104 protein-coding genes (1 of these 104 running past the window's edge) are annotated in these 115343 nt (G+C 37.3%); 38 read left to right on the forward strand and 66 right to left on the reverse strand.

Features of this window, described 5'->3' with window-relative positions; genetic code table 11:
• The first annotated feature begins 771 nt into the window (after window positions 1–771).
• The gene (locus EPA86_RS08055; RefSeq protein WP_140602926.1) at window positions 772–1230 is read left to right on the forward strand and encodes an RNA recognition motif domain-containing protein; all 459 of its coding nucleotides are present in this window, start codon (window positions 772–774) and stop codon (window positions 1228–1230) included.
• A 61-nt stretch (window positions 1231–1291) separates the two neighbouring features.
• Here the strand turns inward: EPA86_RS08055 and EPA86_RS08060 are convergent, their stop codons facing one another.
• The gene (locus EPA86_RS08060) at window positions 1292–2539 is read right to left on the reverse strand and encodes a DUF5610 domain-containing protein (protein WP_140602927.1); all 1248 of its coding nucleotides are present in this window, start codon (window positions 2537–2539) and stop codon (window positions 1292–1294) included.
• A 206-nt stretch (window positions 2540–2745) separates the two neighbouring features.
• On the opposite strand from EPA86_RS08060, the gene trmA reads away from it, so the two are divergent.
• Window positions 2746–3840 (forward strand): tRNA (uridine(54)-C5)-methyltransferase TrmA, encoded by a 1095-nt coding sequence (gene trmA / locus EPA86_RS08065; RefSeq protein ID WP_140602928.1) that lies wholly within the window; start codon window positions 2746–2748, stop codon window positions 3838–3840.
• A gap of 3 nt (window positions 3841–3843) precedes the next feature.
• On the opposite strand, the gene fabR is transcribed toward trmA, so the two are convergent.
• Window positions 3844–4470, reverse strand: coding sequence for an HTH-type transcriptional repressor FabR (gene fabR / locus EPA86_RS08070; RefSeq protein ID WP_140602929.1), 627 nt, complete (start codon window positions 4468–4470; stop codon window positions 3844–3846).
• 180 nt (window positions 4471–4650) lie between these two features.
• Here fabR and EPA86_RS08075 point away from each other — a divergent pair, with 180 nt between their 5' ends.
• The 3 genes from EPA86_RS08075 to EPA86_RS08085 all read left to right on the forward strand — a co-directional run bounded on the left by EPA86_RS08075 (window position 4651) and on the right by EPA86_RS08085 (window position 8016).
• Complete coding sequence (locus EPA86_RS08075; protein ID WP_140602930.1) at window positions 4651–5769, forward strand: acyl-CoA desaturase; 1119 nt, start codon at window positions 4651–4653, stop codon at window positions 5767–5769.
• A gap of 66 nt (window positions 5770–5835) precedes the next feature.
• On the forward strand, window positions 5836–7266 hold the full coding sequence (sthA, locus tag EPA86_RS08080; RefSeq protein WP_140602931.1) for a Si-specific NAD(P)(+) transhydrogenase: 1431 nt from the start codon (window positions 5836–5838) through the stop codon (window positions 7264–7266).
• Window positions 7267–7509: 243 nt separating this feature from the next.
• Window positions 7510–8016, forward strand: a complete 507-nt coding sequence (locus EPA86_RS08085; protein WP_246058311.1) for a phosphoglycerate mutase family protein — start codon at window positions 7510–7512, stop codon at window positions 8014–8016.
• 55 nt (window positions 8017–8071) lie between these two features.
• On the opposite strand, the gene EPA86_RS08090 is transcribed toward EPA86_RS08085, so the two are convergent.
• From EPA86_RS08090 to EPA86_RS08155, 14 genes are all read right to left on the reverse strand, one after another.
• The gene (locus EPA86_RS08090; protein ID WP_140602932.1) at window positions 8072–9508 is read right to left on the reverse strand and encodes a hypothetical protein; all 1437 of its coding nucleotides are present in this window, start codon (window positions 9506–9508) and stop codon (window positions 8072–8074) included.
• Between the two features lie 10 nt (window positions 9509–9518).
• The gene (locus tag EPA86_RS08095; RefSeq protein WP_140602933.1) at window positions 9519–10652 is read right to left on the reverse strand and encodes a hypothetical protein; all 1134 of its coding nucleotides are present in this window, start codon (window positions 10650–10652) and stop codon (window positions 9519–9521) included.
• A gap of 213 nt (window positions 10653–10865) precedes the next feature.
• A complete protein-coding gene (locus EPA86_RS08100) occupies window positions 10866–12107 on the reverse strand; it encodes a malic enzyme-like NAD(P)-binding protein (RefSeq protein ID WP_140602934.1) in 1242 nt (413 codons plus the stop codon).
• A 412-nt stretch (window positions 12108–12519) separates the two neighbouring features.
• The gene (locus EPA86_RS08105; protein WP_140602935.1) at window positions 12520–13815 is read right to left on the reverse strand and encodes an adenylosuccinate synthase; all 1296 of its coding nucleotides are present in this window, start codon (window positions 13813–13815) and stop codon (window positions 12520–12522) included.
• A 143-nt stretch (window positions 13816–13958) separates the two neighbouring features.
• On the reverse strand, window positions 13959–14531 hold the full coding sequence (locus EPA86_RS08110; RefSeq protein WP_140603165.1) for a hypothetical protein: 573 nt from the start codon (window positions 14529–14531) through the stop codon (window positions 13959–13961).
• A gap of 128 nt (window positions 14532–14659) precedes the next feature.
• On the reverse strand, window positions 14660–15547 hold the full coding sequence (gene hflC / locus EPA86_RS08115; protein ID WP_140602936.1) for a protease modulator HflC: 888 nt from the start codon (window positions 15545–15547) through the stop codon (window positions 14660–14662).
• Between the two features lie 3 nt (window positions 15548–15550).
• A complete protein-coding gene (gene hflK / locus EPA86_RS08120; protein ID WP_140602937.1) occupies window positions 15551–16708 on the reverse strand; it encodes an FtsH protease activity modulator HflK in 1158 nt (385 codons plus the stop codon).
• 88 nt (window positions 16709–16796) lie between these two features.
• Complete coding sequence (gene hflX, locus EPA86_RS08125; RefSeq protein ID WP_140602938.1) at window positions 16797–18083, reverse strand: ribosome rescue GTPase HflX; 1287 nt, start codon at window positions 18081–18083, stop codon at window positions 16797–16799.
• Window positions 18084–18123: 40 nt separating this feature from the next.
• Window positions 18124–18381: an RNA chaperone Hfq gene (gene hfq / locus EPA86_RS08130; RefSeq protein WP_140602939.1), complete on the reverse strand. Its 258-nt coding sequence runs from the start codon at window positions 18379–18381 to the stop codon at window positions 18124–18126.
• Between the two features lie 192 nt (window positions 18382–18573).
• Complete coding sequence (gene miaA, locus EPA86_RS08135) at window positions 18574–19473, reverse strand: tRNA (adenosine(37)-N6)-dimethylallyltransferase MiaA (protein WP_140603166.1); 900 nt, start codon at window positions 19471–19473, stop codon at window positions 18574–18576.
• An 84-nt stretch (window positions 19474–19557) separates the two neighbouring features.
• Entirely contained in the window at window positions 19558–21492 is a 1935-nt protein-coding gene (mutL, locus tag EPA86_RS08140; protein ID WP_140602940.1) for a DNA mismatch repair endonuclease MutL, read from the reverse strand.
• Between the two features lie 28 nt (window positions 21493–21520).
• Entirely contained in the window at window positions 21521–22858 is a 1338-nt protein-coding gene (locus EPA86_RS08145) for an N-acetylmuramoyl-L-alanine amidase (protein WP_140602941.1), read from the reverse strand.
• An 89-nt stretch (window positions 22859–22947) separates the two neighbouring features.
• Window positions 22948–23445 carry a tRNA (adenosine(37)-N6)-threonylcarbamoyltransferase complex ATPase subunit type 1 TsaE gene (gene tsaE / locus EPA86_RS08150; protein WP_140602942.1) on the reverse strand — a complete coding sequence of 166 codons (498 nt, stop codon included), beginning with the start codon at window positions 23443–23445 and terminating at the stop codon, window positions 22948–22950.
• A gap of 28 nt (window positions 23446–23473) precedes the next feature.
• Window positions 23474–25048: an NAD(P)H-hydrate dehydratase gene (locus EPA86_RS08155; protein WP_140602943.1), complete on the reverse strand. Its 1575-nt coding sequence runs from the start codon at window positions 25046–25048 to the stop codon at window positions 23474–23476.
• Between the two features lie 38 nt (window positions 25049–25086).
• Between EPA86_RS08155 and queG the strand changes: the two genes are divergently transcribed.
• Window positions 25087–26289 carry a tRNA epoxyqueuosine(34) reductase QueG gene (gene queG, locus EPA86_RS08160; protein ID WP_140602944.1) on the forward strand — a complete coding sequence of 401 codons (1203 nt, stop codon included), beginning with the start codon at window positions 25087–25089 and terminating at the stop codon, window positions 26287–26289.
• Window positions 26290–26308: 19 nt separating this feature from the next.
• Here the strand turns inward: queG and EPA86_RS18340 are convergent, their stop codons facing one another.
• The 3 genes from EPA86_RS18340 to EPA86_RS08175 all read right to left on the reverse strand — a co-directional run bounded on the left by EPA86_RS18340 (window position 26309) and on the right by EPA86_RS08175 (window position 30391).
• Complete coding sequence (locus EPA86_RS18340) at window positions 26309–26824, reverse strand: hypothetical protein (protein ID WP_246058312.1); 516 nt, start codon at window positions 26822–26824, stop codon at window positions 26309–26311.
• 84 nt (window positions 26825–26908) lie between these two features.
• Window positions 26909–29827 (reverse strand): hypothetical protein, encoded by a 2919-nt coding sequence (locus EPA86_RS08170; RefSeq protein WP_140602945.1) that lies wholly within the window; start codon window positions 29825–29827, stop codon window positions 26909–26911.
• Between the two features lie 78 nt (window positions 29828–29905).
• Window positions 29906–30391, reverse strand: a complete 486-nt coding sequence (locus EPA86_RS08175) for a DUF4442 domain-containing protein (RefSeq protein ID WP_140602946.1) — start codon at window positions 30389–30391, stop codon at window positions 29906–29908.
• A 395-nt stretch (window positions 30392–30786) separates the two neighbouring features.
• On the opposite strand from EPA86_RS08175, the gene EPA86_RS08180 reads away from it, so the two are divergent.
• Window positions 30787–31005: a hypothetical protein gene (locus EPA86_RS08180; protein ID WP_140602947.1), complete on the forward strand. Its 219-nt coding sequence runs from the start codon at window positions 30787–30789 to the stop codon at window positions 31003–31005.
• A gap of 38 nt (window positions 31006–31043) precedes the next feature.
• On the opposite strand, the gene EPA86_RS08185 is transcribed toward EPA86_RS08180, so the two are convergent.
• Both EPA86_RS08185 and EPA86_RS08190 read right to left on the reverse strand, forming a co-directional pair.
• On the reverse strand, window positions 31044–31505 hold the full coding sequence (locus tag EPA86_RS08185; RefSeq protein ID WP_140602948.1) for a 2-thiouracil desulfurase family protein: 462 nt from the start codon (window positions 31503–31505) through the stop codon (window positions 31044–31046).
• Window positions 31506–31537: 32 nt separating this feature from the next.
• A complete protein-coding gene (locus EPA86_RS08190; RefSeq protein ID WP_140602949.1) occupies window positions 31538–31840 on the reverse strand; it encodes a DUF3630 family protein in 303 nt (100 codons plus the stop codon).
• Between the two features lie 272 nt (window positions 31841–32112).
• On the opposite strand from EPA86_RS08190, the gene EPA86_RS08195 reads away from it, so the two are divergent.
• Window positions 32113–32412 (forward strand): c-type cytochrome, encoded by a 300-nt coding sequence (locus EPA86_RS08195; protein WP_140602950.1) that lies wholly within the window; start codon window positions 32113–32115, stop codon window positions 32410–32412.
• Window positions 32413–32511: 99 nt separating this feature from the next.
• On the opposite strand, the gene prsT is transcribed toward EPA86_RS08195, so the two are convergent.
• The 8 genes from prsT to ubiK form a co-directional block, all read right to left on the reverse strand.
• Window positions 32512–35256: an XrtA/PEP-CTERM system TPR-repeat protein PrsT gene (gene prsT / locus EPA86_RS08200; RefSeq protein ID WP_140602951.1), complete on the reverse strand. Its 2745-nt coding sequence runs from the start codon at window positions 35254–35256 to the stop codon at window positions 32512–32514.
• Window positions 35257–35345: 89 nt separating this feature from the next.
• The gene (gene wecB / locus EPA86_RS08205) at window positions 35346–37637 is read right to left on the reverse strand and encodes a non-hydrolyzing UDP-N-acetylglucosamine 2-epimerase (protein WP_140602952.1); all 2292 of its coding nucleotides are present in this window, start codon (window positions 37635–37637) and stop codon (window positions 35346–35348) included.
• A gap of 118 nt (window positions 37638–37755) precedes the next feature.
• On the reverse strand, window positions 37756–38586 hold the full coding sequence (locus EPA86_RS08210) for a hydrolase 1, exosortase A system-associated (protein ID WP_140602953.1): 831 nt from the start codon (window positions 38584–38586) through the stop codon (window positions 37756–37758).
• The gene (locus EPA86_RS08215) at window positions 38576–39541 is read right to left on the reverse strand and encodes an alpha/beta hydrolase family protein (protein ID WP_140602954.1); all 966 of its coding nucleotides are present in this window, start codon (window positions 39539–39541) and stop codon (window positions 38576–38578) included. The genes EPA86_RS08210 and EPA86_RS08215 overlap by 11 nt, the downstream gene beginning before the upstream one ends.
• 3 nt (window positions 39542–39544) lie before the next feature.
• On the reverse strand, window positions 39545–39796 hold the full coding sequence (locus EPA86_RS08220; protein ID WP_140602955.1) for an acyl carrier protein: 252 nt from the start codon (window positions 39794–39796) through the stop codon (window positions 39545–39547).
• Window positions 39796–40908 carry a GNAT family N-acetyltransferase gene (locus EPA86_RS08225; protein ID WP_140602956.1) on the reverse strand — a complete coding sequence of 371 codons (1113 nt, stop codon included), beginning with the start codon at window positions 40906–40908 and terminating at the stop codon, window positions 39796–39798. Before EPA86_RS08225 ends, EPA86_RS08220 begins: the two co-directional genes overlap by 1 nt.
• Window positions 40909–40947: 39 nt before the next feature.
• Entirely contained in the window at window positions 40948–42357 is a 1410-nt protein-coding gene (locus EPA86_RS08230; RefSeq protein WP_140602957.1) for a phosphohexomutase domain-containing protein, read from the reverse strand.
• A gap of 21 nt (window positions 42358–42378) precedes the next feature.
• Window positions 42379–42627 carry a ubiquinone biosynthesis accessory factor UbiK gene (gene ubiK / locus EPA86_RS08235; protein ID WP_140602958.1) on the reverse strand — a complete coding sequence of 83 codons (249 nt, stop codon included), beginning with the start codon at window positions 42625–42627 and terminating at the stop codon, window positions 42379–42381.
• 111 nt (window positions 42628–42738) lie between these two features.
• On the opposite strand from ubiK, the gene rep reads away from it, so the two are divergent.
• The 3 genes from rep to EPA86_RS08250 all read left to right on the forward strand — a co-directional run bounded on the left by rep (window position 42739) and on the right by EPA86_RS08250 (window position 46456).
• Complete coding sequence (gene rep, locus EPA86_RS08240; RefSeq protein WP_140602959.1) at window positions 42739–44751, forward strand: DNA helicase Rep; 2013 nt, start codon at window positions 42739–42741, stop codon at window positions 44749–44751.
• A 221-nt stretch (window positions 44752–44972) separates the two neighbouring features.
• Window positions 44973–45719, forward strand: a complete 747-nt coding sequence (locus EPA86_RS08245) for a DUF6090 family protein (protein ID WP_140602960.1) — start codon at window positions 44973–44975, stop codon at window positions 45717–45719.
• A 257-nt stretch (window positions 45720–45976) separates the two neighbouring features.
• Window positions 45977–46456, forward strand: a complete 480-nt coding sequence (locus EPA86_RS08250) for a YHS domain-containing (seleno)protein (RefSeq protein ID WP_140602961.1) — start codon at window positions 45977–45979, stop codon at window positions 46454–46456.
• A gap of 84 nt (window positions 46457–46540) precedes the next feature.
• On the opposite strand, the gene EPA86_RS08255 is transcribed toward EPA86_RS08250, so the two are convergent.
• Window positions 46541–47449, reverse strand: coding sequence for an AraC family transcriptional regulator (locus EPA86_RS08255; RefSeq protein WP_140602962.1), 909 nt, complete (start codon window positions 47447–47449; stop codon window positions 46541–46543).
• Between the two features lie 83 nt (window positions 47450–47532).
• Between EPA86_RS08255 and grxC the strand changes: the two genes are divergently transcribed.
• Window positions 47533–47793, forward strand: a complete 261-nt coding sequence (grxC, locus tag EPA86_RS08260) for a glutaredoxin 3 (RefSeq protein ID WP_140602963.1) — start codon at window positions 47533–47535, stop codon at window positions 47791–47793.
• A gap of 8 nt (window positions 47794–47801) precedes the next feature.
• The gene (locus EPA86_RS08265; protein WP_140602964.1) at window positions 47802–48392 is read left to right on the forward strand and encodes an HvfX family Cu-binding RiPP maturation protein; all 591 of its coding nucleotides are present in this window, start codon (window positions 47802–47804) and stop codon (window positions 48390–48392) included.
• Window positions 48393–48525: 133 nt separating this feature from the next.
• Here the strand turns inward: EPA86_RS08265 and ubiB are convergent, their stop codons facing one another.
• From ubiB to ubiE, 3 genes are read right to left on the reverse strand one after another with little or no spacing between them, the layout of a single operon-like run.
• Window positions 48526–50169 (reverse strand): ubiquinone biosynthesis regulatory protein kinase UbiB, encoded by a 1644-nt coding sequence (ubiB, locus tag EPA86_RS08270; protein ID WP_140602965.1) that lies wholly within the window; start codon window positions 50167–50169, stop codon window positions 48526–48528.
• Between the two features lie 37 nt (window positions 50170–50206).
• Window positions 50207–50860: a ubiquinone biosynthesis accessory factor UbiJ gene (locus EPA86_RS08275; RefSeq protein ID WP_140602966.1), complete on the reverse strand. Its 654-nt coding sequence runs from the start codon at window positions 50858–50860 to the stop codon at window positions 50207–50209.
• Complete coding sequence (gene ubiE / locus EPA86_RS08280) at window positions 50860–51663, reverse strand: bifunctional demethylmenaquinone methyltransferase/2-methoxy-6-polyprenyl-1,4-benzoquinol methylase UbiE (RefSeq protein ID WP_140602967.1); 804 nt, start codon at window positions 51661–51663, stop codon at window positions 50860–50862. Before ubiE ends, EPA86_RS08275 begins: the two co-directional genes overlap by 1 nt.
• Window positions 51664–52329: 666 nt before the next feature.
• On the opposite strand from ubiE, the gene EPA86_RS08285 reads away from it, so the two are divergent.
• On the forward strand, window positions 52330–54189 hold the full coding sequence (locus tag EPA86_RS08285) for a methyl-accepting chemotaxis protein (protein ID WP_246058314.1): 1860 nt from the start codon (window positions 52330–52332) through the stop codon (window positions 54187–54189).
• Window positions 54190–54258: 69 nt separating this feature from the next.
• On the opposite strand, the gene EPA86_RS08290 is transcribed toward EPA86_RS08285, so the two are convergent.
• The 4 genes from EPA86_RS08290 to EPA86_RS08305 form a co-directional block, all read right to left on the reverse strand.
• Window positions 54259–56082 carry a M14 family zinc carboxypeptidase gene (locus tag EPA86_RS08290; protein ID WP_170309600.1) on the reverse strand — a complete coding sequence of 608 codons (1824 nt, stop codon included), beginning with the start codon at window positions 56080–56082 and terminating at the stop codon, window positions 54259–54261.
• A complete protein-coding gene (locus EPA86_RS08295) occupies window positions 56082–57059 on the reverse strand; it encodes a hypothetical protein (protein ID WP_140602970.1) in 978 nt (325 codons plus the stop codon). Before EPA86_RS08295 ends, EPA86_RS08290 begins: the two co-directional genes overlap by 1 nt.
• A 99-nt stretch (window positions 57060–57158) precedes the next feature.
• The gene (locus EPA86_RS08300; RefSeq protein WP_140602971.1) at window positions 57159–58259 is read right to left on the reverse strand and encodes a DUF6136 family protein; all 1101 of its coding nucleotides are present in this window, start codon (window positions 58257–58259) and stop codon (window positions 57159–57161) included.
• Window positions 58256–58855 (reverse strand): ATP-binding cassette domain-containing protein, encoded by a 600-nt coding sequence (locus EPA86_RS08305; RefSeq protein ID WP_140602972.1) that lies wholly within the window; start codon window positions 58853–58855, stop codon window positions 58256–58258. The genes EPA86_RS08300 and EPA86_RS08305 overlap by 4 nt, the downstream gene beginning before the upstream one ends.
• 207 nt (window positions 58856–59062) lie before the next feature.
• On the opposite strand from EPA86_RS08305, the gene EPA86_RS08310 reads away from it, so the two are divergent.
• The 6 genes from EPA86_RS08310 to EPA86_RS08335 all read left to right on the forward strand — a co-directional run bounded on the left by EPA86_RS08310 (window position 59063) and on the right by EPA86_RS08335 (window position 62453).
• Window positions 59063–59671, forward strand: a complete 609-nt coding sequence (locus EPA86_RS08310; protein ID WP_140602973.1) for an energy transducer TonB — start codon at window positions 59063–59065, stop codon at window positions 59669–59671.
• 17 nt (window positions 59672–59688) lie between these two features.
• A complete protein-coding gene (locus tag EPA86_RS08315) occupies window positions 59689–60258 on the forward strand; it encodes an RNA polymerase sigma factor (protein ID WP_140602974.1) in 570 nt (189 codons plus the stop codon).
• Window positions 60251–60955 (forward strand): energy transducer TonB, encoded by a 705-nt coding sequence (locus EPA86_RS08320; protein WP_140602975.1) that lies wholly within the window; start codon window positions 60251–60253, stop codon window positions 60953–60955. The genes EPA86_RS08315 and EPA86_RS08320 overlap by 8 nt, the downstream gene beginning before the upstream one ends.
• 122 nt (window positions 60956–61077) lie before the next feature.
• Complete coding sequence (locus tag EPA86_RS08325) at window positions 61078–61533, forward strand: hypothetical protein (RefSeq protein ID WP_140602976.1); 456 nt, start codon at window positions 61078–61080, stop codon at window positions 61531–61533.
• Between the two features lie 5 nt (window positions 61534–61538).
• Window positions 61539–61961, forward strand: coding sequence for a hypothetical protein (locus tag EPA86_RS08330; RefSeq protein ID WP_140602977.1), 423 nt, complete (start codon window positions 61539–61541; stop codon window positions 61959–61961).
• Between the two features lie 99 nt (window positions 61962–62060).
• Window positions 62061–62453: a DUF2750 domain-containing protein gene (locus EPA86_RS08335; protein ID WP_140602978.1), complete on the forward strand. Its 393-nt coding sequence runs from the start codon at window positions 62061–62063 to the stop codon at window positions 62451–62453.
• Between the two features lie 55 nt (window positions 62454–62508).
• On the opposite strand, the gene EPA86_RS08340 is transcribed toward EPA86_RS08335, so the two are convergent.
• Window positions 62509–64410: a DUF885 domain-containing protein gene (locus tag EPA86_RS08340; protein WP_140602979.1), complete on the reverse strand. Its 1902-nt coding sequence runs from the start codon at window positions 64408–64410 to the stop codon at window positions 62509–62511.
• A gap of 106 nt (window positions 64411–64516) precedes the next feature.
• Window positions 64517–66010 (reverse strand): alpha/beta fold hydrolase, encoded by a 1494-nt coding sequence (locus EPA86_RS08345; RefSeq protein ID WP_140602980.1) that lies wholly within the window; start codon window positions 66008–66010, stop codon window positions 64517–64519.
• A gap of 284 nt (window positions 66011–66294) precedes the next feature.
• On the opposite strand from EPA86_RS08345, the gene EPA86_RS08350 reads away from it, so the two are divergent.
• Together EPA86_RS08350 and EPA86_RS08355 are read left to right on the forward strand one after the other, a co-directional pair.
• Window positions 66295–68280 (forward strand): BACON domain-containing protein, encoded by a 1986-nt coding sequence (locus EPA86_RS08350; protein WP_170309601.1) that lies wholly within the window; start codon window positions 66295–66297, stop codon window positions 68278–68280.
• Between the two features lie 191 nt (window positions 68281–68471).
• Window positions 68472–69293: a substrate-binding periplasmic protein gene (locus EPA86_RS08355; protein WP_140602982.1), complete on the forward strand. Its 822-nt coding sequence runs from the start codon at window positions 68472–68474 to the stop codon at window positions 69291–69293.
• Here the strand turns inward: EPA86_RS08355 and EPA86_RS08360 are convergent.
• On the reverse strand, window positions 69290–70222 hold the full coding sequence (locus EPA86_RS08360; RefSeq protein ID WP_140602983.1) for a glutaminase: 933 nt from the start codon (window positions 70220–70222) through the stop codon (window positions 69290–69292). The genes EPA86_RS08355 and EPA86_RS08360 overlap by 4 nt on opposite strands.
• A gap of 454 nt (window positions 70223–70676) precedes the next feature.
• On the opposite strand from EPA86_RS08360, the gene EPA86_RS08365 reads away from it, so the two are divergent.
• The 4 genes from EPA86_RS08365 to EPA86_RS08380 all read left to right on the forward strand — a co-directional run bounded on the left by EPA86_RS08365 (window position 70677) and on the right by EPA86_RS08380 (window position 75250).
• The gene (locus tag EPA86_RS08365) at window positions 70677–72047 is read left to right on the forward strand and encodes a DNA-3-methyladenine glycosylase 2 family protein (protein ID WP_140602984.1); all 1371 of its coding nucleotides are present in this window, start codon (window positions 70677–70679) and stop codon (window positions 72045–72047) included.
• On the forward strand, window positions 72005–72574 hold the full coding sequence (locus tag EPA86_RS08370; protein WP_342777396.1) for a methylated-DNA--[protein]-cysteine S-methyltransferase: 570 nt from the start codon (window positions 72005–72007) through the stop codon (window positions 72572–72574). Before EPA86_RS08365 ends, EPA86_RS08370 begins: the two co-directional genes overlap by 43 nt.
• A 94-nt stretch (window positions 72575–72668) precedes the next feature.
• Window positions 72669–73505, forward strand: coding sequence for a mechanosensitive ion channel family protein (locus tag EPA86_RS08375; protein WP_140602985.1), 837 nt, complete (start codon window positions 72669–72671; stop codon window positions 73503–73505).
• A gap of 92 nt (window positions 73506–73597) precedes the next feature.
• The gene (locus tag EPA86_RS08380) at window positions 73598–75250 is read left to right on the forward strand and encodes an alpha/beta hydrolase (RefSeq protein WP_140602986.1); all 1653 of its coding nucleotides are present in this window, start codon (window positions 73598–73600) and stop codon (window positions 75248–75250) included.
• Window positions 75251–75266: 16 nt separating this feature from the next.
• Here EPA86_RS08380 and EPA86_RS08385 read toward each other — a convergent pair whose 3' ends face one another.
• The 5 genes from EPA86_RS08385 to EPA86_RS08405 all read right to left on the reverse strand — a co-directional run bounded on the left by EPA86_RS08385 (window position 75267) and on the right by EPA86_RS08405 (window position 82706).
• Window positions 75267–76232: a universal stress protein gene (locus EPA86_RS08385; RefSeq protein ID WP_140602987.1), complete on the reverse strand. Its 966-nt coding sequence runs from the start codon at window positions 76230–76232 to the stop codon at window positions 75267–75269.
• A gap of 127 nt (window positions 76233–76359) precedes the next feature.
• The gene (locus tag EPA86_RS08390; protein ID WP_140602988.1) at window positions 76360–76782 is read right to left on the reverse strand and encodes a GNAT family N-acetyltransferase; all 423 of its coding nucleotides are present in this window, start codon (window positions 76780–76782) and stop codon (window positions 76360–76362) included.
• A gap of 54 nt (window positions 76783–76836) precedes the next feature.
• The gene (locus EPA86_RS08395; protein ID WP_140602989.1) at window positions 76837–77661 is read right to left on the reverse strand and encodes a M90 family metallopeptidase; all 825 of its coding nucleotides are present in this window, start codon (window positions 77659–77661) and stop codon (window positions 76837–76839) included.
• Between the two features lie 145 nt (window positions 77662–77806).
• Window positions 77807–81196: a PKD domain-containing protein gene (locus tag EPA86_RS08400; RefSeq protein ID WP_140602990.1), complete on the reverse strand. Its 3390-nt coding sequence runs from the start codon at window positions 81194–81196 to the stop codon at window positions 77807–77809.
• Window positions 81197–81515: 319 nt separating this feature from the next.
• Window positions 81516–82706 (reverse strand): serine hydrolase domain-containing protein, encoded by a 1191-nt coding sequence (locus EPA86_RS08405; protein ID WP_140602991.1) that lies wholly within the window; start codon window positions 82704–82706, stop codon window positions 81516–81518.
• Window positions 82707–83077: 371 nt separating this feature from the next.
• Here EPA86_RS08405 and EPA86_RS18195 point away from each other — a divergent pair, with 371 nt between their 5' ends.
• Window positions 83078–83218 (forward strand): hypothetical protein, encoded by a 141-nt coding sequence (locus EPA86_RS18195; protein ID WP_170309602.1) that lies wholly within the window; start codon window positions 83078–83080, stop codon window positions 83216–83218.
• A gap of 121 nt (window positions 83219–83339) precedes the next feature.
• On the opposite strand, the gene EPA86_RS08410 is transcribed toward EPA86_RS18195, so the two are convergent.
• A complete protein-coding gene (locus tag EPA86_RS08410; RefSeq protein ID WP_140602992.1) occupies window positions 83340–84524 on the reverse strand; it encodes a BaiN/RdsA family NAD(P)/FAD-dependent oxidoreductase in 1185 nt (394 codons plus the stop codon).
• A 206-nt stretch (window positions 84525–84730) separates the two neighbouring features.
• Between EPA86_RS08410 and EPA86_RS08415 the strand changes: the two genes are divergently transcribed.
• A complete protein-coding gene (locus EPA86_RS08415) occupies window positions 84731–86239 on the forward strand; it encodes a hypothetical protein (RefSeq protein ID WP_140602993.1) in 1509 nt (502 codons plus the stop codon).
• Window positions 86240–86241: 2 nt separating this feature from the next.
• A complete protein-coding gene (locus tag EPA86_RS08420) occupies window positions 86242–86568 on the forward strand; it encodes a winged helix-turn-helix domain-containing protein (protein ID WP_140602994.1) in 327 nt (108 codons plus the stop codon).
• Window positions 86569–86676: 108 nt separating this feature from the next.
• Here the strand turns inward: EPA86_RS08420 and ftnA are convergent, their stop codons facing one another.
• The 4 genes from ftnA to EPA86_RS08440 all read right to left on the reverse strand — a co-directional run bounded on the left by ftnA (window position 86677) and on the right by EPA86_RS08440 (window position 90667).
• Window positions 86677–87201 (reverse strand): non-heme ferritin, encoded by a 525-nt coding sequence (gene ftnA, locus EPA86_RS08425; RefSeq protein WP_140602995.1) that lies wholly within the window; start codon window positions 87199–87201, stop codon window positions 86677–86679.
• Window positions 87202–87332: 131 nt separating this feature from the next.
• The gene (locus tag EPA86_RS08430; RefSeq protein WP_140602996.1) at window positions 87333–87806 is read right to left on the reverse strand and encodes a peroxiredoxin; all 474 of its coding nucleotides are present in this window, start codon (window positions 87804–87806) and stop codon (window positions 87333–87335) included.
• Between the two features lie 111 nt (window positions 87807–87917).
• Window positions 87918–88718: a class I SAM-dependent methyltransferase gene (locus tag EPA86_RS08435; protein WP_140602997.1), complete on the reverse strand. Its 801-nt coding sequence runs from the start codon at window positions 88716–88718 to the stop codon at window positions 87918–87920.
• Window positions 88718–90667 carry an alpha/beta hydrolase family protein gene (locus EPA86_RS08440; RefSeq protein ID WP_140602998.1) on the reverse strand — a complete coding sequence of 650 codons (1950 nt, stop codon included), beginning with the start codon at window positions 90665–90667 and terminating at the stop codon, window positions 88718–88720. The genes EPA86_RS08435 and EPA86_RS08440 overlap by 1 nt, the downstream gene beginning before the upstream one ends.
• Before the next feature lie 149 nt (window positions 90668–90816).
• Between EPA86_RS08440 and EPA86_RS08445 the strand changes: the two genes are divergently transcribed.
• The 3 genes from EPA86_RS08445 (at window position 90817) to EPA86_RS08455 (ending at window position 94445) form a co-directional block, all read left to right on the forward strand.
• The gene (locus tag EPA86_RS08445) at window positions 90817–91479 is read left to right on the forward strand and encodes a single-stranded DNA-binding protein (protein ID WP_246058315.1); all 663 of its coding nucleotides are present in this window, start codon (window positions 90817–90819) and stop codon (window positions 91477–91479) included.
• A 64-nt stretch (window positions 91480–91543) separates the two neighbouring features.
• Entirely contained in the window at window positions 91544–93739 is a 2196-nt protein-coding gene (locus EPA86_RS08450) for a hypothetical protein (RefSeq protein ID WP_140602999.1), read from the forward strand.
• A gap of 28 nt (window positions 93740–93767) precedes the next feature.
• Window positions 93768–94445: a TVP38/TMEM64 family protein gene (locus EPA86_RS08455; RefSeq protein ID WP_246058316.1), complete on the forward strand. Its 678-nt coding sequence runs from the start codon at window positions 93768–93770 to the stop codon at window positions 94443–94445.
• A 45-nt stretch (window positions 94446–94490) separates the two neighbouring features.
• On the opposite strand, the gene EPA86_RS08460 is transcribed toward EPA86_RS08455, so the two are convergent.
• Window positions 94491–94964 carry an NYN domain-containing protein gene (locus tag EPA86_RS08460; RefSeq protein ID WP_140603001.1) on the reverse strand — a complete coding sequence of 158 codons (474 nt, stop codon included), beginning with the start codon at window positions 94962–94964 and terminating at the stop codon, window positions 94491–94493.
• A gap of 136 nt (window positions 94965–95100) precedes the next feature.
• On the opposite strand from EPA86_RS08460, the gene plsB reads away from it, so the two are divergent.
• Together plsB and EPA86_RS08470 are read left to right on the forward strand one after the other, a co-directional pair.
• Window positions 95101–97536, forward strand: a complete 2436-nt coding sequence (gene plsB / locus EPA86_RS08465) for a glycerol-3-phosphate 1-O-acyltransferase PlsB (RefSeq protein ID WP_140603002.1) — start codon at window positions 95101–95103, stop codon at window positions 97534–97536.
• 97 nt (window positions 97537–97633) lie between these two features.
• Complete coding sequence (locus tag EPA86_RS08470) at window positions 97634–98650, forward strand: hypothetical protein (protein ID WP_140603003.1); 1017 nt, start codon at window positions 97634–97636, stop codon at window positions 98648–98650.
• A gap of 313 nt (window positions 98651–98963) precedes the next feature.
• Here EPA86_RS08470 and EPA86_RS18350 read toward each other — a convergent pair whose 3' ends face one another.
• The 3 genes from EPA86_RS18350 to EPA86_RS08485 all read right to left on the reverse strand — a co-directional run bounded on the left by EPA86_RS18350 (window position 98964) and on the right by EPA86_RS08485 (window position 100889).
• Window positions 98964–99368 carry a hypothetical protein gene (locus tag EPA86_RS18350; protein WP_246058317.1) on the reverse strand — a complete coding sequence of 135 codons (405 nt, stop codon included), beginning with the start codon at window positions 99366–99368 and terminating at the stop codon, window positions 98964–98966.
• A gap of 115 nt (window positions 99369–99483) precedes the next feature.
• The gene (locus tag EPA86_RS08480; protein WP_140603004.1) at window positions 99484–100110 is read right to left on the reverse strand and encodes an MlaC/ttg2D family ABC transporter substrate-binding protein; all 627 of its coding nucleotides are present in this window, start codon (window positions 100108–100110) and stop codon (window positions 99484–99486) included.
• Window positions 100111–100304: 194 nt separating this feature from the next.
• The gene (locus EPA86_RS08485; RefSeq protein ID WP_140603005.1) at window positions 100305–100889 is read right to left on the reverse strand and encodes a TetR/AcrR family transcriptional regulator; all 585 of its coding nucleotides are present in this window, start codon (window positions 100887–100889) and stop codon (window positions 100305–100307) included.
• Between the two features lie 198 nt (window positions 100890–101087).
• Here EPA86_RS08485 and EPA86_RS08490 point away from each other — a divergent pair, with 198 nt between their 5' ends.
• The 3 genes from EPA86_RS08490 (at window position 101088) to EPA86_RS08495 (ending at window position 103609) form a co-directional block, all read left to right on the forward strand.
• On the forward strand, window positions 101088–101729 hold the full coding sequence (locus EPA86_RS08490; protein ID WP_170309603.1) for an outer membrane beta-barrel protein: 642 nt from the start codon (window positions 101088–101090) through the stop codon (window positions 101727–101729).
• Between the two features lie 71 nt (window positions 101730–101800).
• A complete protein-coding gene (locus EPA86_RS18200) occupies window positions 101801–101965 on the forward strand; it encodes a hypothetical protein (protein WP_170309604.1) in 165 nt (54 codons plus the stop codon).
• 186 nt (window positions 101966–102151) lie between these two features.
• Window positions 102152–103609, forward strand: coding sequence for a sensor domain-containing diguanylate cyclase (locus EPA86_RS08495; protein ID WP_140603007.1), 1458 nt, complete (start codon window positions 102152–102154; stop codon window positions 103607–103609).
• A 9-nt stretch (window positions 103610–103618) separates the two neighbouring features.
• On the opposite strand, the gene EPA86_RS08500 is transcribed toward EPA86_RS08495, so the two are convergent.
• The 5 genes from EPA86_RS08500 to EPA86_RS08520 all read right to left on the reverse strand — a co-directional run bounded on the left by EPA86_RS08500 (window position 103619) and on the right by EPA86_RS08520 (window position 108400).
• Window positions 103619–104899: a TRAP transporter large permease gene (locus EPA86_RS08500; RefSeq protein ID WP_140603008.1), complete on the reverse strand. Its 1281-nt coding sequence runs from the start codon at window positions 104897–104899 to the stop codon at window positions 103619–103621.
• Between the two features lie 2 nt (window positions 104900–104901).
• On the reverse strand, window positions 104902–105429 hold the full coding sequence (locus EPA86_RS08505) for a TRAP transporter small permease subunit (protein WP_170309605.1): 528 nt from the start codon (window positions 105427–105429) through the stop codon (window positions 104902–104904).
• Between the two features lie 82 nt (window positions 105430–105511).
• The gene (locus EPA86_RS08510; protein WP_140603009.1) at window positions 105512–106618 is read right to left on the reverse strand and encodes a TRAP transporter substrate-binding protein; all 1107 of its coding nucleotides are present in this window, start codon (window positions 106616–106618) and stop codon (window positions 105512–105514) included.
• A 314-nt stretch (window positions 106619–106932) separates the two neighbouring features.
• Window positions 106933–107796, reverse strand: coding sequence for a 4-hydroxybenzoate octaprenyltransferase (gene ubiA / locus EPA86_RS08515; protein ID WP_140603010.1), 864 nt, complete (start codon window positions 107794–107796; stop codon window positions 106933–106935).
• Window positions 107786–108400, reverse strand: a complete 615-nt coding sequence (locus EPA86_RS08520; protein ID WP_140603011.1) for a chorismate--pyruvate lyase family protein — start codon at window positions 108398–108400, stop codon at window positions 107786–107788. The genes ubiA and EPA86_RS08520 overlap by 11 nt, the downstream gene beginning before the upstream one ends.
• 181 nt (window positions 108401–108581) lie before the next feature.
• Between EPA86_RS08520 and EPA86_RS08525 the strand changes: the two genes are divergently transcribed.
• Window positions 108582–108968 (forward strand): flagellar basal body-associated protein FliL, encoded by a 387-nt coding sequence (locus EPA86_RS08525; RefSeq protein ID WP_140603012.1) that lies wholly within the window; start codon window positions 108582–108584, stop codon window positions 108966–108968.
• Between the two features lie 107 nt (window positions 108969–109075).
• On the opposite strand, the gene EPA86_RS08530 is transcribed toward EPA86_RS08525, so the two are convergent.
• The 7 genes from EPA86_RS08530 to glpG form a co-directional block, all read right to left on the reverse strand.
• Window positions 109076–109303 (reverse strand): hypothetical protein, encoded by a 228-nt coding sequence (locus EPA86_RS08530; protein WP_140603013.1) that lies wholly within the window; start codon window positions 109301–109303, stop codon window positions 109076–109078.
• Between the two features lie 166 nt (window positions 109304–109469).
• Entirely contained in the window at window positions 109470–110705 is a 1236-nt protein-coding gene (locus EPA86_RS08535; protein ID WP_140603014.1) for an ABC transporter permease, read from the reverse strand.
• Entirely contained in the window at window positions 110706–111887 is a 1182-nt protein-coding gene (locus EPA86_RS08540) for an efflux RND transporter periplasmic adaptor subunit (RefSeq protein ID WP_140603015.1), read from the reverse strand. It abuts the gene before it with no gap.
• Window positions 111884–112948: an HlyD family secretion protein gene (locus tag EPA86_RS08545; RefSeq protein ID WP_140603016.1), complete on the reverse strand. Its 1065-nt coding sequence runs from the start codon at window positions 112946–112948 to the stop codon at window positions 111884–111886. Before EPA86_RS08545 ends, EPA86_RS08540 begins: the two co-directional genes overlap by 4 nt.
• Window positions 112941–113900 carry an HlyD family secretion protein gene (locus EPA86_RS08550; protein WP_140603017.1) on the reverse strand — a complete coding sequence of 320 codons (960 nt, stop codon included), beginning with the start codon at window positions 113898–113900 and terminating at the stop codon, window positions 112941–112943. The genes EPA86_RS08545 and EPA86_RS08550 overlap by 8 nt, the downstream gene beginning before the upstream one ends.
• Complete coding sequence (locus EPA86_RS08555) at window positions 113885–114568, reverse strand: ABC transporter ATP-binding protein (RefSeq protein ID WP_140603018.1); 684 nt, start codon at window positions 114566–114568, stop codon at window positions 113885–113887. Before EPA86_RS08555 ends, EPA86_RS08550 begins: the two co-directional genes overlap by 16 nt.
• Before the next feature lie 91 nt (window positions 114569–114659).
• Window positions 114660–115343 carry the 3' portion of a rhomboid family intramembrane serine protease GlpG gene (gene glpG / locus EPA86_RS08560; RefSeq protein WP_140603019.1) on the reverse strand. The gene runs 204 nt beyond the window's last position, so only the last 684 of its 888 coding nucleotides appear in the window; the start codon falls outside the window, past its right edge — the gene reads right to left on this strand; its stop codon occupies window positions 114660–114662.

The following is a 115343-nucleotide window of genomic DNA, read 5'->3' on the forward strand; positions in this document are numbered from 1 at the left end:
TCTGAGCCATGATCAAACTCTTCAATTAAAAAATCGTTTGTGATGCCGAAGCATCTGCTCAATGAATTCTGTCGTGATACCAACTAAAAGTTGATATCGCATTACATATATAAGTATATATTTATCTGTGTGACATTCATCAAAGTGCTGTTTTATGTCCAATGGACTAGGTAAAATCAACATCTGAGTGAGTGCCCACACAAATTGCATGATAACTAATTGTTAAAGAATTTGTTCCGTATGGAACGCTGATTAATCGCATTCGTTAATCAGTGAACTTCGTAAGCTTTGCCTCGAAGCGGATGCGCATTGTACGCTTCCCAGTTTCGATGTCAACGTTTATTTTTATAAAAAAGTGATTTATTTTTTAACTCACTCCTTAACGTTAACTGAGTTAAATATCTCATATTTGATCTACTTAACTTAGCAAAACACTCCGTTGGTGATTCGTTTAAGCTGAACCTCTCAGAAGTGGGGCGCATTTTAGAGATATTTTCGAAAGGATCAAGCACTATTTGATCCTTTTTATTCGTTCGAACACTTTTGAATCAAAATGTTCACAAAACCACCGATTGTTAGGTAACTTTCTAAGGATTTAACTTTTTATAAGGCCATTTATCACGTAAGGTGGTTAAAAGTTGCATGTTTTTTACACTTATAGTTGCACAATATTTCAAGCTGGGTAACATAGAATCGCAATTTGTGTTTACTCATGCTTTAAACAAATTCATATAAATCTCAAACAAAATAATAATTAATTAGGTATTCATTATGAAATCTCCCCAAATATTAACAGTTATCATTGCTGCTGTATTTGCACTTATCAGCTATATCATTTCAACATCTATAGCTATTACTCCCCTTTTAGTTGCAGTATTTGTTTTTGTTAGCGCTATTGTTGCTACTCTAATAAGTAGTAACTCAAGAACTAACGATGCTTCAGATTCAAACGACTCAAATGAAGAAATTAAAACACTATATGTTGGTAACTTACCGTATAGAGCTAATGAGGCTGTAGTTAGAGAATTGTTCTCTGAACATGGTACAGTACAATCTGTTAGATTAATGAAGGATAAGCATACTGGCAAACGCCGAGGCTTTGGCTTTGTGGAAATGGCCGCAAGCGATCTAGACAATGCAATATCAGCATTGAATGATACAGAGTTTCAACAACGAACACTGAAAGTACGTGAAGCTAAAGAACGCCCTGAGCGAACTGATAATAATTAATAGAGTTAGTTATTACTCTAGATGCATAATTTTAAGCCACAAGTATGTGGCTTTTTTATTGCTATGTATTTGATATTAGCTTATCAACGACTTCATGCCATTTCGTTAACATAGTATTTGTAGTTTCTTCGTTTTTGGCAACTAGGCCTGCTTTTAAAATACCATCGTAAAATTGTTTAATTTGGCTATAATCTTTTGAGAATATCTTTTCTGCTCTTTCTTCGATTTTTTTAAATTGTTCAACAAAGTCTATTACCGGTTTCATTTTATTCGCTGTAGCCTGTTTTTCTTCTGCTTTTTCTTTATCGGCAATATTTGAAACATCGGTATATTTTCTACTGGCAACATTACTATTTATCATGGATAACTGAAGATTGAGACTTGAAATTTCTTCTGCATTAAAATTGAGTTCTTGGGCCTTTTCTAATGCTGAGGTTAAATCACCAGAGAAGAAATCTTTTTGCAATTTGGCAACATCTAACACCAATTGTTCTATTGATTGTCTCTCTTGATCGTCTAACTCACCTTGCACTTCAAAGCTAAAGTTCACTTCTTGATAACTAAACTGCTGTTCAATACTTTTATTATCACCAATATATCGGCTTTGCTGATTCGCCATTAAATGCTCGAACTTTATAATAACATTGTCACCGTCCGCTGTGACAATTGATAAATCACTGCTATTAAAGGATTGGCTGATTGAGTTATCAAGAAATTCTTTTTTAACATCATCGTCATTGCGAGTAAGAATACTTTCGGAAAGTTTATCAATTCCTTGGTGAATGAGTTCCTGACTTTTTGCTATTCCTTGAGAAAGTTCGTCATCAAGTATAGTCATCTCTTCTAGTTCTTTTAATGCATCTCCAACACCAATATCTACGCCTTTATGGGCTTGATCAAACATAGTGCTAAGCTTTTCTTCATTTGCACCATTTTCTTTTGCCGTCATAATACTTTGACTAATAAAACTCATAACATTTTCTGCTACCAGCTCAAAATCAAACAAAGAATTAGCATCACTTTCTTTCTCAGCTTTTTGTAAATCTACATTTGCGAGTTCTTGATATACAGATTTTTGTGATGAAGATGTAGAAGAGCGTGTAAATGAAAGGTGGGCAGAAATACTTTGCAAAACTAATTTAGCAGAAATGCTGTTTTTATGGTTGACCATCAGCTCCTTTAAATTGTCTGCCTTGTTTATTTCATTATTACTAACAGTTTGATTACTATGGGGATGTTTTTTTAATTTCGGCGAGTGAATGCTATTCGCTATACTTGCTTCATTATTTAGTTTATTTACGTTTGTCATCATAATCACCTTGCAGTGCCTTATCGCCAGTAATTATTTATCGGCCATCCCTTTTAAAACTTGAGTATAGCAGTCTATCTTAAGCCTATATAATTAAAGAGTTCGAGAACACAAGTCCCAAAGAAAAACCTAGACAAAAACTAAGGTAAGAGTAAAATTTGCGCCTTTATTTTTATTATAAATCGTCCCTGTATTAAGGAATACTTATGTTCAGTCATATCCACCCTGATAATTACACAGAACAACTCGTTGAAAAACAAAACGAAATGACTGAATTATTCAAAGAATTTTCTTTACCTGATGCAGAAGTTTATATCTCTGAACCTATGAATTACCGGCAACGTGCAGAGTTTCGGGTATGGCATGAAGGTGATGATCTTTATTACATTATGTTTAATAGTGAAACTAAACAAAAATTTAGAGTGGATGAGTTTCCTGTCGCTAGCACTTTAATAAACCAAGGGATGAAAGCGTTATTAGAAGCTATTAAAGATCAGCCTACTTTGCGCTTCAAGCTATTTCAAGTTGATTTTTTAGCAACACTCAGTGGTGAGTTACTAATTAGTTTGCTCTATCACAAGCCATTAGATGAAGCATGGGAGCTTGCTGCAAAACAACTTAAAACTCTATTATCCTCTATCGCGCCTGTAGATATTATAGGCCGAGCAAAAAAACAGAAAGTCATCATAGAGAAAGATTACGTCATGGAATCACTCAAGGTTGGTGATGATACCTATGTTTATCAGCAAGTGGAAAACAGCTTTACTCAGCCTAATGCTAAAGTTAATCAAAAAATGTTACTTTGGGCACAAGAAGCAACAGAAAATGCAGCTGGTGATTTAATAGAGCTCTATTGCGGTAATGGCAATTTCAGTATTGCTCTAGCAAAGAATTTTGATCGCGTGTTAGGAACAGAGATCTCTAAGACCTCAGTTAAGTCTGCTCAAATTAATATTAAAGCTAATAATATCTCAAATATTGATATTGTTAGAATGTCGAGTGAAGAATTTAGCCAAGCAATGAATGGTGAAAGGCAATTTCGTCGATTAGAGGGGTTTGACTTAACTCAATATAGCTATGACACTGTACTTGTCGATCCTCCAAGGGCAGGTCTTGACCCTGACAGTGTCGAGCTTGTTAGACAATTCAACAAAATAATCTATATCTCTTGCAATCCTGAAACATTAAAACAAAATCTTAGTCAGCTGATTTCAAGCCATAAGGTTGAAAAATTTGCTTTATTTGATCAATTCCCTTTCACTCATCATGTTGAAACAGGAATCATTTTGACACGAAGGTAAGTTTTATTCTTTACCCGCTTTTCTGCGGCTGCTTAAATCAGCCGCGCCTCTTGCAATAAATCGTAGCTGTTGAATAGTTCTAATTGATAACTGTTTTAACTCAGACTTATCATCGACATCTAATGCATCAGATCCTGCACTAAATACAATAGTTACCGCTGCATTGGCTTGTAAATAGGCGATATCTGCATCTAACTTATTTGCTTGTTGCAAATAATCACACAGCTCTAATGTGAAATATCGAATTTCTCGAGAAACCGCGGCTCGAAACGCTGCAGAAGTCCCAGAACGCTCCCTTAATAAAAGTCTAAAAATATTACCATTACTTTCAATGAACTCCATGAATGTTTCTACAGATATTTGAATAACTGAGCCACCCTTTGCAATGCGTTGTCTAGCTTGTCTCATTAACTGCCTTAAGGTTAATCCGGCTTCATCAACTAACGTTAACCCAAGCTCATCCATATCAGTAAAATGACGATAAAATGAAGTTGGCGCTAAGCCTGCTTCTTTAGCGACTTCGCGTAAACTTAAACTCGAAAAGCTACGTTGAGGACTTAATTGATTCAAAGCAGCATCAATTAATTGGCGACGCGTTTTTTCTTTTTGTTGGGCTCTAACACCGCTCATTTCATAATTCTCTTAAAAACAATTTCTTTACTATAATAAGGCAATCAAAATTAAAAGTCAGTTACATAGACTTTTTGATTTTTTTGATAAACCCCTTGACTGGTCAGACAACATCGTTAAACTATAAAACGGTGTACACGTGTACGCTTATTTTTTAAAGCAACGACTTGTGGAAAGAGCATGAAAAAACCCGCTATTATTTGGCTTAACGTAACGATATTTGTAGTGACCTTCCTTGTTGCTGCTATCGGTGTTCCCTACCGAGCTTACACGCATGGCTTCGATGCCATGGAAATGAGCTTTGCCCTTATTTGTTTTATTTATTGCGGTATGTCAATTACAGCGGGCTATCATAGATTATGGTCACATAAAACTTACCAAGCTCATTGGAGTTTAAGACTGCTTTTCGCATTAGGTGGCGCATTTGCATTGCAAAACAGTATATTGCATTGGTCTTCCGATCACAGAGTTCATCATAAGCATGTAGACAATAACGATAAAGATCCTTATTCCGCAAAGATGGGGTTTTGGTATTCCCATATTGGCTGGATGTGTAGAGAGTATCAGGCTCACCGCTATAGTGATTACAATAATGCACGTGATCTGCAAAAAGATGCCATTGTCATGTGGCAACATAAACATTACATTTTGTTGAGTTTAGTTATGAATTTTGGTGTTCCCATTGCTTTTGGGTTGTGGCATGGCAATCTCATTAATAGCTTATTACTCGTGGGCTTTTTACGCTTAGTACTTAGTCATCACACGACTTTCTTCATCAACTCATTAGCACATATTTGGGGTAAGCAAACTTATACTGATAAAAATACCGCAAGAGATAATGGCTTTTTAGCTTTTCTTACTTTCGGTGAGGGATACCATAACTTCCATCATATTTTTGAAAATGATTATCGAAATGGCATTCGTTGGTGGCAATTCGATCCAACAAAATGGTTAATTAAGTCTTGTCAGTGGCTTGGTTTAACCTCTAAGTTACGTACAAGCCCTGAAGATAAAATTGAAAAGATGCGCCTAGCAATGATGTTAAAACGCAGTCAGAAAAAACTCATTAATCACCCCGACGCTGAAAAACTGCGTTTAAAGCTTCAGCAAGAGTACGATGCACTCATTGTGAAAATAAATGCTTTCTATCAGGTTAGAAAAGCTTTGCTTCAAGCTAAAAAAGAACAGGTTATCAATGATGTTGAAAATTCTGAATTGCTAGCTCAGTACAATGAAGTCAAGCAAAAATTAGTTGAACAACGACGCTGTTGGCAACTTATCACAGCAAACCTTGTTTAAAAACAGTTAACTTATGCTCAAATCCTGCTAAAATTTTTCATAACTGTAGGATTTGAGGTGTAAATTTTGACAAAGAAAAGTGCTAACCCAAAAAAAAAGAATGCTAACTACGATTACGATGTCATAATCATTGGCACTGGCCCTGGCGGTGAAGGAACCGCAATGGAGCTTGCTAAAAAGTATAAGAAGGTTGCTATTGTAGAGCGTCACAAGGATGTTGGTGGTGGTTGTACCCACTGGGGCACTATTCCTTCAAAAGCACTCCGCCAAAGCGTCAGCCGACTAATTGATTATAACTCAAACCCTCTCTTTCGTGGTCACGAAAAAGCTAAGCATTTAACCTTCCCTGACATTTTGAAACATGCATCTTCTGTTATTCATAAACAAGTGCAATTACGCAGTGGTTTCTACGACAGAAACCGTGTTGAGCATATTGTGGGTGAAGCCTCTTTTATTGATGAGCATACGTTAAAAATTGTGAAAGATGATGCCTCTGTCGATGAATTATCAGCTCGACAAATAGTTATCGCCACGGGTTCAAGACCTTATAAACCTGCTGATATTGATTTTAACCACCCACGTGTTTATGACTCTGATACCATTTTGTCACTTAAGCATGACCCTCGCTCTATCATCATTTATGGTGCAGGTGTTATTGGTAGTGAATATGCCTCTATTTTTCGTGGATTAGGTGTCAAAGTAGACCTTATTAATACCCGCGATAGGTTGCTATCTTTTCTTGATGATGAAATGTCAGATTCTCTCAGTTATCACTTATGGAATAACGGCGTAGTTATTAGACATGGCGAACAAATTGAACGGGTTGAAGCTAATGACGATGCGGTTATTGTACATTTAGAGTCTGGCAAGAAAATGCGGGCCGATTGTTTATTATTTGCTAACGGTCGAACGGGTAATACTGCCGATTTAAATTTACAAAATGCAGGGTTAAAAGCTGACGGTCGTGGACAACTTAAAGTCAATGACCAATACCAAACTACCGTGAGTAATATTTATGCCGTTGGTGATGTTATTGGCTATCCAAGTTTAGCTAGCGCAGCGTACGATCAAGGTAGGTTAGCAGCCTCTGCGATGATTGATAACCAAAGTACAGCCAAGCTTATTGAAGATATTCCTACAGGTATTTACACCATCCCTGAGATTAGTTCCGTTGGTAAAACAGAGCAAGAATTAACTGAAGCAAAAATTCCTTATGAAGTTGGTCGTTCGCAATTTAAGCATTTAGCGCGTGCACAAATTACTAATAGTGTTGTCGGCTCGTTAAAAATTCTTTTTCATCGTGATACTAAAGAAATTCTAGGAATTCACTGTTTTGGTGAAAATGCTGCAGAAATTATCCACATTGGTCAGGCAATTATGCAGCAAAAAAATGGTGGTAATAATATTGAATACTTTGTGAATACTACTTTTAACTACCCGACTATGGCAGAAGCATTTCGTGTTGCGGCATTAAACGGACTTAATAGGTTATTTTAGCCTTTCTATATAGATGGAAGTAGCACTGTATAGTGCTACTTCTTTACCATAAAGTCGTATTTGCATTATTAACTACTCACTCCCTCTTTTTTAATTTGCTGGTATTTTAATCAGCCGTTATTTTCTTTGGTTATCTTTATTATTGAAAATTAATACAAAATTTATTAATAAAAACCATTGATCATCACGTTTAATATATGTTAAAAATTTGTTTATAGTATAATTAATAGGCTGTAAAAACATATGACTTACAAAGCAGTATTGATAAGTTTAGGCATGCTTGCTTCGGCAAGTAGTTTTGCCGCTGATAATTTTAGTATTTACTTGACCAGGCATGCCGAGAAAGAAAATAGCCAGAGTGATAAAAACCCCTCGTTAACGGGTTGTGGAAAAGTAAGAGCTCAACAGTTAGCAACATTATTATCTTCTGCAGATATTAAACAAATTTATAGCACGACCTATCAACGTACTATGCAAACTGCATTACCTTTATCACTGCAAGAAAGGATATCGATAAAAAACTACAACCCAAGGTTTTTAACTCAAATAATGATGGAGTTAAAACAAAATAGAGAAAACACGTTAGTGGTAGGCCATAGTGATACAACACCTATGATTGCCGAATATCTGAGCGGCCAGCCGTTAGAGCAGTTTAAAGAAAACCAATATCAAATCCTGTATCAAGTTCAGTTTATTGACGAAGAAGTTATTTTAACGACATTGACTCAACCTTTAGAGTGTAAAAAATAAAATGGGCCAATTATGGCCCAATATTTATTAGCTTAGACTCACAGTCAACCAACCATTAATAAATTACCAGCTTCGCTTCATACAACCTGCTTGCTCCTTTAGATTCTTCAAAATATAGTGTTACTTGGTAATTATCGGTATCAATGCTGACTTCATTATCTAATTCAAACGCTTCAATTGGAAATTTTTGACGCATTTCGTCTAACTTTCCATCTTGCTTAAATTCATTCAAGTACCAAGGTATATCTAATTCTCTGCTAACCTGCTGAGCAAACACTTCTTCAACAAAACTAATTGACCTAATATCTTCACGCTTTGTTTCTACATATAAATTTGAATTAAAAAGCGTTAAAAAATGACTCGCTGATTTATAAATTCTGCCGACAGGGTTACCAAGTTGGCTTTCTAACAACTTAGCATCAATACCACTTTCTGCTTGCAACTTTGCATAAACACCACTAATTGCATCAAATTGCGCTTCTCTTTGGGAGGAAGCTTGAAGTTTTGCTGGCAGGTGCTCACTCGATTGCAAAGTAAAGTCACTTAGATAAAAGTGCTTCTTATTGGTTTCATGATCTATGCTGTAATCAAAATGCAAAATCAAGGTAGCGTTATCTTCTTTAACTATAATCTGGTTCTTATTGTTTAATGCCAAGTCAGAGCCCAAAACTTCTTTAACTTTCGTCAGCGAGGCATTACGTTCTATAGCTCCATTCACGAACCAGACCTTATCATCATAAAAATCTAATAGTGGAATTTCATTTAATAAGGTTGTTGATAATGGTGCTATACGGGTTTGAACCTTTACAACTTCATTATTCTTAAAATGAAACCAATGGCTCCGACCATAGCCTAAAATTAACTCATCCGTGGATACTTGTAATTCCACACTTGGATCTCCCAGTGTTTCTCTTACTTCTTCGTAGGTCGAAGAAATTGTCAAACCATATATACCCTTTATCGCAGAGACTTCATTGGTCAGTACTTCAGGGCGATGCAATTTGGGTTTTACTGGTGGCTTGAAGACAAATTTAGTTTTTATGCGAGCAGTAGTGATGACTGATTTCACTTGTTTATAGCCCTTTTCATTATAGGGTGTCGCTCGTGAACTCAATTTAACATCACCTTGTGAATACTTTATTAGCTCTGCTTCATAGCTAACATAGAACTCAGAGATACCATCTTGTCTATGGCCATAGGATTTCGCAGAGTTGAGTGTTTTCTTAACTTTTTTTTCAATAATAATCACCGCATCAGCACCAATCGATGCGCCTTTATTTTTAAGCTTCTTGATAAGCGCTTGCGTGGTCTTAATATCATAGGGTTCTTTGGTTTTCTTTTTTGCGGTGTAGCTTTTTATTACTTGATAATCAGATAAAGGATAATAATTTAAAATAGAGGGAAAGGAGTCAGAAGCGTATACAGGAAAACCTACGGTAAATATAAAAATTGCCAATACGTTAGTCTGTAATTTCTTAAAAAGATTAATCATAAATAATCCTTTACCTATTATATTGAGAAGTAGATAGACCATAACTAATTAAGGTTTTATCTTGGTTGAGTTTTATTAACAGCGAGCTAATCGAAGGATATACAGCCATAAATTGTTGTTGATTTACTAATTTTTCATCTATGTTTGGCTTAACGAGCATACTCAACTGTCTATAGGATTCTATAAGTTTTACTGTCGAGGTATTTTGTTGGATGTGTTGCTCAATGGGCTCATTTAAAGTAAAGACTTGCAGCTCAACATTACTCCAATTTACATACCACTTGGCATGTCTATTGCCGTTACCTAATGCACTAGCAAACGATAAGTTCTCTATTAAGGTGGTAAATGGTAAATACTGTTCTTTAGCCTTTTGAAAGCGAACTTTCATCTCCGCTTGTGCGAGGTTTGATTCAACCTGGGATAACAGTGCCTTACTCTTATCTACCAAATGGCTATTTAATTTCCACAATTCATCTGCGCTATGATACTGAGCAATGTTAATTAAGTGTTCACTTAAGCCCTTTACTCTTTTTTGCTGTTCATTGATGCCTTGATACCAACCATTTTCGTCAAGTATCAAATGTGAGCTTTCCTTTTCATCAATCAACTTGAGTGCTTTCGTTAAGGCTCGGGAGCTTTTACCTAATTGCTCTAAATATTGATTAATGGTGATCAAATCCCAGTCTGTAACACTTTTATTCTGATATTTATCTAATAAGATAGAAATGTTTCTAGGTAACAAGTCATATGATTTCTTGAGGTTTTTCTCAACAGCCAAAAGCCACTCAACTTTTTTTCCTGTCATGACTAGCATTGCTTTACTATCTTGTGCTGGCCAAGCTCTATAAGCTCTATGACTCGATAAATATGCTTGGTAATCCTCACCAGATAGTTGTAATGCTATCGCTTTGTTATATGCCTTACTCGCTTTGTTAGCACGTTCAAATGCTTTACCATACTCCGTAGGCGATATTTCATTTAACTGAGTTAATGCTACAACAATCTTTTCAATATTTTTGGCAGCAAGAGCTTTTTCATAGTCAACAAGTGCCGCCTCATGTTCGGCGCTTGTACAACCCAATAAACCTAGCACAATAGCAAGGCTGAATATTCTCCATTTCTTATGTGATGTAAAAACACCCATTAATAATATTCCTTTGTTTTTCAATCAATTCTATATGCTAATCATCATAAAGAATAACCTGATGAAATAATACCTAAAAGAGTACGTGTTAAAATATACCTCGCCTTTCTCAGCCATATTTTTCAACCATAAAAAAAGCCACAATATTGAAATATTGTGGCTTTAGTAAAAAGTATTTAACTTTCATGAGTCAAACTGTTGTTGACTATAAACTTATTCCATATAGTTTGCAGGTAAATCTAAGGCAGCAACTCCTGAATCAACCGCTGCTTTTGCTACAGCTTTTGCAACAGCACCGCAAAGCCTAGAATCCATTGGCTTTGGAATAATATAATCTTTACCAAACGATAATTCTTTCTCGCCACTAGCAATTAATACCTCTTCTGGCACAGGCTCTTTAGCTAATGTACGAATAGCATGTACTGCAGCAACTTTCATTTCATCATTAATCGTTCTAGCACGAACATCTAATGCACCACGGAAAATAAACGGAAAACACAAAACATTATTAACTTGGTTTGGATAATCTGAACGTCCAGTAGCCATAATTAAGTCATCACGCGCTGCCAATGCTAATTCTGGCTTAATTTCAGGATCTGGATTCGAACAAGCAAAAATTACTGGATTATCTGCCATCAATTTTACTTGTTCTTGCTTTAATAAATTTGGACCAGAAACACCAACAAAAACATCTGCACCTTTAATCGCATCATCTAATGTTCGTTTATCGGTATTATTGGCAAATAGTTTTTTATAGTCATTTAAATCGTCACGGCGTGTATGAACAATTCCCTTTGAATCAAGCATGTAAATTTTTTCACGCTGAGCACCACATTTAATCAATAATTCCATGCAGGCAATAGCAGCAGCACCAGCACCTAAACAAACAATGTTAGATTGGTTTATATCTTTACCCTGTATATCTAGGGCATTCATTAAGCCTGCTGCCGTAACGATCGCTGTGCCATGTTGATCATCATGAAAAACTGGGATTCGACAACGTTCAATTAGGGCTTTCTCAATTGCAAAACACTCAGGCGCTTTAATGTCTTCTAAGTTAATTCCACCAAAGCTGTCAGCTATATTGGCTACCGTATTAACAAATTCTTCCACTGTTTTATGCTTTACTTCAATATCGAACGAGTCAATGTTAGCAAAGCGCTTGAACAATAATGCTTTACCTTCCATAACTGGCTTTGATGCCATTGGACCTAAATTACCAAGTCCTAATACTGCGGTACCATTACTTATTACGGCAACGGTATTACCTTTTGCCGTGTACTTATAAACATCATCAGGATTTTCTGCTATTTCTCTGCAAGGCTCTGCGACACCGGGACTATAAGCTAAAGACAAATCTTCACTCGTTTCAGCAGCTGTTGTTAATTGAACGCTGATCTTTCCTGGCGTTGGTGAAGAGTGATAATCTAAAGCTTGTTGACGTAAATCTGTCATGGTGTTTTCCTAATGCGTTAATGTTATGGTCAGTTAGATCGTATCGACTGCTTATGCTCTAAGCTATTATTGTTATGTTTATATGGTATTGTAAAAGTCTGAGCCCATAAAAGGCCATTTATCTATATACAATTGCTGTAAGCTATAAAGAATGTAACCTTATACTTAGCAAATTACCTATTAATTTTCTTAATAGTGACTATTAAGCGCAATATTATACAACGAAATGACCATGCCATCTGGTAAGACTAGCTAGCGAATTGAAAGTAACAAGAATATAGCTCAAGCCCTTATAAAATAACTACTTGTAATGGAATATGAATTATTTAAATAAGTGGAACAGTTTTTATTTAATATTTTAAGTAAAAAAAAACCCAGCTAATGCTGGGTTTTAATAAATACTTAAAACTTATTAAGCAAATGGATTTACTTTAATAATTGTTTCTACGCGATCTGGACCTGTTGAAATAATATCAACGGGTACGCCGGTTAGCTCTTCAATACGCTTTATATAAGCTAGAGCATTACTTGGCAAAGCATCAACAGATGTTGCGCCAACTGTACTTTCACTCCAACCTGGCATTTCTTCATAGACAGGAGTGATTTTCTCATAACCTTCTGCCGCTGTTGGTGGAACAGTAATCACATCGCCTGATTCGGTTTTATAACCCGTACAGATTTTTAATGTTTTCAAACCATCTAATACATCAAGCTTAGTTAAGCAAAAACCAGTAATGCTATTAACTTGTATAGCACGATGCATTGCAACGGCATCAAACCAACCACAACGACGTTCACGACCTGTTGTCGCACCAAACTCGTGTCCAACAGTACCTAAATGATGACCAATTTCATCATCAAGTTCAGTTGGGAAAGGGCCTGAACCAACACGTGTTGTATAAGCTTTAGTAATACCCAAAACATAATCTAAATTACGAGGACCAAAACCACAACCTGTTGCAACACCACCTACGGTTGTATTTGATGAAGTAACATAAGGATAAGTACCGTGATCAATATCTAGAAGTGTACCTTGAGCACCTTCAAACATAATTGATTCACCATCTTTACGTGCTTGATCTAAGATTTCTGAAATATCAGCAGTCATCGCTTTGATTATTTCTGCTACCGCCATTGCATCAGCAAGTACTTCTTCATAGTTTACTGGTTCTACTTTGTAGTAGTTAACTAATGAGAAGTTGTGATATTCAACAATTTCTTTTAGTTTCGCTGCAAATGATTCCGCACAGAATAAATCCCCTACGCGTAACCCTCTACGAGCAACTTTGTCTTCATACGCTGGACCTATACCACGGCCCGTTGTACCAATGGCTTTATTACCACGTGCAACTTCACGTGCTGCGTCTAACGCATTATGGTATGGAAGAATTAAAGGACATGCATCACTAATTAAAAGGCGTTCTCTAACAGGAACTCCCTTTGCTTCTAGCATGGTAATTTCAGCCATAAGAGCTTTCGGGCATAATACTACGCCATTACCAATTAAACATTTTACATTATCACGTAAAACGCCAGAAGGAATTAAATGCAATACGGTTTTTTCACCGTTAATAACAAGTGTGTGGCCTGCATTGTGGCCGCCTTGATAACGAACTACATATTTAGCTTTATCGGTTAGTAAGTCTACAATCTTACCTTTACCTTCGTCACCCCATTGGGTTCCTAGAACTACTACGTTTTTGCCCATGTTTACTATTTCAAAAGAAAATTAGGCGGGGATTTTAGCAAAAATCAAATATGAGTCCAAGCAAAAGTTGTGCATTTTTTCTGCTTAAAAAAAATGCACAATAAAGTGAATAACTTACCTAAATTAAATTTATAATTAGATTTTTAACGATAGCCCCATGGCGCTTCCGGTGGATTTATCGGCTGTGTTAAATCAAAATCCACACGAAACTCTCGGCCTTGTCTAATTAAGCGGTAAGTAAACTTATCTTTATAAATAAACATTTGCCATGTATTACCTACCGATTGTGGGATCGCGTGTTTCACAAATAATTCTTTTGAATATTGATCTGCAGGAAATGATTGAACATGTGACCAACCCGCATCAATAGTATGCCCACCGTACATAGTAGATTTATCTGAACTACCATCTTTATGTCTGTGATCATGCTTTAACGATAAGCCTGAGCCTGTTTTGGTAAGCAACCATGTTCTTGACGCATCATCACCCACATGAAAAGGCACTTGCAGCTGTTTTTCGCTACATTTTCTCACGTGCATAACCAGTTTTTTTTCAGAAAAACTACTACTTGGTGCATTATCAACAGTAACTTTGCCTTGATATGCTTTACCACAATGCTTAGCGATATTATCAAAGAAGTCATCATGGGTCGGAATAGAAACTAATGGTGCTTCTGCTGCGTTCACTGCGAACGCCATTATGACAGACATTGCCATTAATAAGCTTTTTTTATAGGTCTTCATATTTACTCCTTCAAAAATCTTAACTGAAAGTATTATTAATATTTCATCAATAAAAAAGCCAGCAAAAATGCTGGCTTTTAACACTAATTTTAATGTAAAAGTTACTTCTTCGGCTTCATACCATCTTTGAGGTACTGGAAGAACTCACTATCAGGTTTAACAACCATCACATCACTTTTACTACTAAAGCTTTTCTCGTACGCTTCTAAGCTTCGAAAGAAGCTATAAAACTCGGCATCTTTCTTATAAGCATCAGAGTAAACTTTCGCTGCAAGGGCATCACCTTCACCACGAATAGTAAACGCATCCTTCTGAGCTTCAGCTAACATAATAGTCACTTTAGCATCTATAGTTGCTCTGATGATTTCTGCTTGTTCTTGACCTTGAGAACGATGCTCTTTTGCTACGGCAGTACGCTCTGCACGCATACGGTCATAGATTGAGTTACTGACTTCTGTAGGTAAGTTAATTGCTTTAATACGAACATCAACAACTTCAATACCTAGATCAGCTCGGCTACTCTCAGCACTTGCTAACGCTTGTGCCATAATTGCATCACGATCGCCAGACACTATTTCTTTAATAGTCCTATTACCAAACTCGGTACGCAAACCGTTATTTACCTTTTGTTTTAATAAGGCACGAGCATTATCAACTGAGCCAGAAGTACGTAAATAGTAGGTAGGAAAATCAACAATGCGCCACTTCACAAATGAATCAACCATTAAATCTTTTTTCTCAGCCGTAACAAAACGATCTGGTGCTTCATCTAATGTTTGAATACGTGCATCAAGTTTTTTAACCGATTCAATTAATGGAATTTTAAAGTGCAAACCAGGCTCTTTAATCATCATTTCATCAGTGACTGAATCACGCTTAATTTTTGAGAATTGAAATACAATACCTCGTTGTCCTTCATAAACGATAAAAACTGACGAAACTACTAATACAAATAGAAACGATATAACTGCAATGGAAAAATTCTTCATTACTTAGTTTCTCCCACTGTTAAATCTATCAGTACGACCTGAAGTCGATGATGAAGGTGAAGTATTTACGCTACCACTTGAAGTAGAAACCGGTGAATATGATTGGTTACTAGAACGTGAAGCAGGTTGTTGCTGTTGAATAATTTTATCCAGCGGTAAATACATCATGTTATTACCACCTTCAACATCAACCATCACTTTACTGGTGTTACTATAAACTCTTTCCATTGTCGCAAGATATAAACGCTCTCTTGTTACATCTGGTGCAGCATGATATTCCGGTAATATTTTCTCAAAACGAGCCACCTCACCTTGTGCATCTAAGACTGTTTGCTCTTTATAAGCAATAGCTTCTTGCTCCATACGTTTAACTCGACCACGAGCTCTTGGTTCAATTCCACGCGCATAGGCTTCAGCTTCCCTTAAGAAACGAATTTCATCTTCTTGTGCAGCGATAGCATCATCAAAAGCATCTTTCACTTCATTAGGCGGACGTGCGTCCTTAAAGTTAACATCTACAATAATCAAACCAAGGTGGTATGGTTCAATTATTTTCTCTAACTCTTCCCAGACTGATTGACGTATTTGTTCACGACCGCTAGTTAATATGTCATCCATTTTGGCATGACCGACAACATAGCGAAGTGCACTATCAAGCGATTGGCTTAAGCTATCATCAGCATTTGTAACACTGAATACATAATCTCTTGCATTAACAACACGATACTGAATCTGCATGTCAACACGTACAACATTTTCATCTTGCGTCAGCATAAACCCTGATGCAGGTAAATCACGTGTGCTTTGCATATCAACGGGAATAATTCTGTCAATAAATGTCCACTTAAAGTTAATACCAGGATCAACTGTTCCTGCGTATTCACCAAAACGTAACACTATACCTTTCTCAGCTTCTTTAATCGTATAGAAACCGCTAAAGGTATAAACCACAAGACCAATAATCAGTAGTATGGTTAACCCAATACTCGAAAAGCTTTTACCTGAACCCGATCCACCATTAGATGTTTTCCCACCAAAAATTCCGGTCACTTTTTTACCTAAATCATTTAGTAGTTCATCTAAGTCTGGTGGCCCTTGGTTCTTGCCACCTTTATTTTTCCAGGGGTCTTTATCATTATTCCCCGGTTCATTCCAAGCCATTTTGTTCTCCACTCATTGTAATGTGACATGTGCCACTCAATAATATTAAATCAAAAACTTCTATTACTACGCTAGTGCCTAGTAATTATTATAACTCTACGTATGTTTCTATTCTGTTGGCTTCATTTTTAACAAGCCTATTCCACTCTCTTTTAGGGAGTTTTACCTCAAGGTGGCAGTGACCTTGTTCATCATAATGTTCTTTGGTAATACAGTTTAACTTATATAACTCCCCTCGAAGCTTACCTTCATTGGGAGGAATATTTAATTGATGATTAACAACTTGCTTCCCTAAACGTTCTGCTAACGCTTCAAAGAACAATTCTATACCTAAATTTGCTCGAGCAGATAACCAAACCCTAATGGGAGTTCCATGCTCGTCTCTGTCTATTCTAGGTTCAATATCATCAAGATTATCTATTTTATTACAAATGACTAACTGCGGAACTTCATTCGCTTCAATTTCTTTTAGTACATGTTCCACTTGTTCGATATTTTCATTTCGACTTTCATCAGAAATATCAACAACATGCAACAAAAGTTCGGCTTCTCTAGTTTCCGTTAATGTTGCTTTAAAAGCTGCGACCAAATCATGAGGTAAATGCCTTATAAAACCAACGGTATCAGCTAATATAACACGCCCTACACCTTCAATCTCAATGCGACGTAATGTTGGATCTAGTGTCGCAAATAACTGATCAGCAGCATACACTTCTGCTTGAGTTAATACATTAAATAGTGTTGATTTACCCGCATTAGTATAACCAACCAATGAAATAGTCGGTATTTCTGCCCTATTTCTCGCTCTTCGGCCTTGTTGACGCTGCACTTCAACTTTCTCTAGTCGCTTACGAATATTTATCATTCGTTCTCGAAGCAAGCGTCTATCAGTCTCTAATTGTGTTTCACCAGGGCCACGTAAGCCAATACCACCTTTCTGTCTTTCTAGGTGAGTCCACCCTCTGATCAATCGGCTACTTATATGCCTTAATTGAGCAAGTTCGACTTGAAGTTTACCTTCATGAGTTCTCGCTCTTTGCGCAAATATATCAAGTATAAGTGTTGTTCTGTCGACGACTCGGCACTGACATAGCGCTTCAATATTCTTTTCTTGTGAGGGGGTTAAGCTATGATTAAATAGAATGACATTAGCATCATATAATTTTACGGCTTCTGCAATCTCATCGGCTTTTCCACTACCGACAAAATACTTGGGGTGCGGTGTATTTCGTTTGCCAGAAACAACCGTTAATTCATTAACACCAGCAGAAGAGACAAGCATTTTAAATTCTGCTAAATCTTCTCGACTCGTTTCATCAGGAAAATCGAGGTGAACAAGAATTGCCTGCTCACCTGCTTGAAAACGATCAAACAAAAACGTTAAACCTTACATTACACACTACTATGAAGATCTATTATGCATCCGATGATAAATCATTTTCTGCCTGTCCTGGTGTTGGAGCAGTGTTAACTGCTCTTGCAGGTACAACAGTCGATATTGCGTGCTTATACACCATTTGACTCACAGTATTTTTCAGTAGTATGACAAACTGATCAAAAGACTCGACTTGTCCTTGTAGTTTAATACCGTTAACTAAATAAATTGCAACTGGAATGCGATCACGACGTAAAGCATTCAAAAATGGGTCTTGAAGAGATTGCCCTTTTGCCATTATATGGTCCCTTTTATTATTATGTAAAAATAAAATATCTAACAATGCGTATTAAATAGCAGATAAAACAGTTAAAGATATACGCCAATCTTTAAACAAACTTACTACCTATTTGTATAATTTCAAGCAATAAAACTAATTATACATCAATATTTTAATAATGCTTGATTATTGCCAAGCCGTAGCACAAAACTATGGTTCTATATTAACCATAGACAGTACTTTTGATAAATTTCTTTCATCATTGGTAGTTAGCCAATGTAAATCAGGCCAACTTCTTAACCATGTCAACTGACGCTTAGCAAGTTGTCGAGTTGCGCAAATACCACGAAATACCATTTCATCATGGCTGCATTCATCATTCAAATACTGCCACATTTGCCTATAACCAACACATCGGATAGCAGGCATATCTTCATGTAAATCGCCACGTTCTTTAAGCTTTACGACTTCTTTTTCAAAGCCTAAATCAATCATTTGATTAAAACGCAAAGCGATTCTTTCGTGTAATTCACTACGTTCTGTTGTGCTGATAGCAAATTGTAAAACATTCCCTTCGAGCTTATCACCTTTTAATTGAGATAATTGTGTCAAAGTGTTGCCAGTGATGCGAAACACTTCAATTGCTCGGCTAATACGTTGACTATCATTAGCATGAATTCTCTCGGCCGAAACAGGATCAAATGTAGCTAACTGTTCATGCATGGCAGGCCAACCTAATGTGGCCGCTTCAACTTCAATCGTCTTCCTAATCTCTTGATTAGCTTCTGGCAGAGGAGATATACCTTCAATTAAGCTTTTAAAGTACATCATGGTACCGCCTACTAATACCGGAATACGATTATTAGCTCGACTAGTTGCAATTTGTTTTAAAGCATCGCGACAAAAGTCAGCAGCTGAATAGCTTTCACTTGCATCCAGCAAGTCAATCAGTGCGTGAGGGTATTGTTGTAACTCTTTTTCCGTTGGCTTTGCAGTACCGATATCCATATCACGATAAACCAAAGCAGAATCAACACTAATAATATCGCAAGGTAATGCGTCATATAAAGCCATAGCCAGCGCAGTTTTTCCTGAAGCGGTAGGCCCCATGATACATATAACAGGCAGTTGGTCTGATGAATTATTAGTAGACAATGATCTAACACTCTTTGCTTTGGTTACATCAACCAAAGATTATTGAAGTTGCTTGATACTAGATGTAAGGTCAACCTCAACAGAATTCAATAGCAAAATACTATTTAGTTGAACATTTAGTAAGTTTTTCCCAAGTATGAGTAAGTTTTCTGCATCTTGTAATTGATATTGCTCTAAAATTAACGCTTTTGCTATTGATGAACAGCAATCCTTTTCGGTGAGTAAGTTATTGTTTTTATAGTGTTCGCTATTTAGTAACTCATTAATAATACATAAAAAACTATTGCTTATATCTCTATCTCGTAACACCGCAGGAAATTGGCGTATTTGAATACGGTTATTTGCTTGTTCGGTAAAATGTATGCCCGATAAATTTAGCCATTCCTTTTGACTTGTGATGACATTTTTCTGTTCATCATCAATTTGTAACATAACAGGTAGCAATAATGGTTGACTGATTAACCCTTCTGGAACTTTCTGCCAGTTTTGCTTGATTTGCTCGAAATAGATGCTTTCTGCAAAGTTTGTCAAAGACAGTAATCTCAACCCCTCTTTTTCTTTAAATACTGCAAAACGGTTTTCCGCAACATGTAGAAAAAAACTAGTCTGATTTGAATCACTGGCATTTGACTCAATCTGTTCAGCATTACTAACATCTATACTCTCATTTGGTTGAGTAGTTATAGGGGTTTCCATGAGGCGTTGGTAATTACTTACTGCCGCCGAAGAAAATGAATTATTATTCGCGCCATTATAAGCAAGATTTGCTTGATTATTTGGTGAAATAGAACTCGGAGAAAGAGAGCCGATATAACCTGCTTGCTGATGATTAACACTGTCTTGGTGATGTAGATTTATTAGCTCGTTAGCCTCATTTGATTTTGCGTTAGAAGTTGCAGGGTATTGTGCATAATGATTTTCTACCACAGGCTGGTTTTCAGCGAAACCACATGCCGAATCATCATCTGTTAATGATAATTCGTTTTGAAGCCCTTGGTGGCATACAGAATATATAAAATCATGGACATAACGACTTTGATGAAAACGAACTTCATGTTTTGCAGGGTGCACATTCACATCAACATCTTTATGATTAAGCGTTAAAAATAGTACAAAGGCGGGATATGCATCATGAGGTAATAAATCCGAGTAAGCTTGTCTAATGGCATGGTTAATCAACTTATCCCTCATCATTCGGCCATTGACATAACTGTAACATAGGTCATTTTGACTACGAGAAAAGCTTGGTTTGGCCAGCCAGCCAGAAAAGGTCATATCATCATGTTGACATTCAACTTCTATCGCATTCTCAATAAACTTTTGCCCACAAACCATAGCAACACGCTTCGCTTGCTGAGCTTTTGTCGATGCTATGCGATATTGTCTTACCGTTTTCCCATTATGGGTTAATGTGAAGCCAACGTCGAAGCGTGCTAAAGCAATACGGCGAACCACTTCATCTATATGATGAAACTCTGTTTTTTCTGTTCTTAAAAATTTACGGCGAGCAGGAGTATTAAAAAACAGGTCTAGCACTTCAATACTCGTCCCATCGGGGTGAGCCGCTGGCTTAACAGTTACCGCCATGTCTCTCCCTTCAGCGTTAGCTTGCCAAGCATTGACTTGCTCTTTAGGTTTAGACGTTAATGTTAATCGTGCCACAGAGCTAATACTAGCTAATGCTTCTCCTCTAAAGCCTAAGCTATTGATAGCCTCTAAGTCATTTAAATCTTTTATTTTACTAGTGGCATGACGGCTCAATGCTAGAGTTAGTTCATCTTTGACGATGCCTGAACCATTGTCACTAATTCTGATTTTTTTAATGCCGCCCTTAACTACTTCAATATGTATATTGGTTGCGCCAGCATCTAAGCTATTTTCTATTAACTCTTTAATAACTGATGCAGGGCGTTCAACGACTTCACCTGCCGCAATTTGGTTAGCTAAACGGGCGGGTAGTATTGCAATAGACATATTTAAGCGTTACCAAGGTGTTGTAAGGTTATCCTGCTCGAGGAATTTTTAAAGTTTGCCCAATTCTCAGAGCATTATTTTTCAGGTTATTGACTGTTTTGATTTTTGATACTGAAGTATTGTAACGCTGTGCTAGCACCGATAACGACTCACCGCTTCGAACTTTATGTTTTTTATAACCAACACTAGCAAAATATGAACCTGCTAGTGGATAAGCCATAAAATAGTCTTTAATTCCGGTGTGGATAGCAGCAGCTAACCTTTGTTGATGTTTACCCCAAGTTAGGTTTTTTTCTTCTTTGTGATTAGAAATAAAACCAGTCTCTACCAATATAGAAGGAATGTCTGAAGACTTTAATACCGCAAAGTTCCCGTTTTGTGGCGTTTTCTTATGCATTTTTGTTATTTTTTTTAATTCTCTTACAACTTTATTCGCCACGCCAAAACTTACACCAAGAGAATGCTCTTTACTCATATCCGCTAAAGCTAGTGCTAAGTGACTATCTGCCGTGCTTTTAATTACACCACCGCCGCCACCTAATAACTCGGACTTTTCTTCTCGTTTCAGTAGCCATTTTGCTAATTCTGATTCGGCACGCTTTTTAGTCACCACCCATACCGATGCACCATGAGGGCCAGGTGTTCTAAACGCATCAGCATGAATTGACACTAAAAAATCAACATTACGTTCACGAGCCAAACTGGTACGTCTATTCAGGTTTACATAGTAATCACCTGAGCGGATCATTACTGCTTTCATGCCTTTTTCATTGTTTATTAATTTTTGCAGTTTTTTAGCAATGGCTAAAGTAACACGCTTTTCATAAGTGCCTTTATTGCCAATAGAACCCGGATCTTCACCACCATGACCAGCATCAATACCAATTATAATGTCATGATGATCTTCCTTCGGTTGTGAGGCTACTTTTTTGGCTCTATCTTTATCATATAAATCAATAACTAATCTATTACCATACTGACCAGCAGGTGATAACGGAAATACCGTTAACTGATATGATTTTTCAAGTTCAAGAACAAGCCGAGTGGTGCCTGTTTTCTTTGAGGTGCTTGTTCTAAATCGTTTTACTCGCGGATCATTGGCAGCAAGTTTTTTCAAAGAAACAGTATTTTTTGTTCCTTTGAAATCGATCACTAAACGATTAGGGTTTGATAAAGTGAAATATTTATAATCTGGCTTGTTTTTTACATCAAAAACAATACGGGTATTTTCAGGTGCTGGCCATACACGAATACCGTCAATACTATTGGCAGCTTGTGCTTGAAAGGACAATATAGATTGACCGACAACAATACTGCAAAGTATCAACAACCATACTCTAGTTGATTGTGTTAACCTTTGAAACATCAATTTTATACCCTAATACTACTCACTCTCATTGAGCTTAACATGGCTTTTTATAAAGATAAAAACTCATTAAAAACTTTATTAGCATATTACTGTTCAACCTGTGCATGCAATGACAATAGAAGTTGCTCTGCAAATGCAGACTCTGCAATAAATGTAATAACGCGTTGTTCACCCTGATAAGCCATGTTAATGGTTAAATCTTGTTTAGCCAAGAGCCCTGCTCCCTTTTCTGGCCATTCGATAAAACAACAACAATCTTGATTAAAGTAATCACGAATACCCATATACTCTAACTCTTCAGGTTCAGATAAACGATATAAATCAAAATGAAAGACTCGCCATGGAGGTAATTCATAGGGTTCAACTAAGGTGTATGTAGGACTTTTAACATTTCCTTTATGCCCCATTGCCCTAACAAAACCACGCGTTAATGTCGTTTTACCTGCACCTAAATCACCATTTAAATAAACGACTAAACCTTTAGGACCATTTTCATCAACCATGATTTGCAGTACTTTGGCTAGCTTATGACCTATTTCAACGGTTGCTTCTTCATCTACAAGTAAATATTCAAGTTCTTTCATTTATGGCGTCTACTTTTATTCTTAACAATCATTCATTAACAAGTTGTTGAATTTCTACAAATAAATCACTGGCTAGCATGCCACGTTGCCCATGCTTTTTCGCAATATTATCTGCAGCCCTGCCATGAAGATAACTTGCTATACAGGTCGCATAAAAATTATCTTCAATTTGCATACTCAAAGCGCCAATGATACCACTTAACACATCGCCCATGCCACCTGAGGCCATTCCTGGATTTCCCGTAGTATTTATTACCACGTTTTCTCCATCAGAAATAAGTGTTCCCGCTCCTTTTAATAAGCAAATACCGCCGTATTTCTTAGCAATCTGTTTCACCGCACTAAAGCGATCTTTCTCTATCTCGGCAACGTCACACCTTAATAGAACTGAGGCTTCTTTAGGGTGCGGCGTTAATATTGCACTGTCAATATGTTGAGCGTTTTTTGGCATACTAGCGAGCAAATGTAAGGCATCAGCATCGATAACCAATGGTTTATTATTATTATTACAATCATCTAACACGAGTTTGCATAGTGCCATCGCCCAGTCATCTTGACCTAATCCTGGGCCTATTAAACATGCTTTTACCTTTGATAATTGCTTAGCTTTCGTTAATTGCTCAGCATTATTTGCCGCTATAATTAGTTCCGCACGACCTGAAAAAACTAAAGCAGAATTTTGATGGTGACAACACACTGAAAGCAAACCGGCACCTGACCTTAATGCCGCTTCACTTGCTAAACGAATGGCTCCTGGCATACCTACATTACCCCCTACAGCGAGTAGTAAACCAATATTGCCTTTATGACTAGTGTTTAATCTGCGAGGTAAATAAGATTTCGTTAATTTTTGCTTTGTGGAAATGGCTTGAATACTATGTTTACTGGCGACTTGCCCTTTAAATGCACCACCTAAGGTCAACTCCGCTAAAGTTATTACACCGACAAAATTCCCAGCTTGTCCCGTAAATAGGCCTTGTTTAAGCACTATGAAAGTCACGCAATGATCTGCAATCACAGCTTGCTCAGCTAGTTCATCACCCGAAACTGAGCCTGTAGTTGCACATAAGCCAGAAGGCACATCAATACTTAATACGGACGCTGAACTATGATTTATAGCCGAAATAATCGGTCTTAAAGTATTGGGTAATTCCCCATGAAAGCCAATACCAAATATAGCATCAACAATAACATCACCTTGAAAGGATTGAATAGTATCAGCAGTGTTTTGGTTACTCGTATCAAGCGAATAAGGCACAACAGCTTGCTTCATTAGCTCAAACGCCCGTAGTGCATCACCTGACAACGCCTGTTCATCACACAACAAGATAACCTTAACTGTTATACCTGATTGTTTTGCCAGCTTTGCAACAATAAAACCATCTCCACCATTATTGCCTTTACCACACACCACTAAAATATGCTTTACAGTAGGCCAACTCAACATTAACTGTTTAAATGCAGCCTCTCCTGCTTTACACATTAGTGAAAACATTTCGATGCCTTGATGCTGCGCAACCTTCGCTTCATTTTCTAACACTTGTTTTGCGCTATAAACTGAAGTTAAACAATCTCGGTGTGATAGACTTAGCGATAATTTCATGATTTATACTCATTTATGGTCTGTTAGCCATTAACATTATGACGACATCTTCTATTAACTATCTAGAATTAGCAGAAAAAATCAAGTGCTGGGGTAAAGAGTTAGGTTTCTCACAGCTTGGTATTACGGATATTGACTTATCTTCCCACGAAGAAGCCTTAAAGCGTTGGCTAGCAAATGGTTATCATGGAAATATGGATTATATGGCCAAGCATGGTTTAATGCGGGCTAGACCAGCAGAGTTAGTGCCGGGCACAACAAGGGTTATTTGCGTTCGTCTTGACTACTTACCGCAAGATGCTCAGTTTGCCAAAACACTTAAAGATAAAAATGCTGCCTATGTGAGTCGCTACGCGCTCGGTCGAGATTATCACAAATTAATGCGTAAACGATTACAGCAATTAGGTAAGAAAATATCTACTCATTGTGAAGCTTTCAATTGCCGCCCTTTTGTTGATTCTGCCCCAGTGCTTGAAAGGCCGCTTGCTGAAAAGGCAGGTTTAGGCTGGGTTGGTAAACATACATTACTACTAAATAAAGAAGCAGGTTCATGGTTCTTCTTAGGCGAATTGTTTATTGATATCCCCTTACCCATAACGCAAATAGACAGTGATCTCGATAAAGAAAGCACCAATAAAAAAACAGCAGAAAAGTCTGGCTGTGGTGCCTGCGTCGCCTGTATAAAAATATGTCCCACTAACGCAATAGTTGAGCCGTATGTTGTTGATGCTAAACGTTGTATATCCTATTTCACCATTGAATCACCAGATCCGATCCCTGTAGAACTTAGACCATTAATGGGTAACCGCATTTACGGTTGCGATGATTGTCAGTTAATCTGCCCGTGGAACAAATACGCAAAACTGACACCTGAGCAAGACTTTCAAGCACGCCATCAACTCGATAATGTCTCTTTGTTAACCCTATTTAGCTGGACGGAAGAAGACTTTCTGTCAAAGTTAGAAGGCTCCCCCATAAGACGAATTGGTTATGATAGTTGGTTAAGGAACATTGCTGTTGCTCTAGGCAATGCACCTTATAGTCAAACAATAGTGAATACGCTGATAGAGAAAAAAGGTGCGGTAAATGATTTAGTTGCTGAGCATATTGACTGGGCATTAACTCAGCAAGAACATAAAAAAGGGCTAGAGCAGGCTCAGATTGAAAAACAACAAGTTAATCATCGATTAACGAATCGTTTAATTCGTTCCATCGAAAAAGGCTTAACTAGAGACGCATAAGCTGACAATGACTATTCGACTATTTAGCTTGCTCGCTTAACACGAGATCAGCTTGTAGCTCTTCTACTTTTTGCTGTAATTCGAGCGTTTTTCGAATGGCTTCATTCTTTTCTTCAGTACTCTTTTTTTCACGCTCCTTCGAGGCTTGTAGCTGTTTCTTTGTCGTCTCTAATGTTGCAAGTAGATTCTGAATATCTTTATTTTGTTCAAACTTTTGATCTTCTCGTGCATTGCTATAATCGTCATCCGCACTATTTAGTGCTTCTCTTGATTTAAAAGATAGAAAGGCAAATGCCAAACGAAACATTAAAATTAAACAAGCAATGAAAAAAACCAACATATACTGATTTTCTTCAATGGCAGAAATTGCTGCGCTTCCTCTAGCCCAAAAATCGCCAGACGCTTGTATATAAGCGCTGATAATTTGATTATGCCATGCTAGCCAAGTAACAATATAAATAATAATAAAGCTAGGGCCAGGTCGCTGGTTTTCGGTAAACACCAACAAGCTTCGGAGTGTTTTTTGACTGAACATGAACTTCCATTTCAACAGGGTGACAATAAAAAGGCTCATTATAGAGCCAAAAAAATAAAAATAAATAGCTGCTAGATAGAACCGTTAAGTATTCACCACAAGTTGTTGAGCACTATGCATAATGCTATTTATTGCTTGCTTGGTTTTTGATAGTAACTTAGTTATTAAAGTCGGTTTGACTGTTTTTAAATCACTCGCAATTAGCTGGTTCCAATGTTCGCATAAATGCTGTAATTCAAGTGAAGCCAAGATTTTAGCATTTACCATCAATTCATCAACTGAGGCCTGTGCTTGTTCCATATCTTGCTTAGCCATCGCTTCACTTAGCGTAGAGAAATAGCGTTGATTATCTCCTAGGTATTCATCTAACATATAAAAAGCTAACTCAGCTGAGCCTTGATGATGAATATAACGATTCAAATCAAAGACATTCGCCTTAAGGTGTTCAGATGAACAATCGTCTGCCACTTTAATTGAGTCTGCCTTTTCAGCAAATTTCGCCTTATTTGTTGGTCTTTCATTGATGTTTTGATTTGCAACTTTTTTAGAATTTTTAGTGACTTTTTCTCGCTTAAACCATGGCATCAATAACTCAGACAAAGTTTCAACGGAAATATCTCGATTAATAGTTTCAACCAACCATTCTTTGGGCCAATTTTTTTGCGTGACTTTGTTACCCGATAAGCTCAACAATGCCCTGGTAGCCGAAATCGTTTGCAAACTTTTATTAATACTTTGTAATGGAGCTAGGTCAAATTCTGTTATCACAATACTAAAACAGCCCGACTGCCAATATTGCTGTAAATGCTCTACTTGTGTCACCACGTGTACATGGCAGCCCAACCAATGTAGCTGTGCATACAAATTGATGTAATCTTGCGGATTTTTAGATGCCAACAGCACTTCAACTACTGAGACAACTCGTTTATGTAGAGGCTGCGTATGCTTTGACAAAAATAGCGAGGTTAATGATTTACCATCAAATAGCTGGGCTATACTTTTTTCCTCAATAGTGGCTGTTTTTGCTGCACGGGTCTTTTTATTAATCCTGCTGGATTCTTTTACAGGAGCTAGAGGAAATGCAAAGCTGAATTGATAACCCGATTCAGTCAACATAATTGTGGTATCAGAGCCATGCATTTTATCTAGTAAATAATTAAAGGCATAGGGAAGCATGTCTGCCTCCGTTAAATTGTCAGTTCCTTGTAGTGCTTTCAAGCTCTGAGGCAACACTGTACTTTTTGTTTTACTCGCTATATTGGCCGTTACCTGAATTCGCTGCTGAGCAAAGTTTTTGTCTTTTAGCTGCAACAATATTTCAATACGATTTTGCATTTGATCTTTGCTAATCAACTGCATAAAGCAGTGAAGTAACTGAGCAAACAGGCTAATATCAAGCTTAACTTCTGCAGCAATATTTTCATTTACTTTTACAGCCAGCGTATGATTATTTTCAGCTAAATCGGGCCAATAATTTAGTAACACCGCATATATTTCAGATAATATGGAAATATCTTTCAATGCAAGTGTAGTTTCTTCTAGTTTTAAATTGTTTGTTAGTTGCCACAAGCCAATGCGCTGATACAGAGCAGGCAACTTGTAATTATGAGGTTGACCTACTTGGACAGAAAAATATCCTCTAGCGTGTTCAATTGCCTTTTGTAAATATTGATATTTGCGTTGGAGTGCATAGCCTTGTTGCTGAGAAAGGAGCTGCTGCTTTTCTTCTGTTAACGTCGCAGACGCTTTTAATTCATTAACTAGCGTTGATTGCTCAGCCAACTGAATGATGACTTTGTCATGCAATTTAACTAGCTCATTATATTCAACGGCATGCTTACCTTTCTCTGCACCTTCTCGAACAATAGATAATAATTGTTCTTCTTCGTATGTCAGTTCATCATTAGCTATTTCCACACTATGTGAGTTATTAACTTGCTGACAATAGTCTATAAGTTGTTGCATTCTGACTTTAATGGCATCAGACAACACGTAACAAAAATACATCAGCAGTAAAAACAAACCACCGGTAACTAACAATAAAACATTAAAAAATGTAGATTTATTTAACTGGGGAAATAACTGATGCATCCAACGTTCAAAAAGGCTCATTACAGAGGGCGTACTGGCGACTTCTGGCGTCTCTGTCACCATCAATTCTGTTATTAATTGCTGAACATGCGAGTTTTGCTGATTTATTATTTGATAATACTGCTGTGCTAATCTTAAATACCCCTGCCATTTAGCTAAACTATTACCTTGACCAATAAGCAATTGTTCAAAACTAATAAGCATCTCCTGATATGGTTCAGTAAATTTTATTCGCATTACCTCAACTATTTTTTGCTGCAACGCTTGACGAGTATTAATAAACTCTTGCAAAGGTGAGTAAAACCCAAGTTTAATAAAGGTTGGTAAACTCAATTGTAATTGTTGATTAAAAGCAGCAACAACTTGTCTTTGCTGCTTTGATGCAGGTAATAAGTAACTAGGATCTTTAACGAGCAGTAATGCGTTAATACTCTTAATAATATCTTGTTTTAATTGTTGATTTCTCTGCTGAACCTTTTGCAACCTATCAAGTAGTCTCGTGCCTTCTTGATAGCTCTTTTGCCAACGTGAGTAATTTGCTTGATGTTCAGAAGTAAAGCTCATTAATTGCGTATTATTTTCAAGAAGCTTGCCATGCTCTTTTACCACATCATCTAGTTGGTTAAATGCAACAATATCACTTAAGCCTTGCTGTTGATGATGTACTAGTTGAATTTGTGTGATTAAAGATTTCGTTGGCGAAATGTGGTTATCAACAAGCTCGGCAACATATTTCTCTTGAGAAAGTGACTGTGAAAACAGTAGGAAAAAGGCGAGGGCTACAATAGCAATGATGAACAGTATTTTACGATGAAAAAGCTCATTAAATGTTTGCCCATGGCTTAATTCCATTTCATTTTGAACTAACTCTGAGGATTTATGGTTTATCTGAGCTTCATTGTTATTATTCATAACTTAGTTATTGCTTATATTATTCATTCCCTTAAATATAGTCTAACTTAATTAACTCATTCATCACATGATAAATCATTATCTTTTAGTAACCCATGCCCAATCCATCTCACACTCAATGGGCTCCTCACCTGATTCGTCTGTAATTACCACTGAAACAAGCATGTCGCCTTTATCTTGCGCTTTAATCTGCTCATGTTGCTCTGCAGTCAATGTTGCCGTTGCCGTTAATGCACCTTGCATTCTTCGGTTAAAGTTAAGTTTCATCGACTTCAACAAAGGTAACTGACGACTTGGCAAGTTGATACCAAACACAATACCTGAAGCAGATTCAGCCAGTAATGCAGCTGCCACAGCATGCACTCCACCAATATGATTTTGTACTCGCTTTTTATTAGCGAGCTTAATAACCACGTTATCATGCGAAATTTCTCTAATATCAATTCCCGTAGTATTGGCATATTTCACTTGCGAGCAAAATAGCTTAGTAAGTAACCAAGGTTTAATAAACTCTGGGGAAAACTTATTAATTTTATTTACCATACGGCTCAATTGATTTGGCATAACAACTCTCATCTTATCGTTTTTCTTCATTGTGAACTCAACTGGTCAGACCTTCAAGTATTTTTTACGGTAGATTGTATTAACTATTTCGGTTAAGACTACACTTATAGATAAAAATTACATGCTTATTTATTGATAATATCGCCTATATAGTAATCAATATTATCTAGTTAAGGAGAATTGGTTATTCGCAAAGCTCTTTTGATTCTGTTGATCTGCAATATTATTTTTGCTTCTCGTATCGCAAAGATATATGCAAATGATGAAAGAATTGTCATCGCAGCAGGTATCTGTTGTCCTGTAAATTGCAAGCCCAAAGGGCCTTATCAGGGGTATATGGTTAACGCTGCTAAATACTAGCCATAAATAGAATTGACGTACTCATTGAGGCTGACATGATCTTTTGGAACATGGCTAAACCGCTCGGCTTCAATGTTAAAGTAAAATATGCTGGTCAACTAGACATAGCGACGAAAGCATACATCGCTTTCTCCCCTGCGAATAAAAACTCGCAACGATACAGGAAAATTTTATCAGAAGGCATAATTAAGCTGCGCAAATCAGGTGAGTTACACCAAATTATCTCTCGATATAACATACAAGACTGGAAATAATTAAAAAAGATTCGCATCATCTTCCATAGAAGTTAACGTTACTTAGACTCCATCACCTCTATCAACTCTTCGATATTTTTCTCTGAATAAACTCTGATCCCATTGTCTGATAACAGCTGGGCACACACTCCTTGCCCTTTAATTTTAATCTGTTCAAACTTTCCATTGTGGATTTTTTGACTACCACAAGAAGGACTTGATTCTTTTAACAATGCGTAGCGAATATTATGCTGCTGACACAAGGAGAGCGCCTGATTTGCTCCTTGTTCAAATGCCGCAGTAACATCAACTCCATCACGTGTGAGCACTCTATTACTGTCCTGCTGTATCTCTGCTGGAGCCCTCGGAGTGCTTAAGCCACCTGCAACCTCTGGACAAATGGCAACTAAGCGACCTTCAGCCAACCATCGCTCAAACACCCTATTATTGAGTAAATTATCTTTCCCGTCATAACGAACTTTTTCACCCAAAAAGCAACGACTAATTAATATTTTTTCCAAAACAGTGCCTTTGTCCTTTAACAGCGCTACATTTAAATAAATTGCACTCTCAAATGCTTTAACACATTCTCAAGTGCTGCTTCACTTGCGGCATCCGTACTTTCAAGCCAGCACGATTGACTATAGCAATCAAAATGAATCATCAACTGCTCTTTATTTTGCCAAATGACACGAAGACTTTCTCTATCTGCACCAACAATTTTTTCTTGTAAGTCAAATGCTGTATCAGTGTTTATTAACCGTTCACTCAATGTTTCAATGTCTTCTTGATACCAATATTCACTAAATTGAATAACAATACTATTACCAATAAGTGAAATATTCTCAATCTCCATATGTATGCCTTTCCAACGTTAAAAAATTAAATTTCGCTCTGTATTTGATTATAACAAGCTATGCTTACTATCCCTATATAAGCCGTTATCTAATGACCTAATAAAAAATAAAGTCATTACTCTAAGTAAAGTTTGATATTAATCATTTGTATTAGAAAAAAACAAGGACATATCAATTTATTTCTCATATACTCGAGTTAGTATTATTAACTTTATGGCGCTGAATAATTTGCACCATAAATGCCTGAAATCAACAAAAGAGAGTGATAACTATGAAAAAACTTGTGCTTGCTGTTGCAGCAACTCTAGTTATGGCTTCTCCAGCTTATGCTGGTGATGCTGCTGAAGGAAAGAAAAAGGCTGGTATGTGTGCGGCTTGCCACGGTACTGACGGTATCTCAATGGTTCCTATGTATCCTAACCTTAAAGGTCAAAAAGAAGCTTACTTAGCTAAGCAACTTAAAGACTTTAAATCTGGTAAGCGTAACGATCCAACCATGAAACCTATGGTTATGGCTCTTAGTGATGCTGACATCGCTAACTTAGCTGCGTTCTATGCAAACTTAAAATAGTTACATTTTAAGTTTATAAAAAAACCACTCAATTGAGTGGTTTTTTATTTTCTGTTTAGCTATCTCAATTTCAAAGATATAGCCAATACATCTGCCCAATTACAACTGATTTGATAATTGAGTTTTTCTTTCATTTTGAGCAGCTGTTTTAGTCGTAATCTTTTTAATGATCTTTCTAGCTTCACTTTGACGGCTATTAGCAATTAATATTTCGGCATAATTAAGTTCGATATCAACATCTTTACCTTTAGCTAACTCGCTGGCTCGGCTTGATTGTGATAATGCCCCTGTTAGATCACCTTTTTTCAATAATACTTTTGCGTAGGTATCTACAACATTAGGAATTGACTCCCCTGACTTAATTGCGGCTTTGGCATGGAACAACGCCTTGTCCACCTCACCTTGTTCTAAATATAACCATGCCAGATTATTATTCACTAGCACATTATTAGGTTGTGCTTTAATAATATCCGCATAAACATCAAGCGCTTTGTCATTGTTATCACCTAAATATAAATTAGCTAATAATGCTTTGATCCTTACGTCATCAGGGTTTGCTTTTAAATAAGTCACTAAGTGGTTTTGAGCTTTATTTTTTTCATTATTCCCCATATAAGCCGCTGCTAAATAAATAGCATTTTGACTATTTGTATAAGCTTTATAGAAGTTCTCCATTTTTGGAACCGCTTGTACAAACTTTCCTTCTAACATGAGGATTCTACCTAGCAATCCTTGTTTAAGGTTATCATCAACATCTCGCACTGCAATAGTTTGATATAGCTCTTTCGCTGGCTGTAGTTGCTTACTATTTAGCAGCAACTGCATTTTCAAGAGTTGCAAAATTACATTATCAGGGTGGCTATCAAAACCTCGTTTAATAACACTTAATGCTCGCTCAAAATTTCTCTGATTTGCATAGTAATCTGCTAATAATATGACAGGCTCTAAATGATATGGACTTTGCTTCATCCATTGCTCAAGTGTTGATTGTACTCTACCCTGCTCTTGCAGCTGTTTATACGTCAATACCAATACTTGCCAAAAACGTTTAGGTAATTGTTTGTCATTTTCAAAATTAACTAGAACATTTTGAGCTTTTTTAATTTCATTTAACGAAAGTAAAGCTTCACTATATAAGAGTGCTTTTTGTAAGTCAGTTGGCTTAGCCTGATACGCTTCAGCAAGTTTTGACAATGCCTGTTCGTTCTTATAAACACCAAAGTAATGTCGTAATACTTTATTATGTTGAGGGTATAAACTAATTAAGTTATCAGCGCGTTGCTTACTTAACTCATCATTTTGCTGAAGACGAGCAATGCGAAGTTGTTCAGTAAGCGCAAATAAGTTATTGCTTTCTTTTTCAAGACTTTGTTCAAGTAACTGCTCTGCTTTACTAAAATCTTGTTGCTTAATATGTACACTTGCCATTAAGTTGAAACCACCCGCTTTTTCTGGGTATTTTTCTTGCCACTTGTTCGCAATATTCTTGGCTTGTTCAACATCGTTGGCTTGTAATGAAGCATAAGCTAGCGCTAACTCAGCTTCGACAAATTCAGGGTTTATTTTTACCGCATCTTTCAAATCCTGCATACCTGAAGGATCATTCATCATAAGCTTCAAAATGCCTTGGCGAGCATTTTGATTAGCATCGCCTGTTGGTTGTGCTTGACTCTGTACTAATAGCTTTTTCGCTTCTTCAGTCGCGCCTAATTCTAGTAATTTAAAACTCAATGAAGATAAAAACTGTGCATCAGCCTCTTTTTCGCCATTAAAGTCACCTAAAGTCGCACTTATTTCATCAACCAAGCCCAACTCTAATTGACTTACAGCTAACATTCTCCTGCCTTGATGCTCAGCAGGCAAATACTTAACAATACTATTTAAATGGTAATAACATTGCTCCCAGTTATTCAAGTAAAAAGCACTTGCACCTGCCACAAGTTTTAAACTAAATTGGTTAAAATTATTGGATAAGGCTCTCTCCGCTAATTCACTAGCAACTTTATAATCTTGTTCCTCAAAACGAACCATGGCTTTTATATAAAGAGCAAAAGGCTGATTAGCCACCTTTGCCAAAATAGTGTCGGCAAGTTTTTCTGCCTCTTCACTTTCACCCGCTTTGAGCAAACTATCAGCCAACAAAAGCTGTACTACACCAGAGCGTGGCTGTTGCTGTATGTAACGCTTATAACTCTCACTCGCTAATGAGTAATCTTTCATTACGGTAGCAATTTGACCTTGAAGCATTAGCGCATCAGGTTGATTTTCATCTATAGTTAACACTCTTTTCACTAATAAATCAGCTTGCTCGTTTTCATTCTCCGCTAGTTGCAAATAGGCTTGGGCAAGTAAACTATATTGCCCTTGCTCAGTTAATGATTGTGCTGAGGCGACAGTTTCTTTAGCTAACTCGATGTTTTCACTACGTAGTGCAGCTAACGTTTTATAGGCCAGAAAATGGCTATGCTGTTCTTTGTCAAGACTGTTTGCTTCAGTTGAAAGTGCAATAACGTCATCATCAGCCTCAGTTAAGATTAAAGCTCTTGCTAGTAATGGTATTAGCTCTTTTCCTTGATATTTTAATGATTTTGCTCTGGAAAGTTCTTTCTCTGCTGCAACACCATCACCAAGCTCTAGGTAAACTTTACCTAATAAAAATCTTGCTTCAGCATTTTTTACATCAATACGAATGGCATTTTTTAGCGCAATGATACTTTCATTAACTTTATTTTCCGCAAGGTAGCTCTTTGCACTAGTTAAATGGCTATCTACTGTTTCTTTTTCACTGCATGCTGATAGTGCGAGTAAAACACTCAAGCATATCGTCGCCTTCACAAATTTCATGTTTCTTCCTTAATAACGTCTTTTTGGCCAATTGCTTTTTTGTAGAATAAAATAAAAAACCCATTAAAAACATTAATGGGTTTATTTTATTATGCCCTTGTATTCAATAAGGGGCTTGATACTGCTAAATTATTATAACACTGATGGTCTGTCACTAAGATGAGAACATCTGCCCAACTATCAAGTTGCCCGATACTATCAGCTTTTGTACAGCGCCAGCTTTCAACAAAAGGATCATGATAGTTAACCTCAACACCTGCCTCAATAAAGTGGGCTAAAATATCTTCCGCTGGAGATTCTCTACAGTCATCCACATTTGCTTTATAAGCAACACCTAAGATACCTACCTTTTTACCTTGTATATCATCTAAAGAGTACGCAGCTTTTAATAAACTAAGCGTTTGTTCTGCAACGATACTCGGTCGTTTATCATTTATAGTTCGGGCTAATCGAACAAACTCACCTGCTTGAGTATTTTCCACTAGAAACCAAGGGTCAATAGGAATACAGTGCCCACCAACACCTGGTCCTGGTGTAAGTACATTAACTCTTGGGTGTCTATTTGCGAGTCTTATGACTTCATACACATCAACGTTTAATTCTTGGCAAATTTGCGCTAATTCATTAGCAAAGGCAATGCCCACATCACGTGAAGTATTCTCCACTAATTTAATACATTCTGCCGTCGTTAAATCCGTTAGGAACACTTCACCTTTTACGAAGCTTTGATAAATGCTTTTAACCTTTTGCTGTGCAACTTCACTACTTGCACCAATAATACGATCATTATGCACTAGCTCATATAATGTTTGCCCTGGAATGGCTCGCTCCGGACAATGCACAACATCAACGCTAACACCTGCCGCTTTGAAACGCTCTTCAACAGCTAAGCTAGTTTGTGGCGAAATAGTTGACTCTACAATTACCGTTTGGCCGTCTTGAGCGACTTTAGCAATAGCATCAACGGCACTAAAGACAAAGCTTCGATCACAACTACTACCTTTATGTGGTGTTGGCACAGCAACTAAATAGGTTTCACTAGAGGGAATATCTGTACTGGCTTTTAAATAACCTTGAGAGACAACTTTTGAAATAAGCTCAGGTAAACCGGCTTCATCAAAAGGGCATTCTGCAGCGTTAATTGAGGCGACTTTTTCTTCATTTAAATCAACACCTGTGACACTGTAACCCGCTTCAGCAAGAAGGCTAGCAATAGGTAATCCCATATAGCCCATGCCTACAACGGTAATACTTTCATGCCTTGAAATGATTTCTTGTTCAAGTGTATTTGGTGTTGAGTTGGTAATAATATCAAGAATTAATTCAGCAACATGACCATCACCGAAAGGGTTATGCCAAGAAAGAGCTTCACCATTCGTTGCCATAAGCCATTTATCTGCTGCAGCAAGGGCTTTATCAGCATCTCGGCCTACTAAAACATTAGCACCCACTTCTATTGACTCTGGTCGCTCAGTATTTTCACGCAGTGTAATACAAGGCACTCCGAGTAAACAGGCTTCTTCTTGAATACCACCAGAGTCAGTTAAAATAAGCTGAGCATGCTTTTGTAGTTGAATAAAATCTAAATAACCAACCGGGGGGGTAAGTTTCAGGTACTCAGGTAACTCAATATTAAACTCTTTTAATTTTGCCTGTGTTCTCGGGTGAATAGGCCAAACTATAGTTTGACTGTACTTTGCATGCAGCTTGTCAAATAAAGCTAATAATTCAAGTAAATTTGCTGGCACATCGACATTTGATGCCCGATGAGCTGTTACTAAAAAGAATTCCCCTGCATTTATCGCAAGGTCTTGCAAAATAGTACTGGTATTCGCAGAGATATCAAGGTGCTGAAATAACGAATCAGATACCGTGTTGCCCACGGTAAATATTTTATCGTTTTCAATGCCTTCTTTAGCCAAAATAGCGTGTTGATTCGGACCTACCGCAAAAAGGTATTCACTCATATGATCCGTTAAGATACGGTTAGTTTCCTCTGGCATAGTACGATCATAGCTACGCAAGCCCGCTTCAATATGGCCGACTTTTATATCGAGTTTTGACGCCGCTAATGCGCCTGCAAGTACGGTATTAGTATCACCTTGCACCAGCACCACATCAGGCTTTTCATCTAGTAGAATGGGTTCCATTTCAATTAAAATGTTACCCGTTTGATTACTATGTAAACCAGAGCCGACACCAAGGTTATAATCGGGAGCTGGTAGCTCTAACTCTTTAAAGAAAATGCTATCCATTTCTTGAGAATAATGCTGATTAGAATGGATAATAAAGTGAGCGATACCACGCTTTTTACATTCACGTATAACGGGCGCCATTTTGATTATTTCTGGACGAGTGCCAACGATAATCCCTATTTTCATTTCGAGTCCTTAATGTAACTGTCTGCAATATGTAATTTGTTTATTCACTGCCCAATATTGTAAAACAATTTCAGCCAGAAGTAAGTGCGATCAAAACTTTAATTATTTCTGCTGATTATTATTCTATTAGCTCCAAGGTTAGTTTGAGAAGTTTTTCCTTGCAAGCAGCATCTGAAAACGTATGGTCAGCCAAAGCCACCGTTTTAATCGGGTTTAATGATTGTAATATTAACTGTTGCCACTGCTTATTATTCTCTACTAATACGTTAAACTCATCAGCAGTTAAATCATTACCACTTAAGATTATTAAGCTTTCTCCTTTAAATTGCGCCAAGCCTTGGTACATTGCTTCAATAAAAGGAGTTCTATGTTCAGCTGCTGTTGAATTGCTTAAACGCTTATTTTCTAGTAGCTCTTTTAAACTGTTAATAAAATTAACTTTTCCGTTAAATAGTTTTTTCCAAAAACTTCGATTAAAAATACGCTTAGTGTAGTATGATTTCAAATAAACTCGGGCTTGTGTTGAGGCTTGTCTTACCCATGGGTTTACTAGAATAAGGTTATTGACCTTATCATGTTCGAATTCATTAAGATAAAGCAATATAGCTGAGGCCGCATCACATAACCCCCACAAGGTAATATGCTTTACGTGTGGCTGTAGTTGCTCAAAGGTATTTATGGCATCATTTATATCATATTGAATATGTTCAAAATCTGCTATTTCTCCCTCACTATCACCAGCACCTGAATAGTCAAATCGAAACACTGCAATACCTTGTACAGCTAATGCTCGAGCAATATAAACGAATAACCGATGACTGCCTACTCTGGTTTGAGGGCCACCAACCACAATAACTACACCGTTATTGCTCTTTTGTACTGTTTGATGCAATACACCAACCAACTGTTTACCTTGGCTTTGAAAAACAACACCACGCTCAAGCATCATGCGTTCCTGAATTTTCTTGTGATATAGACTTGACTATCGGCTTAACTATCGAATTTTCTGCTTGCTGTATTGATGGGATATGCTCTTGATTCATGCCTTGCCCATTTAAATAAGTACTTTCAAGCTGCCCATGAAATATTTGCTTAGTTTCTGCTAATAATTGAGGCGAATTAATCAATTCTGTCGCTTGCCAAAATTTACCTTCATTAATAGTATAAAACTTAATCTTTGTTGAGAAAACCTGCTGACATTGCGACAATTGCTTTGCTCGTGCACTAGAAATGTCTTGCTCCGCACTTAACCATTCAAACCAATGACAGACACTTTGATACAAAGTCTGTTGTCCTTCAAGATGATCAATAGTGATATTTTGTTTTACTAATTGCTGTAGTAAGGTATTAGGTATCTCGTAACCTGCAATGACTGTCACCTCTTGGCTATCGACTTTTTGTTTATCTCCTTGAGGATTAACAACACTTTTCGCGACGGCTGTATCATTATCCATATCAGCAGCTAATGCTATGCGCTTTAATTGACGGACAAAACGTGCACCATTTAACTCAACTTGCCAACATTGAACATAATCAACCTCATTAATGATATCTGCGCACAAGAGTAATCCAGCGGATAAACTCACTGACAAAGTAACAGGCAGAGAAGTATGCTGTTTCAGTGCTCTTAACTGATTAATGATATCTTGTTGCCATATCCGTAAGTCACTTTGGCGTAAATCACCTTCACTATCTCCTGTACCAAAATGATCATAGACAACACTATGATAGCCCAAATTATAGGCTTGATTAGCAACTTTAGTAATCATATGACGTGTTAGATTTGCTTCTTCAAATAGCGGCGCTACAAATAAAATATGACCATGAATTTCCTCAGGCGTTCTTATTAGACGAAATAACTTTCCTTGTTCACCTTGATAAAACTCAGCCGCTAAAGTAATCATGTGTTATGATGCTCTTTCAGCAATTAACTTGGTTAATGTTGTCACGGTAGCAAAGTTTTCAGCATTGATATCTTCATCATCAATAACAACATCAAACCTGTCTTCTATTTCACCAATAATGGTTACGATTGCCATTGAATCAAATTCAGCAATTGCACCAACAAGTTCAGTTTCATCATGCCAAAAACTGGTGTCGTAATTAGGAATAACATCCTTTAATATTGCAATTACTTGCGTCATTACAGAGTCTGTCATTAGCTACTTTCATTCCTTTTCAATTGAGTGTTCTTTGTTTTTATATTCTTAAGTCTTGCTAGCCAAATAGATAGCACACCTTTAATAAAGCCTAGTATATTGCGCTTATTATACACTTGCAGTGTTAAGCGTTTTTTCGTCAATTTTAGCCAGTCTCTTTTGTATGATTCATTACCCATACCAAACTCAATCACGTTTACCATATCACGGTTTAATACATACTCTGACAATGCCAATGATAAAATAGAACCCACAGAAAACTGCTGAAAATCAGGATGATAAGCAAGCTTAAAAATGGAAGCCGTTGCTATTGTTTCATTGGCTTGAATAAACCAAATTTGTGCTGCCGCAGGTTTATCATTAACGTATAACACACCTAGTCTAAGTTGATTTTTAGCCAAGGCACTACGACAAACTTGCTCAATAAAGTCATAACTATATTCATCAACTTTCCAGCTGGCTTGGTATATCGTCTTATAATCACGAAAAGCGCGTTCAAACAGCTCATTAGTAGTTACTATATCTATGGTATAAGGCGCATATTTTCTGAGTTTTTTGCTGCGTCTAGATAAGGTGTTTTTTAATTGGCTAGGTAACTGCGCATAGTAATGTTCAAAAGATGACAGTTTATCTTGATAAATATTCTGATTTTGAGAAAACACTTTACTAAAATAGCTTTTAGATCTTTGCGTGATGAAAAAATTTGCCAACCCAGAGTCCTCCTCCATCGGCCCTATTTGTAGCGTTTGCCAAGAAGAAGATTGCAAAATATGAGTAATTAAATTGTTTAACGCATTTGTATGACTCAACGCTTGATAGTAGGTTGAATAGCTTTGAGCAATAATAGTTGAGTAAAAGCTGCCAAGAGATTTTAGTGTTTTATTATGGGCTAAATGCATTAATGGCAAGGCAACAATAAGCTTTTCAACCTGAGATGAAGCCTCACTTTCTATCAAACAATGAACAATAACTTGTCCGCCATCTGGCACCATAAATTGAGCTGTCGCTTTTAGCCAAGCAAACGTCAATTCAAATTGGCTCACGCTCTGCAGCGACTCGCCATATAACCTATCAAACTCATCTATGCTGAGTTGGTGATAGCTATAATTCATATTGCACTTCACTGTGTCTAATCATAGCTTTTACGCTTCCTAAGCTGGTTCGCCACTCAATTCATCGGCAAGTAATAAAGAGAGTATTTGCTGGGTTTTCTCTTTCATTAAGTTAGTATCGGCCTTCGATTCAACATTCAATCTGACCACGGGCTCCGTATTACTCGAACGCAAGTTAAAGCGCCATGTGGCAAACTCCATACTAATGCCATCAGTATTATCAATCACTTGCGCTTCTTGCTCATAAAAATCAAAAACTTTTTGAATCGCCTTTTTAGGATCGGCGATCTTATTATTAATTTCCCCTGATGATGGGTAAGCGGCAATGCGTTGGGCTACTAACTGAGATAACGGTTGCTTGCGCAAACAGACTAGTTCGGCAATAAGCAACCACGGGATCATGCCGCTATCGCAATAAAAGAAGTCTTTAAAATAATGATGGGCACTCATCTCTCCGCCATAAACCGCATCTTCAGATCTCATACGCTCTTTAATAAAAGCATGACCTGTTTTACTTTGTATGGCCTGCCCACCTGATTGCTGAACAATATCAATAGTATTCCAAGTGAGACGTGGATCATGAATAACTTTAGCACCCGCATGTTTAGCTAAAAAGTTTTCCGCGAGTAAGCCAACAATATAGTAACCTTCAATAAATTGTCCCTGCTCATCAAACAAGAAACAACGATCAAAATCTCCATCCCAAGCAATGCCCATATCCGCATTATGTGCAAGCACTGCTTCACTCGTTGCCGAACGATTTTCAACTAATAAAGGATTTGGAATTCCGTTAGGGAAATTACCGTCTGGCTCATGGTGAATTTTTATAAATTCAACAGGCAGCTTCAACTGTTGAAATGCTTGCTCAATAGCATCAAGTGCAGGACCTGCTGCACCATTACCGGCATTAACCACTAACTTTAATGGTTTTTCACGACCTAGCACCAAGTTGTTTACATCAATATAGCTTAACAAGTGCTCAGTATAGTCAGCACTAATATCATGGCTGGATAATTGCCCTACCTGCTTTACATCATCAAATTTATTGCTCTCAGCTAAAGCTTGGATATCAAATAAACCAGTGTCACCACTGATAGGCTTCGAATGCTCTCGTACTAACTTCATGCCATTGTAATCAATAGGGTTATGACTTGCAGTTACCACGATACCACCATCACAGCTAAGGTGACTGGTAGCAAAGTAAATGTGCTCAGTGCCTGCCAAGCCTAGATCAATAACATCAGTACCACCTGCCATTAAGCCATTGGCGAGAGACGTTTTTAACTCTTTACTGGTTAAACGAATATCGCCACCAACCACTACTTTCTTAGCCTTAGTGTGTTGTGCAAATGCTCGGCCAATTCGATAAGCAACGTCAGTATTAAGCTCGTCACCAAGCTTGCCACGAATATCGTAAGCTTTAAAACAGGTTATTTTTGATGAGGTCATGTTCATCCCTAAAGAGTAATATTATTTACTGATTTTTTCTTCAAGTTCAGCTATTTTTGCTTCCATTTCAGCTAGTTTAGCGCGTGTCTTAATTAACACTTGTGTCTGAACATCAAATTCTTCACGTGTTACAACATCTAACTGAGACAATTTTCTTTGCAAAACCGTTTTGGTTTTATCTTCAATGTCATTGGCAACATTCTTCAAACTTGGCGGAATGGCATCAGTAACCTGTTTAGCGATTTCTTCAATTTTTTTAGCGTTTATCATATTCGACTCTTGGCTATTTTCAATTTGCTTTATTGTAACGGTTTTGTCGGCGACTAAAAACAGGTAAAATTCCCACCGTTAAAAATTTGCACTAAACAAGCCTGAGAATTAATGAAACTTAACCCCGGACAAAATGAAGCTGTTAAATATGTAAGTGGCCCATGCCTAGTACTTGCCGGTGCTGGTAGTGGTAAAACCGGCGTTATTTGTCAAAAAATAGCTTACCTTATTCAAAAGTGTGACTACAAGGCACGTAATATTGCTGCGGTAACTTTTACCAATAAAGCAGCGAAAGAAATGAAAGAACGTGTGTCCAAAATGCTAGGTCGAGATTTAACACGTGGCTTAACGGTTTCAACCTTTCACTCTTTAGGCTTAGATATTGTCCGCAAAGAAATTAAAACCTTAGGATACAAGCCTGGTTTTACTTTGTTTGATGATCAAGACACCTTAGCCCTGTTGAAAGAATTAACCATCGATGAGCTTGACGGTGACAAAGATTTACTCAGTAAATTACAAAGTATGATCTCCAATTGGAAAAACGACTTATGGTTACCTGAGCAAGCGCTGAAGCAAAGTAGTGATGCTGATACACATGAATATGCTGAATTTTATCAGCGCTATCACCAACATATGAAAGCATATAATGCTTTAGACTTTGATGATTTAATTTTAATACCAACGTTATTATTGAAAAATCACGCTGAAGTAAGACAACGTTGGCAAAATAAAATTCGTTACCTTTTAGTGGACGAATATCAAGATACTAATGCCAGTCAATATGAGCTGGTAAGATTAATTACCGGTGAACGAGCAAGGCTGACAGTGGTTGGTGATGACGATCAATCCATCTATTCATGGCGTGGTGCCAAACCTGAAAACTTAGTTTTGCTAGGCAAAGACTTCCCACAATTAAAGCTCATTAAACTTGAGCAAAACTATCGCTCAAGTGGTCGCATTTTAAAGTGCGCTAATATTCTCATTGCCAATAACCCACATGTTTATGATAAATCACTTTTTAGTGAATTAGCATACGGCCCAGAGCTACGCGTTGTTCAAGCTAAAAATGAAGAACATGAAATAGAACGTGTCATTGGTGAACTTATTGGTCATCGCTTTATGAACAAAAGCCAGTATCGTGAATATGCTATTCTATATCGAGGTAATCACCAGTCACGCTTACTTGAAAAAGCCTTAATGACTAACCGCATCCCTTATAAAATTAGTGGCGGCACCTCTTTTTTCTCTCGAGCTGAAATTAAAGATGTTATGGCCTATCTACGCGTTCTGGTTAATCCCGATGATGACAATGCATTTTTACGTATTGTCAATGTACCTAAACGTGAGTTAGGGCCTGCAACTTTAGAAAAGTTAGGTAACTATGCCAATTTACGTCAAATTAGTATGTTTGCCGCAAGTTTTGAGTTGGGTCTAGAGCAGCATTTAACAGGCCGCGGCTTACACAAACTACAAGCGTTTACCGCATGGCTGGTTGAAACTGGTGATAACGCACAACGAGGCGATACCGCGGCAGTTTTACGCTCTATGATCCGTGAAATAAATTACGAAGATTATCTCTACGATACATCGCCCAGCGCAAAAGCTGCAGAGATGCGCATGAAAAATATTACCGAATTGTTTAGTTGGGTAACACAAATGCTTGAAGGTGGTGATGACGAACCACCGATGACACTACCTGAAATTGTCACTCGCTTAACCTTACGCGACATGATGGAGCGTAATGAAGAAGAAGACAACAGCGATCAGGTTCAATTAATGACTCTACATGCATCAAAAGGTCTTGAATTTCCTTATGTATTTCTTATTGGTATGGAAGAGGGGTTACTTCCACACCAAACCAGTATTGATGAAGGTGGTGTCGAAGAAGAAAGACGTCTTGCTTATGTGGGTATAACTCGTGCCCAGCGCGAATTAATTTTTACTTACGCGCGCGAAAGGCGTCAATTTGGTGAAGTTATGCGTACAGAAGCGAGTCGTTTCTTACATGAATTACCTCAAGATGATTTAAACTGGGAACTTGGGCAAGTTAAGAAAACTGAAGCCCATAAAGAACAATCGAATAAACAAGGTGTAGCAAATCTAAGAGCACTGTTTAAAAAATAGCACTACATATTACCTATAGTAACTTTTATCTGATCAAACAATTTTGGCTATTAGTTTATATTTCATCCGACAGATTGCTGTGAGCTCAAGCATACCATCCCATAATCAACTTTAACGGCAGTAATGTGCGAATTACAAACCTTTGAACTAGTTTGCTAATTCTGCACATTTAACTTTTGTGAGCTAATATTGTGTAAAACGATTTATAACAGGCGTTGTACATGATTAATAAAGAATCAATAAAGAAATTCACGATAGAAAGTGCAGCTATAATCTCTAGTATTCTTATTGCATTTTCAATTGATTCATATTGGGACATATACAAACAAGAACAAAGTCAAAAAACTGCAATTGAAGCTCTAAAAATGGAATTTGAAGAATCTCATGATAGTCTGAAAGGTGCTATTAGTCAGAAGAATGGTGTTGTTAAGAGAATGACCAAATTGATTCTCATGACGGACGCTGAAGTAACAACATTAGAAGCCAAAGAGTCACAAAAAATGATTAACTCTTTATCTACTGTGTACACCTATATTCCTCTTACAGCATCACTAGATAGCTTGGTATCATCTGGAGAACTAAACAAAATAAATAATAAAAAACTTCGAGAAGCGCTAGCGGCTTATAGGTCTGAACTTGAGAGTCTAAATAGAACCCAAAAATGGGCTTTAGAAACAGTTAATCTTAGAACTATTCCATTTCTCGCTGAGCGTATTCCGATGCATTTATTTAGCTATAACGGACCTTTAGTAGAAAGTAATGTACATGATTTAACAAACGAGCTGAATTCTAAAGCTGTTTCCACATATATTGCGCCGTTGTTTAACGAAATAGCATTTCGGAATTTGGCTCAAAATCGTTTACTTTCAGCTCGACTAACGATTCTTAAGCTCAAGGTACTTCAAGAATGTGTCGTTAAAGTATGTATGGTGCTCAAAAACAAAAATTGCATCAGTATTGAGGCATAGAGCCACGCAACTTAATTACCTTATGAATTCTTCTTTTCTACGAAATCAATAATGTATGTTTTCTCATTCAAAATTATAAACCAATCAAAATCAGTGGTGATTACCCTAATTTTGTAATGACACATATTCACTTCAAGTTCTCCCTGCTCATATCATTCGGATTTTTAGATACAACAAGCTGACTTTTGAGCATATCTCCTTTCATTGTGATTTTTTACACTAGCACTGTATTTAACAACAACCCAAAGGATTAAATTATGTCAATCACAACGACTTTTACAAAAACCGTATCTCATCTAATTGCAGTACTTATTCTTAGTTTCAGTACTTTTGCTAATGCTGGGGTTGATACGGATACCGATCACAACAGTGTAATACTCGCAGGACACGATGCGGTAGCCTATTTCACTGAGAATAAGCCAGTTGTGGGCTCTGCTAAATTTACTACTATCTATAATGATGCTATTTATCGATTTAGTAGCGCTAAAAACCGCGATATTTTTATCGAAAACCCAGAAAGATACGCCCCACAATATGGTGGCTTTTGTGCTTATGGCATGACTTTTGGCAAAAAATTTAAAATTGACGGAAAGGCTTTCAAAATCGTTAACGGTAAGTTATTTGTGAACAAAGATTTGAGTGTTTATGAAGCGTGGGTAAAAGATATTCCTACTCATATCAACCAAGCTGATGAACAATGGCCAACCGTTAAGAACATAGCTGCGAGTGCACTATAATTAATTAAAACCTAAAAGCGTCACTTCATAGTGACGCTATTTAATAACTTAGCTCTAAATACCTATTTAAAATTCTCATTAAACTTAATTTGAACGCATCTTTCCTGGTGGTTCACCTAAAGTGTTTTTATAAGCTTTGCGAAATGCGGCCTCTGAATCATAACCACTTTTTTCAGCTATTTGCGAAACCGACAAATTTGTACTTTTTAATAAGTGCCTAGCTTGATTCATTCGCCAACGAGTAAGGTATTTCATCGGGGTAATTCCGACATTTTTTCTAAAAACGTCAGCAAAGGTCGAACGACTCATAAATGCTTCATCAGCCAAAAGCTCTAATGTCCAAGGCGATTCAGGATATTGATGGATAGCGTTCAATGCTTTACCTAAACGGGCATCAAACAATGCATTCAATAATCCTTTCTCAAGCACTCCACTTGCCATTTGTTGGCGTAATACTTCAATAAATATCAAAAATGCCATCTGATCAATAACACTATAAAACCCTGGTTGTTCATGCTTTAACTCGTTCAACATCTGGCAAATTAAAAACTCAATACGTCCACCCGTTTGCTCTGATTGTGATTTAAGTACCACCACGTCAGGCAAAGATTCTAGAACAGGAAAAAGCACTGGATTGCGAAATTCAAAAAAACCACAAACCAGATTTGTCACCTCACCATCATTACTCATGGGGGCATTCACTAATTCTAATGCGGGTTTTGTTTTAGAATTAGCTATCACATGATGTGCATCATTAGGGAAAACAACTAAATCATTCGATGTCAATTGTTGGGAGTCTTTTCCATCAAAATGAAGCCATGCTGAACCAGAGCCAACTAGATGAAAAGGTATTCGCTTACTACCTGCAGTATCAACAGCCCAAGTTCCGCAAAAATCACCATTAACATAAACTTCAGCTTTTAAATCTAGACGTGTTAGCAACACACTTAGTGGATCAGGATCGTTCAAATAAATGTTAGGATTTTCAGACATAATTTCAGGTATTACGAGTACAAGGAATTTGATAAGGCAACAGTATACTTAAATTATGTCAAACAGATACAGGAAAACCTCTAATGAACAACGTAACTATTTACCATAAAGATTACTGCCCTTACTGCAAAGCAGCCAAAAGACTTCTTTTTATTCAGGGAATTGAATATAAAGAAATTGAGGTATCGAATGACGCACTAGCATTTAAAGACATGGTTAAAAAGAGCGGACGCAAAACTGTTCCACAAATTTTTATTGGAGACGTTCACCTAGGTGGGTTTGATGATTTACAGGCGCGTTTAATGAGTAAAACGTTTCCTTTTAACCAAAAAAATATAGCTTAAGGTTTACCATGAACTCTTTAAATAGTACTTATCAAAATATTCTCAGCCAATTATCAAAAATTGAGTTTATTAGCCCTTTATTACTAAGAATTTACCTTGCTCCTATATTTATATTGGCTGGCCACAACAAATTAAACAACATAGAAAATGTTGCTTACTGGTTTAATAGTTTAAATATTCCTGCTCCCGAATTAATGGCTTGGTTAGCAGGATTAACTGAGTTTGGTGGCGGCATCTTATTATTGTTTGGGTTAGGAGTAAGGTTAATAACAATACCATTAATGTTCACTATGGTTGTTGCAGCAGTCACTGCGCACTGGCAGTTTGGATGGCATGTTTTACCTGAAGCAGAACTGACAGTTCCTTGGGAATGGCGCAATGATCTCATCTCTGAGGCAGCTATCCGTAAAGAAAAAGCCATAGATATTTTACAGGAGTATGGAAATTATGAATGGCTATCCGAAACGGGCAACTTTACAGTATTAAAAAATGGTATTGAATTTGCCGCAACCTACTTTGTTATGCTACTTGTGCTGTTATTTAATGGTGCGGGCAATTATCTCAGCTTAGATTACTGGCTAGTTCGATATAAAAAATAACTAACAAATATCAACCAATAATAGTTTGCTTATCATTCAACATTATCAGTAAGAAAACAAAACTTAATATAAAGAAAACCCCAGTCTATCTGGGGTTTTTAGAACAAAGAAACAATCATTTTAATTACAATTATTACGCCTTACTTTTTAAAGCAGCAACAGCCAGTACGACTGAAAGCGTTATAGCTCCACCTGATAACATCATGTAATCTTGCGTTAGTAAAATACCTGAAACAACTAACAAACCTGTAGAGAAAACACCATATAGCAGTTTTTGATGCTGTATTTTCTGTTGGTTTATTAGGTGTTCAAATATAACACTCTGCTTATGGTGTTGTTCCTTACCCGCTTTAAGGTAGTCATAAACCAGATCAGGTAATTCTGGTAATTTTTCATTCCAAAAAGGAATGCTTTCTTTAATTTTGCTAAATACGGCCTTTACGCCCATTTGTTCTTTTACCCAATTCTCTAAAAATGGCTTCGCTGTTTGCCATAAATCTAACTGAGGGTATAACTGACGACCTAAACCTTCTATATAAAGTAGTGTTTTTTGCAATAATACTAACTGTGGCTGCACTTCCATATTAAAACGACGAGCAGTATTAAATAAGTTTACTAAGACTTGCCCAAAGGATATTTCCGACAAGGGTTTGTTAAATATCGGCTCACAAACCGTTCGAATTGCAAATTCAAATTCATCAACACTCGTATCAGCAGGCACCCAACCTGAATCCACATGCAACTGAGCAACCTTGCGATAATCACGATTAAAAAAGGCAACGAAGTTTTCAGCTAAGTAGCGCTTATCTTCTCTATTTAACGTGCCAACAATACCGCAATCAATGGCAATCCAAGTAGGATCATCTGGCGTTGTTGCATCAACAAAAACATTTCCTGGGTGCATGTCTGCGTGGAAGAAACTATCGCGAAAAACTTGGGTAAAAAAGACTTCTACACCACGTTGTGCCAATAACTCCATATTGACATTTAAACCATGAAGTTTATCTATTTCACCCACTCCAATGCCGTAAATTCTTTCCATAATCAGTACATTTTTATGACTGTATTCACTATGGATTTCAGGAACATAAAGCACTTTGTCGTATTCACGTCCTTGAGAGAAATTACGCTTCAATTGAATAGCATTGGCCGCTTCACGGTTTAAATCTAATTCATCTAGGATAGTTTTCTTATACTCAGCAACCACTTCTTTTGGACGTAAGCGCTTGCCATCAGGTAACCATCTAGCTACTACACCAGCAAACAGTGACATAACTTTAATATCGGCCATGATTGTTTTAGCGATATCAGGTCTTAGAACTTTGATGACTACATCTTGTTGTTGATCATCTTCGATTAAGGTTGCGGTATGAACTTGCGCAATAGACGCTGAGGCTAATGGCGTCGTATCAAAATCACTAAAGTGCTGTTCGAATAATTCTAAACCTACTGCATCAATAATGAGCTGTTTGGCTTCTTCTCCTGAAAACGGTGTCACTCTATCTTGCAATAACGCTAACTCATCCGCGAAATCAGGCGGTAACAAATCACGTCTGGTTGAAAGCATTTGACCAAATTTTATAAAGACAGGGCCTAAGGACTCAATGGCTAAACGAAAACGCTGCTCTACCGGTTTATCTTTATGTTTATTTCTTAGCCAGAAAATACTGAATCGTGCACATTTTGCATACCAAGGTAATAATCTTGCTGGCACCATTTCATCTAAGCCAAATTGCAAAAATGTTTTAACTATTTGATACAGGCGACGTGTACTCACTGATATATTCAACCTTATGGTTTTTTAAATAGGATCGCTATTGACTATCGTTTAGGCGGTTTTCTAGTGCAGCTAAACGTGATTCTATACGGGTTAACTGGTCACTTGTTTGTTCAACCCCTTGGTTGAAACGTTTTATTTCACTATTTGTTACCGCGAGCCTTTTTTCGTGAATTAAAAACTCGCCCACATCAGCTTCTAGAGTTTCAAACAATTGTGAAATACTTTTTTTAGCTTTTTGGCTTAACTGCCCTATTTTATGTGTAGGTACATCGCCAATATGTCTGGCTACTTCTGTCGGCCAATCAATATCAAGTTCTTCGGCTATACGTGCGAACTGCTGGGCAACTTTAATATCACCTTGAATATCAAGTTGTTCTTGCTTAATTAACTCAGTTAATTGTTGCTGAGCCTTTAATTGACGTAATGTTGCAATGCTGCTGATAAGAGTGCAGTCACTTGTTGAATTTGTGCTATTAACTAATAACACATTATTTGACACGGTTATGCTTAAGGGAAAATTTAGTTCAGCTAATTCAAGTGTGAAAGTTTTATTCTCTATGGCTGAAAGAGTAATAGGCTTATTGCTAAGAGAAAGAGCCCGATTAATGATAAGTTCTACAACAGAGCAGATAAACTGAGGCACCATCAGTTGCTCAGATAACTTAACTGCTCGATTACTGGAAAACATTAAAATTTATACCCTTTATGTAGAGCAACAATACCACCAGTTAAATTCTTATAGCTTGTTTGCTCAAAGCCTGCATTTTCCATCATTTCTTTTAGAGTTTCTTGATTCGGATGCATGCGAATTGACTCAGCTAAATATTGGTAGCTTTCACCATCTTTCGCCACTAATTCACCCATTTTAGGCAAAATATTAAATGAGTAGAAATCATAGGCCTTATTTAAAACCTCATGCTCTGGTTTTGAAAACTCTAACACCAGTAAACGGCCTCCTGGTTTAAGCACTGAAAAAATCGAACGAAGTGCTTTATCTTTATCAGTAACATTGCGTAAACCAAAAGCGATAGTGACGATATCAAATGTGTTTTCTTCAAACGGTAGGTATTCAGCATTCGCTTGTACATATTCAATGTTTTGCACTAAACCTCGATCACGTAATTTATCTCGACCAACATTAAGCATCGAGCTATTAATATCCGCTAAAATCACTTGCCCCTCTTTACCGACAAGTTGAGAAAATTTAGCCGTTAAATCACCAGTACCACCGGCAAGGTCCAATACTTTATTACCAGGTCTTACACCACTAGCATCAATGGTGAATCGTTTCCATAATCGATGAATACCAAATGACATCAAGTCATTCATAACATCATATTGCTTGGCAACAGAATGAAAAACACCTGCCACTTTTGATATTTTTTCTTCTTTATCAATGGTTTGAAAGCCAAAATGTGTTGTGTTATCGGCCACTGAATTAGCATCGTTTTGCACTTGACTAGGAGTTGAGTTTTTTTCGACTGAAGACATCTTGATATCACTTAAAGCTAGAATTGCCGATAGTTTATCTTATCAGTGCTTAATCACCAAATGACGGGTTAAAGTTTATTGATCTAAATACAACATTTTTTGAGCTTTGCTCTACTCTAAGATAAATACCATTCTATTTAACGGCTATTTTCAGCAAAAAGAGTTAATCCATCACAGTAAAACAAAATAAAACAACACAAAAATGAAATAAAATTACATTTTAACTTGCCAAGATAGAGCAAGTACTCTATACTTCTCGTCGTTCCCTTTTGTGGACGCTTGTTGTAATAATTGAATATTCTAGCTTTCCTCATAGCTAACTCGCCGATAGCCTCGCTATCGGCTTTTTTATTTCTACCTCCTTATTTCCTACAATCACTTATGCGCTATTTTTGATGAAATTCCATTGCCACATATGACCATAAACTGAGTTAAATTCAATCGATTAAAAAAATAAAATGACGAGCTTTATTTTTTGTGTCTATACTAAAATGGACAAAAAACCAAAAACAGTTTACAACCTCTGCTAAGGGACATAGATAAGTAATGAACTTCTCCGATCTTTCATTTAGAAAAAAAATCTTAATACTACTTGCCTTACCAATGATAGGCTTCCTCTGGTTTAGCATTTTATCTATAATAGCAAGTATTAAAACCAGCAACGAAATGTCGACGATCACAAGGCTTACCGAACTCTCAGTAGTCTACAGCGAATTAGTTCATGAGCTTCAAAAAGAAAGAGGAATGACAGCTGGCTACTTAAGCTCAAAGGGAACAAAGTTTGTCAGTAAGCTACCTAATCAAAGGCAAAATACTGACAGCAAAATAAGTAAGCGAGCACAGTACTTAAATGAAAGTGAATTTCATCTTGATGAAATAAAGCAACTTAACCAAAGTGTTAGTCAAAGTATTCAACAGTTAGCTGGCATTCGCCAACAAGTTTCTAATCAATCTATTTCGATACCTGATGCAATCAAGTTTTATACCCAATTAAATGCAAAACTACTTAGTGTTGCAGTAGTCAATTCAGACATCAGTAACGATGCCTTAGTCACTAAAGAAACTGTTGCCTATTATAACTTTCTTCAAGGTAAAGAAAGAGCAGGTATAGAAAGAGCTGTTTTAAGTAGCACTTTTTCCGCCAATAAATTTGCCCCTGGCATGCTTGTTAAATTTATTGGTTTAGTTACAGAACAGAATACCTTTTTTAATAATTTCAATAGCTTTGCAAACAACGCTAACATTGCCTACTTTCAAGAAGCCAACAACCACCCGGCTGTAAAGGAAGTTATGAAGTTAAGAGGTGTCGCCTCCAATCAATCTGAAAATTTTGGCATAGATAGCGAGTATTGGTTCAATCAATCTACTGCTCGCATAGGTCAACTTAAAAAAGTTGAAACTAAACTAAGTGAAACGCTGTTAGCGCTTGCCCAAGAAAAGCAATCTAATGCATTCAATTCCATGGTAATAAGTATTATTAGCACGAGTTTATTAGTTTTATTGGCTATATTTATTAGCCACTACATTATAAAAGAACTAACAAGTCGAGTGCACGACCTAACATCTTTAATGACCAAGGTCAGAGACGATAATGATTTGAGAGTGCAAAGCGAACTTCTAGGGAATAGTGAATTAGGACAAATAGCGTCTTCATTAAATTTAACGCTCCAAAAATTTTCTTCTGCGATCAGTGAAATTTCAAATTCAAGTATCACTTTAGCCTCCGCGTCAGAAGAAACTTCACTAACCTGTGAACATAATTCACAATCCATGCACGAGCAGCAAGAAGGCATAGCTCTTATTGCTACAGCGGTAGAAGAACTATCAGCAACAGTTCAAGAAGTAGCAAACAACACACAAAGCACAGCTACCTCGGCCAGAGAAGCTGACCAACGAGCCAAAAATGGTTTAGACATAGTGCAAAAGTCCTATAAATCAATTGATACCTTGGCACAGGACATTGATGGTTTAGCTGTGCAAATAACTAGCTTACATGAAAGTAGTAATAACATTACTAATGTCGTTGATGTAATCAAATCAGTTGCTGAGCAAACCAATCTATTAGCATTAAATGCTGCCATTGAAGCTGCCAGAGCAGGTGAGCAAGGTCGTGGGTTTGCTGTTGTTGCCGATGAAGTAAGAACACTTGCCCAAAGAACACAAGATTCAACCTCAGAAATAGAAAGCTTTATTAATTCATTACAAGCAGACGCAAATTCTGCTTTTAATGTTATCGAAAGTAGTCAGAAAAAAGCAGAAGACGCGGTCAAAAGCTCAAAAAATGTTGAGGAAATGCTAGGAGAAATTACTACATCAGTTAGTGATATTTTCGCGATGACGGAACAAATAGCCACAGCTATTGAGGAGCAAGCTGTAGTGACACAGGATGTTGCTCAAAATGTTGTTACCGTTGAACAAAAGTCTATGGAATCAACCACAGGTGCTAGTCAAATAGCTGTAACGGCTAAAGAGCAAGCACAACTTGCCACCACGCTCCAAGATATTGCAAGTACCTTTAAAGTTTAGGGTTTAAAACATGGTTCAGCTAACAACTGAACCATAGCCATTAAAAACAATTTTTAGCCCGTAAGGGAGTTATTTATAGCTCAAACCTTTGCGGCGACATAAAACAATAAAACATATTAACCCGATAAAGAAACCTGCTGCGCCACCTGAAGAGCTAGTCTTAGGCTCTTCTTTAGGCTGTTCTACAACAGGAAATAGCGCGGAATTGTCATCAATTAATCGCATTGACTTATCTACTCCACCGCTATCTGATGAATTTCCTAAAGCATTTTCATAACCTTGCCAATGGCCATCTTGCCAATCAGCCACTGTGCTTGGGTTAGCATCAAGTTTTTGTCCAACCATATCTGTTGTTTCTATCTTTAGATTTAATCTTGTAGTTGATTGCCAATCAAAGTCACTTGGCAACTTAAAATCAATTTGATAACTGTCAGTTTTATAGTGTGCAAAACCATCTAAAAGCCACCCCCCTTGTTCGTCAGAAATTTCAAACTCTTTTTCTTCACTGTTGTGCAAGTATTGCCAATACAACTTAATCCCTTGAGCTTGTGATAAGTTTGAAAAAGCGACCACTTCATTGTCTATCACTCGTCGCATAGGTTTATTAAAACTAATACGTAATTGGTAGGTGGTATCGGCTAAAAGCACTTGTTCGAGCAAGGTAACTAATTCTGCACCAGTATTTGTCCCCTGCCACTCTTGCTGCCATACAATCTCACCTTGATGAGAGATGGTGATACCAGTCACCACAGGCGGCTCTGTCATAGCATATAAACCAGCCAGTGCTGCTTTACTGGTTTCCTCTCTCATGCGACTAACCTCAGAATTTGGCAAAATAAAACCGTCATGAGAAACGCCAAAACCACCATATTCTGAGGCTGAACTTAATGGCTCAATCTCTAAGGTATAAGACGGTATTTGATAAGTGTTAGCGAAATATTCATCCGTACTGCCAATGCCAGAACCCGCAGAAGATGGGCCATAGTTATATTTATAGCTATTGGCAGCGCGCATGACCTTAGCCAGCTCAGCTGTAACATTGTCTCGTCTATCTTCTCCTGTCATTGGGGTAAAATAAATCTGACTGAATGAGTGTGTATCAGTATAAAAACGAAGTCTCTCTTCTCCTGCAACAATAGCGGCTTGTTGTAGTGCTTTAGTTTCAGGCTCTGAAGCTACACTGCTTCCGTGATAAATTAATGAGGATCTGTCTGATGAACTACCGTTTGGGTTTGTTGCCCAATAAGGATTGTTATTTCTGTTCAGATCAATACCGTGTAAATTATCAGCTAGTGTTTCAATATCTTCATCTACCGCACGCATATTTTTACGTCGCATACGGCCTTCTCTCGGATAACTAGCGAGATCTGTCACTTTATTAAAATAGCGTTGTGTTTGTAAAAAACCATCAATATTTAAAACAGGGATCAATACTAATGTCAGGTTTTCTAACAAATATTGCTCAATATATTTATTTTCCCTGCCCTCAAACAAGGCTTCCATATAACCAGTCAAAGCTTCGGGTGATTGCCACTCCCTTGCATGAATACCTCCATTAATCAGAGCGCTTCCCTCTAAACCACCATTAAGTTTAGTATTATTTTCATCAGAGAATTTATAAGCCCAAATACTGCGACCATTATAGCTTTCCCCTACAAGTATCCTTTCAATTAACGGTGTTTGAGCAGCTAATTGTTGATGACGTAAATCAAGGCTTTGATAACTTCTAAAACCATCAATAGGCGTTAACGAGTCAACAGGAGTTGGCACTGGATAGCCAAGAGGAATATTTCCATTACCGCTACTTACTTCAGTATAGGTAAATGTCTCACTACATACTTGATTAGCCACTACACTCAGCAAGGCGACGAATAGCACAGCATAATGTTTCATTACGAATTCTCCTTTACGCATGCTTTAACATACAATACTGCAGGTGATTTATTGTCCTCGATAAAATGAGTTAATTTATCTATCATTTCTTCATACTTAGAAGCGCAAACAGCCATGGCAGCATGCCAGCCGGAGTTGTCATCGCCTAATAAATACACAAGTTTATTTTGCACAACCTCATGATCAATATACTCTTTGGCAAGTTTTAAAATAGCTTGCGATGCTAATCGCTGGTTATGAGTTGCTATAGTTAGTTGCTTAATGGTTTCTTCTTCCGAGAACAGTTGCTCTATTCCTTGTAATAACTGGAAGCTATATTGATCTGCTTCGTTTCTCCACACTTGCTCAACTAAATGAGTTGAGCCATTAAATGATGCCAGTAAAACCAATAATTGGTTATCTGCTTGAGAGAGTGATGGTGTATTGATTAACTCGCCTTGTAGCCACTGCAATGTTTTTTCATCGGCGTTCTTTAAGGCTAAGCTGAGTGCAGAATATTTCGCCTTACCTTTTTCTGCAATAAAGTCAGACCACTGCCACCGATAGTGAGCAAGATCTTCTTCCATCAATTGCGCTTTTTCTTGATAGTGCCAAATTGTCAGCACTGCTTTCGCTTGCTTGGCAATATTAACAACTTCTAGCTGTTGCTCTGGATGGTCAGGGTTCGGAATAAAAAGTACATCACTAGATGATAAGTGCGCATTTAGCCATGACTTATGCGCGAGTGTTGGTGATTGTTTTGTTAATAATCTAAAAGCTCGTTCAGTCGCCAGTAACCTTGTTTCATAATCGTCTATAGCTTGTAGAGTAATGGTGAGCGCAGAAACATCTTTCAGCACAGTAGAAACCTCTATGCGCTCAGAATCTTTCTGTGCCTGAACAAAGCCATTAATTGATATGCTTTGGCTGTACACGATTTCAGGTAAAAGTACAGCGACCAACATAGCAATCGACATAACCCATTTATACGGTGTCATTCGCCTCTCCCTAAAGTTCAATAAAGTATTAACAATATATTAACCTTACTATAGCTCATACAAAAGTAGCACTAATAATGTGAGTTTTTTAACTTGCTGTTAAACAAGCATTGCTAAAACGATAAAAAATATACTCGGCACAATAAAAAAATTCCGTTGGTATTTACTTGTCGTAATTACCGTCATTAAGGTACCTATAGGTAGTAACACTAAGCAAAAGGCGTAAAAGCCTAGCTTCACTTGCAACACCACAGCAACTAGAACCGCCAACAAAATAATAGGGAAAATATCCGTGATATACCGAATAGTAGAGGAGCTTAATAAACTTGCTAAAAAGAGCTCATATTGTTGATAAAAAGCTTCATTATCAAACTGGAATGAGCCTAACAACAACGCTAACAACCAACAAAACATCACCTGCAAATAAGCCTCAGCAACTTGTGACATTTGCTGCTGAACATAAGCTAATAAACTCACTAAAACTACAAGAATAAAAATTCGAATAATGGCATTTGCAGGGGAGCTAATTAAAGCCACTAATCGTACTTGCCAATAATGTTTAGTCGACAATGAAAACGGCTTAATTTTAGCTAAAGGCTGAAATAATATTTCTAACCCCATAACGAATAAAACAATAACATTCAGCCAAGGTGCAGTTATAACCAAATGACTTGATAAAAATAGCAATCCCACAGGCATAAGCACTAAAGACAACCAAGGAATACGAGTATGAATAATCGCTGCATAAGCAATTAACCACGTCAACATAGCAAACAAAGGAAAATGTAATTGCTGCCAAAACACCTGCCAATTGGGAATATAAAAGCTCAGTAGCATGGGAGCCAAAATCAATAAGTTTCCAGCGACTAAGGATATCAGACATGTCGTCACAGCTTTTATTGCTGTACTTTGGCTATAGCTTGCTAAAAAGTGCTGAAATTTGCTCGCCAAAATGGCTTTTCTTTGTATTCTAATTAAGCAAAATAGTAATATGAAATAGCTCCACTGGTAGAGCACTCTATCTTGTTGTGATGTCTGAATGTCAGCAATAATACTTAACCAAACTAATGGCATGAAAATCATAATAGGTAGAGCTAAATACAGCATCAAAGTAACAAAAGTAAATAACTGACCAATGCTCGCAATTAACTGTTTAAGTTCATTTTGATAAATTTGCCAACGCAGTTTTATATAATTCATTTTTCAGCAAGTTCAACAATATTAAGCTGATGAAAATCACTATTATTAACAAAACATTCTTCATGACTGGTAACAATCAACTGACCTGAATATTCAGATAAGAAATCAAGTAACCATAATCGACTTTGTTTATCTAACCCTGTCGTTGGCTCATCAAGTAATAAATAACTAGGGTGATGAGAGATTGCTAACAGCAATGAAATTTTTTTCAGGTTACCTAATGATAATGCGGACACAAGCGTAGTCAGTTGCACATTGAAGTTTAACTTTTCAATGTACTCATGAGGATATGGGCATTGATGTTGACTGCAATGAAACTCCAACAGCTGCTTACCCGTTAAAAATTGTGGCAATACTATTCTGTCTGATGAAACACCTATATCTTTCTTTATTTCATCAAGATAAACAGCAACATCATCATACAGTACTGCCCCACTGTCTGGCTTTTCTATACCCGCAGCCAACATCAGTAAAGTCGTTTTACCACTCCCATTAGGCCCAACAATACAATAACGCTGTTGCTTAAAATTAAACGACATGTCATTTAACACAACTTTCTGCTGATATAATTTGGTCACATTAATTAAGTTAAGCATCTATTTTCATTACATAAAGACTTTAATAAGCACTATGCAAAAATCAAAGTCGCTATTCAATAGGAAAAATGTCAGCGAACATTTCAGTAACTTTCTTTCATTAAAATAAATTTATAACGTTTTAACCCCTTTCCACTTTCTGTGTCGTTTTAGTTATGAAGGTACTTTCATTTAATTTAAAAATTTTTATGGAACAAAGGTGACAGCATGAAAAAAACAGTAATAATTATTTTCTTAGCAGGTTTAACAACAATAAGCTTATTTGCCTTTATGGCTTTTTTAATATCCAGTGAAAAAGTGGAAGTTAGCCAATTACCCGACAATCCCATTATTGACGTGGCTAGCTTACCTGATGATTCTATTGTAGAAAGTAAGCCTAAGAAACTAGTACAACCACCAGAGCCACCACCACCGTTACCTAGTACTGTTGAGCCAACAGAAACTACCAATTCTGGAATGAGTTTAGTCTATACCCCGACAGTAATAACTATGCCTAATACGACGATTGCTGGTGCCGAGTTTGGTCATCAAGTTGAAAAGGACGCTAGACCCATTGTACGTGTGAACCCCAAATATCCTATTAGTGCAGCAAGAGATGGTATAGAGGGCTGGGTAAAGTTATCGTTTGATATAAATCCTATAGGTGAGGTGATCAATATACAAATTATCGACGCTTATCCGAAAAGAACCTTTGATAAGGCTGCTAAACAAGCTTTACGAAAATGGAAGTATCGGGCAAAATCCGTTGAAGGAAAAGCCGTAACACAGCATAACTTCACTGTACAATTAGATTTCACAATGTCTAAAGCTAGTTAGTCGTTAAGGATAACCATTTGAAGCTACCTTCAATGATCAAGGGTTGGTTTAATCTCACAATAACACCTGAACAAATGATGTTCAGGTATAACCAAACCAAAAAGCAAAAATACCTCGCTCAAATAGTTGAGCTGTATAATTTACCTCTTTATCACTATTTGCTTAGTCTATCGACGAAAGAGGCCGCTGAAGATGCTTTACAAACAACCTGGATAAAAGTAATGCAGAAATCCCATCACTATAACAACCAAAATCAGCTAAAAAGTTGGTTGTTTACCATTGCAAGAAATACCCTAATTGATGAGTTGCGACAACAACAAAAGTGGCAATGGACTGCAATAGAAGAAAACGTTCTGGTTTCTCTCATAACCCATAATGAAAACGATCAAAAAGATCGCTTAACATTATTTAATAACGCACTTGAATCATTGCCCTTTTATCAACGCGAAGCCTTTATTTTTCAACAAGAAGGATTTTCTATCAGTCAAATATGTCAAATCACCAATGAAAGCTTTGAAACCATTAAAAGCAGATTGCGTTATGCGAGAAAAAACTTAAAGGCACAATTAGGAACTCATCATGACTAATGATAAATTTGATCGTGAGCTAAACACTTTATATCAACAACGTAAATCTCATATTACGGCACCAAACATTACCTTAAGTGACGTATCCAAACCGTCACAACGCACGCCATTTCAACTATTTGTAATTTTACTCACTGGAGGTTGTGCCTCATTTGCTATCATGGCTTTTATTAGTCATTTATCATCAATGCCAAACTCCACAGCCCCTCTAACATCAAGCCATGTTGAAGTTGATATCAAAGATGAAGTTGTCTATGAAGAGGAAAAAACAACCGTAGTAGTTAAACCGCCATTACCTCCTCAACCTACAAGTCAGCAACCTGTAACTCAAGAAGAACTAGCCCCAGAGCCTGTGGCACCAACAAAACCGATTACGCCTGAAAAAGTTGCTTTGCTGCCATCCAATGACACAGGTTTACCTTCTATCAATGTACCTGTTCTTGACATTAAGCCTATTTTAAAAGTTCTTCCTAAATATCCACGAAATGTCACTATTATGAAAGGCAGCTCAATAAAACTGCGCTATACCATTACGGTAGATGGACGAGTAGAAAATCCAATAGTTATCAAAAGTAACCTTGTAAAGTCTTTAGAGAAATCAACAAAAAAAGCGTTACTACAATGGCGTTATAAACCCAATACAGATTACCCAATACAAAGTGAGATCATTTTTGAATTCGAGCCAATTAATCATTAGCCTCGAAATAACAATGAGTTTTGACTATTACAATGCTTTGAAATTATTAGTTATTATCTTGATATATCAGGCTTACCTTATATACTAGCCGCACATAAATTATGATTTTTTTAGGGACAAAAATGCTTAAAAATAGCTTAATCGCTACCTTCTTTCTTTGTTTGCCACTGGCTGTCATAGCAGAGCCATCTGTTTTAAAGGTTAACAAACGCTTAAAATTAAAATCTTCTACTAAATACATTCAAGCAGTACATAAAGAAATACATGTTTCGGGAAAAAGCCCTGAAGCAATTAAGTTTGCCATTTTAGACGGAATGTTAAGAACTAAAGGTTATAAATGGACCTTCGAAGGTGAAGGAAAAGGCTATATTTTAGCTGGATTTGATTGGCGTGGTGATACCAACATTATGAAAATTGAATTTAACGAATCACTTATACAATTAAAATATCATCAGGCTTGGGGTGATTATGTTTGTAAAAACCTAATCGAGGGTGTGTGTTATAAGAATGATCGTAGTTATTACAACTACGTTAAAAACCTTCGTCTTAGTATTGAACAACAAATTAGCAACTTATAGGCCTCATGATGAACCGATACGCATTAATATACTTGTTAACTCTCCTTACTTTTTCAGCCCATACCTCAGAAGTAAATCGATATGAACAACCTGTTCCCTATGTGAATTACATCACCAACATTGAACCAGTTTTACAAAAAGCTGTTCAATATTATAACTGGCAATTAAAGACTGATGAACAGGGACATTTCCTTGCTGAACTACTCTATAAAGACAACCGAATTAATATTGCTTTTATTGATGAGAATAACAGCATAGCAATAAAGTTACTTTCAACTAAAAAAGAAAACTGTAAAAAAAAGAAACGTTGTAAAGTAGACGAAGACGACTTACAAAAATGGTTAGTTAATCTGCGAAGAGCCGTTGGTGTTGAAGTCACTATCGCAATAAAGAAGCAAGCCATGAAAGCTTACTTAGCTACAGAGTAATCAAAATTTCCTCCCTTGCTCTGAAATAACAATGTTCGCTTTTAACCAGTGAACATTGTTACACTGAAGGCAAATATCACTAATTCTTATCAGGCAACTATGTCACTTAACTCACAAGACTTAGATACCATTGAAAACTATAATGAAGAACAACGCTTGAGCTTTTTAATTCAACAAGCTATTGAGCATAATAGCCTTTGGATTTTGGCTGATGAACATGGCTGCGTCATGCTTAACACCGATGACGAAGACTGCGTTCCTGTTTGGCCAAATGAAGCTTTAGCGCAACGTTGGGCGACTGAAGAGTGGCAACAATGCCAAGCTGAAGCAATAACATTAAATAAATGGTTTAGTCGCTGGACAATGGGCTTACTTGATGACGAATTAGCCTTAGTGGCTTTTCCTAACCAACAAAATCAAGGCTTGGTTATCTATCCTGATGAGTTTGAAGAAATGCTTAAAAAAGCACAAAGAAAAAAAGGCAGAAAATAACCTTCTGCCTTTATTCACTTTTAAGTATGTGAACTAATGATGAAGCGAGTAATTATTATTTATTCGCTTTAACTTTAGCAATCCATTCATTCACTCTACGTTCTAGAATTGCCATAGGTAATGCGCCACCACCTAAAATAGTATCGTGGAAACCTCTAATATCGAATGATGCTCCTAATTCTTTTTCAGCGTGTGCGCGTAACTCTAGAATTTTAAGCATACCTACTTTGTACGCCGTAGCTTGCCCTGGCCATACCAAATAACGTCTCACTTCTGATTTAATGGCCTCTTCTGAAATAGGTGTTCTTTCTTTGAAATACTCAATGGCTTGCTGCTCTGTCCACCCTTTAGAATGTAATCCAGTATCAACCACTAAACGAACAGCACGCCAAATTTCATTTACCAAACGTCCAAAATCTGAAAAGTCATCTTGATATCCGCCCATTTCTTTTGCTAACAATTCCGCGTAGAGTCCCCAACCTTCAGCATAAGCAGTAAAACGTGCTTGTGTTCTAAATTGTGGAACCGATTCAAGCTCTTGAGCTATTGAAATTTGCATATGATGGCCTGGGCTACCTTCATGATAAGCAACGCCTTCTAGTTCATTTTTCGGCATTGCTGACATATCTGAAAGGTGTGCATAATAAACACCTGGTCGAGAGCCATCAGGCGTGCCTGGGAAATAATGCTGCGCACCGCCATCTTGTTCTCTGAAAGGCTCTACACGTTTAACCACGAGATCTGCTTTTGGTAAAATGCCAAAAAAGTTAGGTAATTGCTCTTTAATGTGCGCTAAATGTTTTTCTGTTTGACTAATATAACCTTGGCGACCTTCATCATCATTGTTAAAGAAAAACTGCTTATCTGTTTTTACAAATTTAAAGAACTCTTGTAACGTACCTTCAAAGCCAACTTTATCTTTAATTTCTTCCATTTCACTAGTAATACGAGCAACTTCTGATAAACCAATTTGATGTATCTCATTTGCCGTTAATGGAGTTGTCGTTGATGCTTTCAACCTTGAGTTATAATAGGCTTCGCCATTTGGCTGGCTACCAACACCTGAAGCATTCTCTTTAGTGTTTACAATATCTTGTTCAAACCATGCCACTAATGCTTGATACGTTGGCAAAAAGTGCTCTATTAGCATTTTCTTTGTTTCTGCTTTAAGCGCTTCTGCCTGTGCTTCATCAATTGTTTTGGCTTCAACTAAGCTAGCTATTTTACGTTTTGCATCCGCCCATAATGCTGAATCAGCAACATTATCTTCCTCAGTAAATGGGGCACCAGTGATTAAAGCGCGAGCTTGTTCAATTACTCCCTCATAAGCAAATTTAGGGGGTCTTATGCCCTTTTCTGCTCTTTCTTTTGCTCGCTCAAGTAGAATTGCAATGGCTTGAGAAACTCCAGCAATACGCTTGTTGTAAGCCGTCATATCTGATGCGTCATCAACTTTATGGAAGTTAATGAGAAACTGTGCCGCAAATGCTTGAATACCCTGCATTTGGGTAAAAACATAAGCACTTTCACTAAATTTATCAGCCTCTAATGCCTGATTATATTGAAAAAGCCAAATATCATAAGATATTTTCGCTTCATCATCTAACTTGTTGTAATCGAAGGTATTCTGCAATTCTTGTGCCGCCTGCTTTTGCCAAGCTAATTGACGCTCTTCTTCTGCACGTGACATATCATCAACTTGGTCATAACGCTCTTTTCTTCCAAGAAAAGTTAACATCATCGGACTATTTTGTAGTTGCTCTTCATATTTTGTTGCAAACCATTGATTCAATCGTTCACTTTCACTGATAGCACTCGTCTCTGTCACGACTTGAGTCTCAGTGGCTTTAGTAGCCTGTGTGGAAGTGGCATTATCTGCTGGCTGACATGCCGTTAATACTGCGATAGCAGATAACGTCAATACGGTTTTAAGTTTACCTTGAGTAAAAAGGTGCATAGTTTTTCCCTGATTATAATTGTCACAATACCGTACCGTTAACGAGCAATTCCGTCAATTATCAGCATTGTTTCAAAATATTACCGAACAATACTTACAGGCTAAGTCATTCTAGTGGAAGGAATGTATCTATACTTTGTTGATTGAGTTGATACGTTGAATGAGTATAGCCTGAATAGAGTGGGCTATTGATCTCACTTAACGAAGTCACCACACTTGATAAATCACGAGAAAAAATACTCTTGTCACTCACATTAATTGAAACGCCAGCTATATCTAGTCGACTACCAGATAAACTAATACCGTGTTCCGCGTAAATTTTCCCTGTTGAGATGGTGACATCTGAATTTATAATCTCTAAAGCCAGCGCTTTACTATCTACTGTCATATTTTCGATACTGACCAAAGAGTTTTCAATAAACAAACTCTGAGCAGTAATATTAGTTAGCGTTACATTACTACAATCTTTGATGATAATTGATTGATAATGCCCTTGATAATGCTTATTCGATTCTTTTGTACAAACTAACTTTGCCTGTTGATGAGTTTCAGGCTGTTCTTTTTTTATAGTTACAGGCTTATTGGGAATGGCTTGAGTTAACAGTGTTAAAAACTCCTCTTGATGAGACTTCATTGGCACATGACCTGCACTCTCAATAACTTGCAATTGTGCATTAGGAATAATATTCGCCAACACTTTGCCCGTTCTCAGTGGCGCAACACTGTCTTTAGCGCCCCAAATTATGTGTGTTTTAACGTTCAAGCCATACACTGCATCAGTAAAGTTTTCCTCAACTAAGCTCAACGCTGCATTTAAGTTTGGTGAACTAGAGACAATTAACTGCCTCGTGTAATCATTCTGATTAAATAGAAAATTAGTGAGACCCTGTGAAAATTTGCTTGTACTGGTTGATTCAATCATTGAACCACCATAGTTATTCGCTTGTGCCAAAAAACGTTTTGCTACATCAGGCAATTGAGCTTCATCAATTGGCAATTTACCCGAATGTTTAATAAAAGCAGTTTTTTCAAGAATCCCTGCTGCATCAACCAATACTAATTTAGATAAAAGCTCAGGAAACATCGAAGCAAACCGTAAACTAATGGCCCCTCCCATAGAGTGCCCTATGACGATGGCTTTAGATTTAGCATATTCTCTGGTAATGCCAGCAACCACCTTTGCGTAATTTGTAGGAGAATACCTTCCTTGTGGAATTGCTGAATAGCCAAATCCCGGCAAATCAAATGTCACAATATGATATTGCTTCGCTAATACCGGTATCACTGAAAACCAGTCTTGCATGCCAAGTTGTCCCAGCCCATGAACTAACACTATAGTTTGCTTATGCTGTAAACCCGCTTGAACTACTGCAACTTCACCGTTAAAAATATCATCAATAAATAATGAACTTCGCCAAGATTCAGATAAATGTGAAGGTAAGGCTTTTGCTTTTGCTGTTTGTTTAGTTTTATTCGTCTGGTGTAATACCTTATCTACTTGTGAAAAGCCTTCTTGTAACTTATCCAACCAAGATTGAGCTATAACGGTATTACAGGTAGCCATAAAGATGACAACAGCCATCAAACCAAATAAACGCACAAAACATTCCTTCAATAGCTATTAATAGTTTCTTCATCATAGCAAATAATACCACCTTGCATAGGGGGCTTTATGAAGTACACTTAGCTGTAGTACCTTGATTAACAGACTGATCATTAAAATGTACAATGTTTGCGATAATAGCTGATATTCTTTCTTGTCTCTCTTATACTCTGCTATATTCACTTGCAAAAATATAATCAATACCTTGTTAACTTCTATCGAGAATATGCGGTAAATGAGTTAGAAAGCTAACAAATAAATTGGCCAAAATGGGAAAAATCATGAAGGGATCAATGAAACATTTTTTCATCAAAGCTTTTCTACTCGCAAATATCGCTTTGTTGCAAGCCTGTGGTAGCTCAAATGACGAGAAGGTTTATTCAATATCAACCGATATCTCTAGTGCAAACTTCAGCAATGAAGTACTACACCAATCCACGCAGTCAATTGCGGTAAAAGTTACTTTTGAGGGTGATGGTATCTTAGTTGGTTTTCCGCCTGAACAAGCGCCAGTACCTTGGCTAACCTACCGAGCAGAAAATGTTACTAGCGACTCTGCAACCATATATATCGAAACCATTAACGAAGAGTTTTTAATCCCTAATACATACGCGAGTAAGTTACGTATCGCAGTATCAGATGAAACTGGACAAAAATTTGCTTCAAAAGACATTGATGTTTCTTTGCTGGTTTGGCAATTAACCGTTAATAAGACGAAATTAAACTATAGCGCAACCTTGGGCGATGCTAGCGTTGAAAATCAAAGTTTTGATATCATCAGTGAAAGTAATCAATGGACGGCAAGCTCTGATGTAGACTGGTTATCACTCGACACTGTGTCTGGTACAGGCAATGGCACAATTACCGTAACCGCTAACACCCAAGAGTTTATCGCTTCAGGCCTAAAACAAGGTAACATAATTCTGACAGAAACTACCTCTGGTGATAATAAAACAATTCCTGTAGACCTTGCATTAGACAATATCTATTTTTATGCCGACACTCCTGTCATTGCGTTTACACAAGCTAGTAATATTCAAGCCATAGAAAAAACACTGACTATCAACAATAACAGTGAAAAAACATTCTCATGGCAAGCAAGCAGCGATGCTGAGTGGTTAACTTTGACGGTAATTGATGAGACTAAACTCAACATAGTAGCCGACAGTAATCTAGCCCAAGAAAATGCCATGAACACTGCAAATATTATTATTTCTAGTGTTGATGAGAACTCAGTGATCAGTGAAAATATTACCGTTAATTTTTATCACAGCGATTTAGTCACTGAAAATAAGATCATTGAACCTGCTTCTGTTGATGATAACGCCCTAGTCACTTCTCCTGCGTTACCTAAATTTTATGCTGCTGCTGAAAACACGTTACAGACCTACCATCAATATACTGGTGAGTTAGAAAATACCCTAAATGTTTCCCCAGAAGGTACTGTATTAGAACAACTTATAATGCACCCTACAGGGGAATACCTCTTAGCTAAAGCAGTAGAAACAGTAACGAATGAAGACGAAACAACCAGTGATGTGATTCATCGTTATCGTATTACATTAGCTGACAATTCCATCGAAGAGTTACTTGAAGCCGACATATTGTACGAACCTATCACCATTGTGCGTCTTGCAGGCCGCTATTTTGTGGTTACTCAAACGCTTGAATTTGCTAATGAAGCACTTCAAGTGCAATTTTGGGATAGTGCTAATGCCTATTTTGCTTATGAACTAGATGTTGCCAAACAATTAAGTACGTTATACGCACTAGATTATTCATCCGCGACTATTAAGCGTTATACCACACAGATTAATGATTTTGGTGAGCAAACAATATTAACTACTTTAACCCATGAATATCACCCTGACTCCTTGGCTGAAGGGAAGTTTATTACTGACTTTGTAATTACCGACAACGAAAAACACTTATACACGATTAGCCAAAGTAGTGAATGGAGTACTTTCGATGGCACAAGCTTTGTCGATCAAGGGTTACTTGAATCCACTGAAGGTATTGTCACGCTTGAGCTAGAGAAAAATAACAGTAGCGAGCCGCATTTTTTACGCTTTAACACCACTAGCCTTGATGGCTTTTATGTTGATATTTACGATCAACAACAAAATGTAAAAGACTCAATAAAAACTCATGGTAACCAACCAAGTGATATGCACATATCATCAGACGAGCAACGGTTAATTATCAATGCCAACGCAGCCGATCCGCTGATAGCCGATCGCCTTGAACTCGTTACCCTCAAGCCCTAAACGATCAAACCCCAATCATGAGCCTTATTTTCAACTAAGGCTCATGTAACTACCCCAAACTCTACTACATTGACTAGCTCACCTACATTTTAACAATTTGTGCTAAGCTGAAAGTACGTATCCAGCGTTTTACATAACCAAGCTTAGGTTACATAGTAACGCAACTAATTTGAGGGTAACTAGGCGAAGTCATGTCCTTATACCTTAACGTATTGATTATTTGCTTTTATTTAATATTTTTTTCAATAGATAATGCTCATAGTCAAGAAACACCTAATCACTCTTTAGGCCAGCACAAGCCTCTTGAGCAATACTTTTTGACCTTTCCCCCCTACTGGCATGAAGAAGAAAACAATTCTTTTTCAGGATTACATTATCGGTTAGCAAAAAAATTATATGAACATGCGGGTCTAGAGGTAAATTTTGTCCATGTTCCTTATCAACGTATGCAATTTCAAGTGGAGCAAGGCAACGTTGCTTTTATTAACTATGGCGACGTTAAAGGTGTGAACATTGAAGAAGTGCTTCATGTTTGTGTTCCGCCAACGGTTATCACATTACGCGTATATTATCTAAAAGATAACTTACCAGAAATAACATCAATCAATGGTTTTGAAGGTAAAAATGTCATTATCATGCACGGCCTTCCTTTAGGTAAATACAATGTAATGAAAGACAATGACAAAATTAATTTCATGCGGCCTAGAACTATTGAATCCGCATTAAAAGGCTTAAGAGCACAAAGAGGTGATTATTTTATTGTATTCGATAACCTCATGCTAAATTCTGCACAATACCTTACAAAATCAGAAAAAGAATCGCTTAAGAACTATCCTTTATTTTCACTCAACGGTTACCCTATCACCACACCTAAAGTGTTCAAGGGTGGAAAAGCATTATGTGCCAAAGTTTTAGAAAGCTATCAGCAATTGGTGAAAGAAGGTGTGATTGATAAAAAGCATAAAATACTCGCTAGTGACGTGCCAAAACAAATGGCACTTTTATCAAACTAGAAGATGGACGATTGTGAAATCGTAGTTAAAGATTCCAACATTTTCATACCCAAGTAAGAATTACCTTTATCATTTAATTTCGGGCTCCACACAGCCACACTATATTTTTGCGGGTGTATGGCGATAATCCCTCCACCAACACCACTTTTTCCCGGAAGACCAACTTTGAAAGAAAACTCTCCCGCTTCATCATAAAACCCACATAATTGTAAAATAGCATTCAGTCTTTTCGCTTCACTAACCGTTACCACCGCTTCTTTTGTCAGTGGGTTTACTCCATTTTGAGCTAGAAACATAAATGTTTGCGCCATTTCCTTACACGTCATTTCTATAGCACAAAGATAAATATAAACATCTAAGACCGTATCAATATCGTTATCAATATTGCCAAAATCTTTCATTAAATTGGCTAATGAGCGATTACGAAAACTAGAGTCTAACTCAGACTGTGCAACCGCCGCATTGATAGCAATATCAGCATTACCACTTAGTTTGCAGCACAAATTTAAAATCTCTTTTTTGGGATTATCAAACTGACTAACCAACACATCGCAAATCACAATAGCGCCCGCATTAATAAACGGATTACGAGGAATACCTTGCTCATACTCCAGTTGTACTAACGAATTAAATGCTGTTCCTGATGGCTCGATACCAACCCTTTGCCACAAATCATTTCCCAGTGCTTTAAACGATAAAGTTAATGACAATACCTTTGAAATACTCTGAATCGAAAATTTTTCATTAGCATCACCCTCATGAAAATGGTCATTGTTCACAGTAATAAGGTGAATGCCTAATTTTGATGGCTCAACGTAGGCAAGTTCAGGAATATAACTTGCTACCTCACCTAAGCTTTTGGTGTTTTTGGCTTGCTCAATGACACTAGCTAATACAGTTTGGTAATTTATCGGCACAAATTCAGCCATAAAAAGCACCTATCTAACTTTAAAAAATTGAATAGACGCAAAGATAGCAAAGTAATTAAATAAGGTGAACACACCACCGACATAATCGTATAAAAAATACAACTAGATTGAGCGCAGATAATCCTAAATCTAATTTATATCACAAAGGCTAAAGGTTACCTTGTAATGGCTTTCATAATTCCACACATCGCTGCTTCAGTGCCTTTGTCTTCTTTAATGAAAGAGACTTCCGTGCAAACAGGGATTGTTTTACCTAAACGATGAAGATACTGTTTATCATAAGAGATTTATCCTGTAGCGAAGCCATATTTATACCAAGCAGTATTGGTAGGAGGCAACTAGTTTAAGGGTACCCTTTCACTTAATTAATAATTTGTACATTGAGTTCCGATTCTGGCTATATTTTAACAATCGCCACGTTATACTGTCCTTGAAATAGCCACCCGAGCCGAGTATGTTACCAAACAATATTTGTAGTAAAGCACGATTTGCAAAAGACCCACGCTTTGATGGCAAATTCTTTACTGCGGTAAAAACCACGGGGATTTATTGCCGTAGTATTTGTCCTGTGAATCCCCCTAAAGAAGAAAATGTTAGCTATTACCGTTCAGCTATAGAATGTGCAATAGCTGGATTTCGTCCTTGCCTACGATGTAGGCCTGATAGTGCTCCTGGCTCTCCAGCTTGGAAAGGAGTGAATACCACCCTTGATAGAGCTCTTAAACTCATTAATGAAGGGGCATTACAACACGGAACACTGGTTCAACTTGCTGAGCGCCTTGGTATTACGGATCGTTATTTACGACAGCTATTTACTAAAAACATTGGAGCTTCTCCCAAAAGTTATGCTCTATATCAGCAATGTTTATTTGCAAAAACATTACTTCATCAAACTAAATTACCCATTCATCAAGTGGCAATAGCTTGTGGCTTTAATAGTGTTCGACGCTTCAATGATTGCTTTAAAGCACAATTACAATTAACCCCGTCACAAATGAGAAAAGCTCAAGCAGAAGAGCAGCCTACAAATAAGCTAACGTTAACCTTACATTACCGTCCACCTTACGACTGGCACTTTATTCAACAAAATCTCGCTGCAAGGTGCGTTGATGACTTGGAATGGTGTGATAAAAACAGCTATGGGCGCACTATTACTTGGCTAGATAGCCAAGGTGAGTTTACTGCGACACACAATAAAAACAATCACTGTTTTCATATAGAAATCAGTTTAAACAAACTTGAGCACTTAAGAGCTATCATCAACAATATTCGTCGTATTCTTGATTTAGATGTTGATCTACAAGTCGTTGAGCAACACTTAAAGCCTTGTTTACCTCAATCGTTTGATTTTCATTCAGGTGTTAGATTACCTGGTATTTGGCATGTGTTTGAGGCTGGTATTAGAGCCATTTTGGGTCAACAAATTTCTGTTGCTGCAGCACGTACCTTAGTAAGTCAGGTTGTACATCATTTAGGTCAAACTCATTGCCAATATAAACTATTTCCAACACCGCAAGCTATTGCCCAAAGTGACCTTAATTTCATGAAAATTCCAGGGGCACGTAAACAAACGTTGCGAAATCTTGCTTTGCATTTTGTTGAAAATAGTCATGCTACTAACCCTGATACATGGTTGCCTCTTAAAGGCATTGGCCCTTGGACGGTTAATTACGCTACTATGCGTGGCTTAAGTCATTGTGACATTTTCCTTGGTGGCGATCTGGGTGTTAAAAAAGCATTGGCACATAACCAAGAGGAATTTAATCCTAGCCTTGCAGCACCATGGCAAAGTTATTTAACCTATCAATTATGGAGTCAGTTGTAATGTTTATCGATTATCTAGAATCTCCTCTTGGCTTAATTGAATGCAAAGCCTCTGAAAAAGGATTACGACATGTTATTTTTTGCGGTAATGACAAACAAGCGATAAAAACTAATCACATCACAGGTTTAGCAAAGCAACAATTAGCAGAATATTTTTCAAGTAAGAGAACACAATTTTCAATACCTTTAGATGCTCAAGGCACTGATTTTCAAAAAGCTGTATGGCAATGTTTAGTTGACATTCCTTTTGGCGAGAAATGCACATATGGCGATATTGCCAAACTACTCAACAAGCCTAAAGCCTCTCAAGCTGTTGGTGGTGCAAACGGTAGAAACCCCATTAGTATCATCGTACCTTGTCATCGTGTAATTGGTAGTAGCGGTAAGTTAACCGGCTATGCTGGTGGCATGTTACGAAAACAATGGCTATTAGCCCATGAAGGTATTGACCATGTTAAAGAGGAGTACACTGAACTATTAACTCAAGTGGTTAAAACGCGACAAAGTAAAACAAACTTTTTAACCTAATTTCTTGTTTTTACTTAACGTTATAACATTGTAAATATTTAAGTTTTTATCTACACTAAAAATTCCTTATGCTCTGACAAATAAAGGGAAAATCATGAGCACTATAGATAATTCTGTATCACAATTAGAATCACTTTCAATGAAAGCTTACGAGCTGGGGTTGCTTTATGCGCCTAAACTCGCGTTAGCGATATTAACGCTAATTATAGGCTTATGGATTATTAGTGGCATCAGTAAAGTGTTAGTACTTTCAATGGAACGTTCTAAAGTTGACCCGACCTTAATCCCTTTTGTAAATAGCTTAATATCATGGACGCTTAAGTTATTACTGTTTATATCAGTAGCTTCCATGATTGGCATAGCAACAACCTCTTTTATTGCCGTATTGGGTGCCGCTGGGTTAGCCATTGGTTTAGCACTTCAAGGCAGTTTGTCCAACTTTGCTGGCGGCGTACTTATTATGATATTTAAACCCTATAAAGTAGGTGATTTAATTGAGTCTCAAGGGCATTTTGGTGAAGTAAAAGAAGTTCAAATTTTCAATACTATTTTATTATCTCCGCAAAGTAAGCGCATTATTATTCCTAATGGTGCAGTCTCTAATGGCTCTATTATAAATTTTACCGCCGAAGGAAAAATACGTGTCGATATGACCATAGGTATTGCTTATGATGCTGACATAGATTTAGCTAAAAAAGTACTGTTAGGCGTATTAGAAAATAATAGTAAAGTGATGAAAACCCCTGCACCTTTTGTTGGTGTATCAGAAATGGCCGATAGCTCCGTCAACTTAGCCGTAAGGCCTCATTGTTTGCCTGAGCATTATTGGGATGTATACTTTGAAGTCAATGAAGAAATTAAGAAAACGCTTGATAGTAACAATATCTCCATTCCATTTCCTCAACGCGACGTACACCTTATTCAACAATAGAGGTGTATTTTCTCTCACCTTGAAAAACGCTAATTCATTATTAGCGTTTTTTATTTATGAATAACTATCATTGCATCGAATAAGCAGTACTAATGAAAAAAATAAAACGTTGGCTTAAAAATTACAATAATTCATTATCGTATGTTGGTTTGATTGTTGCGGTGACATTCTTTTCTATTTCTTTATCTCCGTCACTGCTGCCAAGACCCTATATATTACAAGGTGTGCTTTCTGGTTTCTCATTATTAGTCGGCTATTCACTCGGAGTAGCTTGTACTTACCTGTGGCATTATTTAGAGTTGCCAGAGTTTAAAAAGCAGATAAAAACGACACTCCAATATATCATCTCTGCACTAAGCATTTTGATATTCATATATACAATTTATGCTTCAAACAACTGGCAAAATGAACTTCGAATACTTATGGGGCAAGCGCCCAATGAAGAGTTTTTGTATATTCAAATGATCGCAATCGCATTATTACTCGCATTTAGCTTATTATTTATCGCGCGTTTGTTTAAAAAGTCATTTAATAACCTCAGGTTTACTCTCCATAAACTTATTCCTCGCAGAATTGCGAATGTTCTAGGCCTAAGCCTGATCGCTTTTATTGTATTTACTTTCACTAATAATTTTATTATCAGCAAAATAGTGACCACCTTCGATGAAATTTATTCTATCGCTGATGAAAATACTGATAGCGGTATAAAAAAGCCAACAAATAGCCTATATACAGGTAGTAACAGCTCACTCATTCAATGGAAAAATTTAGGCCGAACAGGACAGAACTTTATTGCCAATGGACCAACACAAGCAGAGCTAACAGCATTTTTTTCTCAAAAAACATTATCTCCATTAAGAGTATACGTTGGACTTCGCTCGCGTGAATCTGCCGAGCAAAGAGCACAATTAGCACTGCAAGAGCTTATTCGCATCAAAGGTTTTTCCCGCTCAAAGTTAATTGTTGCGACACCAACAGGCACAGGCTGGCTTGATCCTTCAGCGATGAACACTTTTGAATACCTGCATCAAGGCGATACTGCCATTGTATCAATGCAATACTCATATTTACCCAGTTGGTTAACCTTGTTGGTTGACCCCAGTGGAGCAAAGCGCTCAGCCTTAGTGCTGTATAATACCATTCATCGTTACTGGTCTTCTTTACCCAAAGAAAGTCGACCTGATTTATATGTATTTGGCTTAAGTTTAGGTGCTTTAGGTGCTGAAACCTCAATTAACTTAACCACTATAATCAACAACCCAATACAAGGCGGCTTATTTGCTGGTGCACCTTTTCCTAGCACCGTCTCTCCGCAGTTAATCAAACAACGCAACCCAAGCTCTCCGCAATGGCTTCCTACCATTCAAGATGGCTCTCTGGTGCGATTTACTGCGCAAGAGAACCAACTTAATAATGAAAACTGGCACTGGGGACCTATGCGTTTTGTTTACATTCAGTACGCAAGTGACCCTATGGTGTTTTTCTCTCTAGATCTTTACCGAAAAGAACCTGACTGGATGAAAGGCGAACGCGGTCATGATGTTTCACCTGATTTTAACTGGTACCCTATTATTACTTTTTTACAGGTGCTTTTTGATCTTCCCATGGCTGATAAGGTACCTAGAGGAAGCTCACACAGGTACTCGGCAAGTAGTTATATTGATGGCTGGGTAGAAGTAACCCAGCCCAAAGGCTTAACGAAGGAAAAACTTAAAAGCATTAAACATCATTTTAGTGACCAGTAAACAGTGATTACTATGCTTATTTCAATATTGGTGAAACGTAACCTTGCGGCTTAATCGCAAAGACTGACTGATTAAGTCGATAAAGTATGCTTTCCGCAGTGTTTCCTATAATAAAACCAGGAATACCAACACGAGCAACGGTTCCCATCACCACGAGATCAGCATCAATAGAATTAGCATAATTAGGTAACTCTTCTCGTGCCTTACCTTTTATCGTAACAAGCTCCGGTGTTAATAACTCAACGTCTTGCGTAGTAAAGTCTTCTATAACACGCTGTTTTAATGTGTTTAAGTTTTCCATAGCGCGTTGTTTTTCAATGGATAAATATCCTTCTGTTTCTTCTTCACTTTTGTGACTAAATATAGAACTCTTTAAAATACTCTCATGCTTAGCTGACCAGATTGATACAATTTTTAGTTGGGCATTTTTTAGCAAAGCTAAGGTATAAGCTGTTTTTAAAATGTCTACATTAAGATTATCTCTGGTACTTTGCTCTTCATCCGGATAGCCTTCAGTGACATCAACAGCAGCAACAATAGTATGACTTTCTTTGGCCTCTTCACCGCTCACTAACCAAACCGGACAAGGGCAGTTTCTCAGGTAGCTCATATCATTACTGCCAAATAATTTACTGAGCAGTCCTTCGCTTTCAGACGGCTTTATGAGTAAATCAAAGTTATTTTCACCAACTTTTCGTACCACATCGAGGTATTTATCATTGAAAATAATATCTTTACTGATGCTAATTCGATCAGCATATTGCGCTAAAATATCATCTTGCTGCTGCTCTTTCTCATTGATAAATTGTGAAATATCATCGGTAGATAAGCCAAGTGAGTCAGGAATAGTTTTATCTGTGAAGGTAAATATCACCGTTAACTTTGCTTCATTTTTCTCAGCAAAGGTAACCGCCTTTGCTAATGAAACTTGGTTATCAACTTTATCGCAATAAACATAAACTATATTTTGAAATGTTAACATGTGATTTCCTTAAAAGTGTTAAGCATATTTAGTAGAACAATAGTACATACTGCATGTCCAGTTAATGAAAGAGTATATCTAAGTTATTTAAATACTTTATTTTTTTATCTGCTGCAATGTAAAGTAATTATAGTGCTTTAACCATGAAAAACTTAGCTCCTTTTATTGGGTATTGCTCTTGGGTCCACTGCACTTGGTAGCCGTACTTTTCATAGAATGTTTTAGCCTGAAATTCTAAGGTATCTAATAAACTAAACTGACAACCTTTTACCTTTGCTTTTTGTTCTAATTTTTCTAGAATTTTACTACCCCACCCTTCACCACGTAAGCTTTCTGAAACCCATAAGGTCTCTATCATAAGCCAATGACCAAAAGTTTTTGCACAAGCGCCAGCAACCACTTCACCAGCATTATCTTTAATGCTAACCAGAAGTGGCTGCTTTTTTGTCTCTTGCCAATGCGCTGCATTGAATGCTCTTATTTTTGAACTCAAAAATTGAGTTAAATCATCATTCTCAACTTCTTCTATTTCAATCGCTAATGTTGCCATAGGGTTAGTATATTCCTGTCTTTTGTCGCTCAGTTCTTAAAAATAAAAATCAATTTATGCCCAATATATAGGATCAACATGATAAAACTGCCTTAACTGCTGATATAAGGTTGGGTGTTTGGCAAAAAAGGCTTGTGGTTGCTCAAAAAACACTTCACTAGTAACAGCAAAAAATTCTGCAGGCTCTGTTGCACCATAATAATCAAACAAAGATGGCACACCAGAGTTTGCTTGCTTTCTCAACTGTTCAAATTGCACTATAAAAGCTTCAGACCATGCTTGATAGCTCTGCCCTTTAGCTAAAATTGGAGCACCATTAGCTCGGCCTGTTTCTTGATCTAATTGATGAGCAAACTCATGAATAACAACATTTCTGCCATCGTTTGGAATATCTGCGCCTGCAACAGTATCTTGCCAAGATAATACCACCTTACCGAAATCCCACGACTCACCAGCCAAAGTAACTTGCTGGGTGTGCTCGATGCCACCTGCAGCTTTGCTTCGCTGCTGTTTAATAAAAGCACTTGGGTATACTAAAATAGTACGCAATTTAGGGTAATAGTTTGTTTGTCGATTAAGCAAAAGTAGGCAAGCTTGTGCTGCCACTGTTACACGGATTTCGTCGGTAATTACCACGCCATTGCAACCAACAAAATGCTTTTCAGCTAAAAAGACTTGAATATGCTGTTTTAATTGTAGTTGTAAATCTGCGGGCATTTGCCTGAAATAAGGCATTCTTTGCTGGATGATTTTACGCCACTCTTTCTTAAAGGGCTGAGCTTTTATTTTATCTCGTTGATATGCTCGCCAATAAGGCTTACCTGCTAAATAGGCAATAATAATTAGTGCGACAACGATGGGTAATAGATAAGCGTACATAATATAACTTAATTAAGTCTTTATTATGAAGTTGGTACGACTTGAAACTATATCAAGCTTTACTTTGAGTTAATTCTCATGAACATAAAAAAATGGAGCCTAAGGCTCCATTTTAATTCTCTTTGTTAGAGCACGATTAACGCGATTATTGACAACCCGCGCTGTCATACTCAACTAATATAGTAGCGCCCGTTGCACCACCAGTTATTTTTAAGTAAGACCAGTAATCACTACCTGCAGGTAATGACATACAGGTTGATGTTGAGCCGTTACCTAATGCTTGACCATCATAGTCACCACTGTTTGGCCAGCCACCATTTTTATATAGTACATCAAGGTTACCTTGACCGTGACCCGTAGTAATTTTCACTGACTGATGTGTAGATGCTTCACCTAAGCTTAACCAAATAGTGCTGCTATTACCTAAACATGCAGCAGTACCAGCCGTTAAACCACCACCAGTGATTGGCGATTTTGTTAAACAAGCATTTTCAAGATCTAAATCAATCGGGTCAATAACAACCGTAGCAGAGTCAGTGTGAGAAGCACCATCATTATCTGTTACCGTTAATTGAGCAGTGAAAGAACCTGAAGTTGAGTACGTATGTACAGGGTTAGCAGTGGTACTTTGCGCTCCATCACCAAAGTCCCACAGGTAATTAACGATTGTTCCATCAGTATCTTTAGAGCCTAAGCTGCTAAATGAAATCGCGTTATTTACAAGTGCATTGTAATCACCATTGGCATCAGCTGTTGGGGCAACGTTATCGTTTGCTGTCACAGTTACGGTGTAATCTTCTGCTTCACCATCACCTAATGAACCACAAGCAGTAGTTGGCGCACCCGAATACTTCATTACCACACGCATGCGCGTTGTTAAGCCAATCAATGAATTATCAATCACTAAGTTACCTTGAACAGTATCTTTACCCGCTAAACCACTAACAAGCTTTTCTGATAATTCAAACGTACCATTGCTGTTAGTATCTAACCACACAGCCCAATGCTCAGAATAATTACCGCCAGCGGTTAAACTAATAGCATTATCACCCGTTGATAGTGGTAACGTTACATTGGTAAAGTCCCCATAACCCTCTTTAGCACTTGCATTTGAAACACCGCCAGCACTTACATTGGCAATCCACTCATAACCTGTATTACCGGTAACGGTACAATAGTCATTAACGACAGGAGCAATAACTGCTGTAGTTGAGCTCGTCGTTGAAGCATTGTCATTATCGGTAACTGTTAGTGTTACTGTGTACTCATCAGCCGCACTGTACACATGAGAAGGATTAGCTAAAGTACTTGTATTACCATCGCCAAATGACCAGCTATAACTTGCAATAGAACCATCTGTATCAACAGTGCCTGCACTTGAAAAAGTCACCGTGGTATTTTCAAGACCACTATATGGACCATTTACGTTAACTACAGGAGCGACATTTTCTGCAGCAATAGTAACAACACTTGAATCAGTTGCTTGGTTATTATCATTATCAGTAACTGTTAATACTGCACTGTACGTACCACTTGCTGTATAGGCATGATTAGGGTTGGCTTGAGTACTGGTATTTCCATCACCAAAATCCCATAAATAGCTAACAATTGTACCATCTGAATCTACTGAACCAGCACTACTAAAGGTAATGCTCTCATTGATTAAAGCAGAATAACCACCATTGGCTTCAGCTGTTGGTAACCCTGGGTCAACAGTACCTTCTCGCTCGTAATAGACTCTAAAGGTTGCGCCACTATAATCTAAGAATGGGTCAATAATTACATTTACTGTTTTACCACCGACATTAGCACCTAAATCACAGTATTCACTTAAACGTGGAGCACTAAATGGCGCACAATCTGACACTGATGTAGTCGGTATTGAATCAACACTTACGTACATGTCAGGGTCACCTAGGTAACCACCCGGCATAACAGCTACAACGCGTGACGCATCACTTGGAATATCAAATGAATAACTCTTAATGGCATCACCTTTAGTTGCTGATAAGTTAGTCTCTTCAGCTAAGAAAACACGCTCACAGCCAGTACACAATGAAGGATCTTCAACTGATAATATTTCTAACGTTGCATTTGAATAATCAGAGAATGCATCAATAGTGGCAAAATATGGTTGAGTAGTAGACGGCGCGGTAAATGTTACTAGCTCTGGTGTTCCCGCTGATTTAAACGAAATGAAATCAGCAATCCAAGTTTCACCATTTTTAGTCGGCGCTACACCTTTACTCACATAAAGATCAGGATCTTGGTTATAACCTTTTAAATAAATTGCGGCTGCTTGAGTACCTTCAGGGAAAGTAAACTCAAAAGTATCTGTTTCGCCTTTGGTCGCAGATAAGTTAGTGTACTGTGCTAGTACTTCACCTGAAGGGGCAACATCTAAGCCTGAACCATCCCATGGGCGATCGCTATTACTGGTATATTCTTCTAAACCAACAGCAATTAAGTTTTCGTTACTCCATAACGTTTTACGTGCATCACCGTGTAGTGCTGCAGTCATACGTTTAACTTGCCCTTGTGTATACATGGCATAGTTATCAGAATAATGCATGAAGTTTTCAGTATTTGTAGGCTCACCTAAACAGTTAAGCGCATTATCTTGTAAAATACTGCTACTCATTTGTGGAGTATCACAGTTGTTATCACCGGTAGACTCACAAAAAGCTTCTTGGTGCACTGAGCACACGTCACCGTCAAAAGTATGCGGTAAGTTTAACCAATGACCAAACTCATGAGTTAATACTGAACGGAAGTTTTCACCGGTATTCGCACCTAAATAATGACCGTTATATACCACACGTGATAAGCCTGCCTCCGACATACTCATTTGTGGATACCAAGCAACACCAGAACTACTTGTATCACCATCAGCATATAAATCACTCATGAGATAAATGTTCATATACTTGAAGTTATCCCAGGCATCCGCAGCGATTGCAGCATCATGACCAGAACCGTTACCGTAACCTGACTTATTGGCATAGCGCACAATACCGTTTGTTGGATTACCTTGAGGATCTTTTTTCGCTAAAACAAATTCAATATTTAGATTATCTCTGATTGCTTGAAACTCTGCTGCAATAGGACCATCCTGTGTATTTGTACCTAAAAAATCTTCATTCGATTTGTTTAACGCATCAATGATTTTATTTTCTGTTAAGCAATACGAACTTTCATCGGCACAGTTATATTGATCGCCATAAACATGAACAACAACTGGAATATAATAGCGACCATCAACACCATTGCCATTTGCCGCTGCCTGGATTTGTGGCGCTGCTTTTAGCATGGATTTAGATAATTTTTTCTTCAATTGAAGTTGGTTTTCAATTTGTAAAGCATCCCAGTCTTGTTTGTTTTTGTCCGTACCACAAACTTGTTGCTTATTTGCTAAGTCGCTAACTGAAGCTTCTTTATTTTTAAAAATGGGATGTATATCACCCGCTAATGCTGCTGTACTTGAAACAGTCAACATAAGGGCCATAAGTGATGGAACTTTGTGCTGCAAAGGCATGAATTCTCCTATCATGTTTTAATAACATGGTTTGGGGTAACTCAATAACAATTGTTAAATTACAAAACAGTTCGTTATCAGTCACACATTTATTATTATTTTTAGTTATGTTGTGAATGCCAGAACTACTGTTAACTAATTGTTTAATAGCTTGTTTATTTTAAAACAATACGTAGTACAAATATTCACCATTATGTTTATACTACAAATATTACATATTGTATACAGGATATTTTACTAGTTTTTAGGTGCTAAAGCTAAAATAGCAAGAGAGAATTTAGACAAGGATAACTGTGCTTATAAAGCTTGATATTTATTTTCAATAACTATTGATAAGCAAGGTTGGTAGAATATCCGTTTCCATGATTGTTCTTACTTTATATTCATCCATATCACCTTCTTGATAAGCTCGGCCTGTAAAAACCACGACTAATTCCAGTGCAGGCATAACAAAAATATACTGGCCACCATAGCCATCAGCATAGTAAGTACTAACAATGTCATTGCCTACAGTGAATTGAGTAGTCCACCATTGGTAACCATAACCCCAGCTTGCGGCAGCAAAGTGTTGCTGCGTAGATTCATTTACCCACGATTCACTAATAACTTGTTCACCTTGCCATATACCCTTATTCAAAAAGAGTTGGCCAAACTTCGCCATATCTCTGGTTGAGAGATACAAAGCACTGCCAGTGTGCAATTGATTATCAAGAGACCAATAAGTGTACTTTTCAATACCCAATGGAGCAAAAAGGTTTTGCTCCATAAAGTTAGTAACACTCTGCTCGGTCGCATACTCAAGTAATCTGCCAATGCCAAAGGACACACCCGTTGAGTAAGCAAATTCTTCTCCGGGCATAGATGCCATTGGTCTACTGAGTAAAAAATGCATGGGATCAATAGCATTGTTCATTTGGCTATTCAAATTACTACTATTTAAGTAGGAGACATTCCACTCATCCCATAAATAACCATGTTGCATTGTTAACCAGTTTTTTAAGGTAATATCGCCCTTAGACTCATGCCAATTATCAACAGGTAACTTGTGTTGAAAATAATCATGCACCTTTACATTAACGCTATCAATATAGTCTTGATCAATAGCGATACCAATCAGTGCAGAAGTAACACTCTTGGTCACTGAATTTAGGATATGTAACTCCAAATCCTGATTATTAGCCCAACTATCCGCTAAATCTAACGAGGTTCTAAATGACTGCTCAAATATTATTTTTTCTTCTTTGATAATAGTAACTGAATCAATATGACGATAATTCAAAGCATTACGGTTAATTTTATCAACTAATTTTTCATAAGGTTCAACATCTATTGAATAATCACTTAAATGGGCTGTCTGCCAACCATCCCCTTTCAATTCTGGTTGTTTATAACTATATTCAAGTGCTGTTTCAGGAGAATTACTTTTGCTATCAGAACCACAGCTAAACAAGCAAAAGCAAGCCCATAAAATACAAACAAAGTTAAGCCACTGATTTTTAGCGTTAGACATATCAATATCCAGAATAAATTAATTATTACTAGCCTAGATTATGGCCTTGTAAAAAACCAATCGATAATAATTAAGCAATAGATAACAATACAGCTATTACCACCACCTTTTGTAGATAATTATTCATTCTAGATGATGCTATGTAGGTTTTATTGTAATACCCATATTGCCATATAATTATTAAAAACCTTCTCACTTAGCATTTAAAAACGCCACCGTTGCAAAAACAAAATAACGTAATAAAACTACACACAGTAAATAAAATAGAATTAATATCAGCGTAAATTTGATTTTTATTCACTTTTGGAGTAATAATATTACATAGCATTCTTTTTATGATGCTGCTAAATAACTGAGAAAAGGTGAATACGATGGAAAACGATGACGTAATGATCAAAGACAGTAATTCTTTAGAGCCTACCCAGTACGACTATGACAACAAAGGCCTACCTCGCGATTTTGATATTCGCATTGAAGTTGCAGAACAACGAGAAGTATTAGAACAAAGCTAAACAAGTCATAAAAAATAACAAAGTAATCAAGCCTCATACTAGAGGCTTACTTTTATTACCTTTTAATTGCCTTTCATATTTTTCTAAAAGTGATTATTTGTAGCGAATAACTTCTTGCTAGCTAAACTACCTGACCACTAGCAACACCACTTGCCCAGCAAAATTGGAAGTTATACCCTCCCAAAAATCCAGTAACATCAATCACTTCGCCAATAAAATACAAGCCAGGCACTTGTTTACTTTCAAAGGTTTTTGAGGAAAGCTCATCGGTGTCTACGCCACCTAACGTCACTTCCGCTGTGCGATAACCTTCAGTACCATTAGGTTTAATTTGCCACTGGTGAATATAGTGACATAGGGTATCAATTTCACTATGGGTTAATTGGTTAATCGACTTTTCTACAATGTGCCCTTCTTCCACAAGCACTTCCACAAAACGTTTAGGCAGTAACGTCGACATTTGATTCTTTAATGATTTTTGTGCACTGTGCTCACGCCACATTCCTATGGTTTCTTTCAGATTATACTCTGGTAGTAAGTTAATTGTTATTGCTTGGCCTGCTTGCCAAAATGACGAGATTTGCAATACCGCTGGTCCTGACAACCCACGATGAGTAAATAAAATATTCTCTTTAAACATCACACCCGACTCACTACTTACCTCAGCAAGTAGACTGATGCCAGATAAGCCATCAAAGCGCTGTTTATCATGTTCATGTAAAGTAAAAGGCACTAAGGCAGGACATGTAGGTATGACATTTAAATCAAATTGTTGTGCAATTTTGTAGCCTATAGGGCTTGCACCTAGTTTCGGCATTGTTAGGCCACCTGATGCAACCACCAACGATTCGCACTCATAGCTTTCATTCGTTGTTTTAACCACAAAACCACTCGGTGTTTTTTCAATAGCCAGCACTTCTGTTCTTAGTTGAACCGTTACCCCTGCCCATTCACACTCAGTAAGTAAAATATCGACTAAATCTTGCGCGCTATTGTCACAAAATAATTGGCCTAAGGTTTTATGATGATACTCAAGACCATGACGCTCAACAAGCTCGATGAAATCTTCAGCTTTATAGCGGCTAAGGGAAGATTTTATAAAGTGAGGGTTATTACAAATATAGTGCTCAGGGGCGGCATTTTCATTAGTAAAATTACAGCGGCCGCCGCCACTTATCAGTATTTTACGGGCAGGCTTTTTGCCCATATCAAGCACAGTTACACTTCTGCCTCGATAACCCGCATTAGACGCGCACATTAAACCTGCAGCACCTGCACCAATAATAACTACATCAGTTTTAATCACAGTGATTCCTAATCTTTTTCACAACAAAGACATTATAAGGATTACGCAGTAGAACAGCTAGCTATCTGAGTTCTGTTCTGTGAATTCTCCCTGAAAATAAAGAAATGAAAAGATTGTGTAAAGTAGAGAACTGTTTGTCTTATTAACGCTCTATTGCTGATATAACTCTGCTTTTCAAGCATCCTTTATCAATATATGGAACAACAATGAATAAAAGAACATTCAAAAAACTTCTGCAAAATAGCCTCACTCTCATATCAACATTTACCTTACTTGCTTGTGGCTCTAGTAGTGATGACAGCGGTACAGGTTATGTAAAACTGTACAACGCATCGTCAAATGCCCCCAGTATCTACTTAACTGTTGATGAAGATCTAAACAGCACTGATGATGACCATTTTGAGCACAGCTACTCTGGCGTGCCTTTTGCTCAAGCCAACAGTAACTACGAAATAGATTCAGGGACTTATTCTTATCAACTAGCTTGGCAAGATGATGACAGCACGGCCTCCGATAATTTATCAGTATTGCATGAAAGTGAGTTAACCATTTCCAACGACTCTATTGAAATGATAGTACTAAGCGATAGCATTTTATCGCCGCAAATAATGACCTATAGCATGCCACTTATTGATGACGATAATGATGATACTGAAGAGTTATTCAATTTACGTGTTTTGAACATGCACTCTAGCCATACTGGCATTGATTTTTATTTATCTAAAGATGATGAAACCTTTAATGAAGCACAATTTGTCGGCGATTTTAGCTATCAAGCATTATCCGACAACCATAAATTTGAACAAAGTGATTACATTTTTTATATCACTGAGTCAGGTAGCAATGAAGTACTCTTTGAGACTAACAGCATTTCATTTGCCTACAGCTCTCAATACATCATGGTGGTTAGAGAAAATAAAGGGGCAGGCTCATCTCCCTATATACTCGACAAAGTCTCAAACTCTACTGTAACGGAATATACGGATGCCGATGCCGAAGCCAGCTTTAAAACCTACAATGCTGTCGCTCCCCATGAACAATTAGATAACTATCAAGGCGATATGTCTTTATTCATCAATGGGGTAGATAACTCACCTGAAATTGCTTTTTTACCTTATGGTGAAATGAGTAACGACCTTATCGTAGCCAGTGGAGACTACAGCCTAGATCTTAGCAGTGTTGCAACTAGCACCCCTTTATTAAGTAATCACTTACTTTCATTGACAGAGAATAGCAATAAGACAGTGTTCTTTTATGCAGAAGAAGAATACGTAGACTCAGATGGTGACGGTAATGTAGATGAAAATGGTGACGGAATTATCGATGAAATTGAAGTGAACTTATTTTCTTTAGTAGTAGATAACAGTTTAAACGAAACTATTTATGATCATGAAATAGAGTCTGTTAATTTAGTGCAATCTGATGAGTTTGACCAAGTAACTGTATATTTTGTTCGCAGTAATGAAACTATTGATACTGCCTTATACTACCGAACGATACACTACAAAAAAACCAGCCCGATTACCCTATTGAATAACACCTACCAAGTGTTCGTCATTGGTGAAGAAAATGACAGTCGAATCATCTTAAATACTTTTGAATTAACACTTAATGAAGAGAGTCGCGAACAATTCCTCATTATCGAAAATAGCACGGAATCAACAACTGGCTATAAAAGCACGTTAATCGACCAAATCACTCCACAGGTAAACTAATCATGGAGGCGATATCCATTAAACAAGAGAATATATATCGTGTTAATCAGCTACATATGAATGTTGCAACACGGTCAGCTTATTTTCATAACCAAGCAATTCCCTTAACAGGCTTAGAATTCAACTTACTGAAAGTCATTATGATGAATGCAGGCTGTATTGTAACTAGAGAAGATATTGCCAACGCAGTCTTTCAAAAAAGCCTGAAGCGATGCGATAAAAGCATCAACAGTCATATACTCAATATACGAAAGAAAATTGCTAACGCGTCAGGAGATGAATGTATCAAAACGGTACGAGGTAAGGGTTATATTGTATTTGGCAACTAACAATTAAACTGTAAAAGCTATGCAGTAGAAATAAAAAAGCTTTCCTAAGGTACTACCTTAGGAAAGCTAATATTTTTAATACGTTATAAATTTTTAGAACTAATCGTACTAAACAGACTCTGTCATAATACTGGTGTTTTCGCCCTTTGCCATCTCAGCTAAATCTTTATCAACAAAGAATAGCGCATGGCCATCGTTACCCACTAAATTAATTTTATCTAAAATGCCTTTAAAGAGTGTTTCTTCTTCATGTTGTTCAGAAACATACCACTGTAAAAAGTTAAAGGTAGAGTAATCTTGATTAGTAAAGGCATGGTGCGCTAACTCGTTAATTTGACGAGTTATCAAACACTCATGTTCATAAGTTAATTCAAATAACTGACCAAGAGAGGTAAATTCATGTGGTGGCGCTTCAATGGCGCCAATAATTGGTAAAGCGCCTGTTTCACTAACATAAGTGAATAGGCGATTCATATGTGCCATTTCTTCAATCGCATGTTGGCGTAAAAATTCTGCAGCGCCTGAAAAACCATGCTCTTCACACCAAGCACTCATTTGAAGATATAAATTTGAAGAGTAAAATTCTAAGTTAAGTTGCTGATTTAACTTTTCAACCATTTCTGCTTTTAGCATAACATCGCCTCGATATAAGAATATGACAGGATCTTGCCCTGATAATTACCTTGATACAAGAAAAAAATTGTATCAATATTTATTTTCTAAGTAACTGAGAAGCATTGTTATTTGTACCTTAACTACCACCATTAAAGGTTATCGAGAATAACTTCAGCCTTACTCACCTCAAAAGATTTTGCTGCTTCAACGTGTAAACTGGTCACGATGCCGTTGTCAATTATCATTGCGTAACGCTGAGATCTAATCCCTCCAAAACCACCAGTATCCATCGATAAACCTAGCGTTTTTGTGTAGCTACCATCACCATCAGCAAGCATCATAATATTTTCAGCATTTTGAGATTCTCCCCAAGCTTGCATAACAAAAGCATCATTGACTGAAAGACAGATGATCTCATCAACTCCCTTAGCTTTCAGTTCATCCACTGATACAACATAGCCGGGTAAATGTGCAGCTGAACAGGTTGGCGTAAATGCTCCAGGAACAGCAAATAAAACCACTTTCTTATTCGCAAACAATTCACTCGTTTGATGAGTGACCATTTCACCATTAAGTAATTGCTGTAGTTCTCCCTTTGGCATGTCATCGTGTTGTTGAATCATTATATTGCTCCGAAATAGTTAGTGTTTAAGTGAAAATTGGTATAAGTGTTAATATGCTAGATACGTATAAAGTCATCATTAACATGCAGAATCAACAAAAATCAAACGTAATCAAACCTTAGGAATAGCCTGATTAACATAAACATCAAAACGGTTCTTCTTCATTTTAATACTCATGGTTGGTTTTTTATCTGCTATAGGTGGTGCATAATTAGGCCGTTTTACCACAACACGATATTTTGCTAGTGCTAGTGCAGGCGCAAGTAATGCATCGGCATCTAAATCTTCCCCTACTAAAGACTGAAAGATTCGCATTTCTTTTTTAACCGCAGCTGATTTTTCACGATGTGGGTACATAGGATCTAAATAGACAACATCAGGTTGGTTCGCTAACGACATATCATCAATCGAAGAGGCATGAATTAACTTCATATTTTCTGCAATATCAACAATCTCATGATTCAATTTTGCACGTTCAACACCATCATCAAGTAAAGCGGCAACTACAGGCATACGTTCCATTAAGGTTAATTGACAGCCTAAGCTCGCCAAAACAAAAGCATCACGCCCTAACCCAGCGGTTGCATCTAGCACATGGGGTGTAAAACCATGCTTTAACCCAACCGCTTTCGCAATATCTTGGCCACGACCACCACCAAATTTACGCCTATGAGCAGACGCCCCCTCCACTAAATCAACTTTAATAGCTCCTAGCTTAGGTTCATCTAATTTTCGTAACTCAAGCACACCATGGTTAACTTGCAGCAAATACGATAATTGTGGCTGCTTAGCCGCCGCAGCCGCATCTCCGATATAAGAAAATTGCCACTTTTTGGCAATTTTCTTAGCCTGCTCACTATCAACAGAATCTAAGTAAGCAACAGCGATATGCTCTAATGAAGGTTGAGTCATTAACTTCCTATATGATCATCCAAAAAGGATAATATCTTCTGATTAACTTCTAAAATATTATCTTCATTATAAAAGCCATGACCTTCTTTGTCTTTCACTAACCATTCAAATGGATAGTTATTTGCCTCTAAAGACTCTTTTAATTTTTCTGCATGTTCAATAGGTGCGCGTTCATCTTCTTCACCATGAATAATAAATACTGCCGCTTTAAGTTTATCAACATGGTTCACTGGAGATTGTAATTTTTGAGCTGTTACATCAGTTCCCAGTGTCTTATCTAAATAGGAGTCACCCCACTTTAGATGCCTAATATCTCCTTCCGCATATAACATTGGTAAATCATAAACGCCCGCATAACCAATAGCGCACTTATATAAGTCAGGATTTTTAATGGCACTTTGTAAAGCACTATAACCACCAAAACTCGTACCAAAAATGCACATTCTATCTTTATCGGCAATACCTTGTTGAATAACATATTTAGCTGCTAGCGTAATATCATCTTGTATTTTAGTCCCCCAATTACCATAGCCGGCTTCTTCAAATTTATCCCCATAACCTGATGAGCCTCTAAAATTCACTTGTACAACTGCATAGCCTGCATTTGCTAACAGCTGAACTTGTGAATCATATCCCCAATAATCTCTTGCGTGTGGACCACCATGAGGTAGCAATACCGTCGGTAGTTTTTCTGACTTTCCTTTTGGCATGGTAACAAAGCCATTGAGAATTAAGCCGTCTTTGGTTTTTATACGAAACGGTTCAGTTGCTGCCATATCTTTAGCTTTAATCCACGGGGATGTGTTAAATAAAAGCTTATTTTTCATGGTTTTGGTATTAAACAAATAAAATGTACCAGGATTCCTATCGCTACTAACATGAATAATTAGCTTTTCACCATTATCTGTTTTACTTGTTATAGAAACTTTATCGCCCTTAAAGTATTGAAATAATGCTTTATGAAATTGTGCATCACGTAAACTTTCGTCTAAATAAACATATTCGGGATAATCCTCATCTACTCTTACACCATAAACTGTATTTAAATCAGTTTTCATTGCGTAAGTTGGATCTGCCATCTTACTCTGGAATAACAACGTTTCTTCTTGGTTTTTTAAGTTATAGCGAAATAGACCTTTTGGTTCTCCATCTTCACTTTTAAATGCATAAATACTGTTGTCATCATCGGCGAATGAAATCGGGGAAAACTTGCCTGAAAAGCTCTTATCAAATTTTTTCCAGTTATCATCCTTGCCCTGAGAATAAAATAAATTGGTTTTACCTTGCTTATCTATACCGGTAGAAAATCGCGGTTGCCCTTTGCTATCAACAAGGAAATAGCTATAACTCATCGGTGCAGTTTTAACCTCCTTTTCCTTGCCATTATAGATATTTAGCTTAATTGCTCGAGCTAATGAGCCAGAGGTTCTATTAAATTTTTGTTTTTGAACTAGTACATACTTAGGTTCATTTTCTAAGGTATCAATTAATCGACCGTAATAGAATGATGAGCCGGAGTTTGAGTTACTTTTGCTCGACGTTAAAGACGAACCTTCAGCACGATAGCCAAAGATCATACGTTTCTTTGAACCATCGTAATTAATGGCATAAATCTCACCATAATCATAAGGTAATTCAAACGCCCCCTTAAGTTGTTGAATCTGAATAACAACACGCTCGTTGTTTGCCCAATAATATGAACCTGCTTGGCTTTTACTATTAGCGTTCAATGCATAAGTCACTTTATAAGTATCCGTTTCTAAAAATACTAGACTTCTGACACCATCTTTAGTTACAAGTGCTGCTAAATGTTTACCATCAGGTGAAATTTTCACATTATGATATTCACCATGGCGAGACAAATCCTCCACTGTAACGGCATAGGAGTTAGCGACATTTGCTATGCTAAAGGTAATACATATAAACATTAGCATTTTAATTTTGGACATTTTTCTTCCTTGAGTAATTTAGGTGGGTAAATGTAACAATTTGTGTATACTCTATCTTTTTTTGGTTAAAGAATAAAGACTTGCAGCTTATCTATAGGAAAGAGATAATGACATACATTCCCCTAGCTAGTGATTAAAGGAGACAATCTGTGCAAAATATTCCTGCAGCTTCTCCGCAAATGTGCTCGGTAACTTTACTAGGCAATTTGGTGGCAAAGCCCGATATTCGCTATCGAACCAACCCTGTTGTCGCTGTTACTGAAATTACTTTAGCAACACACAGCAAATGGCTAGATAAAAAGACTAATCAGTTTAAAGAATGGACGAGCTTTCATCATGTTAAAGTTGAGGGGCAACTTGTTGAGCAAGCACTTTTACATGCCAACAAGGGCGATATTATTTTAATTCATGGATACTTAAATAATATGAAAGCCAAGTCTGAGCATGGTGAACACCCACCGATAGTACACGCTAATTTCGTTCAAGGTTTCAAAAAAGGTTTCACTGAGTCAATTAACCAAATTCATTGCAGTGCCACGTTACTCACACATCCTCAACAAATGCTAACAGAGCACAATAAAGTCTTTTGCTCTGCCAATATTGCCATAGACCAACGAATTTATTCTCCAGAAAAACAGGATTGGTTGACGATAAAAGTTGAGCGTCCTATTCATGCTTGGGGCAAGCAAGCACAGTACTTTGCTGAGCATGCTCAGCTTAATCAACAGCTTATGGTTGAAGGAAAACTAAGTTACTCGAGTAACAAATTACAATTTATTGAAGTGAACAAGCTACACTTATTTAATATTTAACTTTTTCTCTATACTATGTACTGATAGGCTAATCCTATTATTTAGAGACGGATGACTAAATAACATGAATGTAGAAATCACACACAAGGTTGCCAGTATTTTATTACCCTATAGATTGGTAAAGCTCTGTGTCGCGCTTTTGATCTTTTTAATCACACCTGCAAACGCTCAAGACAGCGACTTTTCACTACTCCAATTTAGCCAAAGCAACTCAAATGGACAATGGTTGCAAGTGATAAGCCACCCCACTAGTAACGACATTTTCTTTATTCGAACTAAACAAAACCAATTGCTTACCTATAAAGCAAACAGCAATGGTTTAGCTCCTAAGTTATTGCTCGATATTAATAATATTCAAAACCTTAGCGCTTCAATAAACCAAGCAAAAATGCTAACCGCCTTTACTTTGCATCCAAACTTCGCTCTTAAAGAGCAAGCGGGCTTCGCTACATTCTTCACTGCCCATGTAGAAAGTGCCAATAAGCTTAGCAAAACGAAACGTCTACAAGAAAAAAACACCAAGATTACTTATGAAAAAGACGCGGTAATTACCGAGTGGCAACTTAATTTCTCCAATTTAGAGCAAGTGAATGTAAGCAGCCAACGTGAAATTCTGCGTATTAATATTCCAAAGACGCATCAAGGTATAAGCCAATTAAGCTTTAACCCATTTATAAAATCATGGAATGATAATTTTGGTTTAATGTACATCGCGTTAAATGCAGCCAAATTAACCGAACCAAGTTCTTTATATTCAGGTGTTGTATTGAGGGTTAACCCGACAAAGTTTGGCATGCAAAATTTTAATATCCCAACTAATAATCCTTTCATCAGTAATAGCTCCATTCACGATGCAATTTTTCTTCTTGGCGCTCAGCACATTAAACAAATTGTTTGGCCTGATAAAAACACTGAAAAACTACTCATTTCACACCTTTATCAGCCACAAAAATTTACTGATAAAGCGACTCTTCAAACACAATGGTTATCTTTAGCAAAGGGTGGTGAAGACTGGCGAACTCGCACACCTAAATCGGTTATCTATAATGATCCAAAAAAGCGCATTAATCATGTCATGATATATCAAGGACGAAACGCCCCCGGTCTTCGAAGTAAGTTACTACTCTTACTTCAAGGGGCTGACAACTGGCAAGTAACTTCGCTACCCAACCCTGCTTCCGGTATTTCAACAGACCTTTCAATTGAGCCTAAACTTGAGTGGAAAATAGCTCACCAAGCTTCTGTGGATGATACCGTCTCTTTAATCACCAATAGCCAAGATGAAATTGCTATGATTAATCATAGCAATGGTCATTTTTATCAGTTGATGCAGCATAATGTCAGTACTACAGAGCAACAATCATCAGATGATAACGGAGCACTGTTATTTTTCCTCTTGCTAATACTCCTTGGTAGTGCAGCTTGGTTCTACTATAAAAATGTCATATTAAAAAAACATTCAGCCAAAGCATTAGTTCATAGACAATTTGCCAAAATGGCTTTAGATAATAACAAACAATATTTACAGCTATTCAAGCGCCATCAAAAAGTCAGTGAAAAATCTATAGCACTAGTTAATATCAATACTTGCCAAGTGTTTTTAGGTGATGATTGCATTGCTAATATTAGCCGCATACCTCCAAAAGGCTTATCAAATGCAGATGAAGCCGAAATACGCGACATATTCAAAAAAGAACATACTGAAAAGATGATTGATGAAAGAGTAAGGCGTATCAGTGTTTACCTTATTGATGTTGAAGACGAACATTACACCGTGTGTTTATATTTACGAAAAGGCAATGATCGCATTACCAAAAAGAGTTATTTTCAAGTCATTGATGAGCTCATGGATTGGTGTTGGCTTATTTCAAAAGAAATTGCGGCAAGTGAAACAGGTTCGCGAAATAAAAGACCAACAATAACTGATGCAGAAATTGCGCTTTCCCAACATAAAACTCACGATGCAACACCATTACATAAGCAGGCTGCTGCCATAAGACCTGCAACACATGCCGACTCAAATGAGGCCTCGAATTCGACAAGCGCAGATGAGCAAGATAAAATGCCTGCATCTCCCGTTATCCAGCAAGTAAAAATAAGCAACGAAAAAAATTCTGACGCTAGTTCTGCTACCGTTGACACTGAGTTAGTCAATGCAATAGAGAAATTAGTAACGCTACAACAGCAAGGCTTTTTAAGCCCTGATGAATTTAGCCAAGCGAAAGCTAAGTTGTTAAAAAATTTAATTAATGAGTCATAGAAAAGTAAAATTCACACTAACAACATTCATGCTAATTTTAGGAGTGATTGGCTGCTTTATTAGCCTCGTATACTACATAGCCTCATCTCCTGAAATTGACTTAACTGCAATGACCATTTCATTAGTCGACACATTACAGTGGCAGCAAGGCGAAAGTCAGTATATCCAAGCACTCACACTATTAACTTTCTTAGCCATTGCTACTAGTTGCGCATTACCACGACAAATTGCAGCACTTGTTGCCGGTATAAACTTAGGTGCGGTATTAGGCGCTTTTGTTGCAACGCTCGCCGCAGCAATTGGTTGTTGCATTACCTTTAGCGTTGCGCGTTACTTGTTTAGCGATAAAATTAAAGCAAAATATCCTGATAAACTGGCTAAACTCTCTGCTTTTTTAGGTGACGATACCTTTTTAAAAACAATCGTAATTCGTTTACTTCCCTTGGGTAGTAATTTTCTCACCAACATTGTTGCGGGAGTGAGTAATGTATCGATGAAATCTTACGTCAGCGCATCATTTATTGGCTTTATCCCGCAAATGGCGATCTTTGCATTAGCAGGCAGTGGCATAAGGCTGGGTGCTCAAAATGAAATGTATGCCAGTGCAGGATTATTTATCATTGCTTTAGCAATCACAGCTTATTTATATAAAAAGCATCAATGTACTCAGCAAGCATTAATTGAAAAACCGACGGCAAGCAACTAAACAAAGCTTAAAAATAGCTTTGTCATATTCAATGTAAAATGTTACTTACAATAATAAAGATTGATTAATGGGATGAAATTTATCAGCAACATTAATTAATGTGTTCGCCGTTAAATTTTCAACGCCATAAACATGAGTTTTCACTTGATATTTGTCTTTAACTTTTGCCAAAAGCAAATCAAAATCACCGTCACCTGATAATAAAATTACAGTATCGACATCGGGAGCTACTTCTAATACATCAATCGTTATACCGACGTCCCAATCGCCCTTTGCAGAGCCATCGCTACGTTGAATGAAAGGTTTAAGCTTTATATCAAAGCCTATATGTTTAAGGGCTTTTTGAAATTTATGTTGTTGATCGTCACTGCGTGCAATTGCATACGCATTGGCTACAACAATATCACCTTGCGCCATGACTTCCTGCCAAAAAAGTCGATAATTAAATTGTCGCTGAAATGTATCACGCGTGGTGTAGTAAATATTTTGTACATCTACAAAGATAGCTATCTTTTTCAAAAATCATCCTTTATTACGGGTATTAGCGACTTCATTCAGTTTGCTACTTCTTTGATGCTAAGCCAAGACAATTTTACTTATTAGTGCTAAAATTCGCCCTTTGATATTATTTCTGGATAACACCGAGCAAATTCTTATGCTGGCTTTACGTTCATTCTTTTATTTATTACTAAAACTTCCTGTACGTTTATTAGTACGCTGCAAAATAGTTGCAGATACCAAAGTACCTGCTGATAAAGCTGGGCAACCAATCTTTTATGTTGTTCGCCATCAATCAGCCAGTGACTTACTGGCACTACAAAGTGCCTGTAAGCAACAGAACTTGCCAGATCCACTAGACAAAGTAGAAATCAATGGCAAATCATTCGCTCGTACCTTATGTTTAGCCAAGCCCACGCCTTTATTTCCTTGGGGGAAAAAACGTCATACTGCTGCACTGAACCAAGGGTTAGACTTACTAAGTCAACATGCCTTAGATGAAAAACTGGATGCACAATTAATTCCTGCCAACCTCATTTGGGGCAGAATGCCAAGTAAAGAAAAGAATAATGCCACTGTAGGTACACTAATAGCCGATCAAGAATCGCCAAGTTGGTTACGTAAGTTCTTTATTGTACTTTTCTTAGGCCGAGATTCATTAGTACGCTTTAGCGAAGCGCTCTCATTTAGAGATATTTCAGACAACCATGGCAACGACCAAAAAGCTGCACGAAAATTACTTCGTGTTGCTCGTTTTCATTTTTATCGCCAAGATATCGCCGTGCGTGGCCCTCGCCTTGTACACCGACAACAAATGTTTACTGCGCTTTTTGCCAACCCATCGGTAAAGCGTATTATTGCCGACGAAGCAAAAAGTAAAAAAATAACAGAAGAGAAAGTTAAAAAACAAGCCCAGAAAATAATGGATGAGATTGCTGGCGATTATAGTTTTTCATGGATCCGGTTAGGCGAACGCATTTTACATTGGTTATGGGGTCGCTTATATAGCGACATAAAAGTGAGCAATGGCAAAGTATTACGTGAATTGGCCCAAGATGGACACGAAATTATTTACGTGCCATGCCATAGAAGCCATATGGATTATTTATTACTTTCTTACGTTATTTTACAAGAAGGTGTCATGATGCCACGCATTGCTGCGGGAATTAACTTAAGCTTTTGGCCTGCTGGACCAATATTTAGAAAAGGTGGCGCATTCTTTATTCGCCGTAGTTTTGGTGGTAATCGTTTATATTCTACTATTTTTAGAGAATACCTCGGTTTATTATTTGAAAAAGGCTACTCAGTAAAATATTACACTGAGGGCGGCAGAAGTAGAACAGGTCGCGTGTTAGAGCCTAAAACAGGCATGCTCGCCATGACCATTCAAAGCCTACTGCGCGGCATAGATCGACCACTTACCTTAGTACCGGTATATTTAGGCTATGAACACGTGATGGAAGTAGGTACTTATCATAAAGAACTCAGTGGTAGCCAAAAGAAAAACGAGTCAATTCTAGGGGTTTTAAAAGCCATTAAAAATTTACGTAACTACGGTAATGGCTACGTAAACTTTGGCCAACCAATGAACGTGAATGAATTCTTGAATGAGCATGTTCCTGACTGGAAAGAGGCCATTGACCCTATTGAACCGCAAAAACCGAGCTGGTTAACACCTACTGTGAATGTCTTAGCCAATGATGTTATGACCAATATTAACAAAAGTGCAGCCATTAATGGCGTGGCTTTAGTTGCGTTAATATTACATGCCAGTGAAAACAAAGCATTAGCTAAAGCTGAGCTAGAAGCACAAATTGATTTCTTCTTAAACATACAACGTTGCGCTCCTTATAGCGATTTGCTCACTATTCCAGATGAAACGGGTGCAGAAATTGTTGCCCATGTAATTTCATTGAAAAAAGTCGTTGTCAGTGAAGACAGTTTCGGCAGCATTATTTCACTCACCGATACAGCCAGTTTAGAAATGCGTTATTACCGTAATAATATTCTGCACACCTATGTAGTTCCGGCACTAGTATGTCGACTATTAGAAAAACACAATAAGATTAATGAAAGTCAACTTATTGAAAATGTTCAAAGTATTGTTGCAGTATTAAAGGATGACCTATTTTTATGGCAAGATACTGAAGAAATAGCACGCCAAACTAAACAGGTAGTTAACTGCCTACAAAACGATGGTATTGCCAAACAAAGTAAAGCGGGTTTTTGGTCTTTAACAGAAGATCCTGCCATGCTAACAAGTGTGCATGTATTAGCTGAGTGCGTTGATGAATGTCTACAACGACTAGCTATAATCACTTCTTTAAGTACTCGTTTAGCCCCTATAAGCCGCCGAGATCTCGAAGAAAAAGTCGTTGCAATCGCCAAACGTTTGTCTGTATTAAATAATATCAATGCTCCAGAATTTATCGACAAAAAAGCGCAAGCAACTATTATTGCCAGTATGCGCGAGCAAGGCTACTTAGAAATGAATGATGATGGCTTGATTATGGTGAGCGAAACCATGCCTACAATTAAGGCGACTGTCATTAATTTGGTCGATATTGAAGTCTTACAAAGTATTGCCAGATAATCATCAAACAAGCACTTTTGTCGGGAACCAAAAGTGCTTTCTCTTGTCTATTCACTACCTATAAAACAACGCAAGCGGCTCTTAGCTTAAGGGAAATGTGCAAAAAGGAATTTATCCAGAATTGCCTATCGATAGCCATGAATTAACTATCGATGATATCCAAGTAGACGTTCACGAATCAGAACTATCTGGAGATAGTTATTTCAACGTTTTTAACACTTCATCATTGGCTAATGAAGATGATGTCGTGCCCGCGATTCTCAATCAAAAAGATACCTTAATCGGTACCATGCCAAACTTAGAGATTGAAAATAACAGATTGAATCTCACGCCATTAGCATCCAAAAACCGGTACAACAAAAAGCAATTCATTGTTTTTATGGCCTCAGTACTGGGTCACATGCTTTTACTTATCGCATTATGGTTTGCCGCTAAAAACACAACATTAAGTAAAACTAATTTTATGAAATCGTTGCCAGAAGCAAAAACCATCAAAAGTTACTTATATCAAAAGCCTATAACAGTTAAGCCCGAGCCCGTTATACCAGTAAAGCCTCCTGTCGTAGAACAACCAAAACCTATACAGAAACCGATAGAACAGAAAAAAGATATCCAGAAAGCAATCGTTGAAAAAACACCACCTGTGACGGAAAAACCAACGACTAATACTGAAAAAGTAACACCTAATCAGACAACCCAGAATGATGCACCACCATTACCTAAACAGCGAAGTTTTTCTGCTTACGGACAGCTTTCAAAGCTGAGAGACTCTATTAATAAAGATATGGTGCAAAAAGAAATGGATGAACGTAACGTTTTTCGCTCAGCTTCAGAAATGACCGCAGATCAAATTCCAGTACCTCACTCGCAGGTTAAGCTTACTCCGCAGCAAGAAAAAGAGAAGAATACCAGCAATTTTGGTGGCGGCACTATTACGAAATACGATGACGGCTATTGTATTATAGAGCGAGAGCAAATGCTTGGTAGCCCTGTAGAATCAACTACTTCTGCATTCGCCTGCGGGGAATCTAAATTTGATAAAAGCTTTAAAGAGCATATGAAAAAAGTAAGAGCTAAAACAATGCCTATTTCCACAAAGGGGAAAGGTAACTAATAATCCTACTCATCAACATTAAAGCTGATAATTAACTTCAAGGCGATGATCTCCGTCTTTAAAATTAATCTCATCATTCCAATTGGCAAACAACCGAACGTTCATTCTTGGGTTAATTTGATAACTTACAATAAACTCATGAGTGAGCAAGTTCGAATTATCAGCGCCGTATGCATGGTCTTTATATATATTCGAACCTGATAACGTAGTGAGCCAGAAGGGATTGTAATTGAGCCAAACCTTATCAGTTATCGCAATTTTTGCATACATTCCCAATAGTGCAAAATTTTGGTAATGCTTGAATAATACTATATCAAAGGTCACCTGACTTATTCGCTAAATGGCTTTTATCAAAGCTGTAATTAAAATCTATTTGTCCACCACGACCATTCGTCATATCGGCACTAAAGTTGCGAAAACGAATTGAATCGACCGAGTTGTCAATCGAATCAGCACTATCCCAGCCAAGTGAGTCCCCTAAAAATCCTTTTACTTCAACAATATTCATGGCCATTGTGTTCGGCTTACCAGAATCGTAGCTTTTACCAATTTTTATATTGATACCCTTGTTGGTTGCCCCGATGCCAGCTTGTGTATACACCGCTAATGGATCGGACATATCTTGAAGTGCTGCTTCTTTGTCTTCAGCTTGAACAAAGCTATTTACGCTAATTAGGCTAAAAAGTAGTGTTGCGCTAAGTATTCTTTGGCTTTTCATCGGTGCTTCCGTACTCATTGTTGAGATACATACTAGTATAAAGAAAAGCCATAAATAGTGAACAACAATTACTTAGCTTGGATAAATGATGGGTGTAATTTATCTCAACTACTTTCTATTTCGTTAATACCGCTAATTCTAAAGTGACTTGTTCAACACCTTGTTTGGCAATTTTTTTACTGAGCTCTGCTTTTTTACTACTTAATAAAGAAATGCCCTCTACTACCATATCAAACGCTTTCCATTGCCCTGTTTTTTTGTTTTGGCGCATTTTAAAAATCACATCGATTGTGGGTGCATTCAAATCAACAATTTGTGTTTTCACTGAGACAATCTTCTTACCTTTTGTAGGCTTATCTGCCTCAAAAATCACTTGCTGATTTTTATATTTAGTTAACGCTGTAGCATAAGTTCTCACAAGATAACGACGCATAGCTTCTGAAAACTCTGCACGTTGCGCTTTCGTCGTTTTTTTAAGGTGTTTACCGAGAATTTTATATGAGGCATAGCGATAATCAATTGAAGGCATGAGCTCCTCTTCAACAATATCACGCATTAATAACGGGAATTTTTTTATCTCTTTTTGATTAGCAGCTATACGACTAAACAACTGATTACCTACACTTTTCAACTCTAAATAAGGCGAGCTTTCAAACTGAATATTATCACTAGACTGCACTTTTATAGAAAAAAGTGAAAGTGACAATAGCACAACAGTGAATAAGTTAAGCAGTACACGCATATTTTATGCTCCTAAGTAGTATCAACAGCAACAAACCGAACGGTCGGTTTGCGATTGAGATGGATATTACCACCGACCGATTGGTTTGTGAATATATTTATAAAAAATACTTAAGAAAAAACTATAATGAAAAACACTAGCTCATAGCTGAATTATAGCGTTTAATTTTGATAAGGAAGGACTTTAGCGAAAATCTATTTCTTCAATGAACGAACGTATCGACAAAGTTCAGACGTAACCTTCTGAAATAATTCTTTATTTCTAGAACTTTTACTTAATGTTATTGAGCCATGAAATGCTGAAACAATAAAATAGGCAACTTGATCTAATTCTAGTTCAGGGCGAAGTGATGCTTCAATCTTAGTTAAACTTTCAACAATTAACTGGTTAAGCTTTTCTTGCATGGTTAAAATTCTAAGGCGAAAACCTTCATCAACATTAGCCATTTCTTCACATAAATTATTCAATGGGCAGCCACAAACTACTTCACTACAATTCATTTCATTGCACATTGCGGTAAAAAATTCGCATAACCCCTCAATTGGGTCTTTTTGCGCTAACGCAGGTTGCCAAGTACCAAGAAAACTAGGCACATAAACTTCTTCAAATACCGCATAACCGAGTTCGAGCTTGCTAGTAAAGTGATAGTACAAAGCACCTTTAGAGATAGCACAACGATCTAAAATGACAGACAAACTGGTGGCTTTAAATCCATGTTGATGAATTTCATCCGCAGCAACTGCTAGAATATTTTGACGGGTTTTCTCTGCATCACTCATAACATTAACTCTTTTCTACAACTTTCAGTCAAATAATAACCAACCGTACGGTTTGTTGCAACATCGTAAATGTTAATAGATGTAGAGCATACCAATAAAAACAATGCTTTTACTTTAAGTACCAAAATACAACCAAATAAAGTAGTATGCACTGCTAAATAACAATGATATCAATGTCATAACATCAGAAGGACAATGATGAGCAACTTAAAAACCTTTATAGCTGCATTTTTCGCATTTATTTCACTTACCAGTCACGCTTACAATAAAAACCAATTTAATTATATTGGCATTAATGCTCAGCATACGAGCTACGACAATATTAATTTTATCCCTGATATTGATATGACAGAACTCCCCTCTTTGACATATGACGATACAACCTCTGAAATGGGTTATAGAGGTTATTTAGGACATCAATTAAACCGTTATATTGCTGTAGAAGCAGGTATCATATCCTTTGGGGAGGCTAATTTTAGTATTAGCGAAGAAACAATAAGCACTGATGGGAAAACAACTACATCAGTAAAATATAGCGGTGCGTTCAAAACATTTGCTGGTGATATTCGAGCTATTGGTACCTACCCAATCAATGATAATTTATACATCAAAGCCCAGCTAGGCATACTAGCTTGGGACAATGAATTTTCATTCTTAACCACTCAAGATGGAGAACTAGTTTTAGAGAAGGACTCCAAGACTGGCACTTCACTTATTACCGGGATAGGGGTGGCTTATGGCTTTAATGATGTTATCGCAATAGCCCTTGATTATGAAGCAACTGAAATCGCTGATATTACCACTAAGAATATAGGCTTATCTTTGTTAGTTCGCTTTTAGAGCCTTTTGATATCATTTGGCCTTTAGCCATTTAGCTTCTATAGTTTATATATTACTAACAAGAGGATTTTATGACTGATACGACGCGCTGGTTAATAATGGGCTTTTTACTGTTCGCAGCTCTAATATGTTATACCCTCGGCTTTTCAACCGAAGTAATGGCATTATTATTTGCAGGTGCGGCTTTTGAGTTACTTTTTTGGTTAGGCCTTTTTACTCATAACAAGCAAGAATAGTCCCAATACTCCTTATATTATTTAGCTACTCATTTTATGTCGTAGCTAAAGTCTCATTGATATACCCCCTCCTTCATATATCTCTTTTATCCTGTATTCAACTCTTCCTTTAAGACACCGCCAATAAGACAAACTCATAAGGATAGACTACGCTTGATAAGTATCACAGCTCATCAAGGAAAGATAATGAAGCAAGATTATTCTAGCTCTGACACCATGAAAATGCTCAATGCAATCTTAGATGTGCCAAAAGAATTACACGGTAAAGACTACTTACAAAAAATTGCCCGTAATATTTGGGATATCTGCCAATTTGAATTTGTCATTATGGGTCATGCAGTTGGTGAGAAAAATGAAAAGGTTAGAACTTCAGTCGCCTTAGTGCATGGAAAGCTTATTGATAATTTCACTTACAACCTTGAACATACACCTTGTGAAAATGTTTTTTCTGGACAGCGAGTATGTATTCACAAACAAAATGTTGCGGAACTCTTTCCTGAAGACGCCATGTTAATAGATATGGGAGTTCAAAGTTATATTGGTGCACCAACTATCGTTAATGGGCGATTATTTGGCCTAATAGCCTTACTTGACTCTAATAGAATAATTAATGAAGAACATTTTCGTGCCTTTATTGAATTCATCGCTTCTAGAACCTCTATAGAATTAGAGCGCTATATCAATCAAAAAGAATTAGAAGAACTCACTAAACGAGCTAAACTTGATCCGCTAACAGGCATATTTAACCGAAATGAATTTGAGCAGTCTGCCAAAAATCTATTGCAACGATATGCAAATTCAAACTATGCCATTATTTTTATCGATGCTGATAACTTCAAGTCTATTAATGATACCTACGGCCACCAAAAAGGTGATGACGTACTTTGTATGCTGGCAGAGAAACTGCAACTCTCAATACGCAATGGCGATATTTTAGCCCGATATGGAGGAGAAGAATTTATCGCGATTCTGGCAAACGTAGATATTGCAATTACCGAAGAAGTCACCTCTAGAATGCATAAAAATATTAATGAAAATACGGTACATCCTGTAACGGTGAGTATTGGTGTCTCTATTGGTAAACCTCATGAACAACTTAGCGTTGTTATTAGTCGTGCCGATGCAGCGATGTATCAAGCAAAAAATAACGGAAAAAATCAAACATGTTTTATTAATAATAAGCAAAATTTTGCTTACAGTAGCGATAGAATAAACCCAGAAAAATTTATGCCTCACGGTCGGGTAGAAATAACCTTAATCGATCAACATATTGTGTTTTATCGCGCTGAAGGCCCTTTTAATCAAGAGCTCATGACTGCCATTTCAGAAATGGAAAGTATCGCTTTAGCAGATTTTCATAAAGCAGATAAACAATGGGTAAAAGTCGTGCTTTTTCGAAATAGTTGTGCAGCAGAACCTGCTTTTCTTGCTGACCTATCAACTTATATAAAACACGTTACACAAAACAATATTGCCCCCTTAGCCAATGCCTTTATTATTCCTAGAAACATTGAGGGCGCTGAAAAAATGCCTGAATTATTCGCACAATGTTACAAGGATTCAGGCGTTAATTTCAAAGTTTTCACACAAGAAATTGATGCCCTAGAATGGGTAAACTCAATATATAATCAGCATCAACATTAAACATATCTATTAACTTAAGATTAATTGCTCAGGAAAGAAAACCACCAACAACAGTACTAAAATTTGCATAATAATAAACGGAATAACCCCTTTATAAATCGTGCTGGTCTTCAAGTATTTCGGTGCAACACCTTTTAAATAGAATAAGCTAAAGCCAAAAGGTGGCGTTAAAAAAGAGGTCTGCAAGTTCATCGAAATAAGAATAGCAAACCATACTAAGTTAATATCTAACGCAATAGCGACAGGCATTAAAATTGGTACGACTAAAAAGGCTATTTCGATAAAGTCGATAAAAAAGCCCAAAATTAAAATAGCTAACATAGCTAAAGCAATAAAGGTCCACTTGCCACCCGGCAACTCCATAAAGAAATCTTCAATAATATATTCGCTGCCTGAATAGCTAAACACCATGGCAAATGCGGTAGCGCCTATAAGTACAGCGAATACCATCGAAGTCACTTTCACTGTTTCTTTTGAAATCTCATTTATTTTGCTAAAAGAAAAAGTCCCGTAAAACAGCGACAATATTACTGCCCCTACAGCACCAATTGCTGAAGATTCAGTAGGAGTAGCAATGCCTGAGAAAATAGAGCCTAATACAGCTAGAATCAAGATAAGTGGTGGTACTATATCTTTTAGTGCTTGCAGCAAAAGATCTTTTTTATCTTCAGTAACCACTATGGGTGGGCAATATTCTGGCTTCAACTTCCCTAACAATAAAATATATAAACTATAAACTACTATCAGTAACATGCCCGGTATAACAGCCGCTCGGAATAAATCCCCAACAGGTACCCCCATTACATCACCTAAAATAATTAGAATAATAGAAGGGGGAATGATCTGCCCTAACGTCCCTGAAGCACAAATTACACCAGTTGCTGTAGGTTGATGGTAGTTATTTTTAAGCATTACTGGCAATGAAATAACTCCCATTGCAACAACGCTTGCACCAACAACCCCTGTAGAAGCAGCTAATAGGGCACCAACCACAATAGTTGATATAGCAACGCCGCCTGCAATACCACCAAATAACTTAGCGGCAGATTCTAACAAACGCTCTGCTAAACCTGTCTTTTGTAAAACAATCCCCATGAAAATGAACATAGGAACCGCCATTAATATGGTGTTTTCCATGATGCTCATAATGCGATAAGGCATAAAGGCAAATAAGTCGATGCCTAGCACATAAATGCCAACCAATAGTGACACACCGGCAAAAGTAAATGCGACTGAGTAACCTAAAAACAAGCAAACTAAGGCTATAGCAAAAAGAACAATACCCGTCATGATTAGGCTCCTTGCTCGTCTGTGCTTGAATTGCCATTAGCAATCAAAATTTTTACTTGCGTTAACACAACATAAACTATGGCAAGAACTAAAAAGGATGAAGAAGCTGGTATAACACTACGAACAATCCAACGATGGGGCAAGCCACCAGGATCAGCACTGCCCTCCCCCATGTTGTAGGCCTCTAATGTGTAATCCCAGCTATAATAAAAAATTAGTAAAGTGATAGGTAAGGCGAAACAAATTGAGCCGAAAATATTTATCATGGCTTGCTTTCGCTTTGACATCGCATCGTAAAATATATCCACCCTAACATGGGCATCTTCTTTCAATGTGTAGGCAATGCCAAACATGAACATACCAGCGAACAAGTGCCATTCGAGCTCTTGCATAGCAATACTTACATCATTAAAAAAATAGCGCATAATGACATCGTAAAATACGTTCGCGATCATCAATAACAGTAAAATACTGCATAACGAACCTATGGCATCAAGAATCTTACCGATGAGTTTAATGGTGGCATCCATGTATTTGTATATCTCTAATTTTTAAAAGTAAAAAAGCATTTAGCCTACTAGACTAAATGCTTTTTCGTTAAAAATGTACTACTTATTTCGTTGAAAGCTTACCTTCACTATCAAAACTATCTAAATAAGCACGGTCTGATAGATTCGTCCAAGCACGGGCTTTTTTCTGATAATCACTTAATGATTTTAAAATTTCAGCTGTCATTGGGTCTTTCGCGGCAAACTCTTTCAATAAATCTTGGTTAGTTTGTGAAATCGCATTCATCACTGACTTAGGAAATGAGCGCATTTTTACATTAGGGTAGTCTTGCTCTAATGTTGCTAAATTCATAGCACTTTCATGGTAAGACTGTGCATACATATCGTATGCTGCAGCTTTCATCGCAACCGTAAGTATTTTCTGCAGATCTTTAGGTAAAGCATTATAAGCTTTTTCATTTACCATAAACTGTAACTCAGCTGCAGGCTCATGCCAGCCAGTATAATAATACGGTGCAATTTTATGAAAGCCCATGCGTAAATCTAACGATGGTCCAACCCACTCTAGCGCATCAATAGTATTTCTTTCTAATGCCGTGTATAACTCACCTGAAGGAATATTGGTTGGCTTAGCCCCTAAACGTGCTAATACTTCACCAGCAAAGCCCGGGATGCGCATTTTCAAGCCTTTAAAATCTTCAACGCTGTTGATTTCTTTCTTAAACCAACCACCCATTTGGTTGCCCGTATTACCACCAGGGAATGATAAAATTCCATACTGATCATAAACTTTCTTCATTAATTCCATGCCACCACCGTAATAGAACCAAGCATATTGCTCTGGCGCGGTCATGCCAAAAGGTGTAGTTGTGAAAAATAATGTATTGAAGTTTTTACCCTTCCAATAGTATGAGCCAGAATGACCCATTTGATATTGTCCCGTTTTGACAAAATCAAAAATACCTAGTGGTGATTTGTGTTTGTTAGAAGAGTCTATACGGATGATAAAGCGGCCATTAGACATTTCCTTAACCATATTAGCCATATTCTTGGTCGCTTCACCAAAAATTGGAAAATTAGGCCCCCAAGTTTCAGCTAACTTCCAGCGAACTTTCTTACCGCTGTCAGCTTGCGCTAAACCAGTAAACCCTAAAACAGAAATTCCAAGCGACAGCACAATGGCCGCTTTTAAAAAGATTGATTTCTTCATTCCTTCTTCCCTTTAGTTTTAAACATTATTTTTTATCGTTATTTTCTTGTCTGGCAATACCTTAAAATAGAGCAAAAAAATTAACAAGGGGAAGAAGCAGAACAAAAAAAGCTAGGCTAGCAGAAAATAATTGCCTGTGAATCACTTAAATTAAAAAAATTTAAAACGCCTACATTATGTAAACAGCCACTCGGGGCTGTTATGACAGTTAGGAACAAAATGGTTACACAGTTGAAAAGCGAGTAAAATAGACACTTAAAAACTGTTTAAAAAGTAGACTAAAGTTGTAGAAGCAAATTTGGCTAAGAGTTTAGTTAAAAATACTCAACGAAAATACCACAAAATATCACCATGCCAATCCAATGATTATGTAAAAAGGCTTCAAAGCAAGCTTCTCGCTCTCTATTGATAATTAATATTTGTTGATAACTAAATAACGCTGCCGCAATGACTAAACTTAACTGAAATGGCCAACCAAAAGCCAATATATCACCCACTGTCCACAATAAAGCTAAAGTAATTAACTGTAAAAAGCCAACAATACGTTTATCGTTGTTTGCAAATAAAATAGCGGTAGATTTTACTCCAATCTTTAAATCATCTTCTCTATCAACCATGGCATATATAGTGTCGTAAGCCACTGTCCAACTTAAGTTAGCAATAAACAGTAGCCAAGCAATGGTAGGTATTTCACCTTGTGCCTCAGAAAAAGCCATTATCATGCCCCAACTAAAAGCAGCACCCAAGACGACTTGAGGAAGCTGGGTATAACGTTTCATAAACGGATATGAAGCAGCCAATAATAATGCGATCGCTGATAAATAAATAGTTGGCCAGCTTAAGGTTAAAACTAAACCAAGCGCCATACCAATGAGTAAGCCAAATAAATTAATTGCTTCAGTAGTACTCATCATGCCTGAAACTAGTGGTCTATTTTTAGTTCTTTCCACATCACCATCAATGTTTCGGTCGGCAAAATCATTAATCACACAACCTGCGCTTCGCATGATAAAAACACCTAAACTAAATACAACTAACAAGTGCATTGTTGGCCAGCCATCACTTGCAATCCATAATGCCCAGTATGTGGGCCATAGCAATAAATAGGTTCCTATGGGCTTATCCATTCGAGTGATTAATTTGATGGCTTGCCATTTCTGTTGTAGCTTACTGAACATGATTTTTCTCATGATTGCCTGAACTGTAAGCAAAAGCATTGGGTAAGAAGACTTCTGCTACCATTAAGGGCTTGTTTTCCAAAACAAAAGTAGAACGTCTACCCCATATTTGATCATTAAAGGGTAATCGCAATACTTTACATAGCTGTGCGATTGATGAGTTTGCATCAAACTGCGCTATTTCAATATATCGACGTTCTAATGAAGGGTTATTAAATAATACTTGCCCTAACGACTGAGTTCCTAAATTGGCCAACTTTTGCTCTGCACCTGTTAAGCTAGACAACGGCAAAAAACTGCGAGCAAATACTTGAGGTACTTCATCGCAATAGAGAATGACTTCTCTCACCAAAACCTCTTCACCCGGCTTAATTAAATCATTGGCTTCTGATGCTGGGCAAGGCTGTACTTGCTGGCCCAACAACTCGACTCGAAAGTGCTGACAATGCTCTTTTAAACGCGCAGTGAGTGAACCAGTATCTATTAACCATTGCATTATAGATGGAGATGAATCGAAAAATGATGAATGATTGCTGTTCGCTTCGTTCGGAGAAATCCATTGGCTAGATAACGTAACAGGGAAAAGTTTGTCTTGCTGGCTCATAAAATAATTTAATAACTAAAGTCCCCCCTATAATATCATGCTTAATTATCAATCTCATAGTTGATCAACAAAGCTTATAAAAAAACTTGATGTTAGATGAAAAATTTCCAACCAATTACCTAAAATAAGGTTATGATAACTAATAACTCTATCGATAACTTTGCCTTCAGAACGTGTTTTTATGTTTAGATATATAGTACTGGCACTTAGCCTTATGACCTTACCTACAGCCATAACCCAAGCTAGTGATTATGCTTATTATGGTTTTGAGCCCGACATTGTGACTAACTATGTCGCCACTAAAAAGAAAATGGGCTACGTTCGCCTTACCGTTGAACTTATGGTAGAAAAGGGGAATAACTTAACTATTGTTGAGCATCACGCGCCATTATTACGTGATGCAATTATTGATATTATTGGTCAGCAAGATGAAGCCAGTGTTAAATCAATGAAAGGCAGAGCCGAAATTCAATTGAAATGTGAAGAAGAAGTAAAAGATTTACTGATTAAAGAAACAGGCCAACCACTGATTAAGAAATTACTGTTCACCCAATGGTTAGATAACTAATTAACCTTAATCACACCTTTCAATCCCAGCAAACAAAAGCATAAACAAAAAGTTCTCTGAAGATCAAAGGCCTTCAGAGAACTTATACATCTATTCCACAGGTTTAATTAACTGATTGTGGTGTAATCTTTTCCTTTAACGGCCTGATACACCATTCGCTCATTTGGCTTTATCATTGTTTTTTTCATTTTCACCGCAACTAAAGCAATTGCAGTAAAACTAATAAATAACAACAGCATAATTGGCAACATTACCATAAGCAACGCCACGGAAAATAGGCCTAGTATTACATCTTTAACTTTTACCATATGCATAGTTACTGATTTAGAAAACATACCCTTCTCCTTAACTTAAATACACTCCAAACGAGAGTCATATAACTAGTACTTCTTCATTTTTCATCTAATGTAGACTTACTAGTTACTTTGTTATTTCATAATAGAGTCATATGCAATGAAGTGTTGTTATCATTATCAGTAAATACGTAACAGTATGTATTAGCTAGTCACTTTGCAATGCATCTATCGGATCAAGTTTAGAAGCTTTAATTGCAGGATAAACCCCAAAAACTAGGCCAACTAATGCACAAATACTAAATGAAAGTATTATCGCCGTTAAAGACCAAGAGACAGCCCATTGAGAGTAAATAGAAATTAACTCTGACAACAAAATACCAAAGAACACGCCCAAAATACCGCCTAAAATAGAGATGGTAAAACTCTCCGCGATAAACTGTTGCTGAATATCTTTTTGCGTTGCGCCTATGGCACGTAATAGACCAATTTCTTTGGTTCTCTCTAACACGGTTGCAAGCATAATATTCATAATGCCTATACCACCAACAAGCAATGAAATACCGGCGACACAAGACATGACTATATTAAAAATTTGCTGAGTTTGCTTTTGCTGTGCAAGTAAAGCTGCTGGTATAACAATGTCATAATCATCTACTTCATTGTGTCTACGTTTAAGTAAATGACTAACCGCTTTAGCAGCTTCAATAGGATCTATTTTACCATCTAGCTTCAGCCTTAAACTGTCAATCTCACTTGTTAATGCTTTACTTGGAAACTTATGCAAAGCGGTATTAAGTGGAATAAAGACTTTATGCTGATCTCCACCTAATTTAATTCCTTGAAACTCTTCTTTCTTTAAAAATGGTGCTTGTAAAACGCCAACCACTTTAAACCAAATATGGTTGATCTTTACGTTGTTACCCAGTGCATCACCTAAAGGAAATAACTGCTTCGCCGTGCTTGAGCCTAATAGTACCACCTGCGAAAATTCAACATTATCTTGTTCGTTGAGAAGTCGGCCTTGATCTAAAGTGAATTTTGATAAAGCAAAAAAGCTTGAACTTACACCTAAGGCTTCACCGTCACTTTTACCCTTAGCACTAAAAATACTGTAGGTGTCTACCACTTTTTGTGCACTAAAAGATTCAACAAACGGTAAAGACTGTACGCTTATTTCGCCATCTCTAATGGTTAAACCCGATGAGTGTTTTCTTTGCTCTTTTAGCTCTTTCTCTTCAAACTCTTTGCCGTTAACAATTAAGTTATGTAAGCCCATAGTGTCTATCATTTTCAGAGCTTCTCGTTCAGCTCCTTCACCAATATTCAGCATAGCGATTACTGCACCAACACCAAAGATCATTCCTAGTAAGGTTAATAAAGTACGTAACTTGTGTTGAGCTAGCTCAGCGAATGTATCTTTAAAAATTTCAATTTTATCCACTTAACTTTGCTCCTGATCGGTTAACGAAATGTGCTGTCCTGCACTGATCCCTGATATGACTTCGACATGACTTAAATTGGCTTTACCTAACTCAACCTCTGCTTGAGTAAAATCTTTACCATTATACAAATAAACAAAGGAACGATTATCTTTAGTAAACACGGATTGTAACGGTACTATTAACTTCGGTTGTGCTTCTTCAACAACAATATGAGCCTGTAACTTACGACCAGGAACAAACAATTGCGTATTTTGCTCATCAAGACTTACTTCAATTTCGAAATACTTTTGTGGATCACCGCGTTTAATAGATTTTGGAAACGGCGCTACAGAACTAATACGGCCAGAAAAAGGTTTATCGACGTGGGCAAACAGCTGCAAATTCACCTTTTTATCAACAACTAAGCCTACAGCTTCACTTTCAATGACAAACAGCTTAGCCTTCATTTCATTAATATCAGGTAATTCGGCAATTTTTTGTCCTGGCCAAATACTCTGTCCAGCCCGTGGTTTTTCCCCTCGCCAATTCGCCTTATAAGCAAGTAAACCATCATGAGGCGCTTTAATTTCAAGCTTCTCTAAGCTCTCACTTAATTGTGCTAACTTACTTTGCTTTTGCTGTTGCTTCATCTCTAATAAGCTCATATCCCCCATAGAGCTTTCATTAAAGCTATCGCTTTTCCAGTGTAAGTAATCTTGTTTAACACCTAGGTAAGCGGTATTTTGCATTGAGTCAATAATTTCAAGTTTAGAGCGAATACGGATATCATCAATAGAGAACTGATCTGCAAACGCTTTTTCTTGCCCTACTACTGAAATGTCTTTATTGATGGCGTATAAATCTTTATTGAGTGAGCCAGATTTTTCCAAAATATCTTGTGCAATAATTGCCGCTTCATTTTGATTTCTTTCGCTTTCAACTTCCATGGCCTCACCATCAAAGCGAGCAATAACGTCACCTTTTTTCACCGTTGAGTATTCTGGCGCTAACCAAGCAATATTTTGTACACCACCACGAGAAACGGGTGAACTTATCACTGTTGCTTTAGCAGCAAACAATTCGCCTTTAGCAGGTATTTCTATCGCAAATGACTGCTCTTGAACTTGGTAAAGCATAGTGGGCTTTTGTTCTTCACAGGCAATGGATAAAAGCGCTAAAGATATGATAATTAACTTTTTCATTTAGCCGCCTCCGCAAGTAATTCATCGCTCGCTGTATTTAGTTTTTCATTGCTTTGATTAACGACGGCTAAAACATCACCTTGCTCAACAACAACTTCAACACGGGCTGTCATGCCAGGCCTCATGGTTTCGGTATCAATTTCATCAAAGTTGATAATGACATCAAGTACTCTGCGCTTATCTTGAAACGATTTATCACGAAACACTCTACCAAGACTGGCCACTCGCCCTTGAGTCACTAGCTCTTGTGTGCCATCTAAGGTAATTTTTACTTTTTGACCAACCTTGATTTTACCGCTATCGGGTTCTTCTATTTGAGCTTTAACTTGCATTTTCTCGCGAACAGCTAGCTCAATGATAGGTTGACCAAACTGCACACTTTCTCCAACGGCTGGTTTTTCACCTTGCCAATCCGCTTTATAAATCACCATGCCATCCATAGGCGCTTTCACTTTTAATCGTTCAATATCTCTCTTGAAGTTATTCACTTCCGACGTTAAACGTTCAACCTTTCCTTGTGCTAATTTAAGATTTAATGCTTTATTGTCTAGTTGGTATTTCAATTTTTCTTTAGCTAAAAACAAATCATTCTCTGCGATGGTAAAATCGATTTCCGCTTTTTTTCTATCATTATCAGAGCGACTATTATCAACGATTTCAGCTTTGCGCTTTGCTTTTTCAAATTCCATTTCTTTTTCAGCGACTAGCAAAATGAGTTCTTGCTCTGTTTCTACTTCTTTTATTTTTTTATTGTCTAATTCTTTCTGTGCTCGGGCTAGTTCAGCCTGTTTATCTGTCAACCTATCTGTGACTTTCTTATCATCGAATGATGCTAATAAATCACCTTTCTTAACTTCACTATTTTCAGGCATTAAGAATTTTATTTGATATTGCCACATACGAGAAATTGACGGTGGAGCGATCATCGCTGTTTTTTCAGACTCTAATTCTCCGCTGGCTGTCACAACAACTTCACTATTTTCTTTCGCACCCACATCTAACGGTTCAGTTTGACAAGCTTGCAAAACAAGCGCGACAAGCACTATGGTTAACTTATTCATCGGCTGCTCCTGCAAATTCAAGTTGTGCACTCATCCCTGGTAAAAGTGTCATATCTTTATTGGCAACAAAATTAAATACCGTTCGATAATAAACACCCTTGCCCCACTCTTTTTTCTCCTCAGGCTGTGTTGATATTTCAACTAACTGCGCCGACTGTTCAAGACTGGGAAAAGCGTCAAATGTTAGCTTAGCTGTGGTATTTAATACTAAGTTCTTATAATCAACCTCATGAACCCAAGCTTCAATAAATAAACCATTCATTGAAGGAATTTCAGCGATTTTCCATGAAGGTTGCGCGGTCATGCCAACAAATACTTTTTCACCATTCCATGGGTGATTACCATACAAAACAGGCCCCGAACGCTGTGCTCGTAAACTCATTTTTTTCAGTTTATTCTGGTTATACTTTAATTTTCGTTGATGTTGTTCAATTTTCAATTCTTGTTTCTTTTTTGCAACAGCGGCAGTGATTTTGACTTGCTTTAAGTTTTCTATGGCTTTGCTATTTCTTACCACCGCTTTTTCAAACTCTAACTGGTTCTTTTCAAAGTCATATTTACTTAAATGTTCTACAGCTATACTGGCATCAATACGTGCTTTTTCGAGTAATAACGCCGTCTTTTTCTGCTCGTAACTTGCCTCTAATAACTGCTGACCATTGCTACTCGTTAAACGGTGTAGCTCTTCTTTTGCAGCAATTAAACTAACTTGCTCTTGCTCAATAAGGCTTTGCATTGAACCACTGTCAAAAACAACAACTAAATCACCTTCTTTTGCGACATCACCTTCAGGTAACATCCACTGAACTTGAACACGCCAGCTATCGGTTTTGGGCGCATAAAAGGCTTGATTTTCACTCGCTTTGATTTGGCCTGATAAGGTGAAACTAACTGGGTCTGCATGAGCCGTTGCAGCTAAAAGCAATAGCAAAATACTTAAGCGACTACGCATAATTTCTCCTCAATAATTTTGCCATCTTTCATACGAATGATACGGTCAGCATAAGCGGCGATATCTTCTTCGTGGGTCACCATCACAATCGTTTGACCTTGTTGATGCAATTCGCACAGCAAATCCATAATTTCGTAAGAAGTTTTACTATCGAGGTTACCAGTAGGTTCATCGGCAAAAATGACTTTCGGGTTGTTCACTAATGCTCTTGCAATCGCAACGCGTTGTCGCTGCCCCCCTGACATTTCAAAGGGTTTATGATGGCCACGTTCAGCTAAGCCGACTTTCGCCAACATTGCTTTACCGCGCTCTTGTGCTTCTTCGGTCGGTACATTGCTATAACGCAATGGTAGAGCAACATTTTGTACCGCCGAAAGTCGTGGCAATAAATGGAAGGTCTGAAAGATAAAACCTATCTTTTCATTACGTATTCTTGACAAGCTTTCATCATCAATATCTTTAACTGAGGCACCAGAGAGCAAGTATTCCCCAGTAGTTGGAGTATCTAAACAACCAAGAATATTCATTAACGTTGATTTGCCAGAGCCTGACGTGCCCATGATGGCAACAAATTCATTTTCTTTAATTTCTAACGAAACATTAGCGAGGGCGTTTACTGTAATGTCACCTGTACCATAAGTACGGGTGATATTCTTAATCCTTATCACTTAATCTTCCCTTTTTTAACAATTTAATCGGCGTATTGAACCATATGAAAAGCACAATATAAAACCTTGAATGTAACAAATTGTATATTGTCTATTTTTTGGCAGTTTTCACTAAAAGTACAGCAAATATGCAACCGGACAACAAACCGAGCAAATGTGCGGTATTAGCCATATTAACAGGGAGTAACTCAGCAAAACCAAGTAACAACCAAAAAAGCATAAAGCCAATAATAGGCTTTGAAATCGTTAAGCCACGCTCAGGCGCCAAATAGCCAACCCACCAAACAAAGCCAACTAAGCCATAAACCACACCTGAAAGGCCACCAAAATTTGGTCCCGAAACTAAAAACTGGCCGAGATTAGAGACAATAGCAGTTATCAGCAATAAGTTAATTAATGTCCCTTTTCCTAAGGTTTTTTCAATACTGCCGCCTAGTTGCCACCACCACATGGTATTAAAAACAATATGTAACCAAGAAAAATGAAAAAAAGCAGGGCCAAGTAATCTGAATGGCTCTTGTAAAAAGCCATCAATTGAAAGGTGGTTATAAAATTTTAATGTTGAAAATAAGCTTTCTGCCCATCCTAATAAACTGCCAATAAAAACCAACCAGCAAAAAGCAAAGACAATCAGGGTAACAATTCCCGCATGGGCAAGAAAGTTCTCTTTAAAGGCTTTTAATAAGGTCAGATCATCACGAGAAACCTTCACGGTTTCACCATGTTGCCAAGCCGCTTGTTGATATTTACTGTGATAAGGTTGCTTAATAAAAGC

This window comes from Litorilituus lipolyticus, from assembly GCF_006439335.1.
Lineage (GTDB): Bacteria > Pseudomonadota > Gammaproteobacteria > Enterobacterales > Alteromonadaceae > Colwellia > Colwellia lipolytica.

Bases quoted from the DNA above. Each gene is read 5' to 3' on its own strand.
- EPA86_RS08390 (WP_140602988.1), bottom strand. From the start codon at position 76,782: ATGGCAACATTAGCGATTGAAATAGAAGAAGTTGAGAATGATGATTTA.
- EPA86_RS08430 (WP_140602996.1), bottom strand. From the start codon at position 87,806: ATGATTCAACAACACGATGACATGCCAAAGGGAGAACTACAGCAATTA.
- EPA86_RS08355 (WP_140602982.1), top strand. From the start codon at position 68,472: ATGTCCTTATACCTTAACGTATTGATTATTTGCTTTTATTTAATATTT.
- trmA (WP_140602928.1), top strand. From the start codon at position 2,746: ATGTTCAGTCATATCCACCCTGATAATTACACAGAACAACTCGTTGAA.
- EPA86_RS08225 (WP_140602956.1), bottom strand. From the start codon at position 40,908: ATGAATTATAGCTATCACCAACTCAGCATAGATGAGTTTGATAGGTTA.
- EPA86_RS08310 (WP_140602973.1), top strand. From the start codon at position 59,063: ATGAAAAAAACAGTAATAATTATTTTCTTAGCAGGTTTAACAACAATA.
- EPA86_RS08325 (WP_140602976.1), top strand. From the start codon at position 61,078: ATGCTTAAAAATAGCTTAATCGCTACCTTCTTTCTTTGTTTGCCACTG.
- EPA86_RS08385 (WP_140602987.1), bottom strand. From the start codon at position 76,232: ATGTTAACATTTCAAAATATAGTTTATGTTTATTGCGATAAAGTTGAT.
- EPA86_RS08320 (WP_140602975.1), top strand. From the start codon at position 60,251: ATGACTAATGATAAATTTGATCGTGAGCTAAACACTTTATATCAACAA.
- EPA86_RS08540 (WP_140603015.1), bottom strand. From the start codon at position 111,887: ATGAAAAAGTTAATTATCATATCTTTAGCGCTTTTATCCATTGCCTGT.
- EPA86_RS08360 (WP_140602983.1), bottom strand. From the start codon at position 70,222: ATGGCTGAATTTGTGCCGATAAATTACCAAACTGTATTAGCTAGTGTC.
- EPA86_RS08180 (WP_140602947.1), top strand. From the start codon at position 30,787: ATGATCTTTTGGAACATGGCTAAACCGCTCGGCTTCAATGTTAAAGTA.
- grxC (WP_140602963.1), top strand. From the start codon at position 47,533: ATGAACAACGTAACTATTTACCATAAAGATTACTGCCCTTACTGCAAA.
- EPA86_RS08085 (WP_246058311.1), top strand. From the start codon at position 7,510: ATGACTTACAAAGCAGTATTGATAAGTTTAGGCATGCTTGCTTCGGCA.
- EPA86_RS08285 (WP_246058314.1), top strand. From the start codon at position 52,330: ATGTCGACGATCACAAGGCTTACCGAACTCTCAGTAGTCTACAGCGAA.
- EPA86_RS08075 (WP_140602930.1), top strand. From the start codon at position 4,651: ATGAAAAAACCCGCTATTATTTGGCTTAACGTAACGATATTTGTAGTG.
- ubiE (WP_140602967.1), bottom strand. From the start codon at position 51,663: ATGTCTTCAGTCGAAAAAAACTCAACTCCTAGTCAAGTGCAAAACGAT.
- EPA86_RS08400 (WP_140602990.1), bottom strand. From the start codon at position 81,196: ATGCCTTTGCAGCACAAAGTTCCATCACTTATGGCCCTTATGTTGACT.
- mutL (WP_140602940.1), bottom strand. From the start codon at position 21,492: ATGTCTATTGCAATACTACCCGCCCGTTTAGCTAACCAAATTGCGGCA.
- EPA86_RS08100 (WP_140602934.1), bottom strand. From the start codon at position 12,107: ATGACAGATTTACGTCAACAAGCTTTAGATTATCACTCTTCACCAACG.
- EPA86_RS08300 (WP_140602971.1), bottom strand. From the start codon at position 58,259: ATGAATTATATAAAACTGCGTTGGCAAATTTATCAAAATGAACTTAAA.
- EPA86_RS08275 (WP_140602966.1), bottom strand. From the start codon at position 50,860: ATGTTTTCCAGTAATCGAGCAGTTAAGTTATCTGAGCAACTGATGGTG.
- EPA86_RS08210 (WP_140602953.1), bottom strand. From the start codon at position 38,586: ATGATGCTTGAGCGTGGTGTTGTTTTTCAAAGCCAAGGTAAACAGTTG.
- EPA86_RS08490 (WP_170309603.1), top strand. From the start codon at position 101,088: ATGAGCAACTTAAAAACCTTTATAGCTGCATTTTTCGCATTTATTTCA.
- EPA86_RS08155 (WP_140602943.1), bottom strand. From the start codon at position 25,048: ATGAAATTATCGCTAAGTCTATCACACCGAGATTGTTTAACTTCAGTT.
- EPA86_RS08480 (WP_140603004.1), bottom strand. From the start codon at position 100,110: ATGCGTGTACTGCTTAACTTATTCACTGTTGTGCTATTGTCACTTTCA.
- EPA86_RS08525 (WP_140603012.1), top strand. From the start codon at position 108,582: ATGTTTAGATATATAGTACTGGCACTTAGCCTTATGACCTTACCTACA.
- EPA86_RS08175 (WP_140602946.1), bottom strand. From the start codon at position 30,391: ATGCCAAATCAATTGAGCCGTATGGTAAATAAAATTAATAAGTTTTCC.
- EPA86_RS08370 (WP_342777396.1), top strand. From the start codon at position 72,005: ATGGCAAAGTTATTTAACCTATCAATTATGGAGTCAGTTGTAATGTTT.
- EPA86_RS18340 (WP_246058312.1), bottom strand. From the start codon at position 26,824: ATGTTCAGTCAAAAAACACTCCGAAGCTTGTTGGTGTTTACCGAAAAC.
- EPA86_RS08105 (WP_140602935.1), bottom strand. From the start codon at position 13,815: ATGGGCAAAAACGTAGTAGTTCTAGGAACCCAATGGGGTGACGAAGGT.
- EPA86_RS08145 (WP_140602941.1), bottom strand. From the start codon at position 22,858: ATGTTTCAAAGGTTAACACAATCAACTAGAGTATGGTTGTTGATACTT.
- rep (WP_140602959.1), top strand. From the start codon at position 42,739: ATGAAACTTAACCCCGGACAAAATGAAGCTGTTAAATATGTAAGTGGC.
- EPA86_RS08195 (WP_140602950.1), top strand. From the start codon at position 32,113: ATGAAAAAACTTGTGCTTGCTGTTGCAGCAACTCTAGTTATGGCTTCT.
- ubiK (WP_140602958.1), bottom strand. From the start codon at position 42,627: ATGATAAACGCTAAAAAAATTGAAGAAATCGCTAAACAGGTTACTGAT.
- EPA86_RS08340 (WP_140602979.1), bottom strand. From the start codon at position 64,410: ATGCACCTTTTTACTCAAGGTAAACTTAAAACCGTATTGACGTTATCT.
- EPA86_RS08290 (WP_170309600.1), bottom strand. From the start codon at position 56,082: ATGAAACATTATGCTGTGCTATTCGTCGCCTTGCTGAGTGTAGTGGCT.
- fabR (WP_140602929.1), bottom strand. From the start codon at position 4,470: ATGAGCGGTGTTAGAGCCCAACAAAAAGAAAAAACGCGTCGCCAATTA.
- EPA86_RS08245 (WP_140602960.1), top strand. From the start codon at position 44,973: ATGATTAATAAAGAATCAATAAAGAAATTCACGATAGAAAGTGCAGCT.
- EPA86_RS08415 (WP_140602993.1), top strand. From the start codon at position 84,731: ATGAATAAAAGAACATTCAAAAAACTTCTGCAAAATAGCCTCACTCTC.
- EPA86_RS08550 (WP_140603017.1), bottom strand. From the start codon at position 113,900: ATGCGTAGTCGCTTAAGTATTTTGCTATTGCTTTTAGCTGCAACGGCT.
- EPA86_RS08435 (WP_140602997.1), bottom strand. From the start codon at position 88,718: ATGACTCAACCTTCATTAGAGCATATCGCTGTTGCTTACTTAGATTCT.
- EPA86_RS08060 (WP_140602927.1), bottom strand. From the start codon at position 2,539: ATGACAAACGTAAATAAACTAAATAATGAAGCAAGTATAGCGAATAGC.
- EPA86_RS08090 (WP_140602932.1), bottom strand. From the start codon at position 9,508: ATGATTAATCTTTTTAAGAAATTACAGACTAACGTATTGGCAATTTTT.
- EPA86_RS08110 (WP_140603165.1), bottom strand. From the start codon at position 14,531: ATGGCAATGTCTGTCATAATGGCGTTCGCAGTGAACGCAGCAGAAGCA.
- EPA86_RS08485 (WP_140603005.1), bottom strand. From the start codon at position 100,889: ATGAGTGATGCAGAGAAAACCCGTCAAAATATTCTAGCAGTTGCTGCG.
- plsB (WP_140603002.1), top strand. From the start codon at position 95,101: ATGCTGGCTTTACGTTCATTCTTTTATTTATTACTAAAACTTCCTGTA.
- EPA86_RS08215 (WP_140602954.1), bottom strand. From the start codon at position 39,541: ATGATTACTTTAGCGGCTGAGTTTTATCAAGGTGAACAAGGAAAGTTA.
- EPA86_RS08420 (WP_140602994.1), top strand. From the start codon at position 86,242: ATGGAGGCGATATCCATTAAACAAGAGAATATATATCGTGTTAATCAG.
- EPA86_RS08055 (WP_140602926.1), top strand. From the start codon at position 772: ATGAAATCTCCCCAAATATTAACAGTTATCATTGCTGCTGTATTTGCA.
- EPA86_RS08520 (WP_140603011.1), bottom strand. From the start codon at position 108,400: ATGAGCCAGCAAGACAAACTTTTCCCTGTTACGTTATCTAGCCAATGG.
- EPA86_RS08395 (WP_140602989.1), bottom strand. From the start codon at position 77,661: ATGTACGCTTATCTATTACCCATCGTTGTCGCACTAATTATTATTGCC.
- EPA86_RS08095 (WP_140602933.1), bottom strand. From the start codon at position 10,652: ATGGGTGTTTTTACATCACATAAGAAATGGAGAATATTCAGCCTTGCT.
- EPA86_RS08255 (WP_140602962.1), bottom strand. From the start codon at position 47,449: ATGTCTGAAAATCCTAACATTTATTTGAACGATCCTGATCCACTAAGT.
- EPA86_RS08375 (WP_140602985.1), top strand. From the start codon at position 72,669: ATGAGCACTATAGATAATTCTGTATCACAATTAGAATCACTTTCAATG.
- EPA86_RS08455 (WP_246058316.1), top strand. From the start codon at position 93,768: ATGCTAATTTTAGGAGTGATTGGCTGCTTTATTAGCCTCGTATACTAC.
- EPA86_RS08305 (WP_140602972.1), bottom strand. From the start codon at position 58,855: ATGCTTAACTTAATTAATGTGACCAAATTATATCAGCAGAAAGTTGTG.
- EPA86_RS08220 (WP_140602955.1), bottom strand. From the start codon at position 39,796: ATGACAGACTCTGTAATGACGCAAGTAATTGCAATATTAAAGGATGTT.
- EPA86_RS08380 (WP_140602986.1), top strand. From the start codon at position 73,598: ATGAAAAAAATAAAACGTTGGCTTAAAAATTACAATAATTCATTATCG.
- EPA86_RS08335 (WP_140602978.1), top strand. From the start codon at position 62,061: ATGTCACTTAACTCACAAGACTTAGATACCATTGAAAACTATAATGAA.
- EPA86_RS08295 (WP_140602970.1), bottom strand. From the start codon at position 57,059: ATGACACCGTATAAATGGGTTATGTCGATTGCTATGTTGGTCGCTGTA.
- prsT (WP_140602951.1), bottom strand. From the start codon at position 35,256: ATGAAATTTGTGAAGGCGACGATATGCTTGAGTGTTTTACTCGCACTA.
- EPA86_RS08265 (WP_140602964.1), top strand. From the start codon at position 47,802: ATGAACTCTTTAAATAGTACTTATCAAAATATTCTCAGCCAATTATCA.
- EPA86_RS08510 (WP_140603009.1), bottom strand. From the start codon at position 106,618: ATGAAGAAATCAATCTTTTTAAAAGCGGCCATTGTGCTGTCGCTTGGA.
- EPA86_RS08190 (WP_140602949.1), bottom strand. From the start codon at position 31,840: ATGGAGATTGAGAATATTTCACTTATTGGTAATAGTATTGTTATTCAA.
- EPA86_RS08440 (WP_140602998.1), bottom strand. From the start codon at position 90,667: ATGTCCAAAATTAAAATGCTAATGTTTATATGTATTACCTTTAGCATA.
- EPA86_RS18350 (WP_246058317.1), bottom strand. From the start codon at position 99,368: ATGAAAAGCCAAAGAATACTTAGCGCAACACTACTTTTTAGCCTAATT.
- EPA86_RS08495 (WP_140603007.1), top strand. From the start codon at position 102,152: ATGAAGCAAGATTATTCTAGCTCTGACACCATGAAAATGCTCAATGCA.
- queG (WP_140602944.1), top strand. From the start codon at position 25,087: ATGACGACATCTTCTATTAACTATCTAGAATTAGCAGAAAAAATCAAG.
- wecB (WP_140602952.1), bottom strand. From the start codon at position 37,637: ATGAAAATAGGGATTATCGTTGGCACTCGTCCAGAAATAATCAAAATG.
- EPA86_RS08250 (WP_140602961.1), top strand. From the start codon at position 45,977: ATGTCAATCACAACGACTTTTACAAAAACCGTATCTCATCTAATTGCA.
- EPA86_RS08530 (WP_140603013.1), bottom strand. From the start codon at position 109,303: ATGTTTTCTAAATCAGTAACTATGCATATGGTAAAAGTTAAAGATGTA.
- tsaE (WP_140602942.1), bottom strand. From the start codon at position 23,445: ATGAAAGAACTTGAATATTTACTTGTAGATGAAGAAGCAACCGTTGAA.
- EPA86_RS08505 (WP_170309605.1), bottom strand. From the start codon at position 105,429: ATGGATGCCACCATTAAACTCATCGGTAAGATTCTTGATGCCATAGGT.
- EPA86_RS08545 (WP_140603016.1), bottom strand. From the start codon at position 112,948: ATGAATAAGTTAACCATAGTGCTTGTCGCGCTTGTTTTGCAAGCTTGT.
- ubiA (WP_140603010.1), bottom strand. From the start codon at position 107,796: ATGTTCAGTAAGCTACAACAGAAATGGCAAGCCATCAAATTAATCACT.
- EPA86_RS18200 (WP_170309604.1), top strand. From the start codon at position 101,801: ATGACTGATACGACGCGCTGGTTAATAATGGGCTTTTTACTGTTCGCA.
- EPA86_RS08170 (WP_140602945.1), bottom strand. From the start codon at position 29,827: ATGAATAATAACAATGAAGCTCAGATAAACCATAAATCCTCAGAGTTA.
- EPA86_RS08450 (WP_140602999.1), top strand. From the start codon at position 91,544: ATGAATGTAGAAATCACACACAAGGTTGCCAGTATTTTATTACCCTAT.
- EPA86_RS08230 (WP_140602957.1), bottom strand. From the start codon at position 42,357: ATGACCTCATCAAAAATAACCTGTTTTAAAGCTTACGATATTCGTGGC.
- miaA (WP_140603166.1), bottom strand. From the start codon at position 19,473: ATGGGGCCTACCGCTTCAGGAAAAACTGCGCTGGCTATGGCTTTATAT.
- hflC (WP_140602936.1), bottom strand. From the start codon at position 15,547: ATGAAGAATTTTTCCATTGCAGTTATATCGTTTCTATTTGTATTAGTA.
- EPA86_RS08365 (WP_140602984.1), top strand. From the start codon at position 70,677: ATGTTACCAAACAATATTTGTAGTAAAGCACGATTTGCAAAAGACCCA.
- hfq (WP_140602939.1), bottom strand. From the start codon at position 18,381: ATGGCAAAAGGGCAATCTCTTCAAGACCCATTTTTGAATGCTTTACGT.
- EPA86_RS08500 (WP_140603008.1), bottom strand. From the start codon at position 104,899: ATGACGGGTATTGTTCTTTTTGCTATAGCCTTAGTTTGCTTGTTTTTA.
- EPA86_RS08405 (WP_140602991.1), bottom strand. From the start codon at position 82,706: ATGTCTAACGCTAAAAATCAGTGGCTTAACTTTGTTTGTATTTTATGG.
- hflK (WP_140602937.1), bottom strand. From the start codon at position 16,708: ATGGCTTGGAATGAACCGGGGAATAATGATAAAGACCCCTGGAAAAAT.
- EPA86_RS18195 (WP_170309602.1), top strand. From the start codon at position 83,078: ATGGAAAACGATGACGTAATGATCAAAGACAGTAATTCTTTAGAGCCT.
- EPA86_RS08350 (WP_170309601.1), top strand. From the start codon at position 66,295: ATGAAGGGATCAATGAAACATTTTTTCATCAAAGCTTTTCTACTCGCA.
- ftnA (WP_140602995.1), bottom strand. From the start codon at position 87,201: ATGCTAAAAGCAGAAATGGTTGAAAAGTTAAATCAGCAACTTAACTTA.
- EPA86_RS08330 (WP_140602977.1), top strand. From the start codon at position 61,539: ATGATGAACCGATACGCATTAATATACTTGTTAACTCTCCTTACTTTT.